General features: G+C 60.0%; 99 protein-coding genes (2 of these 99 running past the window's edge). 46 read left to right on the forward strand and 53 right to left on the reverse strand.

The window, feature by feature from the left end:
* Together HU724_RS22450 and HU724_RS22455 are read right to left on the reverse strand one after the other, a co-directional pair.
* Positions 1–137 carry the start of an FxsA family protein gene (locus HU724_RS22450; protein ID WP_016773418.1) on the reverse strand. It extends 340 nt beyond the left edge of the window, so 137 of the gene's 477 nt are visible here — the first part of the coding sequence; the start codon lies at positions 135–137; its stop codon lies beyond the left edge, outside the window.
* Positions 138–208: 71 nt separating this feature from the next.
* Complete coding sequence (locus HU724_RS22455; RefSeq protein ID WP_016773417.1) at positions 209–934, reverse strand: HugZ family pyridoxamine 5'-phosphate oxidase; 726 nt, start codon at positions 932–934, stop codon at positions 209–211.
* Positions 935–1,097: 163 nt separating this feature from the next.
* Here HU724_RS22455 and HU724_RS22460 point away from each other — a divergent pair, with 163 nt between their 5' ends.
* Positions 1,098–1,856: an SDR family oxidoreductase gene (locus HU724_RS22460; RefSeq protein ID WP_016773416.1), complete on the forward strand. Its 759-nt coding sequence runs from the start codon at positions 1,098–1,100 to the stop codon at positions 1,854–1,856.
* A 131-nt stretch (positions 1,857–1,987) separates the two neighbouring features.
* Here the strand turns inward: HU724_RS22460 and apbC are convergent, their stop codons facing one another.
* Positions 1,988–3,082 carry an iron-sulfur cluster carrier protein ApbC gene (apbC, locus tag HU724_RS22465; RefSeq protein WP_186567577.1) on the reverse strand — a complete coding sequence of 365 codons (1,095 nt, stop codon included), beginning with the start codon at positions 3,080–3,082 and terminating at the stop codon, positions 1,988–1,990.
* 320 nt (positions 3,083–3,402) lie between these two features.
* Here apbC and metG point away from each other — a divergent pair, with 320 nt between their 5' ends.
* From metG to HU724_RS22505, 8 genes are all read left to right on the forward strand, one after another.
* The gene (gene metG / locus HU724_RS22470) at positions 3,403–5,454 is read left to right on the forward strand and encodes a methionine--tRNA ligase (RefSeq protein ID WP_186567576.1); all 2,052 of its coding nucleotides are present in this window, start codon (positions 3,403–3,405) and stop codon (positions 5,452–5,454) included.
* A gap of 114 nt (positions 5,455–5,568) precedes the next feature.
* Positions 5,569–6,138 carry an Rnf-Nqr domain containing protein gene (locus HU724_RS22475; protein WP_186567575.1) on the forward strand — a complete coding sequence of 190 codons (570 nt, stop codon included), beginning with the start codon at positions 5,569–5,571 and terminating at the stop codon, positions 6,136–6,138.
* Complete coding sequence (gene rsxB, locus HU724_RS22480; RefSeq protein ID WP_186567574.1) at positions 6,135–7,139, forward strand: electron transport complex subunit RsxB; 1,005 nt, start codon at positions 6,135–6,137, stop codon at positions 7,137–7,139. The genes HU724_RS22475 and rsxB overlap by 4 nt, the downstream gene beginning before the upstream one ends.
* Entirely contained in the window at positions 7,126–8,109 is a 984-nt protein-coding gene (locus HU724_RS22485; protein ID WP_186567573.1) for an RnfABCDGE type electron transport complex subunit D, read from the forward strand. Before rsxB ends, HU724_RS22485 begins: the two co-directional genes overlap by 14 nt.
* Positions 8,106–8,714 (forward strand): RnfABCDGE type electron transport complex subunit G, encoded by a 609-nt coding sequence (locus tag HU724_RS22490; RefSeq protein ID WP_186567572.1) that lies wholly within the window; start codon positions 8,106–8,108, stop codon positions 8,712–8,714. Before HU724_RS22485 ends, HU724_RS22490 begins: the two co-directional genes overlap by 4 nt.
* Positions 8,711–9,283 (forward strand): Rnf-Nqr domain containing protein, encoded by a 573-nt coding sequence (locus HU724_RS22495; protein WP_186567571.1) that lies wholly within the window; start codon positions 8,711–8,713, stop codon positions 9,281–9,283. The genes HU724_RS22490 and HU724_RS22495 overlap by 4 nt, the downstream gene beginning before the upstream one ends.
* The gene (gene nth, locus HU724_RS22500) at positions 9,280–9,918 is read left to right on the forward strand and encodes an endonuclease III (RefSeq protein WP_016773410.1); all 639 of its coding nucleotides are present in this window, start codon (positions 9,280–9,282) and stop codon (positions 9,916–9,918) included. The genes HU724_RS22495 and nth overlap by 4 nt, the downstream gene beginning before the upstream one ends.
* A gap of 107 nt (positions 9,919–10,025) precedes the next feature.
* Complete coding sequence (locus tag HU724_RS22505; protein WP_041479865.1) at positions 10,026–10,205, forward strand: PA3496 family putative envelope integrity protein; 180 nt, start codon at positions 10,026–10,028, stop codon at positions 10,203–10,205.
* 88 nt (positions 10,206–10,293) lie between these two features.
* Here HU724_RS22505 and HU724_RS22510 read toward each other — a convergent pair whose 3' ends face one another.
* Positions 10,294–10,920, reverse strand: a complete 627-nt coding sequence (locus HU724_RS22510; RefSeq protein WP_129997567.1) for a response regulator transcription factor — start codon at positions 10,918–10,920, stop codon at positions 10,294–10,296.
* Positions 10,921–11,351: 431 nt separating this feature from the next.
* Here HU724_RS22510 and HU724_RS22515 point away from each other — a divergent pair, with 431 nt between their 5' ends.
* Positions 11,352–12,065 carry a hypothetical protein gene (locus HU724_RS22515; protein ID WP_186567570.1) on the forward strand — a complete coding sequence of 238 codons (714 nt, stop codon included), beginning with the start codon at positions 11,352–11,354 and terminating at the stop codon, positions 12,063–12,065.
* A gap of 121 nt (positions 12,066–12,186) precedes the next feature.
* Here the strand turns inward: HU724_RS22515 and HU724_RS22520 are convergent, their stop codons facing one another.
* Positions 12,187–13,404, reverse strand: a complete 1,218-nt coding sequence (locus tag HU724_RS22520) for an argininosuccinate synthase (RefSeq protein ID WP_007953201.1) — start codon at positions 13,402–13,404, stop codon at positions 12,187–12,189.
* A 129-nt stretch (positions 13,405–13,533) separates the two neighbouring features.
* Entirely contained in the window at positions 13,534–14,448 is a 915-nt protein-coding gene (locus HU724_RS22525; RefSeq protein ID WP_186567569.1) for a flagellar protein MotY, read from the reverse strand.
* A 160-nt stretch (positions 14,449–14,608) separates the two neighbouring features.
* Between HU724_RS22525 and pyrC the strand changes: the two genes are divergently transcribed.
* The gene (pyrC, locus tag HU724_RS22530) at positions 14,609–15,655 is read left to right on the forward strand and encodes a dihydroorotase (RefSeq protein WP_186567567.1); all 1,047 of its coding nucleotides are present in this window, start codon (positions 14,609–14,611) and stop codon (positions 15,653–15,655) included.
* On the forward strand, positions 15,652–16,326 hold the full coding sequence (gene rnt / locus HU724_RS22535) for a ribonuclease T (protein ID WP_186567565.1): 675 nt from the start codon (positions 15,652–15,654) through the stop codon (positions 16,324–16,326). The genes pyrC and rnt overlap by 4 nt, the downstream gene beginning before the upstream one ends.
* 57 nt (positions 16,327–16,383) lie before the next feature.
* Here rnt and HU724_RS22540 read toward each other — a convergent pair whose 3' ends face one another.
* Together HU724_RS22540 and HU724_RS22545 are read right to left on the reverse strand one after the other, a co-directional pair.
* Complete coding sequence (locus tag HU724_RS22540; protein WP_186567563.1) at positions 16,384–16,797, reverse strand: hypothetical protein; 414 nt, start codon at positions 16,795–16,797, stop codon at positions 16,384–16,386.
* A gap of 1 nt (position 16,798) precedes the next feature.
* Complete coding sequence (locus HU724_RS22545; RefSeq protein WP_186567561.1) at positions 16,799–17,239, reverse strand: Panacea domain-containing protein; 441 nt, start codon at positions 17,237–17,239, stop codon at positions 16,799–16,801.
* A 285-nt stretch (positions 17,240–17,524) separates the two neighbouring features.
* Here HU724_RS22545 and HU724_RS22550 point away from each other — a divergent pair, with 285 nt between their 5' ends.
* A complete protein-coding gene (locus tag HU724_RS22550) occupies positions 17,525–18,949 on the forward strand; it encodes an IS1182 family transposase (RefSeq protein WP_217847177.1) in 1,425 nt (474 codons plus the stop codon).
* A gap of 134 nt (positions 18,950–19,083) precedes the next feature.
* Here HU724_RS22550 and HU724_RS22555 read toward each other — a convergent pair whose 3' ends face one another.
* Complete coding sequence (locus HU724_RS22555) at positions 19,084–19,686, reverse strand: peroxiredoxin (RefSeq protein WP_003227723.1); 603 nt, start codon at positions 19,684–19,686, stop codon at positions 19,084–19,086.
* 312 nt (positions 19,687–19,998) lie between these two features.
* On the opposite strand from HU724_RS22555, the gene HU724_RS22560 reads away from it, so the two are divergent.
* Together HU724_RS22560 and bfr are read left to right on the forward strand one after the other, a co-directional pair.
* Positions 19,999–20,217 (forward strand): bacterioferritin-associated ferredoxin, encoded by a 219-nt coding sequence (locus HU724_RS22560; protein WP_003227725.1) that lies wholly within the window; start codon positions 19,999–20,001, stop codon positions 20,215–20,217.
* A gap of 200 nt (positions 20,218–20,417) precedes the next feature.
* Positions 20,418–20,891 carry a bacterioferritin gene (gene bfr, locus HU724_RS22565; protein WP_016773403.1) on the forward strand — a complete coding sequence of 158 codons (474 nt, stop codon included), beginning with the start codon at positions 20,418–20,420 and terminating at the stop codon, positions 20,889–20,891.
* A 201-nt stretch (positions 20,892–21,092) separates the two neighbouring features.
* Here bfr and grxD read toward each other — a convergent pair whose 3' ends face one another.
* From grxD to plzR, 3 genes are all read right to left on the reverse strand, one after another.
* Positions 21,093–21,434, reverse strand: a complete 342-nt coding sequence (gene grxD, locus HU724_RS22570; protein WP_186569763.1) for a Grx4 family monothiol glutaredoxin — start codon at positions 21,432–21,434, stop codon at positions 21,093–21,095.
* A gap of 97 nt (positions 21,435–21,531) precedes the next feature.
* Complete coding sequence (locus HU724_RS22575) at positions 21,532–23,637, reverse strand: molybdopterin oxidoreductase family protein (RefSeq protein WP_186569764.1); 2,106 nt, start codon at positions 23,635–23,637, stop codon at positions 21,532–21,534.
* Between the two features lie 135 nt (positions 23,638–23,772).
* Entirely contained in the window at positions 23,773–24,063 is a 291-nt protein-coding gene (gene plzR / locus HU724_RS22580; protein WP_016773401.1) for a PlzR type 4 pili assembly inhibitor, read from the reverse strand.
* Positions 24,064–24,467: 404 nt separating this feature from the next.
* Between plzR and argF the strand changes: the two genes are divergently transcribed.
* Together argF and HU724_RS22590 are read left to right on the forward strand one after the other, a co-directional pair.
* A complete protein-coding gene (gene argF / locus HU724_RS22585) occupies positions 24,468–25,388 on the forward strand; it encodes an ornithine carbamoyltransferase (protein WP_024014160.1) in 921 nt (306 codons plus the stop codon).
* Complete coding sequence (locus HU724_RS22590; protein WP_110603265.1) at positions 25,385–26,494, forward strand: ABC transporter ATP-binding protein; 1,110 nt, start codon at positions 25,385–25,387, stop codon at positions 26,492–26,494. The genes argF and HU724_RS22590 overlap by 4 nt, the downstream gene beginning before the upstream one ends.
* Positions 26,495–26,614: 120 nt before the next feature.
* Here the strand turns inward: HU724_RS22590 and HU724_RS22595 are convergent, their stop codons facing one another.
* Positions 26,615–27,397, reverse strand: a complete 783-nt coding sequence (locus HU724_RS22595; protein ID WP_186569765.1) for a PhzF family phenazine biosynthesis protein — start codon at positions 27,395–27,397, stop codon at positions 26,615–26,617.
* Positions 27,398–27,496: 99 nt separating this feature from the next.
* Complete coding sequence (ybaK, locus tag HU724_RS22600) at positions 27,497–27,967, reverse strand: Cys-tRNA(Pro) deacylase (RefSeq protein WP_133338557.1); 471 nt, start codon at positions 27,965–27,967, stop codon at positions 27,497–27,499.
* A 351-nt stretch (positions 27,968–28,318) separates the two neighbouring features.
* Between ybaK and HU724_RS22605 the strand changes: the two genes are divergently transcribed.
* The 11 genes from HU724_RS22605 (at position 28,319) to HU724_RS22655 (ending at position 41,004) form a co-directional block, all read left to right on the forward strand.
* Positions 28,319–29,170: an MIP/aquaporin family protein gene (locus HU724_RS22605; RefSeq protein ID WP_042607374.1), complete on the forward strand. Its 852-nt coding sequence runs from the start codon at positions 28,319–28,321 to the stop codon at positions 29,168–29,170.
* Positions 29,171–29,247: 77 nt separating this feature from the next.
* Complete coding sequence (glpK, locus tag HU724_RS22610) at positions 29,248–30,750, forward strand: glycerol kinase GlpK (RefSeq protein ID WP_024014162.1); 1,503 nt, start codon at positions 29,248–29,250, stop codon at positions 30,748–30,750.
* A 95-nt stretch (positions 30,751–30,845) separates the two neighbouring features.
* On the forward strand, positions 30,846–31,601 hold the full coding sequence (locus HU724_RS22615; protein ID WP_007953179.1) for a DeoR/GlpR family transcriptional regulator: 756 nt from the start codon (positions 30,846–30,848) through the stop codon (positions 31,599–31,601).
* A 292-nt stretch (positions 31,602–31,893) separates the two neighbouring features.
* On the forward strand, positions 31,894–33,429 hold the full coding sequence (gene glpD / locus HU724_RS22620; RefSeq protein WP_186569766.1) for a glycerol-3-phosphate dehydrogenase: 1,536 nt from the start codon (positions 31,894–31,896) through the stop codon (positions 33,427–33,429).
* Positions 33,430–33,950: 521 nt separating this feature from the next.
* Complete coding sequence (locus tag HU724_RS22625; RefSeq protein ID WP_090285892.1) at positions 33,951–34,865, forward strand: glutamate/aspartate ABC transporter substrate-binding protein; 915 nt, start codon at positions 33,951–33,953, stop codon at positions 34,863–34,865.
* 200 nt (positions 34,866–35,065) lie between these two features.
* A complete protein-coding gene (locus HU724_RS22630) occupies positions 35,066–35,812 on the forward strand; it encodes an amino acid ABC transporter permease (protein WP_016773392.1) in 747 nt (248 codons plus the stop codon).
* On the forward strand, positions 35,812–36,483 hold the full coding sequence (locus HU724_RS22635) for an amino acid ABC transporter permease (protein WP_016773391.1): 672 nt from the start codon (positions 35,812–35,814) through the stop codon (positions 36,481–36,483). Before HU724_RS22630 ends, HU724_RS22635 begins: the two co-directional genes overlap by 1 nt.
* Positions 36,480–37,214 carry an amino acid ABC transporter ATP-binding protein gene (locus tag HU724_RS22640; RefSeq protein ID WP_016773390.1) on the forward strand — a complete coding sequence of 245 codons (735 nt, stop codon included), beginning with the start codon at positions 36,480–36,482 and terminating at the stop codon, positions 37,212–37,214. The genes HU724_RS22635 and HU724_RS22640 overlap by 4 nt, the downstream gene beginning before the upstream one ends.
* Before the next feature lie 228 nt (positions 37,215–37,442).
* Positions 37,443–39,344, forward strand: coding sequence for a two-component sensor histidine kinase AauS (gene aauS / locus HU724_RS22645; RefSeq protein WP_056790048.1), 1,902 nt, complete (start codon positions 37,443–37,445; stop codon positions 39,342–39,344).
* Complete coding sequence (aauR, locus tag HU724_RS22650) at positions 39,341–40,666, forward strand: two-component response regulator AauR (protein WP_186569767.1); 1,326 nt, start codon at positions 39,341–39,343, stop codon at positions 40,664–40,666. Before aauS ends, aauR begins: the two co-directional genes overlap by 4 nt.
* Before the next feature lie 8 nt (positions 40,667–40,674).
* Positions 40,675–41,004, forward strand: a complete 330-nt coding sequence (locus HU724_RS22655) for a GlpM family protein (protein ID WP_186569779.1) — start codon at positions 40,675–40,677, stop codon at positions 41,002–41,004.
* Between the two features lie 18 nt (positions 41,005–41,022).
* Here the strand turns inward: HU724_RS22655 and HU724_RS22660 are convergent, their stop codons facing one another.
* From HU724_RS22660 to HU724_RS22670, 3 genes are all read right to left on the reverse strand, one after another.
* Entirely contained in the window at positions 41,023–41,931 is a 909-nt protein-coding gene (locus tag HU724_RS22660; RefSeq protein WP_186569768.1) for a hypothetical protein, read from the reverse strand.
* The gene (locus HU724_RS22665) at positions 41,928–42,623 is read right to left on the reverse strand and encodes a hypothetical protein (protein WP_024014168.1); all 696 of its coding nucleotides are present in this window, start codon (positions 42,621–42,623) and stop codon (positions 41,928–41,930) included. Before HU724_RS22665 ends, HU724_RS22660 begins: the two co-directional genes overlap by 4 nt.
* A gap of 105 nt (positions 42,624–42,728) precedes the next feature.
* Positions 42,729–43,763, reverse strand: a complete 1,035-nt coding sequence (locus tag HU724_RS22670) for an alpha/beta fold hydrolase (protein WP_186569769.1) — start codon at positions 43,761–43,763, stop codon at positions 42,729–42,731.
* A gap of 216 nt (positions 43,764–43,979) precedes the next feature.
* Between HU724_RS22670 and metR the strand changes: the two genes are divergently transcribed.
* Complete coding sequence (metR, locus tag HU724_RS22675; protein WP_016773382.1) at positions 43,980–44,897, forward strand: transcriptional regulator MetR; 918 nt, start codon at positions 43,980–43,982, stop codon at positions 44,895–44,897.
* A 151-nt stretch (positions 44,898–45,048) separates the two neighbouring features.
* Here the strand turns inward: metR and HU724_RS22680 are convergent, their stop codons facing one another.
* From HU724_RS22680 to HU724_RS22700, 5 genes are all read right to left on the reverse strand, one after another.
* Positions 45,049–45,546 carry a GNAT family N-acetyltransferase gene (locus HU724_RS22680; RefSeq protein ID WP_186569770.1) on the reverse strand — a complete coding sequence of 166 codons (498 nt, stop codon included), beginning with the start codon at positions 45,544–45,546 and terminating at the stop codon, positions 45,049–45,051.
* A gap of 1 nt (position 45,547) precedes the next feature.
* Positions 45,548–46,186 carry a LysE family translocator gene (locus tag HU724_RS22685; RefSeq protein WP_186569771.1) on the reverse strand — a complete coding sequence of 213 codons (639 nt, stop codon included), beginning with the start codon at positions 46,184–46,186 and terminating at the stop codon, positions 45,548–45,550.
* Positions 46,187–46,209: 23 nt separating this feature from the next.
* Positions 46,210–46,620 carry an NUDIX hydrolase gene (locus HU724_RS22690; RefSeq protein ID WP_186569772.1) on the reverse strand — a complete coding sequence of 137 codons (411 nt, stop codon included), beginning with the start codon at positions 46,618–46,620 and terminating at the stop codon, positions 46,210–46,212.
* Between the two features lie 68 nt (positions 46,621–46,688).
* A complete protein-coding gene (locus HU724_RS22695; RefSeq protein WP_186569773.1) occupies positions 46,689–48,014 on the reverse strand; it encodes an APC family permease in 1,326 nt (441 codons plus the stop codon).
* A gap of 266 nt (positions 48,015–48,280) precedes the next feature.
* On the reverse strand, positions 48,281–49,102 hold the full coding sequence (locus HU724_RS22700) for a carbon-nitrogen hydrolase family protein (protein WP_186569774.1): 822 nt from the start codon (positions 49,100–49,102) through the stop codon (positions 48,281–48,283).
* Positions 49,103–49,226: 124 nt separating this feature from the next.
* Here HU724_RS22700 and HU724_RS22705 point away from each other — a divergent pair, with 124 nt between their 5' ends.
* Positions 49,227–50,027, forward strand: a complete 801-nt coding sequence (locus HU724_RS22705) for a helix-turn-helix transcriptional regulator (protein ID WP_186569775.1) — start codon at positions 49,227–49,229, stop codon at positions 50,025–50,027.
* 158 nt (positions 50,028–50,185) lie between these two features.
* Complete coding sequence (locus HU724_RS22710) at positions 50,186–51,805, forward strand: FMN-binding glutamate synthase family protein (protein WP_186569776.1); 1,620 nt, start codon at positions 50,186–50,188, stop codon at positions 51,803–51,805.
* A 77-nt stretch (positions 51,806–51,882) separates the two neighbouring features.
* Here HU724_RS22710 and HU724_RS22715 read toward each other — a convergent pair whose 3' ends face one another.
* Positions 51,883–53,304 (reverse strand): amino acid permease, encoded by a 1,422-nt coding sequence (locus HU724_RS22715; RefSeq protein ID WP_186569777.1) that lies wholly within the window; start codon positions 53,302–53,304, stop codon positions 51,883–51,885.
* A gap of 472 nt (positions 53,305–53,776) precedes the next feature.
* On the opposite strand from HU724_RS22715, the gene HU724_RS22720 reads away from it, so the two are divergent.
* From HU724_RS22720 to HU724_RS22730, 3 genes are all read left to right on the forward strand, one after another.
* Positions 53,777–54,235: an REP-associated tyrosine transposase gene (locus HU724_RS22720; protein ID WP_186569778.1), complete on the forward strand. Its 459-nt coding sequence runs from the start codon at positions 53,777–53,779 to the stop codon at positions 54,233–54,235.
* Between the two features lie 893 nt (positions 54,236–55,128).
* Entirely contained in the window at positions 55,129–58,266 is a 3,138-nt protein-coding gene (locus HU724_RS22725) for a biosynthetic peptidoglycan transglycosylase (RefSeq protein WP_186569480.1), read from the forward strand.
* A 191-nt stretch (positions 58,267–58,457) separates the two neighbouring features.
* Positions 58,458–63,530: a dermonecrotic toxin domain-containing protein gene (locus tag HU724_RS22730; protein ID WP_186569481.1), complete on the forward strand. Its 5,073-nt coding sequence runs from the start codon at positions 58,458–58,460 to the stop codon at positions 63,528–63,530.
* Positions 63,531–63,584: 54 nt separating this feature from the next.
* Here HU724_RS22730 and HU724_RS22735 read toward each other — a convergent pair whose 3' ends face one another.
* The 6 genes from HU724_RS22735 to HU724_RS22760 all read right to left on the reverse strand — a co-directional run bounded on the left by HU724_RS22735 (position 63,585) and on the right by HU724_RS22760 (position 70,514).
* The gene (locus tag HU724_RS22735; RefSeq protein ID WP_225927640.1) at positions 63,585–64,832 is read right to left on the reverse strand and encodes a hypothetical protein; all 1,248 of its coding nucleotides are present in this window, start codon (positions 64,830–64,832) and stop codon (positions 63,585–63,587) included.
* 5 nt (positions 64,833–64,837) lie between these two features.
* Entirely contained in the window at positions 64,838–65,341 is a 504-nt protein-coding gene (locus HU724_RS22740; RefSeq protein WP_186569482.1) for a CS1 type fimbrial major subunit, read from the reverse strand.
* A 33-nt stretch (positions 65,342–65,374) separates the two neighbouring features.
* Positions 65,375–66,118, reverse strand: coding sequence for a molecular chaperone (locus tag HU724_RS22745; protein ID WP_186569483.1), 744 nt, complete (start codon positions 66,116–66,118; stop codon positions 65,375–65,377).
* Positions 66,119–66,162: 44 nt separating this feature from the next.
* A complete protein-coding gene (locus tag HU724_RS22750; protein ID WP_186569484.1) occupies positions 66,163–67,383 on the reverse strand; it encodes a hypothetical protein in 1,221 nt (406 codons plus the stop codon).
* Positions 67,384–67,387: 4 nt separating this feature from the next.
* Positions 67,388–69,910: a CS1-pili formation C-terminal domain-containing protein gene (locus tag HU724_RS22755; protein WP_186569485.1), complete on the reverse strand. Its 2,523-nt coding sequence runs from the start codon at positions 69,908–69,910 to the stop codon at positions 67,388–67,390.
* A 112-nt stretch (positions 69,911–70,022) separates the two neighbouring features.
* Positions 70,023–70,514, reverse strand: coding sequence for a CS1 type fimbrial major subunit (locus HU724_RS22760; protein ID WP_186569486.1), 492 nt, complete (start codon positions 70,512–70,514; stop codon positions 70,023–70,025).
* A 494-nt stretch (positions 70,515–71,008) separates the two neighbouring features.
* Between HU724_RS22760 and HU724_RS22765 the strand changes: the two genes are divergently transcribed.
* Both HU724_RS22765 and HU724_RS22770 read left to right on the forward strand, forming a co-directional pair.
* Positions 71,009–71,584 carry a PadR family transcriptional regulator gene (locus tag HU724_RS22765; RefSeq protein ID WP_186569487.1) on the forward strand — a complete coding sequence of 192 codons (576 nt, stop codon included), beginning with the start codon at positions 71,009–71,011 and terminating at the stop codon, positions 71,582–71,584.
* Complete coding sequence (locus HU724_RS22770; RefSeq protein WP_186569488.1) at positions 71,581–72,366, forward strand: siderophore-interacting protein; 786 nt, start codon at positions 71,581–71,583, stop codon at positions 72,364–72,366. The genes HU724_RS22765 and HU724_RS22770 overlap by 4 nt, the downstream gene beginning before the upstream one ends.
* Before the next feature lie 121 nt (positions 72,367–72,487).
* Here HU724_RS22770 and HU724_RS22775 read toward each other — a convergent pair whose 3' ends face one another.
* On the reverse strand, positions 72,488–73,126 hold the full coding sequence (locus HU724_RS22775; protein WP_186569489.1) for a Pr6Pr family membrane protein: 639 nt from the start codon (positions 73,124–73,126) through the stop codon (positions 72,488–72,490).
* A 1-nt stretch (position 73,127) separates the two neighbouring features.
* Positions 73,128–73,358 carry a VF530 family protein gene (locus HU724_RS22780; protein ID WP_016773359.1) on the reverse strand — a complete coding sequence of 77 codons (231 nt, stop codon included), beginning with the start codon at positions 73,356–73,358 and terminating at the stop codon, positions 73,128–73,130.
* A 299-nt stretch (positions 73,359–73,657) separates the two neighbouring features.
* On the opposite strand from HU724_RS22780, the gene HU724_RS22785 reads away from it, so the two are divergent.
* From HU724_RS22785 to cmoB, 6 genes are all read left to right on the forward strand, one after another.
* Complete coding sequence (locus HU724_RS22785; RefSeq protein WP_186569490.1) at positions 73,658–75,019, forward strand: carbohydrate porin; 1,362 nt, start codon at positions 73,658–73,660, stop codon at positions 75,017–75,019.
* 217 nt (positions 75,020–75,236) lie between these two features.
* Positions 75,237–77,648: a glucose/quinate/shikimate family membrane-bound PQQ-dependent dehydrogenase gene (locus HU724_RS22790; RefSeq protein ID WP_186569491.1), complete on the forward strand. Its 2,412-nt coding sequence runs from the start codon at positions 75,237–75,239 to the stop codon at positions 77,646–77,648.
* 671 nt (positions 77,649–78,319) lie between these two features.
* The gene (gene lon / locus HU724_RS22795; RefSeq protein WP_225927641.1) at positions 78,320–80,734 is read left to right on the forward strand and encodes an endopeptidase La; all 2,415 of its coding nucleotides are present in this window, start codon (positions 78,320–78,322) and stop codon (positions 80,732–80,734) included.
* Positions 80,735–81,408: 674 nt separating this feature from the next.
* Positions 81,409–81,801: a protease inhibitor I42 family protein gene (locus tag HU724_RS22800; protein WP_186569492.1), complete on the forward strand. Its 393-nt coding sequence runs from the start codon at positions 81,409–81,411 to the stop codon at positions 81,799–81,801.
* 208 nt (positions 81,802–82,009) lie between these two features.
* Positions 82,010–82,753 carry a carboxy-S-adenosyl-L-methionine synthase CmoA gene (gene cmoA / locus HU724_RS22805; protein ID WP_016773355.1) on the forward strand — a complete coding sequence of 248 codons (744 nt, stop codon included), beginning with the start codon at positions 82,010–82,012 and terminating at the stop codon, positions 82,751–82,753.
* Positions 82,750–83,706 (forward strand): tRNA 5-methoxyuridine(34)/uridine 5-oxyacetic acid(34) synthase CmoB, encoded by a 957-nt coding sequence (gene cmoB, locus HU724_RS22810; RefSeq protein WP_095181720.1) that lies wholly within the window; start codon positions 82,750–82,752, stop codon positions 83,704–83,706. The genes cmoA and cmoB overlap by 4 nt, the downstream gene beginning before the upstream one ends.
* A gap of 166 nt (positions 83,707–83,872) precedes the next feature.
* On the opposite strand, the gene tadA is transcribed toward cmoB, so the two are convergent.
* The 7 genes from tadA to treP all read right to left on the reverse strand — a co-directional run bounded on the left by tadA (position 83,873) and on the right by treP (position 93,275).
* A complete protein-coding gene (tadA, locus tag HU724_RS22815) occupies positions 83,873–84,373 on the reverse strand; it encodes a tRNA adenosine(34) deaminase TadA (protein ID WP_186569493.1) in 501 nt (166 codons plus the stop codon).
* A complete protein-coding gene (locus tag HU724_RS22820; protein WP_186569494.1) occupies positions 84,373–85,749 on the reverse strand; it encodes a multicopper oxidase family protein in 1,377 nt (458 codons plus the stop codon). Before HU724_RS22820 ends, tadA begins: the two co-directional genes overlap by 1 nt.
* A gap of 117 nt (positions 85,750–85,866) precedes the next feature.
* Positions 85,867–86,157, reverse strand: coding sequence for a PTS sugar transporter subunit IIB (locus HU724_RS22825; RefSeq protein ID WP_186569495.1), 291 nt, complete (start codon positions 86,155–86,157; stop codon positions 85,867–85,869).
* A 2-nt stretch (positions 86,158–86,159) separates the two neighbouring features.
* Entirely contained in the window at positions 86,160–88,688 is a 2,529-nt protein-coding gene (ptsP, locus tag HU724_RS22830) for a phosphoenolpyruvate--protein phosphotransferase (RefSeq protein ID WP_186569496.1), read from the reverse strand.
* Positions 88,689–88,738: 50 nt separating this feature from the next.
* Entirely contained in the window at positions 88,739–89,962 is a 1,224-nt protein-coding gene (locus HU724_RS22835) for a maltoporin (RefSeq protein ID WP_186569497.1), read from the reverse strand.
* Between the two features lie 107 nt (positions 89,963–90,069).
* A complete protein-coding gene (treC, locus tag HU724_RS22840; RefSeq protein ID WP_186569498.1) occupies positions 90,070–91,716 on the reverse strand; it encodes an alpha,alpha-phosphotrehalase in 1,647 nt (548 codons plus the stop codon).
* A 116-nt stretch (positions 91,717–91,832) separates the two neighbouring features.
* The gene (treP, locus tag HU724_RS22845) at positions 91,833–93,275 is read right to left on the reverse strand and encodes a PTS system trehalose-specific EIIBC component (protein ID WP_137214094.1); all 1,443 of its coding nucleotides are present in this window, start codon (positions 93,273–93,275) and stop codon (positions 91,833–91,835) included.
* A gap of 234 nt (positions 93,276–93,509) precedes the next feature.
* Between treP and treR the strand changes: the two genes are divergently transcribed.
* The gene (gene treR, locus HU724_RS22850) at positions 93,510–94,214 is read left to right on the forward strand and encodes a trehalose operon repressor (protein WP_016773346.1); all 705 of its coding nucleotides are present in this window, start codon (positions 93,510–93,512) and stop codon (positions 94,212–94,214) included.
* A gap of 403 nt (positions 94,215–94,617) precedes the next feature.
* On the opposite strand, the gene HU724_RS22855 is transcribed toward treR, so the two are convergent.
* The 5 genes from HU724_RS22855 to HU724_RS22880 all read right to left on the reverse strand — a co-directional run bounded on the left by HU724_RS22855 (position 94,618) and on the right by HU724_RS22880 (position 100,090).
* Positions 94,618–95,022 carry a type II toxin-antitoxin system death-on-curing family toxin gene (locus tag HU724_RS22855; RefSeq protein ID WP_122747781.1) on the reverse strand — a complete coding sequence of 135 codons (405 nt, stop codon included), beginning with the start codon at positions 95,020–95,022 and terminating at the stop codon, positions 94,618–94,620.
* 383 nt (positions 95,023–95,405) lie between these two features.
* Positions 95,406–96,983, reverse strand: coding sequence for a glutamine-hydrolyzing GMP synthase (gene guaA, locus HU724_RS22865; RefSeq protein ID WP_123444230.1), 1,578 nt, complete (start codon positions 96,981–96,983; stop codon positions 95,406–95,408).
* Positions 96,984–97,063: 80 nt separating this feature from the next.
* Entirely contained in the window at positions 97,064–98,533 is a 1,470-nt protein-coding gene (gene guaB / locus HU724_RS22870; protein ID WP_016773343.1) for an IMP dehydrogenase, read from the reverse strand.
* A gap of 105 nt (positions 98,534–98,638) precedes the next feature.
* Positions 98,639–99,187, reverse strand: a complete 549-nt coding sequence (locus HU724_RS22875; protein ID WP_186569499.1) for a sugar ABC transporter ATPase — start codon at positions 99,185–99,187, stop codon at positions 98,639–98,641.
* 135 nt (positions 99,188–99,322) lie between these two features.
* Entirely contained in the window at positions 99,323–100,090 is a 768-nt protein-coding gene (locus HU724_RS22880) for a sulfite exporter TauE/SafE family protein (RefSeq protein ID WP_186569500.1), read from the reverse strand.
* Between the two features lie 222 nt (positions 100,091–100,312).
* Here HU724_RS22880 and xseA point away from each other — a divergent pair, with 222 nt between their 5' ends.
* The 3 genes from xseA to leuA all read left to right on the forward strand — a co-directional run bounded on the left by xseA (position 100,313) and on the right by leuA (position 104,659).
* On the forward strand, positions 100,313–101,692 hold the full coding sequence (gene xseA / locus HU724_RS22885) for an exodeoxyribonuclease VII large subunit (RefSeq protein WP_024014206.1): 1,380 nt from the start codon (positions 100,313–100,315) through the stop codon (positions 101,690–101,692).
* A 3-nt stretch (positions 101,693–101,695) separates the two neighbouring features.
* Positions 101,696–102,517 (forward strand): peptidoglycan DD-metalloendopeptidase family protein, encoded by an 822-nt coding sequence (locus HU724_RS22890; RefSeq protein WP_186569501.1) that lies wholly within the window; start codon positions 101,696–101,698, stop codon positions 102,515–102,517.
* Between the two features lie 462 nt (positions 102,518–102,979).
* Positions 102,980–104,659 (forward strand): 2-isopropylmalate synthase, encoded by a 1,680-nt coding sequence (gene leuA, locus HU724_RS22895; RefSeq protein ID WP_016773339.1) that lies wholly within the window; start codon positions 102,980–102,982, stop codon positions 104,657–104,659.
* A gap of 230 nt (positions 104,660–104,889) precedes the next feature.
* Here leuA and HU724_RS22900 read toward each other — a convergent pair whose 3' ends face one another.
* The 10 genes from HU724_RS22900 to rlmN all read right to left on the reverse strand — a co-directional run.
* Complete coding sequence (locus tag HU724_RS22900; RefSeq protein WP_122507799.1) at positions 104,890–105,681, reverse strand: amidohydrolase; 792 nt, start codon at positions 105,679–105,681, stop codon at positions 104,890–104,892.
* Positions 105,669–106,817 (reverse strand): pyridoxal phosphate-dependent aminotransferase, encoded by a 1,149-nt coding sequence (locus HU724_RS22905; protein WP_186569502.1) that lies wholly within the window; start codon positions 106,815–106,817, stop codon positions 105,669–105,671. Before HU724_RS22905 ends, HU724_RS22900 begins: the two co-directional genes overlap by 13 nt.
* 167 nt (positions 106,818–106,984) lie before the next feature.
* On the reverse strand, positions 106,985–108,457 hold the full coding sequence (gene der, locus HU724_RS22910; RefSeq protein WP_024014210.1) for a ribosome biogenesis GTPase Der: 1,473 nt from the start codon (positions 108,455–108,457) through the stop codon (positions 106,985–106,987).
* 135 nt (positions 108,458–108,592) lie between these two features.
* Positions 108,593–109,744 carry an outer membrane protein assembly factor BamB gene (gene bamB / locus HU724_RS22915; protein WP_051600540.1) on the reverse strand — a complete coding sequence of 384 codons (1,152 nt, stop codon included), beginning with the start codon at positions 109,742–109,744 and terminating at the stop codon, positions 108,593–108,595.
* On the reverse strand, positions 109,737–110,378 hold the full coding sequence (locus HU724_RS22920) for a tetratricopeptide repeat protein (RefSeq protein WP_016773334.1): 642 nt from the start codon (positions 110,376–110,378) through the stop codon (positions 109,737–109,739). The genes bamB and HU724_RS22920 overlap by 8 nt, the downstream gene beginning before the upstream one ends.
* A 41-nt stretch (positions 110,379–110,419) precedes the next feature.
* Positions 110,420–111,709, reverse strand: a complete 1,290-nt coding sequence (gene hisS, locus HU724_RS22925) for a histidine--tRNA ligase (RefSeq protein ID WP_024014212.1) — start codon at positions 111,707–111,709, stop codon at positions 110,420–110,422.
* A 22-nt stretch (positions 111,710–111,731) separates the two neighbouring features.
* Positions 111,732–112,841 (reverse strand): flavodoxin-dependent (E)-4-hydroxy-3-methylbut-2-enyl-diphosphate synthase, encoded by a 1,110-nt coding sequence (gene ispG / locus HU724_RS22930; RefSeq protein ID WP_016773332.1) that lies wholly within the window; start codon positions 112,839–112,841, stop codon positions 111,732–111,734.
* 3 nt (positions 112,842–112,844) lie between these two features.
* Positions 112,845–113,864, reverse strand: coding sequence for a RodZ domain-containing protein (locus HU724_RS22935; RefSeq protein ID WP_024014213.1), 1,020 nt, complete (start codon positions 113,862–113,864; stop codon positions 112,845–112,847).
* Entirely contained in the window at positions 113,864–114,622 is a 759-nt protein-coding gene (gene pilW / locus HU724_RS22940; RefSeq protein WP_016773330.1) for a type IV pilus biogenesis/stability protein PilW, read from the reverse strand. Before pilW ends, HU724_RS22935 begins: the two co-directional genes overlap by 1 nt.
* Before the next feature lie 12 nt (positions 114,623–114,634).
* On the reverse strand, positions 114,635–115,343 hold the 3' portion of the coding sequence (gene rlmN, locus HU724_RS22945) for a dual-specificity RNA methyltransferase RlmN (RefSeq protein ID WP_186569503.1). Its footprint extends 440 nt past the window's final position; only the last 709 of its 1,149 coding nucleotides appear in the window; its start codon lies off the right edge, out of view — the gene reads right to left on this strand; its stop codon occupies positions 114,635–114,637.

Consider the following 115,343-nt stretch of genomic DNA (forward strand, 5'->3'; position numbering starts at 1 on the left):
AGCACGAACACACCGAACATCGAGCCGAGAATGATCAGCAGCAGGGCCGGGAAGAACCCGATAGAGCCTGCCACTTTGACGAATACGAACAGCTCCAGCACTGGAAACAGCAGAAAGAGCAACAGAAAAGGGCGCATCAAAGTTTCCTCAACGCAAGAAATGCCTTGCAGTAAGCCTTAGATGACGTCGCCCTTGCGTGAATTCAAGCTTAACTTTGCGCTTTTTTCGGCCAGGACTGGGCGTGAGCCAGAGAAACCAAGGCCTCGCGCACTTGTGTCGGCGTATTACATGGCGCCGCGAAGGGCAACCAGTAGACGGCCTGACCGATGCGCAGGTGCATGCCCTCGCTGTCGATGCCGGCCAGTTGCGCCGGCACACTGTTCGGCAGCCCGGCCAGCTCGACGTAATGGGCGATGGCCTTGGCGTGGTCGCTGTTCATGTGCTCGACCATGCTGATTTCCGCCTTGCCGGCGAACGGGTTGGCCAAGGTCAGATCGTCGATCCAGTGGATCGCACCAAAGCCGCCGATGTAGCGATGGCGCACCGGATCGAGCACCCAGAAATCGAAATCGTGGGCCTGGTGATAATTCTGCGAGTCGGGGAAATAGCGGTAATAACGCTCGGCGGCAGCCTCGATCGCGGCCGGGTCTTCGAGTTTCTGCGCTTGGGCCAGATAGGTCAGCCGCCCGACCGCCTGCACGTCGTCGGCCTCGCGCTCGCCCACCAGCATCGAGCACTTCGGATCTTTCTGCAGGTTATGCGTGTGCTGCGCGATGCGGCTGATCAGGATCAGCGGCCGACCCTGCTCGTCCAGGCAATACGGCACAACCGAGCCAAAGGGAAAACCCGGCATCGACTTGGAGTGGGTCGACAGCACTCCACGGTATTCCTTGAGAAGCAATTCTCGGGCATTCTTCGCCACTTCAGCGCTCAATTTGTGACTCCTTAAATGGGTTCCGTCTAGAAAACGGACAGGCGCGCAGCGAAAAGTAACCGGCGCGCATCGGGCAAATGTTCGTGTGCAACCAGGCCTGACCGGTGCCGATCGAGCGTTGCCGACAACAAAAACAACTCAGACCTGCCAGCGGGACATGCGAATGCAACTCAACGACAAAGTAATCATTATCACCGGCGGTTGCCAGGGTTTGGGCCGTTCCATGGCCGAGTATTTCGCCGGCAAGGGCGCGAAGCTGGCCCTGGTCGATCTGAATCAGGAAAAACTCGACGACGCCGTGGCCGCCTGCAAAGCCAAGGGTGTCGAAGCGCGCAGCTACCTGTGCAATGTGGCCAATGAAGAACAGGTCGAGCACATGGTCGCGCAAGTGGCCGAAGACTTCGGCGCCATCCACGGCCTGATCAACAACGCTGGCATTTTGCGCGATGGTCTGCTGCTGAAGGTCAAGGACGGTGAGATGACCAAGATGAGCCTGGCGCAGTGGCAGGCGGTGATCGACGTCAACCTGACCGGCGTGTTCCTCTGCACCCGAGAAGTCGCAGCGAAAATGGTCGAGCTGAAGAACAGCGGTGCGATCATCAATATTTCGTCGATCTCCCGTGCGGGCAACGTCGGCCAGACCAACTATTCCGCCGCCAAGGCTGGCGTCGCGGCGGCGACCGTGACCTGGGCAAAGGAGCTGGCGCGTTACGGCATTCGCGTCGCGGGCATTGCGCCGGGCTTCATCGAAACCGAAATGACTTTGGGCATGAAGCCGGAAGCGCTGGAAAAGATGACGTCGGGCATTCCGCTCAAGCGCATGGGCAAGCCGGAAGAAATCGCCCATTCGGCGGCGTATATCTTCGAGAACGACTACTACACCGGGCGGATTCTGGAGATGGATGGCGGGTTGCGGATCTGACTGTCACCCTGAAACAAATGTGGGAGCGAGCCTGCTCGCGAATGCGGTGTGTCATTCAACCCATTGGTTGTCTGATCTACCGCTTTCGCGAGCAAGCTCGCTCCCACAGGTTTTTCAGCGCTGCCGATGGATCAATCGTCGCTGATGGTGATGTTCGGCATCGCCGGCGCGGCCGCTTCCTGCAACACGATCCGCGCGCCGACGTGGCGGGCCAGCTCCTGATAGACCATGGCGATCTGGCTGTCCGGCTCGGCGATCACGGTTGGCTTGCCGCCATCGGCCTGTTCGCGGATCAGCATCGACAGCGGCAGCGAGGCCAGCAGTTCGACGCCGTACTGGGTGGCCAGCTTCTCGCCGCCGCCTTCACCGAACAGATGCTCGGCATGCCCGCAGTTCGAGCAGATGTGCACCGCCATGTTTTCCACCACGCCCAGCACCGGAATGTTGACCTTGCGGAACATTTCCACGCCTTTGCGTGCGTCGAGCAGCGCCAGATCCTGCGGCGTAGTGACGATCACCGCACCCGCCACCGGGACTTTCTGCGCCAGGGTCAGCTGGATGTCGCCGGTACCTGGCGGCATGTCGATGACCAGATAATCCAGATCGCCCCACGCGGTTTGCGTGACCAGTTGCAGCAGCGCTCCGGAAACCATCGGCCCGCGCCAGACCATCGGCGTGTTGTCGTCGGTCAGGAAGGCCATCGACATGACTTCCACGCCGTGAGCCTTGAGCGGCACGAACCACTTCTGATCCTTGACCTCAGGACGGGTGCGCTCGGGGATGCCGAACATGATGCCCTGGCTCGGGCCGTAGATATCGGCGTCGAGGATGCCGACTTTGGCGCCTTCACGGGCCAGCGCCAGCGCGAGGTTGGCAGCGGTAGTGGATTTGCCGACGCCACCCTTGCCGGAAGCAACGGCGACGACGTTCTTGACGTTGGCCAGCCCGGGAATCTGCGCCTGGGCCTTGTGCGTGGCGATCACGCTGGTGACCTCGACGCGGGCGATGACCACGCCGTCGAGGTTTTCGATGGCCAGTTGCAGCAATTGCGCCCAGCCGCTCTTGAACAGGCCGGCGGCGTAGCCGATTTCCAGCTGCACATTGACGCGGTCACCGATGATCTCGATGTTTTTCACGCACCCGGCGCTGACCGGATCCTGGTTCAGGTAGGGGTCGGTGTATTGGCTGAGGACGGCTTCCACCGCTGCGCGAGTGACGGCGCTCATGGGCAACTCCGATAACAAGACTGGAAAAGATGGCGGCTATCGTACGCTGGACACCGATTTGAGGCGAACAGATTACTTGCGCTGAAAAGCCACCGTGGTGAGGGGACTTATCCCCGTTCGGCTGCGCAGCCGCCCCAAAACTTCCGCCCCCGGTACGTCAGGAGCTGCGTGTGTAACGATATCCACGACTGCTGCGCAGCCGAACGGGGATAAATCCCCTCACCACACGAGCTCTCAAAGTACCCAGCGGCGCAGGGGTGAAAAATATGCGCCGGCGCTTTATAGTGGCCGACCTCCGTTTCATCAAGTAGCGAAGCCCCATGTCCGAGCCACGCAAGATCCTCGTCACCAGCGCCCTGCCCTACGCCAACGGTTCGATCCACCTTGGCCACATGCTGGAATACATCCAGACCGATATGTGGGTGCGCTTCCAGAAGCATCGCGGCAACCAATGCATCTATGTCTGCGCCGACGACGCCCACGGTTCGGCGATCATGCTGCGCGCGGAAAAGGAAGGCATCACCCCGGAACAACTGATCGCCAACGTGCAGGCTGAACACAGCGCCGACTTTGCCGACTTCCTCGTCGATTTCGACAATTTCCACTCCACTCACGCCGAAGAAAACCGTGAGCTGTCGAGCCAGATCTACCTCAAGCTGCGTGACGCCGGGCACATCGCCCAGCGCTCGATCACCCAGTATTTCGACCCGGAAAAGAAAATGTTCCTGGCCGACCGCTTCATCAAGGGCACCTGCCCGAAATGCGGCACCGAAGACCAGTACGGCGACAACTGCGAAAAATGCGGCGCGACCTACGCACCGACCGACCTGAAGGATCCGAAGTCAGCGATCTCCGGCGCCACTCCGGTGCTCAAGGATTCCCAGCACTTCTTCTTCAAGCTGCCGGACTTCCAGGAAATGCTCCAGGCCTGGACCCGCAGCGGCACCCTGCAAGACGCCGTGGCCAACAAGATCGCCGAATGGCTGGATGCCGGTCTGCAGCAGTGGGACATTTCCCGCGATGCGCCGTATTTCGGTTTCGAGATTCCGGGCGAACCGGGCAAGTATTTCTACGTCTGGCTGGATGCGCCGATCGGCTACATGGCCAGCTTCAAGAACCTCTGCAACCGCACGCCGGAGCTGGACTTCGACGCGTTCTGGGGCAAGGACTCGACTGCCGAGCTGTACCACTTCATCGGCAAGGACATCGTCAATTTCCACGCGCTGTTCTGGCCAGCCATGCTCGAAGGCGCCGGCTACCGCAAGCCGACCGGCATCAACGTGCACGGCTACCTGACCGTCAATGGTCAGAAAATGTCCAAGTCGCGCGGCACGTTCATCAAGGCCCGCACTTATCTCGATCACCTGTCGCCGGAATACCTACGCTATTACTACGCAGCCAAGCTGGGCCGTGGCGTCGATGACCTCGATCTGAACCTCGAAGACTTCGTGCAGAAGGTCAACTCCGACCTGGTCGGCAAAGTGGTCAACATCGCCAGCCGTTGCGCCGGATTTATCCACAAGGGCAACGGCGGCCTGCTGGTCGACAACAATGCCGCGCCGGAGCTGACCGAGGCCTTCCTCGCCGCCGCGCCGAGCATTGCCGACGCCTACGAGGCCCGCGACTTCGCCCGCGCCATGCGTGAAACCATGGCCCTGGCTGACCGCGCCAACGCGTGGATCGCCGACAAGGCGCCGTGGTCGTTGAACAAGCAGGAAGGCAAGCAGGATGAAGTCCAGGCGATCTGCGCCACCGGCATCAACCTGTTCCGCCAGTTGGTGATCTTCCTCAAACCGGTACTGCCGCTGCTGGCCGCTGATGCCGAGGCGTTCCTCAACGTCGCGCCGCTGACCTGGAATGACCACACCACCCTGCTGGCCAATCACCAGCTCAACGAATTCAAACCGTTGATGACCCGTATCGACCCGGTAAAAGTCCAAGCCATGACCGACGCCTCCAAGGAAGACCTGACCGCCAGCCAGACCGATACCGGCGAAACCAAGCCTGCGGGCAACGGCGAACTGGCCAAGGATCCGCTGTCGCCGGAAATCGATTTCGACGCCTTTGCCGCCATCGATTTGCGCGTCGCTTTGATCGTCAAGGCCGAACACGTCGAAGGCGCGGACAAGCTGCTGCGTCTGACCCTCGACATCGGTGACGAGCAACGCAACGTGTTCTCCGGGATCAAGAGCGCGTATCCGGACCCGTCCAAACTCGACGGTCGCCTGACCATGATGATCGCCAACCTCAAACCACGGAAAATGAAGTTCGGTATTTCCGAAGGCATGGTGATGGCAGCCGGTCCCGGCGGTGAAGAGATCTACCTGCTGAGCCCGGACAGCGGCGCCAAACCGGGTCAGCGCATCAAGTAAGACGTTGCCGTAAAACGATCCCACCGACGTGCTCTGCATGCCGGTGGGATTTTTCATATCTGGCCCGATAGTGCCTACCCTTAAGAGACACCCGCCCGTTTCGCTGGCATAACCATGACCGAACTCGTGTTAACGCTGATCAGTGCTGCGCTGCTCAACAACTTGGTGTTGCACTGGCCGCTGGGCGTCGCTCCGCTGCTGGCGGGCAGTCGTCGCCAGGTGCATGCGCTGGGATTGGCGACGTTGTGCCTGATGGTGATTGTTGGCGTTATCGGACAGGCGATCTGGCATTGGTTATTGGTACCGTTGCAGCTTGAAGCGCTGCGCCTGTTCGTGTTTCTGCCGTTGAGTGTGTTGTTGATCGCGCCGCTGCTGAAACTGCTGGCGCGCGGGCTGCAGGATTGGCCGTTCGAGGGATTGTGGCCGCTGCTGCTCGGCAATGCCGGCGTGCTAGGGCTGGCGTTGATCAATGCGCAAAACGACTTGGGCCTGCTGCACGCGACGGCGTTGAGCATCGGTGCCGGGCTGGGTTTCTGGCTGGTGTTGAGTGTGTTCTGCGACCTGCGCGAGCGCACGGCCGCCAACGATATCCCCCTGCCCTTTCGCGGCCTGCCAATCGATCTGATCAGCGCCGGACTGATCGCAGTGATTTTTCTCGGATTCAGTGGATTGATCAAAACATGAGTCTGCTTCAACGCATCGATGCCCTGCTGCCGCAGACCCAATGCGGCAAGTGCGGCCATCCCGGATGCAAGCCGTATGCGCAAGGCATTGTTGACGGCGAGCCGATCAACAAGTGCCCGCCGGGCGGCGAAGAAACCATCGCTGCCCTGGCCGAGCTGTTGAAAATACCGGTCCTGGAACTGGACATCAGCCGTGGCCCGGCACCGCCGCAAGTCGCCTTCATCCGCGAGGCCGAATGCATAGGCTGCACCAAGTGCATTCAGGCCTGCCCGGTCGACGCCATCGTCGGCGCGGCAAAACTCATGCACACGGTGCTGATCGACGAGTGCACCGGTTGTGATCTGTGCGTTGCGCCGTGCCCGGTCGACTGCATCGAAATGCATCCTTTGCCTGCGAACACGATCCCAGTGGTTGGCGGTCTCGCATTTGATCTCGAAGAACAGCGCGCCCGCGCGATCAAACGTGACCATGCGCGCCAGCGTTTCGAGCGCCGCAACCAGCGCCTGCTGCGTGAAGAACAGCAAAAGCAGGCTGAACGTGAAGCGCGAGCCGCGCGTGCGGCACAACCGCAAGTCTCGACCGCCGACCCGGTGCAGGCTGCGCTGGAGCGGGTGCGTGCGCAAAAAGCCGCGAACGCCGATGCGGCGCTGAAGAAGGCCAAGGTCGATGTGGCGATGAGTCGGGCTCAGTTGCATAAATCGCTGAAAGCTTTCGGCCATCCGCCGACGTTCGAACAGCAGTCGCAACTGATCGTCCTGCAGCAACAATTCGAAGCCGCCGAGCAAGCACTGGCGAAGCTGGAAAGCAGCCAACCGGTGATTCCCGCCGTCTCTGCTCCGAGCAACGACGCCGAACTCAAGCGAGCCAAGATCCAGTTGGCCATGCGCCGCGCCGAGTTGAAAAAGGCTCAGGCAGCGGAGGCTGCGCCGGAGCAGATCGCAGCACTGGAGCAAGCCGTGACTGACGCCGAGCGCCAGGTGCAAGACCATGCCACCCCTTGAGGCAGCGGACGATCGCCTGCAACAGGCGATGAATACCGTGCTGCTCGCAGCGCTGCCGGGGCTGCTCGCTTTGTTCTGGTTGTATGGCTGGGGCGTGTTGATCAATTTGCTGTTGGCGGTCATCAGCGCGTTGCTCGTCGAAGCTGCCGTCGCCAACCTGCGTCGACAAGCCGTGCAACCGGCGCTGCGTGATGGCAGCGCGCTGGTCAGTGCGATGTTGCTGGCCGCCGCGCTGCCGGCTTATTGCCCTTGGTGGCTGACTGTCATTGCGACCGCTTCAGGTCTGTTGTTCGGCAAACATCTGTATGGCGGCGTCGGCAAAAACCCGTTCAACCCGGCGATGCTTGGTTTTGCCCTGAGCATGGTGCTGTTTCCGCAAGCGATGACCCACTGGCCCGGTCATGGCCTCGATTTCCTCTCGGCGTTGCAACAGGTTTTCAACCCGGCTCCAGCACCGGACGCCTGGGCGCAGGCCACGGCACTGGACAGTCTGCGCATCAATAAAAGCCTGACCATCGATGAGCTGTTCGCCAGCAACCCGGCCTTCGGCCGCTTCGGCGGGCGCGGTGTGGAATGGGTGAATCTGGCGTTTCTGCTCGGCGGTCTGTGGCTGTTGCAGCGGCGGATCTTCTCCTGGCATGCGCCGGTGGGGATGCTCGCCAGTCTGTTCCTCATCAGCCTGTTGTGCTGGAACGGATCGGGGTCCGATTCCCATGGTTCGCCGCTGTTTCATCTGCTCAGCGGCGCGACCATGCTCGGTGCATTTTTTATCGTGACAGAACCTGTGTCCGGCGCGAAAAGCGCCCTCGCCCGCCTGCTGTTCGGCATTGGCGTCGGCTTGCTCACCTATCTGATTCGTACTTGGGGTGGTTACCCGGACGGCGTCGCGTTTGCGGTGTTGCTGATGAATCTGCTGGTGCCGACGCTGGAGCGCTTCGCCGCCAGCCGCCATCTGCCGGTGAGCACATGAACCGCTCAGCAAGTGTCGCGACCCTGGTGCTGCTGGCACTCGTTGGCGTGAGTGCGACATACGTGTTGCAGCGCAGCAGTGCACCGCAGATTGCCAGCGAGCAGCGCTTGCTCGACAGCCGCCAATTGCTCGATGTCATGCCTGCCGCGCTCTACGACAATCAGCCGCTGGAGCAACCGCTGACGAAGCTCACCGAGCCTGTTTTGCGCCATAGCACGCTGTCAGGCGGCTATCGAGCGACCCGCTCCGGACAGACAGTTGCGGTGCTGTTGCGCAGTCGCAGCGAAGGTTACGCAGGCACTCTGGAACTGCTGATAGCCATCGATGCAAACGGCAGAGTTCTAGGCGTGAAAACCCTTGAGCAGCGCGAAACGCCGGGATTGGGTGGTCACATCGGTGAATGGCCGAATGCCTGGCTTCAGACCTTCCTCGGTAAATCCCGAACTGAGCCGACAGACGCCGGTTGGGCGCTGAAAAAGGATCAGGGGGAGTTCGATCAAATCGCTGGCGCGACCATTACCTCCCGTGCCGCCATCAACGCGATTCATGACGCACTGCGTTATTTCGATGAGCATCAGGCGCTGCTGTTAGGGGCTGGCTCATGAAACGCACGGTAAGTTTATTGATGCTGGTGCCGCTATTGGGCGCCACACAAACACTCAGCGCTGCACTGGGGATAACCTTGATGCTCGGCGCGGTGCTCGGCGTTTTTGCCGTTTGCATGTCGCCGCTGCGCGAACGCCTGACGGGCACCCGTGCGTTGCTCGCCAGCCTGACGCTTGCTGCGACGTTGACTAGTTGCGCGGATATTGTGGCGCAACGCTGGTTTTTGCCATGGCAGCAAACATCTGGGCTCTACATAGGGCTGATCGCCTTGCACTGCGTCGTGCTTGAATACCACGGTGCCTTCCGCGAGCCCGTCGCTGTCAGCTTCAAACGCTGCGCCTTGTTCGGCGCGCTCATGCTGGTGGTCGGCGGGCTGCGCGAGATCATCGGTTATGGCAGCCTTGGCCGAGGTCTTTCGGAGCATTGGCAAGGTCTGGTTTTGTTCCCCGAGGGGCTGCATCTGTTTACGCTGGTCCCCGGCGCTTTCGTTTTACTGGGCCTGCTTCTCGCCGTACGTCAGGCGTGGACACGCCGCAACTCTGTCATCAAGGAAACGCATCGCCCATGAATGCTGCAAAACGTCTTGAGATATTTCGCCGACTGCACGAAGACAATCCCGAGCCGAAAACCGAACTGGCCTATTCTTCGCCGTTCGAGCTGCTGATTGCGGTGATTCTTTCGGCGCAGTCCACCGATGTCGGCGTCAACAAGGCGACCGCCAAACTCTTTCCCGTCGCCAATACACCTGCCGCTATTCATGCACTGGGTGTCGAGGGGCTGTCCGAGTACATCAAGACCATTGGCCTGTACAACAGCAAAGCGAAGAACGTCATTGAAACCTGCCGTTTGCTGGTTGAGCGCCATGGCGGTGAAGTCCCGCAAACCCGGGAAGAACTGGAAGCCCTGCCGGGCGTCGGGCGCAAGACCGCCAACGTGGTGCTCAACACCGCTTTCCGTCAATTGACCATGGCGGTCGACACGCACATTTTCCGGGTCAGCAACCGCACCGGCATCGCACCGGGGAAAAATGTCGTGGAAGTTGAAATGAAGCTGATGAAGTTTGTACCGAAAGAATTCCTGCTCGACTCACATCACTGGCTGATTTTGCATGGCCGCTATGTTTGCCTGGCGCGCAAACCGCGCTGCGGTAGCTGCCGCATCGAAGATTTGTGCGAATACAAACACAAAACTTCTGACGATTGAGCGGTCATCGGTTTTTCGTATCCATCGATTGAAAAAATCTTTTTTACCCGCCGCAGTAATGTCGATATAAGGAGCGCCAAAGGCAGTCTTAGCCGGGAGTTGACTTCATGAGTACCGACACAGAGCAACTGGATGTAGAAGAAGATCTTATTGCCACCGACGCCGATGAGGTCGAACCGGTGGTTGAAGTGGCCAAGACCAATCTTAGCAAGCGTCGCACAATCGACAACCTGCTTGAGGAGCGCCGACTGCAGAGGCAATTGGCCGATTACGATTATGACCTGTAACTATTGAAGGCCTCCCGAAACGGAGGCTTTTCATTTTCTGCGGCAACTGAACCTGATCGGCCCATGACGTTGTCAGTTGCCGGACCCTTCAGACAAGACCATTGCGCTGCGCCAGCTCGATCAGGTCAACTAGTGAACGCGCATTAAGCTTGAGCAACAAGCGCGTTTTGTAAGTGCTCACAGTCTTGTTGCTCAAAAACATGCCATCGGCGATTTCCTTGTTGGTCTTGCCGCGCGCCAACTGCTGCAACACCATCATTTCCCGCCCGGACAGGCGATCGACCATGTCCGCTTCACTTGCATTGCCCAGACTGGTGCGCACAGTATGCAGCGCCTGATTGGGAAAATAGCTGTAGCCGGATAGAACTGCCTTGATCGCACTCAGCAACTCGGTCAGATCCTGCTGTTTGCATACATATCCCGCAGCGCCTGACTGCATGCAGCGCATGGAAAAATGTCCGGGAGCCTGGGAGGTCAGCACCAGAACTTTCACCGGCATGGCGGTGGAAGTCAGGCGCGCAATAACTTCCAGCCCATCGAGTTTGGGTATTCCAATATCCAGAATGACAAGATCCGGCATTTGTTCGCGAGCAATTTGCAGTGCATCAACGCCGTTATCCGTTTCTGCAATGACTTCGTAGCCATGCCGTTCCATCAGCATACGCACCGCAAGTCGAATGACGGGATGGTCATCCACGATCAGCACTTTATTCATGGGCAAGTCCAGTTTTCGCTGTTCGAATTTTTAGAACACGCACGATATCCCAGTGACTTGCTTCAAAGCACAGCAACTTTTACACCCAGTTGCATCGAGAGACATTCCCTACAGGCATTGAGGATAATTCCCACAAATCGACCCGAGCTACACCACCACAACCGCACTTTTTTCTTTCAAGTCCGTACCAAACTCCCTTTTGATGCACGACTGTCCTACGCGGCGCCGACCTCTCATGCAGCAGATTTGACACTCGTCTTCCTGCTCTTGCCGAGTGCGTAGCAGACACATCAGGTAACGACCTGCCAACTCGCCAATCGCCGCGCCAACACCTGCTCCATAAAACTTGAAACAACAGTCTGAAACTTTAACCAATGCTTTTACTATAAATAGTAATACTCAACCTTCACCAAATCACATAGAACTCGAGCATGCTCAAGATAAAGAACAAGATAACCAACCCGATGACGGTTATCGCCATATTTGCCATCCTTTCGGAAACTTCCGCTGCGGTCTCGCTACCGTTTCTCGACAACAAGGATCGGGAAATTTATGTGTGGTTCCTGATCAGCTTTCCGTTTTACCTGTTATTTCTTTTTTTCCTCACCCTTAACTTTAACCACCGCTCACTCTATTCGCCTTCGGACTTCGGCAAAGACAAGAATTTTTTGAAGACGACAGAAAATCAGGAACGTGACGGCGAGCGAAAAGTACCGTTGCGAAAAACCGATGGATCGCGCGCTTTCGAAATAACGAGCTGCATCGTGTCAAGCAACCCTGCGGGAGGTGGAATCCAGCGCGCATGCAGAACTCACAATTCGCCCGACCCGCCACTTGCTATGGCCAGTCAGGCCAACCCGGTCGTCCAGGCGATCAAGCTGTCACCGCTGATAAGCGAACTGAACATCATCGATGCCAGAGACGTTGATGCACCCAGAGAATTCGATGCGATTCTCGAAACTCTGCGGGGGACCGATAAAAAAACCGCGCGAGTGTTGGTCTTTCTATCCAATCACGTCTCGGACTCGCCGGCTCACACGGCATTGCAGCAGATCAGACAAGCAAAGAAAGGCTCAGGTGCGACGCTGTGTATCGTTTACAACCTGTGCTCACAAACAGTCACGTTGCTGGGAAGAACAAGCTGACAGATGAGTCATGCGCTGCACGCGGGAAGACGAGAGACCAGCCTGATGATCAGACAAAATTCCAAAAAAAAGGCGGCCCCGAACAGGCCGCCTTTTTTTATTGCGCGTCGGTCCGAATAAATCAGAACAACTTGCGGCCCTTGTTGGCAGCAATACGCATGCGCAGCGCGTTGAGCTTGATGAAGCCCGCCGCATCGGCTTGGTTGTAAGCGCCGCCATCTTCTTCGAAGGTGGCGATGTTGGCGTCGAACAGCGAATCGTCGGACTTGCGACCGGTGACGATGACGTTGCCCTTGTACAGCTTCAGGCGCACTACGCCGTTCACGTTGACCTGCGAAGCGTCGATCATCTGTTGCAGCATCAGACGCTCAGGGCTCCACCAGTAACCGGTGTAGATCAGGCTGGCATACTTGGGCATCAGCTCGTCTTTGAGGTGAGCAACTTCGCGATCCAGAGTGATCGACTCGATGGCGCGGTGAGCGCGCAGCATGATGGTGCCGCCCGGGGTTTCGTAGCAGCCACGGGACTTCATGCCGACATAACGGTTTTCGACGATGTCGAGACGACCGATGCCGTGCTCGCCGCCGATCTTGTTCAGCGTCGCCAGTACGGTGGCCGGGGTCATTTCGACGCCGTCCAGCGCGACGATGTCGCCGTTGCGGTAGGTCAGTTCCAGGTACTGCGGGGTGTCGGGAGCCTTCTCCGGGGAGACGGTCCAGCGCCACATGTCTTCTTCGTGCTCGGTCCAGGTGTCTTCCAGCACGCCGCCTTCATAAGAGATGTGCAGCAGGTTGGCGTCCATCGAGTACGGGGATTTTTTCTTGCCATGGCGTTCGATCGGGATCGCGTGCTTCTCGGCGTAGTCCATCAGCTTCTCGCGGGACAGCAGGTCCCACTCGCGCCAAGGGGCGATCACTTTCACGCCTGGCTTGAGCGCGTAGGCGCCCAGTTCGAAGCGCACCTGGTCGTTGCCCTTGCCGGTGGCGCCGTGGGAAATGGCGTCAGCGCCGGTTTCGTTGGCGATTTCGATCAGGCGCTTGGCGATCAGCGGACGGGCGATGGAAGTACCCAGCAGGTACTCGCCTTCGTAAACGGTGTTGGCGCGGAACATCGGGAACACGAAATCACGCACGAATTCTTCGCGCAGGTCGTCGATGTAGATTTCTTTGACGCCCATGGCCTGAGCCTTGGCGCGGGCCGGCTCGACCTCTTCGCCTTGACCGAGATCAGCGGTGAAGGTCACCACTTCACAGTTATAAGTATCCTGCAGCCACTTGAGGATCACCGAAGTGTCCAGGCCGCCGGAATACGCCAGAACGACCTTGTTTACGTCCGCCATGCCATCACTCCACGGGGTTCTACGGAAAGCGGGGGAGTCTACCGCTCAAACGCGATAATTTACAGAGGCGCGACAGCTTAAGACGACAAAGCGACAGAATCTGTCGAGAGCGCGACGATGACCGGCGGGTCAGGAAGTCGCTGCGGCCGTGGCCGGCGTACTCGCTTGCGGCGCCGGAGCCGGGGCGGTAGTCGGTGCGGCGCGCGACAATTTCACGTTGACCCGACGGTTCTTCGCACGATTGGCCTTGCTGGTGTTGGGCACGATCGGATACTGCTCGCCGTGGAAACGCACGGTGATCTGCGATTCCTGAATGCCGTTGGCCTTGAAGAAATCCACCACCGCCAGCGCGCGGCGGCGCGACAGTTCGCGGTTGGTCAGACGATTGCCGCTGTTGTCGGAGTGACCGTCGAGGTCAATGTGGTTCACCGTCGGGTCGGCCTTCATGTATTCGAGCATCACTTGCAGCTTGGCCTTGGCAGCCGGGTCCAGCTCAACGCCTTCGCCGGGGAAGCCGATCTGCGACTGCTTGATCTGGTCGAAATTCTGCGGCAGCAATTTCGCCACACAGCCTTGATAGTCGTTGAACGCCTTGCTGAATTTCACCGGCAACAAACGCACTTCGGAGACGCGGCCATCGCCAGACGCACGACGTACCACCGGGCTGCGACCGTCGAGCAGACCGCTGATCAATCCCCCGGCCTGGGATTGCGAGCTGTTGAACAACACATTGCCGCTGCCCAGACGCACAGAGCCCAGATTGATGTCGCCACGCCCTGGCTGCCACGGTGCAGCGGCAGCGAGCAAGGTCGCCGAACCGCCGCCAAGCATGGCGTTGTAGGCATTCAGGCGAAAGATCGCCTGTTCACCGGCCTTGCGCACGAACTCGCCCGAGCCGAAATCGGTGATCGGCTGCGTCAGGCGGCATTCGAACTGGTCGCCGGCGACCGTCCACTCAATGTTCTCCAGACGGGTCTGGTAAGTCAGCGCCATCGCGGGAAGGCTGGCAAACACACTGAGCAGGGCTAAATAACACTGGCGCACGGGAGGCTCCATTGGCTTGTGAAACACAAACACCGATTCACACAATGTTTACGGCATACCTTCGGGATATCGGACGCGTGTGGCAAAACTTGATAGCGGGTGCCTGCAAGAGTCTTTTCCGGTAGCATTCGCCTCAGTTTGACCCGCCTGGAATCCCCTCATGTCCGACCGCCTGACCCTGCTGCGTCCCGACGACTGGCACATTCATCTTCGCGATGGTGCCGTGTTGACCAATACCGTTGCCGATGTGGCCCGCACCTTCGGGCGCGCGATCATCATGCCGAACCTGGTACCGCCGGTGCGCAACGCCGCTGAAGCCGACGGCTATCGTCAGCGCATTCTCGCTGCCCGCCCGGCCGGCAGTCAGTTCGAGCCGTTGATGGTGCTGTACCTCACCGACCGCACCCAACCGGAAGAAATTCGTCAGGCCAAGGCCAGCGGTTTCGTCTACGCCGCCAAGCTGTACCCGGCCGGCGCGACCACCAACTCCGATTCCGGCGTGACCAGCATCGACAAGATCTTCCCGGCGCTGGAAGCCATGGCCGAAGTCGGCATGCCGCTGTTGATCCACGGTGAAGTCACCCGTGGCGACGTCGATGTATTCGACCGCGAAAAGATTTTCATCGACGAGCACATGCGCCGCGTGGTCGAGCGTTTCCCGACGCTGAAAGTGGTGTTCGAACACATCACCACCGGCGACGCCGTGCAATTCGTCAACGAGGCTTCGGCCAACGTCGGCGCGACCATCACCGCGCATCACCTGCTTTACAACCGCAACCACATGCTGGTTGGCGGGATTCGGCCGCACTTCTACTGCTTGCCGATTCTCAAGCGCAACACCCATCAGGAAGCCTTGCTCGACGCGGCCACCAGTGGCAGCGCCAAATTCTTCCTCGGCACCGACTCGGCGCCCCACGCCCAGCACGCCAAGGAAGCCGCCTGCGGTTGCGCCGGTTGCTACACCGCCTACGCCGCCATCGAGATGTATGCCGAAGCGTTCGAACAGCGTAACGCGCTGGACAGGCTCGAAGCCTTTGCCAGCCTCAACGGCCCGCGCTTCTACGGCCTGCCGGCAAATACCGATCGCATCACCCTGGTCCGTGAAGAATGGACCGCCCCGACCAGTCTGCCATTTGGCGAGCTGACCGTTATCCCGCTGCGCGCCGGTGAAAAACTGCGCTGGCGCCTGCTGGAGGAACACGCGTGAGTGAAGACAATTTCGACGATGAACTGGACGGTCAAGGTGGCGGCGGTTCCCGTCATCCGATGGCAGCGCGTTTTCGCGGCTACCTGCCGGTTGTCGTCGACGTAGAAACCGGTGGCTTCAACGCAGCCACCGATGCCTTGCTGGAGATTGCCGCGACCACCATCGCCATGGATGAAAAGGGTTTCGTCTACCCGGATCACACCTACTTCTTCCGCGTCGAGCCATTCGAAGGTGCGAACGTTGAAGCGGCAGCGCTGGAGTTCACCGGGATCAAGCTCGATCATCCGCTGCGCATGGCCGTCAGCGAAGAAACCGCGCTGACCGACATCTTCCGTGGCATCCGCAAGGCGCTGAAAGCCAACGGCTGCAAGCGGGCAATTCTGGTCGGGCACAACAGCAGTTTCGACCTGGGCTTCCTCAACGCAGCAGTTGCGCGCCTGGACATGAAGCGCAACCCCTTCCACCCGTTCTCCAGTTTCGACACCGCGACCCTGGCGGGTCTGGCGTATGGTCAGACCGTGCTGGCGAAAGCCTGTCAGGCGGCCGGCATCGATTTCGACGGTCGTGAAGCGCACTCGGCGCGTTACGACACCGAAAAGACCGCTGAGCTGTTCTGCGGCATCGTCAATCGCTGGAAGCAGATGGGCGGCTGGGAAGACTTCGACGACTGATCCTCGACGAACAATCCCGCGCATGAAAAAACCGGCCACGTGGGCCGGTTTTTTGGTTTAGTGCTTATAGAGCTTAAATTCTCGATCAATCCACACGACGTGAAAAACTCGATGGTTCTTGTAACCCACCATTGCTACGCGTTCGAAAGCCCGAAACACCAGCAATCTGACATCACCTGTTAAAAAGTCAGGTATCCCTACTTTAAGGCTGTTTCTCTCAATCGTTTCACATCCATACCGGTGCCTATGCTCTCTGCGCAGTTCTCTCCACGGCATCTTTCCCCAGATCCTGAGACGCTCAAGCATTTTGGACCGTTCGACAGCCTCACAATCCTGGATGCACCAGCCATTCTGCAAATACTCAAATGAAAAAACCGGAGGTCGCGCTTCCGATGAATCCATTTCGATAGCGGACGTCCTTGCCGTTAGTGTAACCGCCGCATCGCGTTCCCTGCGTTTGAACTTGGCCATTTCAGTTCACCAAATGCTCCCGGAAATACTCCTGCATTTCGCAGGCAGGAATTTCTCGGCTGAACTCCCCTTCCTTGTAGTTTCTACGCCAAGGAGCTTCTTCATGCGTCAACTGACGTAGTTTCCATGCCGAGAATTGGCCATAAACGTCGAACACTTCGTTGAGCAGACTTTGTTGTTTAGCACTGAAAACATCGGGGTTGAAATCACTTGGAGGAGGAATGGCACTTGATCCAAATTGGCTGAATCTTCGATATAGATCCGGAACCACCGGCCCGTGCATCCACGCCTCCAGCGTTTCAGGGAAGAGAGCCTCGCCATGGACGGCCAGACTGAACCCTTGAGCGTAGTAAACCAATTTTTGAATTTTGAGATTGGAGATCTCGCCTTCATGCCCTTCCAGGCAGAGGAAATAATCCGCAACGTCCAAGCTACTCGGCATTTGAATCCCCTTCTGCGTCATGCAATCCCTTGCACCGTCCTTACTTTAAATCAGGCGCGATTGAGGCCAGGGCAGTGGCCCATGTAACCCGATGTCGCTGTGGACAACCCTATCCAACCACTGTTCAGTCAACCAGTATTTTTTCCTGGCATTTGAAACAAATGATGCCGAGAGGCTTTCTCTGTATAAAAAAACCGGCCACATGCAGACTGTGTGAAAACCTAGCAATCTGCGCAGCGCTCAAAGAAAATGCTCCGTATCGAAAGATACGGAGCATTTTTCGTTATGGCCTACATCCAGGGACAGTCCCGCAGCCAGACCAGCCTGTTTCCGGTCTCGCTGGAAGAGTTGATCCCCGAGGATCACCTCGTTCGCGTTATCGATCTTTACGTCGCCAAGCTGGATCTGGCTCGACTGGGCTTTGATAAAGCACTTCCCAAAAGCACCGGCCGTCCCTCTTACGATCCAGCGGATCAGCTCAAACTCTACCTCTACGGCTATTTCCAGCGGATTCGCTCATCACGACGGCTCGAAGCCGAGTGCCAGCGCAACGTCGAAGTGATGTGGCTGATCAATCGACTCAAGCCTGATTTCAAGACCATCGCCGATTTCCGTAAAGACAACAAAGCCGCTTTCATCGCGACGTGCCGGGCCTTCGTGCAGTTTTGCCGCTCAGCGGGGCTGATAACCGGCGAGTTGGTGGCCATTGATGGCAGCAAATTTCAGGCGGTCGCCTCTTCACGGCGTCATATGAATTTGAAGCGGCTCCAACATCAAGAGCAGAAGCTGGAGAAGCGCATCGCCCACTATTTGGCAGAGCTGGACGAGGCAGATAAAACCGAAGCCGGCGAGAAGATTGACCGCAATGCAATCAAGGCGACTTTGGCGCAACTTAAAGTCAGGCATTCCAATAACTTGACGTGCCAGGCGCTGATGAAATCCATGGAGCTTGAGCAATTCAATACCCACGAAAGCGATGCGCGAATGCTGCGAACGCACAAAGGGCCTCGGGTCGGGTACAACGTGCAGACAGCCGTGGACGCTGAAAACTGCATGATCGTGCATCATGAAGTGACTCAGGACAGCGATGATCGCAAGCAACTTGAACCGATGGCCAAGGCCGCCAAGGAACAACTTTCACAAGATGAACTGACGGTCACCGCGGATGCGGGCTACTCCAATGGCAAGCAGTTCCAGGCATGTGAGGATGAGAACATCACGGCTTATGTGCCTGTGGCGCGATCACTCAACTCCTGCGGCAAGGAGCAGATATTTTTCGATCGAACAGCATTTGCCTACGATGCGTCGCAAGATCGATATCAATGCCCTGCCGGAAAATGGCTGATCTTTAAGCAGATCAGCAACAAAGGCCGGATCTACCAAGCGAAGGTCAGCGACTGCGCAAGCTGCCCGATTAAAGCGAAGTGCACCGACGCCAAACGCCGATACATCTCGCGCCATCTGCACGAACAGGCTTTCGAGCGAATGGAGCAGCGAATGCAGGCACATCCCGAAATGATGGTCAGTCGACGATCCATCGTCGAACATCCCTTCGGCAACCTTAAACAGTGGTTATTTGGTAACGCTCGCTTCTTGCTGCGACAGCTTGAAGGCGCGAGAGCTGAAATGGCCTTGGCGGTGAACGCCTACACCCTGAAAAGAGCAATTAACGTGTTGGGCGTGCGCCAGATGATGGCGCTGATGGGCTGAAACGCCTTTTTTCGTTTGCTGTGAGCACAAAAGCAAACGCCCCGAACAAGTCGGGGCGTTTGCTGGAACCACCATCAGTGCGTTTTCACACAGTCTGACATGGGCCGGTTTTTTTTGTACCTCGACGTTGCGCCTTACAGGGCCGCAGCGTTCTCGGTCAGGTAAGCCGCAACGCCTTCCGGCGAAGCGTTCATGCCTTTGTCGCCTTTTTTCCAGTTGGCCGGGCAGACTTCGCCGTGCTCTTCGTGGAATTGCAGCGCGTCGACCAGACGGATCAGCTCTTCCATGTTACGGCCCAGCGGCAGGTCGTTGATGATCTGCGAGCGAACCACGCCTTTGTCGTCGATCAGGAACGCGCCACGGAACGCCACGCCGCCTTCGGATTCAACGTCGTATGCCTTGGCGATGTCGTGCTTCATGTCGGCAGCCATGGTGTATTTCACCTGGCCGATGCCGCCATTGTTCACTGGAGTGTTGCGCCAGGCGTTGTGGGTGAAGTGCGAGTCGATCGACACAGCGATCACTTCAACGTTGCGTGCCTTGAAGTCAGCCATGCGGTTGTCCAGAGCGATCAGCTCGGACGGGCAGACGAAGGTGAAGTCCAGCGGGTAGAAGAACACCAGGCCGTATTTGCCTTTGATGGCCGAGGACAGGGTGAAGCTGTCAACGATCTCGCCATTGCCGAGTACGGCCGGGACGGTGAAGTCTGGGGCTTGTTTGCCTACGAGTACGCTCATTGATATCTCCTGGTGTAGAAACTTGAAGTTCAGGGTCCGGGCCAGCCTGTCACCCTCAGGCGACAGCCCTGTGACACGAACCCTCTTCGCAAGGGACGACCATCATACACTGCGTGTTTGGCCTGTCCGTAACGGATTTTCCCTGTTCGGTTATCCACTGCGTATTCATGGGGCCAGACGCGCATTTGGAAAATACCGTTCGTCAGTCGCTGGGAAATTGGCTGCGAAGCGTTCCGAAAGCACTTTGACAATCATTCTCGTTAACATTAAGATCCATCGCAATTGAGTCACAACCAGCGACGGTTCTTACTTATGTATGTTTGCCTCTGCACTGGCGTCACCGACGGACAGATCCGCGAAGCGATCTATGAAGGTTGCTGCAGCTATAAAGAAGTTCGCCAGGCCACCGGCGTCGCCAGCCAGTGTGGCAAATGCGCCTGCCTTGCCAAGGAAGTGGTGCGCGAAACCCTGACCAAGCTGCAAACCGCCCAGGCCGCGATCCCTTACCCGGTAGAATTTACTGCTGCGTAAATGCCCCATTTCAAAGAACCGGACTAGATGTCCGGTTTTTTTATGCCTGAAAATCAATTGCTTAGCGTCCAGACGCGGAACACAAACATTCTTATTCCGATTAATTTTCATTTATTATTCAATAACTTAGGTTTGACACTTATAACTGCCAAGCTCAAACTCCGCCTTATATACGGTTAATACAGGGCAGGACTCCGATCATGAAAGGCGACATTACAGTCATCCAGCATCTCAACAAGATCCTCGCCAATGAGCTGGTCGCGATCAATCAGTACTTCCTGCATGCGCGCATGTATGAAGATTGGGGTCTGAACAAGCTCGGCAAGCACGAATACCACGAATCCATCGACGAGATGAAACACGCGGACAAGCTGATCAAGCGCATCCTGTTCCTTGAAGGCCTGCCGAATGTGCAGGATCTGGGCAAGCTGCACATCGGCGAGCACACCCGCGAGATGCTCGAATGCGACCTGCGCATCGAAAAGACCGGCCATGCCGACCTGAAAGCCGCCATTGCCCATTGCGAAACCGTTGGTGACTTCGGCAGCCGTGAACTGCTCGAAGACATTCTCGAGTCGGAAGAAGAACACATCGACTGGCTGGAAACCCAGCTCGGCCTGATCGACAAGATCGGCCTGGAAAACTATCTGCAATCGCAGATGGGCGAAGAGTAGGAGCTGTCGAGTGAAACGAGGCTGCGATCTTTATCGATTTCAGCCTTGATACTCAGTCAACTCGTATAACCAACAAAAAGCCCCGCCCTCTTTCGAGGTGCGGGGCTTTTTGCTGGCCGAAGATCAAAAGATCGCAGCCTCGTTTCACTCGACAGCTCCTACGGGAGACGCGTCGTCGAGCGAAACTCCATGAACGTAGAATCAGGCTTCGGACTTGTTCGCCGCTGCCGCTTCGACAGCCGCCTTGATGGTGCTTTGCAGCGAACCGTCTGCAGCCATCTCGGTCATGATGTCGCTGCCGCCGATCAGCTCACCGCCGACCCACAGTTGCGGGAAAGTCGGCCAGTTGGCGTACTTTGGCAGGTTGGCGCGGATTTCCGGGTTCTGCAGGATGTCCACGTACGCGAACTTTTCACCACAGGCCATCACGGCTTGCGCAGCTTTTGCGGAGAAGCCGCACTGCGGCGCATTCGGCGAGCCTTTCATGTAAAGCAGAATGGTGTTGTTGGCAATCTGCTCTTTAATCGTTTCGATGATATCCATGGAGCACCTCGGCTGAACTTTCCGACTCAGAGGTCGGCACGGTGGCGCATTGTAACGGAATCCCGAGCGCCATGCTCGGTCTCCCCGACAGACCCGCTCAGGCCGCCGCCACCGTCACCGGCACACCGTTCAACGCCGCGTTGCCCGACAGTTCGTCGAGCTGGCACTCGTCGGTCAGGTCGTTGGCGCTCGATCCCGGCTGGCCACTGGCGATTGCCATCTGCACGCCCGGGCGCGCATGGCCCCAACCGTGGGGCAGGCTGACCACGCCTTTCATCATGTCGAGACTGGCGAGCACTTCCACCTCGATCTGCCCGACCCGCGAACTCACCCGAACCCGCTGCCCATCGGCCAGACCACGGCTGGCCAGATCATCCGGGTGCATCAGCAACTGATGCCGCGGCTTGCCCTTCACCAGCCGATGAAAATTGTGCATCCACGAATTATTGCTGCGTACATGGCGGCGACCGATCATCAACAATTCATCGGCTGCCGGCGCCTGCAACGCGGCAAAGCGTGCGAGGTCGGCGAGGATCTCCGGGGGTGCAGCCTGAATACGTTGATCCGGCGTTTTCAGACGTGACGCCAGATTCGGCTTCAGCGCCCCCAGGTCAATGCCGTGCGGATGATCGAACAGCGTCGCCAACGACAACTTGTGCTCGGACGCATCGCCGTAGCGGCCCATGCGCAGGCCCATGTCGATCATCTTCGCCGGCGGCATCGTCGGTTTCAGCTCCTTGGCGGTTTTCTCGGCGAAGGCCTTGGCCAGCCCGACGAAGATCTCCCAGTCGTGCAGCGCACCCTCGGGCTTGGCGAGGATGGCGCGATTGAAGCGGGTCACGTTACGCACCGCGAACAGGTTGAACGTGGTGTCGTAGTGATCGTTTTCCAGTGCCGAGGTCGACGGCAGGATCAGATCGGCATAACGCGTGGTTTCGTTGATGTACAGGTCGATGCTGAGCATGAAGTCGAGGCCGTCCAGCGCCTGCTCCAGTTGCCGGCCGTTGGGTGTCGACAACACCGGGTTGCCGGCAACGGTGATCAGCGCGCGGATCTGCCCCTCGCCCTCCGTGAGCATCTCTTCGGCCAATGCCGATACCGGCAACTCGCCGCCGTATTCAGGACGCCCGGAAACGCGGCTCTGCCATTTGTTGAAATGCCCGCCCGAGGTCGACGCCACCAGATCCACCGCCGGCTCGGTGCAAAGAGCACCGCCAACGCGGTCGAGATTGCCGGTGACCAGATTGATCAACTGCACCACCCAATGACAGAGGGTGCCGAAGGCCTGGGTCGAGACGCCCATGCGCCCGTAGCAGACCGCACTCGGTGCGGCAGCGAAGTCGCGCGCCAGTTGGCGAATCTGTTCGGCAGGCACTGCGCAGAGCGGGCTCATCGCTTCGGCACTAAACGCAGCCACGGCGCTGCGCACCTCGTCGAGGCCATCGACCGGCAAATGGCTGTCGCGGGTCAGGCCTTCGCTGAACAGCGTATTGAGCATGCCGAACAACAGCGCCGCATCGCCGCCCGGGCGGACGAAAACGTGTTGATCGGCCATCGCTGCGGTTTCGCTGCGGCGCGGATCGACTACCACCACTTTGCCGCCGCGCGCCTGAATCGCCCTCAGGCGCTTCTCGACGTCCGGCACGGTCATGATGCTGCCGTTGGACGCCAGCGGATTGCCGCCGAGGATCAGCATGAAGTCGGTGTGATCGATATCGGGAATCGGTAACAGCAAACCGTGGCCGTACATCAGGTAGCTGCTGAGGTGGTGCGGCAGTTGATCGACCGACGTTGCCGAGTAGCGATTGCGGGTTTTCAGCAACCCCAGGAAGTAATTGCTGTGAGTCATCAGGCCGTAGTTGTGCACGCTCGGATTGCCCTGATACACCGCAACGGCGTTCTGCCCGTGACGTTCCTGAATCGCCGCGAGTTTCTCGGCCACCAGCGCAAACGCCTCGTCCCACTCGATCGGCAGCCATTCGCTGCCGACGCGGCGCATCGGCTGACGCAGGCGATCGGGATCGTTTTGAATGTCTTGCAGAGCCACGGCTTTCGGGCAGATATGGCCGCGGCTGAAGGTGTCGAGGGCATCACCCTTGATCGAGGTGATCGCGACGTTGCCATCGGTTTCCGTGGTTTCGATGGTCAGCCCGCAAATGGCTTCGCACAGGTGGCATGCACGGTGGTGAAGAGTCTTGGTCATGGCCAGTCTCTGTCTTGTTCGGGAGCAGGCAATCACGCCCGCGGGAACAAAACTATGGCCCGTGCGCAGAGACGGCGCCAGCGACGTTCGTCTTGTGAATCGACGGTTATCAGGACAGCCGATAAATCGCCGCGATCAGTTCGGCGGCAACTGCGGCGGTGCCGCCAGCTGGATTTCCTGGATGGTTTCGATCTGCTCATGGGCGACGTGCACGCCGGTGAGCTCGCCGATCAATCGCCAGTGCTCATCGAGCCCGGCGCTGATGGTGGCCATGCGATCGATCATGTGCCGACCGGCGGATTTGACCACTTCGTCGTCACTGCGCAGCAACTCGAAAGACATCGAGGTGACGGACGCGGTGAGATGGGTCAGGGAGCGAGCCGTGTGGCCCAGCAGCTCCATTAACAGTTGTTCTTTCGATTCCATGCGGAGGCTTCCTGCGTCGCTCGAAACTTATTTATAACCCAGCACTTTGCTTTAGCAAATGTTTCAGTCTGAACATCCGACCAAGCGAATCGGTGGCGCCGCGTTCGTAAACCGACCAGGACCGCTGCGTTGCCGTCGCGGCGCATTGCCAAGCCCGGCGGCGCCAGTGTACAAAGAGGCTCACCGCTGTACTGAATCCGGCTTCAACATGCGTGATCGAAATGCTCGGTCCGCGCTCCGAATCCCGCTGAAAAGTAGCCTATTGGCATAACGCGACATTTAGTGTCAATATCGCGCCTTCCCCTATTTCGTCGCCCCGTGCGGCTTACGCCGCAGGTCTCGCCCGTTGTTCCGTAAAACAAGGCTTTGAGCATCTGCGGTCTGTAGCAAAAAGGTAGTCAATGATGAGCGCAAGGCACTTTCTCTCCCTGATGGATTGCACGCCCGAAGAGCTGGTCAGCGTGATCCGTCGAGGCGTTGAGCTCAAGGACCTGCGTAACCGCGGCGTACTGTTCGAGCCTCTGAAAAACCGCGTGCTGGGGATGATCTTCGAAAAATCCTCGACCCGTACCCGGATCTCCTTCGAGGCCGGCATGATCCAGCTCGGCGGCCAGGCGATTTTCCTGTCCCCGCGCGACACCCAACTGGGCCGTGGCGAGCCGATCAGCGACTGCGCCATCGTCATGTCGAGCATGCTCGATGCGGTGATGATCCGTACCTTCGCCCACAGCACCCTCACCGAATTCGCCGCCAACTCGCGGGTGCCGGTGATCAACGGTCTGTCCGATGATCTGCACCCTTGCCAGTTGCTCGCCGACATGCAGACCTTCCTCGAACACCGTGGCTCGATCCAGGGCAAGACCGTGGCCTGGATCGGTGACGGCAACAACATGTGCAACAGCTATATAGAAGCGGCGATCCAGTTCGACTTCCAGCTGCGCGTTGCCTGCCCGGAAGGCTACGAGCCGAACCCGGAGTTCGTCGCCCAGGCTGGTGATCGCGTGACCATCGTCCGCGATCCGCAAGACGCCGTGCGTGGCGCGCATCTGGTCAGCACCGACGTCTGGACTTCGATGGGTCAGGAAGAGGAAACTGCCAAGCGCCTCAAGCTGTTCGCGCCGTTCCAGGTCAACCGTGCCCTGCTCGACCTCGCTGCCGAGGACGTGCTGTTCATGCACTGCCTGCCGGCGCACCGTGGCGAAGAAATCAGTCTCGACCTGCTCGATGACCCGCGCTCCGTCGCCTGGGATCAGGCAGAAAACCGTCTCCACGCACAGAAGGCCCTGCTTGAGTTCCTCGTCGAACCGGCATATCACCACGCATGAGCCATGAATTACTGCTGAACCTGCGCAACCTCGCTTGCGGCTACCAAGATCAACGCGTGGTGCAGAACCTCAATCTGCACCTCAACGCCGGCGACATCGGCTGCCTGCTCGGCTCGTCCGGCTGCGGCAAGACCACCACCCTGCGCGCCATCGCCGGTTTCGAACCGGTGCACGAAGGCGAAATCACCCTCGGTGGCGAAACCCTCTCCAGCGCCGGTTTCACCCTGGCGCCAGAGAAACGCCGGATCGGCATGGTGTTTCAGGACTACGCGCTGTTCCCGCACCTGAGCGTGGCCGACAACATCGCTTTCGGCATCCGCAAGCACCCGAACAAGGCGCGCGTGGTCGAAGAACTGCTGGAACTGGTCAATCTGAAAAACCTCGGCAAGCGCTTTCCGCACGAGCTGTCCGGCGGCCAGCAACAGCGGGTCGCCCTCGCCCGCGCCCTGGCGCCGGAACCGCAGCTGTTGCTGCTCGACGAGCCGTTTTCCAACCTCGATGGCGAGTTGCGCCGCAAGCTCAGCCATGAGGTACGCGACATCCTCAAGGCCCGTGGCACCAGTGCGATTCTGGTCACCCACGATCAGGAAGAAGCCTTCGCCGTCAGCGATCACGTTGGCGTGTTCAAGGAAGGTCGGCTGGAACAGTGGGACACGCCCTACAACCTCTACCACGAACCGGCGACGCCTTATGTCGCCAGTTTCATCGGTCAGGGTTATTTCATTCGCGGCCAACTCGTCAGTCCGGAGTCGGTGCAGACCGAGCTGGGTGAGCTGCGCGGCAACCGTGCTTACACCTGGCCGATTGGCGGTGCGGTGGATGTGCTGTTGCGTCCGGATGACATTGTTTACGCGCCGGATAGCTCACTGAAGGCGCAGATTGTCGGCAAGACATTCCTCGGCGCGGCGACCTTGTATCGCCTGCAACTGCCGACCGGTGCGCAGCTGGAATCGATCTTTCCGAGCCATGCCGATCACCTGGTTGGCGCCCAGGTCGGGATTCGCGTAGCGGCGGATCATCTGGTGCTGTTCCAGGCTTCGGGGAGCACTGCGGCACAGATTCCGGCGGTGGAAAACGGCGTCCGTCGATTCAGCACCAGCCTCTGATCCGCACTGGATAAAAATTGTGGGAGCGAGCCTGCTCGCGAATGCGGTGTTTCAGTCGCCGAAGATGTTGACTGAAAGAGCGCTTTCGCGAGCAGGCTCGCTCCCACAGTTGGTATTGCCTCAGCCTAAAAACAGGGTACCGCTGGCCACCAGCGTCGCATTGCCGCCAATCTTCACCCGCTCACCTTCCAGCCGACAGAACAACTCCCCGCCCCGCGCCGAGCGCTGGCACGCGGTCAGGTTCGATTTGCCCAGACGTTTGGCCCAGTACGGAATCAGGCTGCAATGGGTCGAGCCGGTCACCGGGTCTTCATTGATACCGATGGCCGGGGCGAAATAGCGCGAGACGAAGTCATGCTGGTTGCCACGCGCGGTAACAATTGCGCCCAGCCATGGCAGTTTCGCCAGCGCTGCCATGTCCGGTTGGCAGTCGAGCACGGCCTGTTCCGAGTCCAGCACCACGAACAGCTCGTTGGAGCCGAGCACATCAACCGCCTCGACACCGAGGGCTCGCTCGACATCCAGCGTCACGCCGATTTCCGATGGCACGATGGTCGGGAAATCCAGCCACAAGCGGTCGCCTTCACGGCTGACGCTCAGCAGGCCGGACTTGCAAGTGAAGTCGATGCGCTCGGCACTTTCCTTATAGATTTCGAACAGTACAAACGCGCTGGCCAGGGTCGCATGCCCGCACAGCGGCACTTCGGTGGTCGGGGTGAACCAGCGGATATGCCAGGCCTGGCCTTCGCGCACCAGAAACGCAGTCTCCGCCAGGTTGTGTTCGGCGGCGATCTTCTGCATCAAGTCATCGGCCAGCCAGCTGTCGAGCCGATAGACCATCGCCGGGTTGCCACTGAACGGCCGATCACTGAACGCGTCGACCTGATGAAACGCAAGCTGCATGATTGTCTCCCTGAATTGGTCGACCGAGCATGCAACGGCGGGCCGGATCAGTGCCAGTGACAGAAGCGCTATTTTTTCTTCATACAGCCGGCGCGCATTTTAAGCCCGGCCGATATCGGCAAACTTCGCCTGGGTGTGCTCGGCCAGCACCGCAGGCGCCAGTTCCACTTCCAGTCCTCGCCGCCCGGCACTCACATAGATAGTCGCAAACTCCTGAGCGGAATTGTCGATGAAGGTGCGCAGGCGTTTCTTCTGCCCGAGCGGGCTGATGCCGCCCAACAGGTAGCCGGTGGAGCGTTGCGCGGCAGCGGGATCAGCCATTTCGGCTTTCTTCACTCCGGCGGCGTGTGCCAGTCCCTTGAGATCGAGCGTTCCGACGACCGGCACCACAGCCACCAGCAGTTCGCCTTTTTCACTGGCGGCCAGCAGGGTTTTGAACACTTGCGCCGGTTCAAGCCCAAGCTTCTCGGCTGCCTCCAGCCCGTAGGACGCGGCCTTCGGATCATGTTCGTAACTGTGCACGCGATGTTCGGCACGAACTTTTTTCAACAAGTCCAACGCTGGGGTCATGGCAGCTCCGGGTTCGGCAGTCTTTGATAAAACCTGCGGCGGATTCTAGGTCATCGTTGGGCAAAAGGCTCTATTCCAAGCCGCGAATCCCGTGGCTTCGCGCTGCATTCAAGCTGATCGCCGCGCTGATCATTCACACGGCGAATAGTTTTATTGTGACCGACGGTTCACTTTCGACCTTTGACAGGTTTGTTTCTTGTCTATATTTTTTCGAATCTGAATAATGTAAGAATCATGCTCCGCGCAGTACCCAGCAGTAACCCGGGAACCGAATGGGGATTCCGACCCGGTGAAGATCGCGCCCTGCTCCGTTGGCAAGGCGCTACACAAGAAAAAGAACCGAGGTTTTCAATGACAGCTGCTTTACCGCAACCATCGCTTTCCGGCCAATGCATGGCCGAGTTCCTGGGCACCGCCCTTCTGATCTTCTTCGGCACCGGTTGTGTCGCCGCGCTCAAAGTCGCGGGCGCCAGCTTCGGCCTGTGGGAAATCAGCATCATCTGGGGCGTCGGCGTGAGCATGGCGATCTACCTCACCGCCGGGGTTTCCGGCGCGCACCTGAACCCGGCCGTGAGCATCGCTCTGGCAATCTTCGCTGACTTCGAAAAGCGCAAATTGCCGTTCTACATCCTTGCGCAGATCGCCGGCGCCTTCTGCGGCGCGTTGCTGGTCTACACGCTCTACAGCAATCTGTTCTTCGATTACGAACAAACCCACCAGATGGTTCGCGGCTCGGCTGCCAGCCTGGAATTGGCCTCCGTGTTCTCCACCTACCCGAACCCGGTGCTGTCGACGGCCCAGGCATTTCTGGTCGAGATGATCATCACCGCGATCCTGATGGGCGTGATCATGGCCCTGACCGATGACAACAACGGCCTGCCACGCGGCCCGATGGCGCCGCTGCTGATCGGTCTGCTGATTGCCGTGATCGGCAGTGCGATGGGTCCGCTGACCGGTTTCGCGATGAACCCGGCGCGTGACTTCGGTCCGAAACTGATGACTTTCTTTACCGGTTGGGGTGAAATTTCCTTCACCGGTGGTCGTGATATTCCGTACTTCCTGATTCCGATTTTTGCACCGATTGTCGGTGCCTGCCTCGGCGCTGCCGGGTATCGCGGGCTGATTGCCCGTCACCTGACCGGCGCCACACCTGCTACAAAGGATGCAGAACCGGCCATTGACGGCAAACCAAGAACTTCTTGAAACAGTCGGCGCCGGCTCCTGCCCATCCGAGCCGGCGCCACGGCCCACTCTCGTTTTTTTCGTCCAAGGCAATCGACATGACCGACATTCAGAACAAGAACTACATCATTGCCCTTGATCAGGGTACGACCAGTTCGCGCGCGATCATCTTCGACCGCGACGCGAACGTGGTCTGCACCGCGCAGCGCGAATTCGTTCAGCACTATCCGCAGGCCGGTTGGGTCGAGCACGACCCGATGGAAATTTTCGCCACCCAGAGCGCGGTGATGGTTGAAGCGCTGGCCCAGGCCGGCCTGCATCATGACCAGGTCGCCGCGATCGGTATCACCAACCAGCGTGAAACCACTGTGGTCTGGGACAAGACCACTGGCCGTCCGGTCTATAACGCAATCGTCTGGCAGTGCCGCCGCAGCACCGAGATCTGCCAGCAGCTCAAGCGCGATGGTCACGAAGACTACATCCGCGACACCACCGGCCTGGTCACCGACCCGTACTTCTCCGGCACCAAACTGAAGTGGATCCTCGACAACGTCGAAGGCAGCCGCGAGCGTGCGCGCAACGGCGAACTGCTGTTCGGCACCGTCGATAGCTGGCTGATCTGGAAATTCACCGGCGGCAAGGTGCACGTCACCGACTACACCAACGCCTCGCGCACCATGCTCTTCAACATTCACTCGCTGGAGTGGGATTCGAAGATGCTGGAGATCCTCGACATCCCCCGCGAGATGCTCCCGGAAGTCAAAGCCTCCTCGGAAATCTACGGTCGCACCAAGAGCGGCATCGCCATCGGCGGTATCGCCGGCGACCAGCAGGCAGCACTGTTCGGCCAGATGTGTGTCGAGCCGGGCCAAGCGAAAAACACTTACGGTACCGGTTGCTTCCTGCTGATGAACACCGGCGACAAAGCGGTGAAATCCCAGCACGGCATGCTCACCACCATCGCTTGCGGCCCGCGCGGCGAAGTGGCTTATGCTCTGGAAGGCGCCGTGTTCAACGGCGGTTCGACCGTGCAATGGCTGCGCGATGAACTGAAAATCGTCAACGACGCCCACGACACCGAATACTTTGCCAACAAGGTCAAGGACAGCAACGGCGTGTATCTGGTGCCGGCGTTTACCGGTCTCGGCGCACCGTACTGGGACCCGTATGCCCGTGGCGCACTGTTCGGCCTCACGCGCGGCGTACGCGTCGATCACATTATCCGCGCCGCGCTGGAGTCGATCGCCTATCAGACCCGCGACGTACTCGACGCCATGCAACAGGACTCCGGCGAACGCCTCAAGGCCCTGCGCGTGGACGGCGGCGCGGTGGCGAACAACTTCCTCATGCAATTCCAGGCCGATATCCTCGGCACCCAGGTCGAACGCCCGCAAATGCGCGAAACCACCGCCCTTGGCGCGGCTTATCTGGCCGGCCTGGCCTGCGGCTTCTGGGGCAGCCTGGAAGAACTGCGCGGCAAGGCAGTGATCGAGCGCGAGTTCGAACCGAGCCTGGACGAAACCGAGAAAGAGAAACTCTACAAAGGCTGGAAAAAAGCCGTCAGCCGCACCCGTGACTGGGCGCGTGAGGACGCCGAATAAGCCAACCTGCAGTTCCAGAAGGGTATCTAACTGGTAGGGAGCAGATTCCTGCGGCATCATGGGCAAATTTTGCACGGCAGCCCAAAGGAAGCCCCATGAATCTGCCTCCCCGTCAGCAGCAAATCCTCGAGCTGGTCCGCGAACGCGGCTATGTGAGCATCGAGGAAATGGCCACGCTGTTCGTTGTCACCCCGCAAACCATCCGCCGCGACATCAATCAGCTCGCGGAAGCCAACCTGCTGCGTCGCTACCACGGTGGCGCCGCGTACGATTCCAGTGTCGAAAACACCGCGTATGCGATGCGCGCCGATCAGATGCGCGACGAAAAGCAACGCATCGGTGAAGCCATCGCCGCACAGATCCCCGATCACGCCTCGCTGTTCATCAACATTGGTACAACCACCGAATCGATCGCCCGCGCCCTGCTCAATCACAGTCACCTGAAGATCATCACCAACAACCTGCACGTCGCCTCGATGCTTAGCGCCAAGGATGATTTCGATGTGCTGCTGACCGGCGGCAACGTGCGGCGGGACGGCGGTGTGGTCGGTCAGGCGAGCGTGGACTTCATCAATCAGTTCAAGGTCGATTTCGCCTTGGTCGGCATCAGCGGGATCGATGAGGACGGCAGCCTGCTCGATTTCGACTATCAGGAAGTGCGGGTGAGCCAAGCGATCATTGCCAATGCGCGGCAGGTGATTCTGGCGGCGGACTCGAGCAAGTTCGGGCGTAACGCGATGATTCGACTGGGGCCGATCAGCCTGATCGATTGCCTGGTCACCGATCAGCAGCCGGTACCGGCGCTGGCGCAGTTGTTGAGTCAGCACAAGATTCGTCTGGAAGTCGTCTGATTCCTCTCCCTCGCTGACCGAACCGACGCTTTCGCGAGCAGGCTCGCTCCCACTCTTGGAATGCATTGCAAAATGTGGGAGCGAGCCTGCTCGCGAAAACAATCGATCAAACAACACATCTTCTGCGCCCTTGCGCGCGTTCATGTTCGAAAATTTTCTTTTAATCGCCCTTCGATGAGTTTTTTCAATCGAACGCGACTGGCTGTGCGCGTCTTTATGGGCTACCATTTTCGCAAATGAACATTAATGTTCGATTTCCAAGACATAAAACCAAAAGAACCGAGGCCAGCCGATGTCCACCTCTACCTTGCGTACGCCCCCTCTCTCCGAGATCTATGACGTTGCCGTAATTGGCGGCGGGATCAATGGCGTGGGGATCGCAGCGGATGCCGCCGGTCGCGGTCTTTCGGTGTTCCTTTGCGAAAAAGACGACTTGGCCAGCCACACCTCGTCGGCCAGCAGCAAGCTGATCCACGGTGGCCTGCGCTATCTGGAGCATTACGAATTCCGTCTGGTGCGCGAAGCGCTGGCCGAGCGCGAAGTGCTGCTGGCGAAAGCGCCGCACATCGTCAAACCGATGCGTTTCGTCCTGCCGCACCGCCCGCACCTGCGTCCAGCGTGGATGATTCGTGCCGGCCTGTTCCTTTATGACAACCTCGGCAAGCGCGAGAAGCTGCCAGGTTCGAAAAGCCTGAAGTTCGGCGCCGACAGCGCGCTGAAAAGCGAAATCAAGAAAGGCTTCGAATACTCCGACTGCTGGGTCGATGACGCCCGCCTCGTGGTCTTGAACGCCATGGCCGCCCGGGAAAAAGGTGCGCATGTGCACACCCAGACCCGTTGCGTCAGCGCACGTCGCACCAAAGGCCTGTGGCATCTGCATCTGGAGCGTGCCGACGGCAGCCTGTTTTCGATTACCGCCAAAGCCCTGGTCAACGCCGCCGGTCCGTGGGTGGCGAAGTTCATTCGTGACGACCTGAAAATGGAATCGCCTTACGGCATTCGTCTGATTCAGGGCAGCCACATCATCGTGCCGAAACTGTACGAAGGCGAACATGCGCACATTCTGCAAAACGAAGATCAGCGCATCGTTTTCACCATTCCATACCTGAACCACTTCACCCTGATCGGCACCACCGACCGCGAGTACACCGGCGACCCGGCGAAAGTGGCGATCACCGAAGGCGAAACCGATTACGTGCTGAAAGTGGTCAACGCTCACTTCAAGAAGCAGCTGAGCCGCGAAGACATTGTGCACAGCTACTCGGGCGTTCGCCCGCTGTGCAACGACGAATCCGACAACCCGTCGGCAGTGACCCGCGATTACACCCTGGCGCTGTCTGGCAACGCCGAAGAAGCGCCGCTGCTGTCGGTGTTCGGCGGCAAGCTGACTACCTATCGCAAACTCGCCGAGTCGGCGATGGCGCAGTTGATGCCGTTTTTCACCCAGATGCGCCCGAGCTGGACCGCAACCGCCACCCTGCCCGGCGGCGAAGACATGACCACGCCAGAGGCGCTGAGCGCGCGAATTCGCGACAAATTCGATTTCGTCCCGACTGAAATCGCCCGACGCTGGGCCGTCACCTACGGCAGCCGCACCTGGCGCATGCTCGAAGGCGTAGAAAGCCTGGCCGACATGGGCGAACACATCGGCGGCGGGCTCTACACCCGCGAAGTCGATTACCTGTGCAGCGAAGAATGGGCCACCACGGCGCACGACATCCTGTGGCGCCGTACCAAGCTAGGCTTGTTCACCACAGCGGAGGAGCAGCAGAAGCTCGCGACGTATCTGGGCAAGGTTGAGCAGAATCGGAAGATCGAAGCGGCTTGATCTCACCGTTCAAATGAAAGCCCCTGAATCGAGAGATTCAGGGGCTTTTTGTTATGTGGACTTTGTTGAACCTGATTGGGGCAGTTAGATCTTTTCCCCCTCACCCCAGCCCTCTCCCCCAAGGGGTAGAGGGGGAAAGGGAGCCGATCTCCGTGGGTTCCAAAGTCCGAGGTCGACTCGGTATCTCACGTCGCCGTAACTCGACCATCCACCGCAGTCAGTCCCCTCTCCCTCCGGGAGAGGGTTAGGGTGAGGGGCTTTTGATCGTTCGGTTTTCCGAACGCGACTCTTCAGTCGGTTCGGTTAACCGGATCTCACCCTCAAAAAATTACCGCCACAAAACTTTAATAACGTTATAAAACAATTGGTTAACCGACTGTGACTGGTCTGGCACGAGTCATGCTCTACACTCTCTCGACGAATGCCTGCTGTGCCGACACTTCAGGAGCCGTCAGGCATTCGAAGCACAAAAAGGGCCGACAAACTGGCTCCATAAAAAAAACAATGTCGAGGAAAATTTGATGCGCATCGTTCCCCATATCCTGGGCGCAGCCATTGCTGCCGCTCTGATCAGCACGCCAGTTTTCGCCGCCGAGCTCACCGGCACCCTGAAGAAGATCAAAGAGTCCGGTGTCATCACCCTGGGCCACCGTGACGCCTCCATTCCGTTCTCCTACATCGCTGATGCGTCCGGCAAGCCGGTTGGCTACTCGCACGACATCCAGCTGGCAATCGTCGAAGCGATCAAGAAAGACCTCGACCTGCCGAACCTGCAAGTCAAATACAACCTCGTTACCTCGCAGACCCGTATCCCGCTGGTGCAGAACGGCACCGTGGACGTCGAGTGCGGTTCGACCACCAACAACGTCGAGCGTCAGCAGCAGGTCGACTTCTCCGTCGGCATCTTCGAAATCGGTACCCGTCTGCTGTCCAAGAAAGACTCCAAGTACAAGGATTTCGACGATCTGAAAGGCAAGAACGTCGTGACCACCGCCGGTACTACTTCCGAGCGCATCCTCAAGGCGATGAACGCCGACAAGCAGATGGGCATGAACGTCATCTCCGCCAAAGACCACGGCGAGTCCTTCCAGATGCTGGAATCGGGCCGTGCCGTTGCCTTCATGATGGATGACGCACTGCTGGCCGGCGAAGCCGCCAAGGCCAAGAAAGCCGCCGATTGGGAAGTGACCGGCACGCCACAGTCGTACGAAATCTACGGCTGCATGATGCGCAAAGGCGACGAGCCGTTCAAAAAGGCTGTGGATGACGCGATCAAGGCCACCTACGCTTCGGGCGAAATCAACAAGATCTACGAGAAGTGGTTCATGCAGCCGATTCCGCCAAAAGGCCTGAACCTGAACTTCCCGATGAGCGACGAGCTCAAGACCCTGATCGCCAATCCGACCGACAAAGCGGCTGACGACAAGAAGTCCTGATTTTCTGACTAACCTTATCCCCTGAGGAGGCGCCTGCCTTTTCAGGGGATGGTCATTCCCTGCTGGCATTTTTCTGGAAACACTCGAACCGGTGGCTGTCGAGCCGATCGCGTGTGCCCGGTCTTTGAAAAAAGACTGGGGAGGGAACGGAGTTCCCCAGGCGGGCACTTGTACATCGATCGAATCGAGGGGAGACCCTAATGAATTACAACTGGGACTGGGGCGTGTTCTTCAAGTCCACCGGCGTGGGCAGCGAGACCTATCTCGACTGGTTCATCTCCGGTCTGGGCTGGACCATCGCCATCGCCATCGTGGCGTGGATCATCGCCCTGCTGCTCGGCTCGCTGCTGGGCATCATGCGCACCGTGCCGAACCGCATCGTATCGGGCATCGCGACCTGCTACGTCGAGCTGTTCCGTAACGTGCCGCTGCTGGTGCAGCTGTTCATCTGGTACTTCCTGGTGCCCGATCTGCTGCCGCCGGATCTGCAGGAGTGGTACAAGCAGGACCTCAACCCGACTACTTCGGCCTATCTGAGCGTTGTCGTCTGCCTCGGTCTGTTCACCGCCGCCCGTGTCTGCGAGCAAGTGCGCACCGGTATCCAGGCGCTGCCTCGTGGCCAGGAATCCGCCGCCCGCGCGATGGGTTTCAAACTGCCGCAGATCTACTGGAACGTGCTGCTGCCCCAGGCCTACCGGATCATCATTCCGCCGCTCACCTCGGAATTTTTGAACGTGTTCAAGAACTCCTCCGTGGCGTCCCTGATCGGTTTGATGGAATTGCTGGCGCAGACCAAACAGACCGCCGAGTTCTCGGCCAACCTGTTCGAAGCGTTCACCCTGGCAACCCTGATCTATTTCACCCTCAACATGAGCCTGATGCTGCTGATGCGCCTGGTCGAGAAGAAAGTCGCGGTGCCCGGCCTGATCTCCGTGGGGGGTAAATAATGGAATTCGATTTCAGTGGCATCGTCCCGGCCATTCCCGGTTTGTGGAACGGCATGGTGATGACCCTCAAGCTGATGGCCATGGGCGTGATCGGCGGGATGATTCTCGGCACGATCCTCGCGCTGTGCCGTCTGTCGCACAACAAGCTGCTGTCGAGCATCGCTGGCGCCTACGTCAACTATTTCCGCTCGATCCCGCTGCTGCTGGTGATCACCTGGTTCTACCTGGCAGTGCCGTTCGTGCTGCGCTGGATCACCGGCGAAGACACGCCGATCGGTGCGTTCACTTCGTGCGTCGTGGCATTCATGATGTTCGAAGCGGCGTACTTCTGCGAAATCGTCCGGGCTGGTGTGCAGTCGATTTCCAAGGGCCAGATGGGTGCCGCGCAAGCGCTGGGCATGAACTACGGGCAGATGATGCGCCTGATCATCCTGCCGCAGGCGTTCCGCAAGATGACCCCGCTGCTGCTGCAGCAGAGCATCATCCTGTTCCAGGACACCTCGCTGGTCTACACCGTGGGCCTGGTGGACTTCCTCAATGCCTCGCGCGCCAGCGGCGACATCATCGGCCGCTCCAATGAGTTCCTGATTTTCGCCGGTCTCGTGTACTTCATCATCAGCTTCGCCGCCTCGCGGTTGGTCAAGCGTCTGCAAAAAAGGTTCGCCGTATGATCTCTATCAAAAACATCAACAAGTGGTATGGGGACTTCCAGGTGCTGACTGATTGCAGCACCGAGGTCAAAAAAGGCGAAGTGATTGTGGTCTGCGGCCCGTCGGGTTCCGGCAAGTCGACGCTGATCAAGTGCGTCAACGCCCTGGAGCCGTTCCAGAAAGGCGACGTGGTGGTTGACGGTACGTCGATCGCTGACCCGAAAACCAACCTGCCGAAACTGCGTTCGCGGGTGGGCATGGTGTTCCAGCATTTCGAGCTGTTCCCGCACCTGACCATCACCGAAAACCTGACCATCGCGCAGATCAAGGTGCTTGGCCGCAGCAAGGAAGAGGCGACCAAAAAAGGCCTGCAACTGCTCGAGCGCGTAGGTTTGTCGGCGCACGCCCACAAGCATCCGGGGCAACTGTCCGGCGGTCAGCAACAGCGTGTGGCGATTGCCCGTGCGCTGGCGATGGACCCGATCGTCATGCTGTTCGACGAACCGACCTCGGCGCTCGACCCGGAAATGGTCAATGAAGTGCTCGACGTCATGGTGCAGCTGGCCCACGAAGGCATGACCATGATGTGCGTGACCCACGAAATGGGCTTCGCCCGTAAAGTGGCGGACCGGGTGATCTTCATGGACCAGGGCAAGATCATCGAAGACTGCCCGAAAGAGGAATTCTTCGGCGACATCAGCGCCCGCTCCGAACGCGCGCAGCACTTCCTCGAGAAAATTCTGCAGCACTAAAAGCAACACACCCGCACCCTGTCTGTGGGGTGCGGGCAGCCTGACAATGAGATCCCCTGTGGCGAGGGGATTTATCCCCGTCCGGCTGCGCAGCAGTCGTAAAACCTGTGCATGCGGTCTTTCAGTTAAACCGCAGTGATGGTTTTGGGGCCGCTTCGCGGCCCAACGGGGATAAATCCCCTCGCCACAGGCACAAACAAGTGTTGTGGTTGACCCAAGGCATCTGTGATGAAATGCGACCCCACTCTTTATCGCGCTGCAGAGCCATCACTTGCCGTGAAGCCCCGTCTGATCCGTCATCTGTTCCTGCCGCCACTGATCATCGCCCTGATGGTCGGGCTGGGTTTTATCGGCTTCTGGACCAGTGAACACTTCGGCATCCGCAGCCTCGGCGAGAACGGCCAGCGTCAGCTGGAACTGCACGCCCGCGCGGTCGAAAGCGAGATCAGCAAATACACCTACCTGCCCAGTCTGCTGGAACTCGAAACGAGTGTGCCGCAGTTGCTGGCCGACCCGACCCCGGAGCACCGGCAGACGGTCAACGATTACCTCGAAGGCCTGAACCGCCGCAGCCGCAGCCGGGCCATCTACGTCATGGACACCACCGGCCGGGTCATGGCCACCAGCAACTGGCGCGATGTCGACAGTTATCTGGGTGAAGACTTGTCCTTCCGCGCCTATTTCAAAGACGCCGTGCGCGGCCAGCCCGGGCGCTTCTATGGCATCGGCAGCACCAATGGTGAACCCGGTTACTACCTCGCCCACGGCCTCGAAGAGCACGGCAAGATCATCGGTGTCGCGGTGGTCAAGGTGCGTCTGGAAGCCATGGAAGAGCGCTGGCAACGGGCGCGTCTGGAAGCGTTCGTCAGCGATGAGAACGGCATCATCATTCTCTCCAGCGATCCGGCCAGGCGGCTGAAATCGGTAATTCCGCTGAGCGACGAGGTCAAGGAAAAACTTGCCCGCAGCCTGCAGTACTACTGGTTCCCGCTCAACGAACTGCAACCGCTGGCCCGCGAGACACTGGCCGAAGGCGTGGAGAAACTGACTTTCCCGGCCAACAGTGAATTGCAGCCCGACGAAGACGACATCAGTTATCTGGCGCAAACCCGACTGCTGAGTGACACGCCGTGGAATTTCACTCTGCTGACACCGTTGCAGGACCTGCGCCGCGAAGCGATCAACCAAGGCATTCTGGTGGCGGTGGCGTTCGCCCTGTTTGCCTTCCTGCTGATTGCCTGGAACGAGCGGCGCAAAGTCCTCGCCACCCGCCTCGCCGCCCGCGAAGCGTTGCAGGAAGCCAACAGCCAACTCGAACGTCGGATTACCGAACGCACCGCCGATCTGCGCGCCAGCAACGAACGCCTGAAGAGTCAGATCCGCGAGCGCCGCCAGGCCGAAGAGACGTTGCGCCGCGCTCAGGATGAACTGGTGCAGGCCGGCAAACTCGCCGCCATCGGCCAGATGTCGACCAGCATTGCCCATGAACTGAACCAGCCGCTGGCGGCGATGCGCACGCTGTCGGGCAATACCGTGCGCTTTCTCGAGCGCGGCCAGCTCGACGTCGCCAGCACCAACCTCAAGACCATCAACGACCTGATCGACCGCATGGGCCGGATCACCGCCAGCCTGCGTTCGTTTGCCCGGCGCGGCGACAACAAGGGTCAGGCCAGTCTCGGCAAAGCCGTCGACGCCGCCTTGCAAGTGCTCGGCGCGCGTGTGGAAAACACCGCGCTGCAGATTCACCGACAGTTTGCCGATGTGCAGCTGTTGATCGATCAGACCCGCCTCGAACAGATCCTCGTCAACCTGATCGGCAATGCCCTCGACGCCATGCACGCGCAACCGCAGCCGCAGCTGTGGCTGGAGGGTGAAGAATTCAACGGCAAGTATCGCTTGCGGGTGCGTGACAACGGCCACGGCATCGACGCCGAAGCGCGCAAGCATCTGTTCGAACCGTTCTTCACCACCAAACCCGGCGAGCAAGGCCTGGGACTGGGCCTGACCCTGTCCGCCAGCCTCGCCGCCGCTACCGGCGGGCACCTGGGTGTCGAACACCCGGCCGGCGGTGGCACCACTTTCGTCCTCAGTTTACCGTTGGTAAGCCCTCTTTCTGCCGAGCCAATATGAACCCTGAACTCAGTGTGCTGATTGTCGAAGACGACCCCCATGTGCTGCTCGGCTGCCAACAGGCGCTGACCCTCGAAGACATTCCGTGCATCGGCGTCGGCAGTGCCGAAGAGGCGCTGGCGCAGGTCGGCGACAACTTTGCCGGCATCGTCATCAGCGACATCCGCCTGCCGGGCATCGATGGCCTGGAATTGCTCACCCGCCTCAAGCAGCGTGATCGCAGCCTGCCGGTGGTGCTGATCACCGGCCACGGCGACATTTCCATGGCTGTCGGCGCGATGCAAAAAGGCGCTTACGACTTCATGGAAAAACCGTTCTCGCCGGAACGCTTGGTCGATGTCGCGCGGCGGGCGCTGGAGCAACGCAGCCTCGCCCGTGAAGTGTCATCGCTACGTCGGCAACTGGCCGAACGCGATTCGCTGGAAGGGCGGATTATTGGCCGCTCACCGGCGATGCAGAACCTGCGCGAACTGATCGCCAACGTTGCCGACACCTCAGCCAACGTCTTGATCGAAGGCGAGACCGGCACCGGCAAGGAACTGGTCGCCCGCTGCCTGCACGATTTCAGTCGGCGCCACAGCAAACAGTTCGTCGCGCTGAACTGCGGCGGCCTGCCGGAAAACCTTTTTGAAAGCGAGATCTTCGGCCACGAAGCCAACGCCTTCACCGGCGCCGGCAAACGCCGCATCGGCAAGATCGAGCACGCCGACGGCGGCACGCTGTTTCTCGACGAAGTGGAAAGCATGCCGCTGCCGCTGCAGATCAAGCTGCTGCGGGTATTGCAGGAACGCACCCTCGAACGGCTCGGTTCGAACCAGAGCGTGGCAGTGGATTGCCGGGTGATCGCAGCGACCAAATCCGACCTTGATGAGTCAAGCAAGGCCGGCGAGTTTCGCAGCGACTTGTACTACCGCCTCAACGTCGTGACCCTGGAATTGCCACCGCTGCGCGAACGCCGCGAAGACATCCTGCAACTGTTCGAACACTTCACCCAGCAATCGGCGCTGCGCTTCGACCGCACGCTGCCGGAGCTGGACAACCAGACCCTGTCGAACCTGATGAGCCACGACTGGCCGGGCAACGTGCGCGAACTGCGCAACGTCGCCGAACGCTTCGCCCTCGGCCTGCCGGCCTTCAAGAAGTCCGGCGCCAGCGCCAGCCAGGGTCTGGCGTTTGCCGAAGCGGTGGAAGCGTTCGAGCGCAATCTGCTGGTCGACGCCTTGCAACGCAGCGGCGGCAACCTGACCCAGGCCAGCCAGGAACTGGGCATGGCCAAGACCACGCTGTTCGACAAAGTCAAAAAGTACGGGCTGAGCCACTGATGGATCTGATTCTCAAAGCCGCGATCGGCGCCGCAGTGGTGCTGATCCTCGCGGCACTGTCCAAGACCAGAAATTACTACATCGCCGGGCTGGTACCGCTGTTCCCGACCTTTGCCCTGATTGCGCACTACATCGTCGGCAAGGGCCGTTCGGTCGACGACCTGAAGACCACGATCGTGTTCGGCATGTGGTCGATCATTCCCTACTTCGTGTACCTGGCGACGTTGTATGTGATGGTCGACCGCATGCGCTTGGAAGCGTCACTGGCGGTGGCGGCGGTAGCCTGGTTGATAGCGGCGACGGCGCTGGTCAGCGTGTGGGTCAGGCTGCATGCCTGAACCCACGCGCATCTGCCTCTAGCGACCGTAGACTCGGGCCAGTTGCGCGGACGACAAGGCATCCTCGAACGGCACCGGCACTGACTTCACCGCACCGTAGAGATTGCGGTAGCGCCAGTAGTTGCCGTTCTGCGCCAGTTGATAACCGCGCTCGACCACGCGCTGGCCGTCGAGCACGTAACGCAGGGTTTCCTGCGCGGCGGGCGGTGGCGTCGGTTGCATCAAATCGGCGCTCAACACGCGCATGGATTCATCAATGCATTCATCCAGCGCGGCGGTGACCTTGGCCAGGTCAAGGGCGCCGTCATCGATGCATTGCTTGCCGCAACGACGAATCGGCTGACTGGCCACTTCGATGCGCATGCGGTACAGCGCCGAGCCGGCGATATCCTGCAATTGCACCTGATTGACCAGCACGAAACTGCCGCGATCGGGCGTCAGCATCAGCTTCGGTTCGATCAGCAAGCGTGCCGTCACCGCACCTGTGCCCTGCTTGAATCCGGACACTTGCGACGCCGCCTGAAAACGCTGTTGCAAGCGCTCCTGCAACGGCACGCCGGCGAGCAGGTCGGCCAGCGGCCGCGATTCGTTCAGCGCGGCTTTTTCGGCATCGCGCTGTAACGTACCGGAACCCATTTGCGTGTTGATCAGGCTGGCCACCAGAATCCCCGCCAACCCGGCGCCAGCGCCGGAGCTTGACACCAGTGTGTAGCTGGAATTGGCCGCGTTCACTGCCGCCTTGCTGTCGATCACCGTGCTGGCGCCGACGAATTCCGCCGGCAGTTGCACGTCGACCTTCAGCCCGTGTGCCTGCACATAGCTCATGGCGGCCTGATCCTTGAAACCGGCCTCGGGTGCCGGTTTCTGCGCACAGCCAGGCAACACCAGCAGCGAGATCGCCGCGAAGGTCAGCGCCAGACGTTTCATTGCGCGAACGGGGCGATCATTTGCTGCCGGCTGTTATCCATCGCCTGATAAAACGCGTTGGACAGGTTGGTGTAGGACGGCTCGTCCCACTCGCCTTGCGCGGCTTGCACAGCGGCGAATGGCTGGTACCACAAGAGTTTGTTGTCCGACAGATCGATCACCATGCCCTGGCCGCCGACCTGGGCCATCGGCACGCTGGTGGGCACGATGCTGTAGTAGCTGCGGGTGGCACCGGTGGCATAAATCGACACCAGCAACAGACGGTCAATGCCGTGGGCAGCCTTCATCGGCGACAGGTCCTTGGTCATGTAGCCCTCGCGGAAATCGACTTCCTTGAAGGTCTTCAGATCGACCTTTTCATCAATGCGCTTGGCCTTGTAGCCCTTGGCTTGCAGCTTGGCGACGATGGCGTCGGGCAGGGTTTCCAGGTCGCGCACCTGCCAGGTTTCGACGTTGGCGCTGAGCTTGCTGTTGACGCCGGCATTGATGGCGTAATCAAGGATGCCCTGATTGCCGGTCAGCGCCAGCACTGGCGACGGTACGACGGTAATGGCCACACCAATGGTCGGCTCTTTGGCATCCCAGAACTGTTTGTCCAGGGCCACGGGCGGTTGCACATGGGCGCAGCCGGTGAGAGTCAGTACGGCGAGCAGAGCCAGCGCGGCCCATTGACGTGTAGCGCGAAAAATCATGGATCAAGTCCCTATGTCTGAAAACGTTCCTGCGCCTTATCGGCAACAACGCGGCAAACAATAGTGGCACATTGATATTTTTTTGGCGACAGGATGCTGGCACTGTTACAGCAGATTGTTCGGCGCCGCCGGATCGACCTGCGCCCAATGCGAAGTATCCTCGCGATGCGCCTGCAGATACGGCAACACCGCCGCCAGCAACGGTTCCTTGAACGCCTCCTGAAAGCGATGCGCCAGTCCCGGAATCAGTTTCAACTGACTGCCCTGAATGTGCGCCGCCAGATGTACGCCGTGCATCACCGGCAGCAGCGGATCTGCCGTGCCATGCACCACCAGGGTCGGCACGCGCAGTTGATTGAGCAGTGCCACCCGGCTCGGCTCGGCAAGTATCGCCATGATTTGCCGTTTGACGCCTTCGGGGTTGAATGCACGGTCGTAGGACGCCGCCGCCTGTTGCAGCAAGGCCTGACGATCATCCGTCACCGCCGGGCTACCGAGTGCCGCGAGCAGATCGGCCTGTTGCTCCAGCGCCACTTCACGGTTCGGCGCACCCCGCCGCGAGAGCAACTGCACCAGCGCCGCACTCGGTGCCGGCAGGCCTTCAGCGCCGGAAGTGGTCATGATCAGCGTCAGGCTTTCCACCCGCTGCGGCGCGATCGCCGCCATGTGCTGGGCGATCATTCCGCCCATGCTCGCGCCGAGCACGTGGAATTGCTCGACCTTCAGCGCGGTCATCAAACCCAGCGCATCGTCGGCCATGTCAGTCAGGCTGTAAGGGGCCGAGACCGGCAGACCGAGTTTGTAACGCAGCACTTCGAAGGTCAGATTGGCCTCGGTCGGCGCCTGCCGCCAGGTCGACAGGCCGACGTCGCGGTTGTCATAGCGGATCACCCGGAAACCCTGCTGGCACAAAGCGACAACCACTTCATCCGGCCAGTGAATCAACTGCCCACCCAGGCCCATGACCAGCAACAGCGCCGGGTCTGATGCACGGCCGATACTTTGATAGGCAAGACTGACCTGCGCCAGCTCGGCGTGCTCGGTCGGCACGTTGACATCGCAGCGTCCGGCTGCAAACGAGCCGGCCCCGAACAAAAGCGCGGCCAACGCGGCCGCGACTGAAAAAACTCTCTTGAACATGAAAAACACCAAAACGCAGCCCCCCAGTAGAGCGCGAGTCTGATGAAGTTCGTGCGAGCGCGCTGCCACAGTTGCATGACAGTTTGATGAAGAGTGCCGAGCGGTCGGCTGTCGATTGCATCGCCGGATCCTGGCCGGCAGATCGACAAAGCGTGCTGCATGAGACAAACTCACCTTCCACGCATTCGTCACAAGTTTTCTTCATGGAGCCCGCCGGTGCTTGAAATCCGACATCTGAAAACCCTGCATGCCCTGCGCGAGGCCGACAGCCTGGTGGATGCCGCCGACCGTTTGCATCTGACGCAGTCAGCACTGTCGCACCAATTCAAAGAGCTGGAAGAGCGCATGGGCATGCAGTTGTTCGTGCGCAAGACCAAACCGGTGCGCTTCACCAGCGCCGGTCTGCGCCTGCTGCAACTGGCCGACGCCACTCTGCCGCTGTTGCGTGCTGCGGAACGGGACATTGGTCGGCTGGCCGGTGGCACCGCCGGGCGTCTGCACATGGCGATCGAATGCCACAGCTGCTTCCAGTGGCTGATGCCGACCATCGACCAGTTCCGCGATGCCTGGCCGGAAGTCGAGCTGGACCTGGCTTCGGGTTTCGCTTTCGCCCCGCTGCCGGCACTGGCGCGCGGCGATCTGGATCTGGTGGTGACCTCCGATCCGCTGGAGATTGCCGGCATCACTTACGTGCCGCTGTTCACCTACGAAGCCATGCTCGCGGTGGCCAACCAGCATGCGCTGGCGAGCAAGCCGTACATCGTTCCTGAAGATTTGCTGACGGAAACGCTGATCACCTACCCGGTCGAGCGTGATCGCCTGGACATCTTCACCCGCTTCCTCGAACCGGCCGACATCGAACCTGCGCAGGTGCGCACTTCGGAACTGACGGTGATGATGATGCAACTGGTCGCCAGCGGCCGTGGCGTCTGCGGCATGCCGCACTGGGCGCTGCATGAATACAGCTCGCGCGGTTATGTGAAGGGCAAACGGTTGGGTGAAAAGGGCTTGTTTGCGACACTGTACGCGGCGATTCGCACCGACATGCTCGACGCGCCGTACATGCGCGATTTCCTCCTGACCGCCAAGGACACCTCGTTTTCGACCCTCGATGGGGTCAGCGCCGTACGCTGATCTGCTGTGCAGGAGATGATCGTTCCCACGCTCTGCGTGGGAATGCCTCAACGGACGCTCTGCGTTCGGCTTTGGATGGGACGCAGAGCGTCCCGGTCTGCATTCCCACGCAGAGCGTGGGAACGATCAGTAGGCGGAAATTATCGCTGGGTCAGAGCTCGCGCCACATGTGGATCTTGTCGAAGTAGTCTTCGCCCACCCGCACGGCGAGGTGTTCGAGGCCGTACTGAATGAAGCCACAACGCTGATACAACTGAAAAGCCGCGTCATTGCCGGCAGTCACGGTGAGCTGCAGCAGTTTCAGCGCCGGATGCTTTTGCGCTTGGGCCAATGCCGCCTGCACCAGATCAAAGCCCAGCCCCTTGCGACGAAAATCCGCCGAGACATACATGCCGAACAGCGTTGCCTTGTGGCGCGCCTTCTCGCGCGGCTCGAAAGCCAGGCCGACAATCCCGGCCAACGTCCCGGCATCGAATGCCCCCAGCACCACATCGAGCTTGCTGGTCAGGCGCCCTTCCCACCAACTCAACGGCATCACTGCGCGTTCGCGCACGCTGGAAGTGAAGGCCTGCGGATGCCGGTCATAGGCTTCAAGCATCAGTTCGCGGTAGGCCAGGGCGTGGCTGGCGTCCAGCCGTTCGATCCACATGTCAGGCGGTCCGGCGTTGTTCGAGCATCAGCCGTACGGCGAGGCCGCCGAGCACCAGGCCCATGAAATAACGCTGCATCGCCAACCACGTCGGATTGCGCACAAACCACGAGGCAATGCCTGCGGCGAACAGTGCGATCAACAGATTGACGCTGAAGCTGACGCTGATCTGCGTCAGGCCGAGGATGATGCTTTGGGTGAACACCGAGCCGTGTTCAGGGCTGATGAATTGCGGAAACACCGACAGATAGAACACGGCGATTTTCGGGTTCAGCGCACTGGTGAGAAAGCCCATGGTGATCAGCTTGCGCGACGAGTCCGGCGGCAATTGCTGCGCTTCGAACGGCGAACGTGCGCCGGGTTTCAGCGCTTGCCAGGCCAGCCACAGCAGGTACAACGCGCCGGCCCATTTCAACACTTCATAAGCCATCGGCACGGCGAGAAACACCGCCGTCAAACCCGCCGCCGCGGCGAACATATGCACGAAGAACCCGCCGACCACGCCAAGCAACGAAGTCACTCCGGCGCGGCGGCCCTGACAGATCGACCGCGAGATCAGATAGATCATGTTCGGCCCCGGCGTCAGCACCATCAGCAATGCGGCGGCGGAGAAGATCATCAGGTCTTGCAACGGGATCATGGCAACGTCCTTTGCGGGAATGATCAGGCGAGTGCAATCAGTGAACGGCGATAAAACGGCAGGATGTGCTCGCGTGTCAATGGCGCCAGCTCGAGCGCCGGATCAGTGGCCGGATCGACCCAGATGACTTCCTCGATCTCCGCCGCCGGGCAGACATCAGTGTCGATGGTCAGTTGAAATATTTCCGCATGCACGATGAAGCCTGGCTCGTTGGCGGCGGGGGCGGAAAAACTGTTGAGGAAAATCGCCTGCGCCGGGTCGATCTGCAGCCCGAGTTCTTCTTCCAGCTCACGGGCCAATGCGTGCACTGGCAACTCGTGGGCTTCGATCTTGCCACCCGGTTGCATGAACGCCGTGGTGTCGCGCTTGCGCACCAGCAGGGTCTGGCCTTGCGGGTTGAGCAGCAGCGCAGCGGCGATATGAATGGTCGACATAAAGGAATCCCTTGGTGCAAAAGCGCCAAGGATCCCATGCCCGTCAGAGGGAAGCCAAGCCACGAAGCTCAGGTCGCTTCCTGAAAATCCAGTTCCGGCGGCTGACGGCGGAAACCACCGGTCAGCACGGCGAGATACACCACACCAATCGCCAGCCAGCTCAGCCCCAGCCACACCGCCAGATGATCAAGGCTGACCATCAGCCACAGGTCGGCCACCAGACCGATCAGCGGGCAGAGCAGAAACAGCAGCAACTCGCGCGGGCCTTTTTTCTCGCCGCCGATCCAGTAATGGAAGATCACCGACAGGTTGACCAGGCTGAACGCCAGGAACGCGCCGAAGTTGATGAACGAGGTCGAGGTGGTAACGTCGAGTCTCAGCGCCAGCAACGCCACCGCCGCGCACAACAGAATGCTGTTGACCGGGGTGCCGAAACGCGCGTGTAAGGTGCCGAAAAACGACTTCGGCAAGACGCCGTCGCGGCCCATGGCGAACAACAGTCGCGAACCACTTGCCTGGGCCGACAGCCCCGAGGCGAACTGGCCGACGATCAGGCCGATCAGGAAGATCGACACGAACAGGTCGCCACCGATGTTGCGCGCAATTTCATAGGCTGCCGAGTCGACGCTGTCGAACTGGAACGATGGATGAGCGATCTGCACGAAGTACGAAACGCCGACGAAAATCAGGCCGCCAATCAGGGTGATCAGCATGATCGCCCGGGGAATGGTGCGGCGTGGATCGCGGGTCTCTTCGGTCAGGGTGCTCACAGCGTCAAAGCCAAGGAATGAATAGCAGGCAATCGCCGCGCCGCTCATGATCAGCGGCATCTGCATGTCGCCGTTGAAGAACGGTTTGATCGACCACAGCGGCGTGCTCGCATCGCCGCCGATGTAGTGCACGCACAGCGCAACGAAGGCAATCAATACGAGGAACTGCACCAGCATCAGCAAGGCGTTGATGCCGTTAGCCAGTTTCAGCCCGACGATGTTGATCGCACTGGTGATGCCGATGAACGCCAGCACCCAGATCCATTGCGGGATCGACGGAAATGCCGAAGCCAGATAAGCGGCGCCGATCAGCCAGATCGCCATCGGTAGAAACAGATAATCGAGCAACACCGCCCAGCCGGCAATGAAACCGAGTTTCGGACTGATCGCCTTGCGCACATAGCTGTAAGCCGAACCGGCGACCGGGAAAGCGGCGGCCATGCGTCCGTAACTCATGGCGGTGAAGAACATCGCCACCAGCGCGGCCAGGTAGGCGGCCGGCACCATGCCGGAGGTGGACTGGGCGAGAATGCCGAAAGTGCCGAGGACAATGATCGGCGTCATGTAGGCGATGCCGAACAGCACCACCGACCCTAGCGAAAGGGTGCGTTGCAAACGAGCCATGGGCGACTTACTCCGAATGTTATTGGATTTATGGCAGAGCCGGGTTCGGCGAAAATTTCGGGTGTGGCTGATTATTTTTGTTCGACTGAAGATCGTTACCCCCTCACCCCAGCCCTCTCCCCCAAAGGGGGCGAGGGGGAAAGGGAGCCGATCTATGTGGACTTCAATATCTGAGTTCGACTCGGTATCTCAGGTCGATGTATCTCGAAACTACACCTCGGTCAGTCCCCTCTCCCTCCGGGAGAGGGCTAGGGTGAGGGCAGCGGTTATGGGTGTGGAATCAATAGCTCGCGAACACCGCAAGCCTGCTCCACCACCTCCCCCGGCAACTTCAAACGCTGATCATCCAGATAGCGATAATCCTTGCGCGCAATCTCCAGTTGCGTGAAATCCAGCTCGACCCTGAACCGCCCTTCTTCGCGTCCGGCCTCGAACAGCAGCGCACCCAGCGGATCGACCAGCGCGCTGCCACCGGCAAACACCAGACCGTCATCCCCTGCATCAACGCGATTGACCATCAGCGCAAACGCCTGGTTTTCCTGGGCGCGGGCCATGATCGCGGTGCGGTGGGTCGGGCCGTACGGGTCCATGTTGCCGTTGGTGACGATGAGCAATTCCGCACCCAGTTGCGCCAGGGCGCGGGCGGTTTCCGGGAACTCGATGTCGTAGCAGATCAACAGGCCCACGCGCACGCCGTTCCACACGCAGGTGGCGTAGCGATCGCCGGCTTCGAACACGCCGCGATCCGATGCCCACAGATGGGTCTTGCGGTATTTCAGGGCGATGCCTTCGGGGGTGATCAGCAGCGTGGTGTTGTAGAAGCGGCCGTTGTCGTTCTCGGCCATGCCGACCACCACGGCGATGTTGCGCTCACGCACCGCAGCGAGCACGGCGCTGACGGTCGGGCCGTCGAGCGGTTCGGCGATCTGCGCCACGGTTTCGGCGTTGGGGAAGCCCATCAGGTGGGTTTCCGGGAACACGATCATCTGCGTGTCGGCCGCGCAGGCAGCAATCGCCGCCAGTGCGCGTTGCAGGTTGTAAGCCGTGTCGTTGTCACGGCCCGCCAGTTGGGCGAGTTCGACTTTCATGGTTATCCCTTGTTATGTGGCCCGGCCCGGAAAGATTGCCCGGTGCCTGTCTGTGGGCCAGTATGCGCAGCAAGCAACCGGCCAGGGAATTACGCGGCCGGGGTAACCCGATAGGGGTAGATCGATGACACTTTCGTTGAATGACATCACTTGGCACCGCGCCGTCGGGCAATTGATCGACGCGCTCGACAAGCCGAATTTCTGGGCGCAACTGGTGCGTCTGCTTGAACAGTACGTGGCGTTCGATAGCTGGGTGGTGCTGCTGTTCAGCGCCGATCAGCATCCGCAAGTCTTCGCCGAATGCCCCGGCGAGGACGGCAGCCCGGACCCGTTGTTCCAGGATTATCTGCGCGGACTGTATCTGCTCGATCCGTTCTACATCGCCTGCCGCGAGCAGTCGCGCACCGGCCTGTATCGCCTCTCGGAAGTCGCGCCGGAGCATTTCGAGCTGACCGAGTATTACCAGCGATACTTTCGTCTGAATGTGGTGGCCGACGAAATCCAGTTCAATTGCCAGTTCGAAGGCGAGCGCACGCTGTGCCTGTCGCTGGGCAGTGAAAAACGTTTCACTGGTGAACAGATCGCTTTGCTGTCTTTGATTCAACCATGGGTGCTGGGCCTGTTGCGCCAACGTCTGCCGTACGAAATCAACGAAACCGTGGCCCTCGCCGTCGCACCTGCGCAGGCAGACTGGCGGGTGCAACTGGAAGCGTCGGTGCAACAGCTCAAAGGCGCACAACTGACCGCGCGGGAACTGGACGTCGGGCGTTTGATGCTCAGCGGTTGTTCCAGTAAGGAAATCGCCCGCAAGCTGGAAATCTCCGTGGAAACCGTGAAAGTCCATAAGAAACACATGTACAGCAAGCTGGGGATCAAATCCCAGTCCGAGCTGTTTTCGATTTTTCTGCAGGCGCAGAACGCCTGAAACAATGTGACTAACGCTTTTTGTGGGAGCGAGCCTGCTCGCGAAGAGGCCCTCATGGCCGACATCAAGGTTGGCCGGTCCGCCGTCTTCGCGAGCAGGCTCGCTCCCACAGAAATGGGTGCCGTTGCACAAAATTGAGTCCGAACCAAGGAACCCGTATGAGCCTGTCGCTGCTGAGCCGCTACGCCTTCTTTGCCGTCTGCGTGATTTTCACCCTCGCCAGCCTGCCCTTTCTCGAACATGACTGGCTGTGGCCGATCACCGCCGTCACCGCAGTGCTGAGCCTGCTCGGCGTGTTCGACCTGTTGCAGACGCGCCATGCAGTGCGCCGCAATTATCCGATTCTGGGCAACATCCGTTATCTGGTCGAAGGTATCCGCCCGGAGATTCGCCAGTACCTGCTCGAATCCGACAGCGACGCCCTGCCCTTCTCCCGCGCCCAGCGTTCGCTGGTGTACTCGCGAGCGAAAAACGAAACCGCTGACAAACCGTTCGGCACGCTGATCGACGTCTACCAGTCCGGCTTCGAATTCATCGGCCACTCGATGCGCCCTGCGCCGTTGAGCGACCCGAATGGTTTCCGCGTCACTGTCGGCGGGCCGCAGTGCACGCAGCCATATTCAGCGTCGATCTTCAATATCTCGGCGATGAGCTTCGGCTCGCTCAGCGCCAACGCCATTCGCGCGCTGAACCAGGGCGCGAAACTCGGCAATTTCGCCCACGACACCGGTGAAGGCAGCATCAGCCCGTATCACCGCGAACACGGCGGCGACCTGACCTGGGAGCTGGGCAGCGGCTACTTCGGCTGCCGCACCAGCGACGGCCGTTTCGACCCGGAGCGCTTCGCCGTACAGGCACAGAATCCGCAAGTGCGCATGATTGAAATCAAGATGAGCCAGGGCGCCAAACCCGGTCATGGCGGGATCTTGCCCAAGCATAAGGTCACCAAAGAGATTGCGGAAACACGAGGCATCCTGATGGGCGAGGACTGCGTTTCGCCGTCGCGCCACAGTGCGTTTTCCACGCCGATCGAGATGATGCAGTTCATCCAGCAACTGCGCGAACTGTCCGGTGGCAAACCGGTAGGCTTCAAGTTCTGCCTCGGCCATCCGTGGGAATTCATGGGCATTGCCAAGGCCATGCTGGAAACCGGCATCCTTCCCGACTTTATCGTCGTCGATGGCAAGGAAGGCGGCACTGGCGCAGCGCCTGTCGAGTTCACCGACCACATCGGTGTACCGATGCGCGAGGGCCTGCTGTTCGTCCATAACACGCTGGTCGGCCTCAACCTGCGCGACAAGATCAAACTCGGCGCCAGCGGCAAGATCGTCAGCGCCTTCGACATCGCCAGCGTGCTGGCCATCGGCGCCGACTGGGCCAACTCGGCGCGCGGCTTCATGTTCGCCATCGGCTGCATCCAGTCACAGTCGTGCCACACCAACAAATGCCCGACCGGCGTCGCCACCCAGGACGCCCTGCGCCAACGCGCTCTAGTGGTCCCAGACAAAGCCCAGCGCGTCTACAACTTCCATCGCAGCACGCTCAAAGCGCTGGCGGAAATGCTCGCTGCCGCCGGCCTCGAACATCCGTCGCAACTGTCGGCCAAGCATCTGGTGCGACGCATGTCGGCAACCGAGATCAAACTGTTCTCGCAGTTGCATGTGTTTCTGAAACCGGGGGAATTGCTTACCGGCGAAGTGAATGGCGAGTTCTATTCGCGGATGTGGCAGATGGCGCGGGCGGATAGTTTTGAGCCGCTGGAAGTGATAGCGGCGTAAGACTGGCGATCAGCTCGCGTGAACCAAAAAAGCCCCGATCTTGCGACCGGGGCTTTGTTTTTTTCAGCGGCTTGAACTTATGAAATCGAACGCACCGCGTCTTGCGAAACTTGGTTAGGCTGCAACTTGAACACGTAAAACAACACCGTCAGCAACACCAGGAATGCCGGCCCGACATACAGCGCCACGCGGGTATCCGGGAAGTACGCCATCAGGCCGACCACCAGTACCAGAAACGCCAGGGCGAAATACGAACTGACCGGGTACAGCCACATCTTGTACTTGAGGCCGGCACGTTCGCTGGCGCTCAGGCCTTTGCGGAATTTCAGCTGGGCGAGAAGGATCATCACCCAGGTCCAGATCGCACCGAAGGTGGCAATCGAGGTGACCCAGACGAAGACCTTTTCCGGCACCAGATAGTTGAGCACTACGCCCAGCAGCAACACCGCGATCGACAGCAACAGCGCCCGACGCGGCACGCCGTTGTTCGAGGTCTTGGCGAAACCGGCCGGGGCCTGGCCGTTCTGCGCCAGGCTGTAGAGCATGCGCCCGGTGCTGAAGATGCCGCCGTTGCACGACGACAGCGCCGCAGTAATCACCACGAAGTTGATGATACCGGCGGCGGTCTTGATGCCCAGCCGCTCGAAGGTCATCACAAACGGGCTGCCCTGGGTGCCGATTTCGTTCCACGGGTAGATCGACAGAATCACGAACAGCGCGCCGACGTAGAACAGCAGAATCCGCCAGAACACCGAGCCGATTGCGTCAGGAATGGTCTTCTGTGGATTCTTCGCTTCACCGGCGGTGAGGCCGATCATCTCGACACCGAGGTAGGCGAACATGACCATCTGCAGCGACATCAGCACACCGGTCACGCCGTTGGGCATGAAACCGCCGTGGGCCCACAGGTTGGAAATGCCCAGCGCCACGCCGTCATTGCCGAAACCGAAGGCGATGATGCCGACGCCGCCGATGACCATGGCGATGATGGTGACGATCTTGATCAGGGCGAACCAGAATTCGAACTCGCCGAAGGCTTTTACCGCGATCAGGTTGACCGAGCCCATGCTGATCAACGCCGCCAGGGCCCAGATCCAGCGCGGCACATCGGGAAACCAGATGCCCATGTACACGGCCACGGCAGTGATTTCTGCGACGCAGGTCACCAGCCACAGAAACCAGTAATTCCAACCGGTGAGAAAGCCTGCCAGCGGACCGAGATAGTCCTGCGCGTAGCGGCTGAACGAACCGGCCACCGGGTTATGCACGGCCATTTCGCCGAGTGCGCGCATGATCACCAGGATCGCCAGACCACCAAGGATGTAGGAAAGCATGATCGCCGGGCCGGCCATCTGGATGGCTTTGGCCGAACCGAGAAACAGACCGACGCCGATACAGGCACCGAGTGCCATCAGGCGGATATGCCGTTCGCCGAGTTCACGTTTGAGCGGACCGCCCGAAGCGGTGTCGCCGTGCGGCAGAGGATTGCCAACTGGCATAGGGGTACAACCTCGTCTTGTTATTGGATATGACCACCGGGTTTCGAAGCGTCGGCCGATAGGCCTTGGCTGGGCAGGAAACCGCGTCGGCTTCGTGGGCAGACGCGTCTTGCAGGGCGGGCCTGAAAGATCAGCGGGGCGTGCAGTATAAAAAGCTCAGGGCAGGATTTTTCACTCTAAAAGTCACAACATTCAGCGACAACTCTCGGCAATAGTGGGTTCCGCGGAGAGGCATTACCTGCATTACGTAGGAAAAGTCGCCACTGAAAAAGCCGCGAAGTATTGCACAGCGATGGTGCAGCGTCATGTTTCAGCCCTAGGGCATTTGATCCACTGTGTGATGTCTCGCCTCGCTTGATCACGGATAAATCGCCCTACGGATTCAGAAATTTCGCTCAACAGTTGCAGCGCCGACCGGGGCGGCCAACCACTAACCTTTGAAAAAGCCAGGAGCACAAGCAAGGAAGCTCGCATGCCAGTCCGTCCCAACTCCCACCGTCTGCGCCAAGGTCGTTTCTCGGAAAACGGTCGTGCCTATTTCATCACCTCGGTCATCCACGAACGCCAGCCCGTATTTTTAGATTGGCAGACCGGCCGATTACTGGTTGCCGAACTGCGCCGGGCTCATGAACAAGGAGTCGCGCAATCCATCGCCTGGGTTGTCATGCCTGACCACTTTCATTGGCTGATGCAATTGCAGCGCGGCTCACTTGGTGAAGTCATTGGCGGTGTAAAGGCTCGCTGTGCGCATGCGGTTAACAGAAAAACCGGACGTCACGGACCGCTGTGGCAAACCGGCTACCATGACCGAGCGATCCGTGACGGCGAGGATCTGGAGCCCATCGCCCGCTATATCATCAATAATCCCTTGCGAGCCGGGCTGGTTGATAACCTCGGTGATTACCCGCTTTGGGATGCCTGGTGGCTCTGAGCGCAATAGTTCTATGGAATAGGTGGATTTCTTCCTCACACAGACAACATCCCGGGATGTGCACAGCCTACTTGTGGCGAGGGGATTTATCCCCGCTCGACTGCGCAGCAGTCGCCATTTGCTCACACGCGGTGTGCCTGTAGAAACTGTGGTGGCAGGTTTTGGGGCTGCTTCGCAGCCCAGCGGGGATGAATCCCCTCGCCACAGGGAGTCCCTGCTCGGCTGCGAAGCAGTCGCCACTTGCTTACATGCGGTGTGCCTGTAGAAACTGTGGTGGCAGGTTTTGGGGCTGCTTTGCAGCCCAACGGGGATAAATCCCCTCGCCACAGGGAGTCCCTGCATGACTGATAAATCTGTTAGCCACCTGAATCCTTTCCTCAACACAGACAACATCCCTGAATGCGAACAGCATTTTTGTGGTGAGGGGATTTATCCCCGCTCGGCTGCGCAGCAGTCGCAACTTGCTGACACGCGGTGTGCCTGCATAAACCGTGGAGGCAGGTTTTGGGGCTGCTTTGCAGCCCAACGGGGATAAATCCCCTCGCCACAGGGAGTTCCTGCATGACTGATAAATCTGTTAGCCACCTGAATCCTTTCCTCAACACAGACAACATCCCGGGATGTGAACAGCATCCTTGTGGCGAGGGGATTTATCCCCGCTCGGCTGCGCAGCAGGCGCAATTTCCTCACATGCGGTGTGCCTGCATAAACGTGCTGGCAGGTTTTGGGGCCGCTTCGCGGCCCAGCGGGGATAAATCCCCTCGCCACAGTGTTTGTTCCAGTTTTATTCAGATAAAGCGCCGGCTCCGCTCTGCACATTTTTTTCACCGGCTTCAACCACCGTCTAAGCTTCAGACAAGTCCGATCAATCTGCGTGAATGGATCAGTCGACTATGGGCGCTTTGTGGCAAACCGATTCGAGTAAAACCGTGGTTCAGACTGAAAGTGTGAATGAAGCGCCTGTCCCTGAAAAACCCCGTCGCAACCGGCACGGGTGGAAGGCTTTCTGGTTGCTGTTTTTGATCATTGCGGTGGTGGTGGGACTCGCTGCGTCCAAGGAAATGCGCACCTCGCGCTTTCAAGCGCGGGAGCTGAGCCAGTACGCCGCTTCGCTGACCTACAAACTTGAACCCGGCCCCAGCGAAGCGATTCGTTATCCGGGCAACGGGCCGTTCGATCTGCGCCTGGGTTACAGCTCGCTGGATGAATTCCTGCCGCGCCTGCTCAAGCGCAACTATGTGATCACCGAGCAGACACGCTTTTCCCCTGCCCTGCTCGGTTACACCGACAAAGGCCTGTTCGTGCCGTATTCGGAAAAGATCCAGGCCGGGCTGTCGATCACCGATTGCCGAGGCGCGCCGCTGTATCGATACAACTATCCGCAGCAACTGTATGCCGACTTCGCGGCGATTCCGCCGGTGGTGGTCAGCAGCCTGCTGTTCATCGAAAACCGCTTTCTGCTCGACCCGAAACAACCGCAGGCCAACCCGGCGGTGGACTGGCCGCGTTTCGGCATGGCGGCGTGGTCGCAAGTGGCGAAACTGCTGCGCCTGCCCGGGCAATCGGCCGGCGGCAGTACCCTGGCAACGCAACTGGAAAAGTATCGCCACTCGCCCGATGGCCTGACCGTGTCGGGCGCGGAGAAGATCCGCCAGATGATTTCCGCCAGCGTGCGCGCCTATCAGGACGGCCCGCAGACCCTCGGTTCGCGGCAGAACATCGTGCGCGACTATCTCAACAGCGTGCCGCTCTCGGCAGTACCCGGCCACGGTGAAGTGCACGGCATGGCCGAAGGTTTGCGAGTCTGGTACGGCAGTGATTTCAACAAGGCCAACGAGCAACTGAACAGCCCGAAGACCGATCCGCAGACCATGGCCGCCAAAGGCCTGGCCTTGCGTGAAATGCTTTCGCTGATGATCGCCCAGCGCCGTCCTTCGCATTACCTGACCAAGGGCCGCGAGGAATTGGCCAGCCTCACCGACAGCCACCTGCGCCTGCTCAAGCAGAACGGTGTGATCGACAGCGCTCTGGCCGACGCCGCGCTGGCAAGCACCGTGTCGTACCGTGACTGGCAGACCCAGCCAACCATGCAGCCGATCGAAACCAACAAAGGCATCAGCGTTGCCCGCAGCCGCCTGGCGAGCATGCTCAACCGGCCGCTTTACGACCTCGATCGTCTCGACCTCTCAGCCACCAGCACCCTGCAGGGCGACCTGCAAACGCAGGCCACGGCTTATCTGAAAAAACTCGCCGATCCGGCCTACGCCGCCGAAATCGGCCTGCTCGGCGAACGCCTGCTGACGCCGACCAGCACCACGCAAGTACGCTACAGCTTCACCCTCTTCGAACTGACCCCGGACGGCTCGCGAGTACGCGTGCAGACCGACAGCACCGACCAGCCGTTCGACATCAACGAGGGCAGCAAGCTCGAACTCGGCTCCACGGCGAAAATGCGTGTGCTGACCACGTACCTGCAAATCGTCGCCGAACTGCACGACAAGTACGGCGCGATGAGCGCAGCAGAACTGAAGAAAGTCGAAGTGCCGGATCAGGATCGCCTCAGCCGCTGGGTCATCGACTACCTGATCCAGAACAAGGACCACGATCTGTCGAAGCTGCTCGGCGCCGCGCTCGATCGCAAATACTCGGCCAGCCCGGGCGAGGCGTTTTTCACCGGCGGCGGCCTGCACAGATTCAACAACTTCCGCAAAGAGGACAACGGTCGCCTGCCGACCCTGCGCGATTCGCTGCGCGAGTCGATCAACCTGCCGTTCATTCGGCTGATGCGCGACATCGTCCGTTACACCACCTACTCAGGCCCGAACGGCGAATTGCTCAAGGATGACCGCGACCCGCGGCGCCAGGAATACCTGGCCAGTTTTGCTGACCGTGAAGGCACCTCGTTCCTGCTCAAGTTCTGGAAGAAGTACAAGAACAAGGACACTCAGGCGCGCTTGGAAACTTTCCTCGACAGCATCCGCCCGACGCCGATTCGCATGGCGGCGGTGCACCGTTATCTGTTGCCGGATGCCAGCCAGGAAGACTTCAACAGCTTTGTTCGCGCACACCTCAAAGGCGCCAGGCTCAAGGAGAAACTCACCGACGATCGTCTGATCCGCCTCTACGATGCCTACGGCCCCGGCAGTTACGATTTGCCGGACCAGGGCTTCATCGCCAAGGTCCATCCGCTGGACCTGTGGATGATGGGCTACCTGCTGCATCACCCGGAAGCGACCTTCAGCGAGATCGTCAAGGCCAGCCATTTCGAGCGCCAGGAAGTCTACAGTTGGCTGTTCAAGAGCCGACACAAAGGCGCGCGCGACAGCCGCATTCGCACCATGCTCGAGATCGAAGCGTTCCTCGACATTCATCAGCGCTGGCAAAAAGTCGGCTACCCGTTCGATCATCTGGTGCCGTCACTGGCCACCGCCATCGGCAGCTCGGGCGACCGCCCCGCCGCGCTCGCCGAGCTGATCGGCACCATCCTCAATGACGGCGTACGCATGCCAACGCTGCGCATCGACAGCCTGCATTTCGCCGCCGATACGCCGTACGAAACCAGACTGGTCAACGACCCGCACGTGGGTAAACGCGTGATGCCGGTGGAAGTGGCCAGAGCCATGCGCGAGGCGTTGTCGCAAGTGGTCGATGCCGGTACCGCCAAACGGCTGTCCGGCAGTTTCAAACTGCCCGATGGCACGCCGCTGGCCATGGGTGGCAAGACCGGCACCGGGGATAACCGCATCGCGGCGATCGGGTCCGGCGGACGGATCATAAGTTCGAAGTCGATCAACCGCACGGCGACCTTCGTGTTCTACATCGGCGACCACCACTTCGGCACGCTCACCGCGTTCGTACCGGGGCGCTCGGCAGAGAACTTCAAGTTCACCTCGGCCCTGCCTACGCAGGTGCTCAAGGGCATGGCGCCGATTCTCACGCCGTACCTGCAACCGGGCAGCGACTCGCAATGCCGGCCGAAGCAAACCGCGAGCGTGGCTCAGGTCCGCTCCGGCATGACCGCCAACAGGTAAGCGGTGCTGAAGAGCGCCGCTTCGGTGTGAAATGACTGGCGCGCGGCGGGTGGTATTCCTGCATTTTTCCGATTCGAATATTCGTCGGGTTCAGCGCCGAAAGAGGCGTTTGCCTTTCGATCTTTGCGCTTTTGTTTTGTCTTTGTGTCAGTAGGCTGATCGCTCCCATAACAATCAAGGATGATTGGCCAATGTCGCTCACTCCCGCGCTCGCCGAAACGGAAAAAGGCCGGCACTACGAGTTCATCAAATCCGCCGTCAGCGCGCCCTTCAAAAACGCGTCCCTTGAACGGGCCAAAGCGTTGGCGAACGCGCCAATGAAAATCGAGCCATGGTTTTCCGCCTTGGGTGCCGGCACCCAGGCGAATCTCTCCGCCGCCAATCTCAAGGCCTGGAAGTCGCAGAACCTTGTCGACCATCTCATGGCGCAGATCGACCTGTATGCCTTCGCCGAGCCGTTGCTAAAGACCAGAATCAAACAGCGGCATGGCCTCGACCTTGACGTGCAGCTCACTTGGGTACGCCTCTACCGCGAGGGCGAAAGCGCTCGCACCGTGTCTTTGCTGGATGCTGCACTGCATAACTTTGCCAGTGACGAAGACGCTGATCCGGACTCGTCGTACATTACCAAACCCAACGAAAACGGCCATTTCGATACGCTGCCGATTTATCGGCAAATGTCCATCGGTCAGTTTCAGCAGTTGTGCCGTGATCTGGATATCGGCGCGCAGTACAAGACGCATCTCGAAAGCTTGCTGCTGCCCGCCGATACGTTTTCCCAAGGGGCGCTGCAAGCCAAAGTGATCGCCAGCCAGCAAGACGCTTTGGCCGTCGCGGCGCAGGTGGCCTTGCTCAAGGGCGACCTCGGACTTGATGCGCACACGATGCTGTTCGACCTGATCGGCAACCAGACCAGGCCGCAGCTCGCCGGCTGGCCGGTGCGTTTTCGCGATCTTTCCCTGCTGGGCACGCGCCTTACCGGCGTATCGCTGATGTTGTATGGCGCCGGTGAGGATAGCGGCAAGCGTCGGGCAATAGCGTACATCCCGCATGATCCCGACCACCCGCTCAAGGATTACGACTCGCTCGTCGATTTCAAGGAAGAGCTGATACGCCAATTGCGTGACAACCGCTTCAGCGAGGCGACCCGACAGACCTATCGCCAGTTCTTCAGCCAGTTCGTCGACCAACAGCAACGCGGACATTTTTTCGCTGAACTGGAGCAACGTCTGTTCACGGTGCGTTTTTTCCCACGCGAAGACCCCACCGATCAGAGCCCGCCATGGCGCAAAGTGGCGGTGGAGAAACCGCGGCTGCAGTTTCGCCATTTACCGTTTCGGGAAAATTACTGGCGCTACGGCTATCAGCAAAAGCTCAACAAGATCCTTAACGATGCGCGGGAAATTGCCGTGTCCACCGCCGACGCGGACAGCAAGGCGCGCAGTAAGTGGTGGGATAACTTCCTGAAAATCCTTGAGACAATCGCCGAAACCGTCTTGCTGATCGCCACCCCCTTCGTACCGGGGCTGGGCGAGGTGATGATGGTCTACACCGCACTGCAACTGACCACTGAGGTGATAGAAGGGGTCGTCGATCTGGCCGAAGGCCTTGGCCAGGAAGCCGCCGAGCATGTCATCAGCGTGGTGACCAACGTCATCCAGTTGGCCGCGTTCAGCGCCGGCGCGCAGATCGGCGAGGTGCTCAAGGTCAAGCTGTCAGCGCTGGTCGACGACATGCTGCCGGTGAAGTTGCCCGATGGCAAAGCGAGCCTGTGGCATCGCGACCTGGCGCCTTATGCACATGACGACCTGACTTTGTCGGCAGAGTCGAAGCCCGACCGACACGGCCTGCATCAGCACGAACGCGGCAGCATCCTGCCGCTGGACGACAAGCTCTATGTGGTGAAAAAAGCTTCAGCCGATCCGGCCAGTAAAGCCCACCGGATCAAACACCCGAAACGCACCAACGCCTATCAGCCAAAGGCCGAGCACAACGGCCATGGTGCCTGGCTGCATGAAGCGGAGAACCCGCAGGACTGGCCGGATGCCAAGCTGATGCAGCGCCTTGGCCACAGCGTCGAACGCTTTTCGCCCACGCAACGCGAGAACATCCGCCGCAGCAGCGGCACCACCCATGATGAACTGCGGCGCATGCATTCCGACAACAGCCCGCCACCGCCGCTGCTGGCCGATACGGTCAAGCGCTTCGATGCCCATGAAGAGGTGCTCGATGCCACGCTGAAAATCCGCAAAGGCGAACCGATCGCGGGCGAATCGGTGTGGCTGGAGCCGATGCTGACCGGCCTGCCCGGCTGGCCCTCCGCGCGCGCGCTGGAAGTATTCGCTCGCCAGGACCTGACAGGGTATTCGCGCAAATACGGCAACCCGCTGGCCGCGCCTGCCGACACTCTGCGCATCAGCCTCGCCGATCTCACCGCCGGCCGATTGCCGGAGCGGGTCGCCGGTTTTCTGCGTGACGAGGAATTCAACAACCTGCTCGGCCCCATGGTTACCCCAGAGCAACGTGTGGCTGCCTTGCGCAACCTGCTCGCCGATGCGGTCAATCAGCGCCGCAACGAAGTCGTTCAGCATGTTTATCAGGCCGGCGAGCGCGGCGGCAACGGCGAGCTGCGGGTGATCAGGCAAACGTTTCCCGACTTGCCACTGCCGCTGGCGGAAAAAGTCGTGGCCCAGGCGCGCCCGGCAGAATTGCAGCGAATCCACGATGAGCAACGGTTACCCCTGCGCCTGAAAACCGAAGCCCGTGAACTGGATTTCGAAGCCTCGGCGACGCGCGCTTACGAAGGCTTCTTTCGCGACGACCTGTTGACCGCGCAGACCGAACGGCTGGCGCTCAACACCCTGAAAATCCACAGCGACAGCTTTGCCGACCTGCGTATCGAGGTACTGGACGGCAGCGCCGAGGGACCGCTGCGCTGCAGCGTCGGCCCGGAAGATGCGACCACGGTGCGGCGCCTGATCCGCAACGAAATGGGCCGCTACGAGGTGCGCGACGCTAACGGCCGCAGCCTGCACGACGGCGCTGATTTCCACGACTCGGTCCTGCGCGCCTTACCGGACGAAGTCCTGTCGGGTCTCGGTTATGCTCGCGGCCAGGGCAGCGCCTTGAAGCTGTGGCTTATGGACAACTGCGCAATGCCTGCCGAACGCCGCAGCGCGCTGGCCGAACCGCCGATTCGCGCGGTGGTGCCCCGTGAAACCGAACTGCTGGTGCGTGGCTGGCCATGGGAGGCTAAAACCCCCGAGCAAAGGCTCAGGCAGTTGTACCCGAAACTGAACGACCGGGAAATCGCGACCTTCATCAAGGCACTTGAGAAGAAGGGCGAGACCGACGCCGCCATTACCAGACTGGAGCGTGAGCGCAAAACACTCGACGCGACCCTTGAGAACTGGCGCTACAGCTATCCGTCCGACATTGACGCTTCGGGTGAACAGACCGGAATCTCTGCCGCATACGTACGCGAAGGTGGCCTCCACATCGAGCAACGGTTAAAGGAATGCTTCGCGCGCAGGAGCGAGATATTCGATGAACACAGCAACCATCCTGAGCAAGGCTATACGCTTGACCTGTCGTCCGAGATGCTGCAGCCGGATCTTGAACCCTGGTGGCGCGACCTGCGCCAGCGCCCCGGAATGAACCGGTTCCTTGAACAGATCACCGCACTGAAGCTCGATAACACACAACTCTCAGCCAGCCCCGACGGCCTGTTGGGCAGCTTCCCCAATCTGCGCCAGTTGAGCGCCCGTCGATGCGAACTGCAGGAAATACCCACGAACGTGGGCCGGATGAATCGGCTCGAAGTGCTGGATCTGGCCGACAACAACATTCAACTGTCCTTCGCATCCGCCAGGCAGCTTGACGACCTCGCTCGCCTGCGGATCTTGAACCTCAACGGCAATCCGCTACGCGTGCCGCCGGACGTGGGAAACATGGATCAGTTGCTTGAATTGAACCTGGCCAATACCCGTATCCGCGACTGGCCGCAGGGGCTGCTGGAAGCCAACGGACAAACCGTCCAACGCCCGCGCGGTTTCATGCTCGACATGCGGGGCAATCCGATCGATAGCCTGCCGCAGGTCGAACTCGCATCCGACCAGGCGCGACTGGTCAGCCGAGCCCGTTTCGACAAAACCAGGCTGACCAACGAACAAAGGGTGCAACTGGGACGTTATCGAGAATCCACAGGCCTGAGCTTCGATCAGCGCTACTCGCAAGCAGCGCAGGATGAAATCAGCCATTGGCAGCTGTTTCCCCAAGACTCGGCCGGCTTCAGTCAATCGGCGTCACACAGCAAATACCGCGAAGAATCCTGGCACGATTTGATGAACGAGCCCGATTCGGCAGGTTTTTTCAGCGTAATCCGCAAGCAGCGCGAGACGGCGGATTACCGTACGGAGCAAGGAAGGCGAAACCTGACCGCACGGGTCTGGGAAATGGTCGACGCCGCCGCGCTTGACGACCGCCTGCGTGAACAGCTCTTCAGGCAAGCCGCTTCGCCGAAGGATGGCGGCGATCTCGGCGCCCGATTGTTCAATTCGCTAGGGCTCAAAGTACTGGTTACCAAAGCCTGCAACGAGTCGACATCGCCCAGCGTGCTGGAAAACCGACTGGTTCGCCTGGCGCGCAGTGCGGCGCGGCTCGACCGGGTGAGCGATGAGGCGACCATGGAGGTCAGTCGCCAGCAACAGCAGCATCTGATCGATCCGCACCTGCCGGCTCCGGACGAAACACAGGTCCATCGGGCTTTCGAAACAGGTCTTGGCGAGCGTCTCGATTTGCCCTGGCAATCGCCGGGCATGCCGGATCAGCCCGGCGCCGGCGTAACGCAGGCAAAACTCGACGCTGCCTATCAGAGGATCATCCAGCGTGAACAAGGTAATGGTCTGATCAACGGCATGATAGATCTGGATTCGGACAGGTTCTGGGAAAACTATCTCATCGACACCTGCCCCGAGCGTTTTCAGGATAATCATCGCCTGTTCGAGGAAAAATACACGCAGCTGAATGCGTTGCGTAGCGCCCAGGCGGAATGGGCCGGCAACGAAATCCGTACGCCACGAAACGATTTACAGCGACGAATAGAGCGCCTCGCCGATCTGTTGGGTATAGCGCATGAAGACGTACTGAGCGGCGAAGCGATGACCGACGCGCAATACACAAAATGGCGGAAAAAAATCACCCGTGACCGCAACGAGCTGAGCCGAACCCTGACTCGTGAAGCGCTGGGCAGGGCCGGCCTCTGACAGCGCTTGTTCAGCCCGGCCAGCGCCCTGATCGCTGGTCGGGCGGCACGCTCATCAATCGACTTCCGAATCCCAGATCACCGTGATGTTGCCGGTATAGGGCCGGCCCTTGGCATTGAGGATCAACCAATTGGTCGCCGAAGGGCCGACTTCGAAATGCAACGTGCCCGGCTTGCGGTCGACATAGATGCCCGGCTGAAACGCAGCACTGGCCTCGTGCTTCGAATGGAAACGCTTGACCGGTTGGCCGACGCTGTCGTTCAACCCATTGGGCAGGCTGACACTGACATCGACCTGGCCAGCGTATCCCGATTCACGATCAACGATCCCGCAGCCGGAGCTCAGGTCCAGTTCACACTCGATTCTCATGCTGAATCGGGAGGATGCGGAAATCAGGAAGGTCTGGTCGCGATACAGCCGCACAGGCTTGCGGCCGCTTTCCAGCCAACGCTGCCAGCCGCCATCGGGTTCCAGCACAACATGGTTGCCACCGGGAGGAATATCGACTTTCAGGGTGTGCTGCACATCCAGGACAAAATCCAGAGTCAGGTTACCGTCGTTCGGCTCCATCATCGAACCCAGTTGAAAATCGCCGGTCGGCCCGATGGAATAGGACATGGAGCCGGTGTACAGACCACTCGACATGTCCAACGGGTTGGGGGTGCGCAGCTCATAGGCGAAATCGAGTTTTTCGAAGTACATCGACGGAATCGGGAATGCGGCGGTTTTGGTGCAGGACGCTTCGACCGGTGTATGCCAGAAAAACCGGTAGGCATTGGCGGTGTAGCTGGACAAAAAGCTGCTGCCGCAAGGCGCCGGCGCATAGAGCCAACCGGTCTGGGACGTCCAGAGTACGTCGTGGCCCGAAGGGTGAGCCACTCCTGTGAGTCTCGCCACGGCTTCGCTCAGGACATATCGGGAACCGATGCCGCTGATGCGCACCTCGACGATTTCCGTTTCCTGAGTGTCCTGGTTGATGACTGTCAGCCGTCGCCAGTCGGCGGGGGCTTTTACCGAGACATCGTCACCGGCGACGAGCGCGCGATTGGAATCGTGGCTTACCGGCAACTCGATACTGAACATGTCGGCGGCTGCGCATTTCGCCGGAAAGTACACGCAGTAGCCGCTGTTGGGCGTCTGGTTGACGAACAGGTTCTTGCCGGTTTGCGCAGGATCGGGCTGAAACAGCGCGCGGATTTCCTGGTTGACCGCGTGCGCTTCGACCATGCACAAGGTCAGCAGGAAGCCGAGCCCGCAGGTGAGTTTTTTCAGCTTCTGACGGGACAGCAAGTTTACGTTCATGACGGTCATTCCGCGCTCGGTGTGCTGGCGCTGAACATCAGCAGCACGTTGCCGTAGTAATCCCCGGACCGATAGCCACCCTGTGGCTCGATCGGCTCGATCTTCAGCGCCACGCGCTTACCGGTGGCAGCCTCTTCCTTCGAGAGCACCTGACGCGGGATCACATAGGAACTCAACTCGACATCGTTGAAGGTGACACGTAACGGGATGATTTCCCCCGGTCGACCATTTTCCAGATACGGGTCGAGCAGCAGACGCGCATCGATGGCGCTGCTGTCATGACGGACGTCGAAATTCTTCACCAGGCTGCCCAGCGTGGCCTTGGGATAATCCCAAAACAGTTGCTGCGGCCGGTGAATCCAGTCCGGCTCTGCCGGTATTACATAAAACGGGCGGCTGGGAATGGTCAGCGACACTTCGAACGTGTGCTCCTCCCTCGCGCCCCAGACCTCGGTGCCGCTCAGGCCGGCAGCGGCCAGCAGCACAAGGGCAGTGCATTGCTTGATCATTTTGGTTACCCGATGCGTCAGTGGAAAACCGTGTCAGCGGCTGGCGATCTTCATGGTTTTCTTGTCATTGCCCTCGATCAGGAAGAAGCGGTACTCGCGACCCTTTTCTTTGTCGAAGGCGAATGACTTGCCGGCCAGCACATGATGTTTGGTGGTCGCGCCGCAGTCGCTTTCCTTGCTCAGCGAACAGCTCTTGAACTCGTCGACGATGATCACCGTGTTGCCGTTGTTGCTCAGTTCATAGCGGCTGTCGGTTTCATTGATCGCTGTGTTGAAACGCGCGTCCCTGGGCCGGACGAAGAAGATCGTGCCGAACCCGGTCATCACGTTGACGCCGGCCGAGAGGGATTTCTTGTAGTCGTCGCGTTCTTCGCCGCTGACCACGAAGTCGTCTTCTTTCTCCGGCACTACCGGTACGAAGCGCACGCGAAAGTAACGCTCGCGGTCACGTTCGCCCATGTACAGCAACCGCGTGCCTTGCATGCCCTGCGCCGGCACGATCAATCGCGCCGGGCTGGCCATCAGGCCGTTGCGCGAGGCGCCGTCGGCGGCGTTGAGCACCGGGATTTCTTCAGGTTTGCCATCGGCACCGTAGATAATTTCCAGCACATTGATCTTGACGAACGCGGTGGCGTCGCCGCTGTTGAATACACGCTTGAGATAGGTGCTTTTGTCGGCGTCGAGGTAGTCGTACACGGTGCCGACATTGATCTGCGGCCCGGCCTGGGCCGTCAGACAAAACACGCTGAGCAGGCTCAGCAGAAAACTGCGGTTCATCGGTTTCAACTCCACGAGTTTGGAAAATGTTCTGACTGAAGCGCTCATACGTCCGAATCCCAGATGACGGTGACGTTACCGCGCAGCCTGTCGGTGACGCCGGGTCTGAGCAGGAAATCGATGGCGAACGGGGTCATTTCGAAATGCAATGTGCCGGGCTTGCGGTCGACATACAGGCCTGGCTGGAACGGTCCGGCCCAGACGTTGAACCGCAAGGGGTGGCGGGTGACATTGGCGCCAGGCCCGCCGGGGCCAGAGATGCCCGCAGGCAAGCTCATGAACACTTCAAAATCCGAGCTGTTACCTTCCTGACTGCCCATCTTGCAGGCGGTACCACCCGTTGAATTGCACAGCATCAGCACCTTGAAGCGCGACGAGGCCGAGATATAGAACAACTGATCGCGGAAAATTCGCGTCGGCTTGCGTCCACTGTCAAGCCACGGCGCCCAGCCACCGACGGGTTCCAGGGTGACGTTGTTGCCGCCCGGTGGAATGTCGACCTTGAGGGTGTGCTGGACGTCGAGGACGAAGTCGAGGGTGAGGTTGCCGTCATTGGGCAGCAGCGTCTGGCCAAAATCGAAATCTCCGCTCGGCCCGACCCGATAGGCCATTGAGCCCGTATACAGCCCGGAAGACATGCCCAATGGATTCGGCGTGCGCAGTTCGTAGGCAACATCGAGCGTGTCGAAGTAGATATCTGGAATGAAGTAGGCTGCAACCTTGACACAGGCAGCCTCTACTGGGGTTTTCCAGAAGAACCGGTAAGTCTCGGGTGAGTAAAATCCGACGCCACTGTATTGGCAAGGCGCAGAGGCATAAACCCAACTCTTGTTGGTCCAGAGTTTTTGGTGCCCCTCGAGGATGTCGCTGACGCCTACAAGTTTGGCAGCCGATTCGCTCAAGTAAAACTTGGAGCCGATGCCACTGATGCGTACCTCAACCACCTCCGTTTCCTGCGTATCAACATTGGTCACGGTCAGCCGTCGCCAATTGGCAGGCACTTTCAGTGGAATGCCTTCGCCTGCTCCAAGAAAACGACTCGCTGTGAAACGAAACGGAAGCTGGATACTGAACATGGAGTTTTCTGCGCATTCGCCGGGATATTCCGCGCAGTAGCCTGAGTTCGGTGTCTGATTGATGAAGACGTTTTTGTTCGGCTGGGAAGAGTCCGGGCGAAACAACGCGCGAATCTCCTGATTCACCGCCTGCGCCGCCGGCATGCTCAGTGCGAGTGCCAATCCGCAACTTGCTGTAAGTCGTTTCATGGCCTCAACCCGCCTTCTGTTCGCTGTTAGTAACATCGGCCAACGTGTCCGGCGTGCAGCGCAGATCACCGATCATCAGCACGTTGTTTTCGCTGCGATGGTCGGCCTCGTTGAGGCGGAACTGGCACAACAACTGATTACCCTGACGCACCTCCAGCGTTGGCGAGCCGGCGTTCATTTCCATCGAGAAGAAGCCGTCGACTTCGGTCACGCCACGGCTGGCATGGTTGATCACGTGGTGACCCTTGAGCGGCTGGCCTTTTCCGTCCACCAGGCGGCCGAGCACGGTGAGCGTCTTCATCACGCGGATCTTGCGGTACTCGACGCCGCCCTTGTTCAAGTGATAACGGGTGCGCGCTGGCTCGATGGTGGCAGCGGGCACGGCGTTGCCTTCGAAGTCGAAACTCACCGAGCTGTTCTGATACGCAGTGATCGGAATGAAATTGCGCCCCGGCTTCAAGGCCGTGCCGCCGCCGCTGTAATCGTCGGCGCGCAGGACAATGTCTTCGATGTCCGACTCGACATCGACAATCATTCCGGCACCGCGCACTTCGCTCTGGCTGGTCACGAGCATTTGCTCACCACCGACCACCAGGGTGCTGTCGAGGTTGAGGCCGCCAGTGAAATTGCCGTTGTAGGACGAACGCTGAACGAAGCCATCGCCGCTGATCGAATCGGTGCGGAAGTTGGCCAGACTGGAAACGCCCAAACCATAGGTGTCGGTCAGCGCCGTCACCGAAACGCTTTGCAGCACGTGGTCTTTCAACTCCTTGCGCCAGCCGAGCGAGGCGTTGTTGTCGCGTTTGCCATCGCGGGCCGTGCGCGACCCGATGCTGCCGGTGAGCTGCTGGCCGGGTGCGCCGAGGGCCAGGTTGACGCTCAGGTCGACCCCGCGATTTCGCGCATCGCCACTGCTGAAACTGCCGGGGCGATCGAAAACCGACAGACGCCAGCTCGCGTCGCTGCCCAGCAGCACGGTGCGCTGGGTCCATCCCAGATCCACACCCATGCCTTCGACGTTGCCTTCGCTGTGGGAAACCCGTGCATTGACCGAACTCTTGCTGCTCAGCCGATGGTTGAGCGCAAGCGACGAATTGCTGGTCTGGCCGACAAAGACGTTGCGCGGCCGCACACGTGTGCCGTCGGGCAAGGTGTCGTAGGTGTTGGTGGTGTCGAGCCAGCTGCGGTTGTGGCTGATCACCAGACTGCCCGCGCCGTAGTTGTACAGGCTTTGCAAGTCGAGACCGGTGCCGTAATCCTCGGTCTTGTAGACGTTGGCGTACAGGCTGAGGTGGTTGGCCAGCGTCCAGTCGATGGACGTGCCGTACTGCAGTTTTTCGCGGATCTGCCGCGCCGAAGCGCCGACAATCACCCGTGGGTGCAGCAGGTAATTGACCGCCGCGCCAGCGGTGGGACTGCCGCTCGATTGCGTGTCCCAGTTGCTCAGCAGCTTGCTTTCTTCGCCGGCAAACAGGTTGTAGCGCCAGTGTTCATCGAGGTTGCGCCAGTTGTTGGGCTTGTACACCAACTCCTGCGTGGTGGAGGTGATCTGGCCGTCTTCGATCAGACGCACTTCCACTTCATAGATGCCGCCAGGCAGCGGTCGCGTGTCGAGGGTCTGCAGACCGGCCGGCACCGATTGGGTATTGATCAACAGGCCGTCGCGCCAGATCTCCACCGAACCTTGCCGGTTGGCGGTGACATAGATCGGGTAGACGCTGGGCATCGGGCTGTTGATCGCCAGGCTGTCGGAGCTGCCGTACATGACGCCAACCGCCGTGTCGGGGCTGGTGCCAAATGTGCGCGGCTGACGCGTCAGGCCTTCGGAATTGGGGGTGAAATAGCCCAGGCGAAAGAAACTGCCTTGCAGTTCGCGTTGGGTGTGCAGCTCATGCACCGCGTGATAGAGCTTGTCATCGGGACCGCCAAGCCGGGCCATTTGCAGATTAAGCGTCTGGCTCCAGTTACCCAGGCTTGAACTGGCCTCCAGGCCAAAGCGTCCACCGAGGTCTTGATCCTGGCCACCATTGAGGTTGAGCTGGTTGCGCACCATCAGGCCGCTGCTGCCACCGCTGGGTTGTTGGTAATAACGCTTGGCCTCAACGTCGCGCTCGGCGTTTTCGGTAGCGATAGAAACCAGCGAGTTTTCCAGGTTGTAGTGCACTGCCAAAAACTGATCCGGACAAGAACCGCTGCATGCGCCAAGCGGTACGCCGGATTTGAAATAACTCGCCCATTTTTCCCGCTCGGCCGGGCCGAAGCGGTTTTCGCTGGTGTCGGTGAATTCGAGAAGCGTGATGCGATCATCGCGGGACAACACCACCATGGCCTCACCCAGCGGCTGCTGGTCGACTTCGACCCGCACCGCCAGCGGCACATCAAAGAAATGCTCCTCGAAATCCGCCGGCAAGCCCTTGGCCTGCGCAAGCAAACTGCGTGGCGTCGTACCGGCGGTGTTGGATGCGACGGCTGCGCTGGCACAAAACAACAGCGCAAGCGCAGCCGCGATGGGGGTCATCGGGAACATGAACTCGTACTCTGATTGACTGACAATGAAAGTCCGGCGGGGCACACATCGCTGCCTGCCCCGTCGGTTGACGCACGCGTGAAAAGCGAGCGTTTTGAACCTGATCAGTCGATCAGTTGCCGCCAACCGGTGGTACGGCGTCGAAGATCATCGCCACGGAACCGGTGTAGTCACCCGGCTGGAAGTTGCTGCCCTTGGCGGAGATTTTCAGTGGTGCGCGGTAGTTGACGTCAGACTCGGACTCACCCACGACCATTTGCGGGGTCAGGGTCAGTTCCTTGTTGTTGAGCATCACTTGCAGGTCGATCGAAGTATTACCGGCGACCAGTTTCGGCAGGCTTTCGAGGCTGGCGTGTACCGAACCGTTGTTGTTACGCACGTCGAAGAAGCCGTTGACATCAGCCATTTTGCCGGTGGTTGGCTGGTAGCTCATGTCCTGGTCCTTGTTGACCAGATCCGGATCGGTTGGCACGACATAGAAGCCGTTGGTCGGCACGTGAGCGACGAGGCTGATGGAGTGCGAAGCTTCGCCCGCAGCGAAGGCACCGGTGGAGGTCATTGCCAGGAGAGCCAGAGGAGCAGCGATTGCGAATTTCTTGAACATCGTTCAGTACCTGTTTGCTTATATAAGGGGGTGTCATCAAAAGTTCATAATCCGCTTGTTCAACACTTGGCAGATCAACTTGAACTTTCAACGGTGAGCATCATCGGCTGTTGCCTCTGGAATGTAAGCAGGCAACTTCCGACAAACGCGTAGTTCAACAGCCTCACACCCCGCAAGAAAAAAGAACAAAAAACAGATACTTGCAACATTCGCTGTAAGTTACAGACTACATACAGTTATCTGGCAAAAACCATACAGCAACTTAGCCGCTTTAACGCGGCAACTTGCGAAAAATTAGAATATATACTCAAGCACAACTAGAGCGATAACTTTAACTTCAAGGTCACCACTTTAACTTCGTGGGCAAATCATATTTTTCAGCCGTTTCTGGCTTGGACCACTCGTCCGTTCGAGCATGGTCGAGGAAAAAAACGTCTTGCACGACGCTTAAGATATATCTTAAGTTGTATCTAAACACGACGAGAGAGAAGCTAATGAGAGACCATCATTCCCCCCACCGCGAACACGGTGATGGCCGCGACGGCTTCGAGAAACGCCCCGGTCGCGAGCGCGGCGGCCGTGGCCCGCGAGTCTTTGCCCCCGGCGACTTGAAATTGCTGTTGCTGGCGCTGATCGCCGAACAGCCGTGCCACGGCTACGACCTGATCCGCCAGATCGAAGGCATGTTCGACGGCGCCTACAGCCCCAGCCCCGGGGTGATCTACCCGACCCTGACGTTTCTGGAAGAGAGCGACCTGATCGCCGGTGATGCCGAGGCCGGCAAAAAGCGTTACAGCGTCACCGACGCCGGTCGTTTGTCTTTAAGTGAACAAGCGGTGGCGCTCGACGGCGTCCGCATGCGCATCGACGTCAGCAAGCGCTCGCTGCGCGGCCATGATCGTCCGGCGGAAATCCACGAAGCGGTGCACAACCTGCGGCATGCCTTGCAGATGCACCACGGACGCTGGAGTGCCGAAGAAATCCTGCGTGTGCGCGACCTGCTCAACGACACCGCCAGAGCCATCGTCGACGGCCCTGCCGTTCAACCTGCCACGGAGAAAGCCGAATGACTGCAGTCGATACCCAAACCATTCACCGCGTGATGCACGAAATCAAACGGCGCAAGCTGCAAGTGCTGCGCGTCACCGAGCTGACTCCACGCATGCGCCGCATCACCCTCGGCGGGCCGGAACTGGCCGGGTTCATCAGCCTGGGCAGCGACGATCACGTCAAACTGCTGTTCCCGCAGAACGCCGAACAAGCGGCGGCGCTGGAGACGATGCAACTGGGCGCCGGCAAGGACAACGGGCCGATGCCCGAGATGCGCGACTACACACCGCGTCGTTACGACCTGGAAAAAATGGAGCTGGACATCGATTTCGTCCTGCACGGCGACGGCCCTGCCTCAACCTGGGCCGAGCAGGCACAGCCCGGGCAATTTCTGCATATCGGTGGGCCGCGCGGTTCGATGATCGTGCCGGATATCTTCGACAGCTACCTGCTGATCGGCGACGAAACCGCCCTCCCCGCCATCGCCCGCCGCCTCGAAGGTCTGGCCGCAATTCGCAAAGCACTGGTGGTGATCGAAGTGGAAAACGGTGCCGAGCAGCAAGTGCTGGAAAGCGCGGCGCAGTTCAATGTGATCTGGGTGCTGCGTGAAGGTGGCAAGGACAACTTGCTGACGACGGTCAAACAACTGCAGGTGCCCAAGGGCAATCTTTACGCCTGGGTGGCGACCGAGACCAAGGTCTCGCGGCAGATCCGCCGGGTGCTGATCGATGAGCATGGGCTCGATGAACAGTTCATCAAGGCTGTCGGCTACTGGCGCGCGGAAGGCTCTGAGGAAGACTGATCTTTTCCTGCCCCACATCACCCTGGTGAGAGCGAGCCTGCTCGCGAAGGCGTCAGCACAGTCGAGGGATTTGCTGGCTGACGCACCGCATTCGCGAGCAGGCTCGCTCCCACACTGGATCTTAACTTCGTGCGGACAATCTGCGGTCGAGGCCGATCATCAGCAGGCCCACCAACACAAATCCCACCAATATCCCCCCGGCATTCGCCAGCACCTGTGGATAACCCAACACCGCCACATCAATGAACGGGTACGCATAGGCGCCGAGCAGATGCCCGCGCAGCAAGGCGTAGATGAAATACACCAGCGGATAGATCAGCCACAGCGGCAGGTGCCTCAGGCGCAACGTGCCTTTGGGGACGCAGCACCACCAATAGCCGAGAAACAGCAATGGCATGACGTCGTGGAGCAATTCGTCGGCAACAAACTGCCAGCCTTCGGGGTGCCACAAGTGCCGCAGCAGGATGCTGTAGGCCAGACCGACCACTGCGATGCTCACTGCGATGCCACTGCTGACCCACGGTTGCAGAAACCAGCGTCGCGCGGCGGATTCGCGCTCGGTGATCGCGCAGGTCAGCACCGTCGCCACCAGGGTGTTGGTCAATATGGTGAAGTAGCTGAAGAAACTCACCAGTCCGCCCAGCAGGCTAGCGCCGATGCTCAATCGCGCGAAGAGAATCAGGTACAGCTGAATTGCCAGCCCTGCCCAGCCCAACACGGCCAGGCCGGTGATCAGGCGTCGGCGCCTCGCGCTGTCCATCTCAGAGCGGTCGCTTGGTGCGCATCAGCTTCACGTACAGGCGCTCGACCTTTTCCCGCGCCCACGGGGTTTTCCGCAGGAAGGTCAGGCTCGACTTGATGCTCGGATCGCTCTTGAAACAACGGATGTCGATACGCTCGGCCAGCCCCGACCACTCGTAGTGAGTCACCAGTGCATTGAGGATCTGTTCGAGGGTCACGCCGTGCAGCGGATCGGGGGATTGTTCGTTCATGCCGGGCCTTTGGGCGAAGTGATATGCAGAAGCCGCGCACCTTAGCCGAGGGGCTGAGCGGGTGGAAGGCCTTCCTGCAAATGTAGGCCAACCCGGGAAGATCGCAGGCTGTGGCCCGACTCACAATGCGCCCGTTTGCCGCACTGTTACCGAATCCGAAACGCTGCATGTCTGCAAAAGCGCTTTCTCAATTTGTTACAGATCATTATCCTGCCGCCCTTCCGCTGAAACGCTTCACTGCCCGCGACAATCTGAAGCGCTCGGCCTGCACTCGAAAAACATCAAAAAAAGACTTCTTCATGCCTGACTTTTCCTTCTCCCGAGACAGCGCTATCTCTGCCCTGCGCACCCTTGGCGGCTGCACCGCCCTTGGCTTGGCGACCTGTGCCCACGCGGCGCCGGCCTTCGACAGTGAATCACCGTACATGCTCGGTGACTGGAACGGCACGCGCACAGAACTTGCGGAAAAAGGCTACGACTTCAAACTCGATTACACCGGCGAAATGGGCAGCAACCTGCACGGCGGTTACGACCACGACCGCACTGCCCGCTACAGCGACCAGTTCGGCCTCGGCACCCATCTGGATCTGCAGAAGATCCTCGGTTGGAACGACGCCGAATTTCAACTGACCATCACCAAACGCAGCGGCAACAACATCAGCAACGACCGCATCAACGATCCACGCGTTGGCGGCTTCACTTCCGCCCAGGAAGTCTGGGGCCGTGGCCAGACCACGCGCCTGACGCAGATGTGGTACCAGCAGAAATTCTTCGATCAGAAACTCGACATCAAGGTTGGCCGCTTCGGCGAAGGCGAAGACTTCAACAGCTTCCCTTGCGACTTCCAGAACCTCGCGTTCTGCGGCTCGCAGGTAGGCAACTGGGTCGGCGGCATCTGGTACAACTGGCCGGTCAGCCAATGGGCGCTGCGGGTCAAATATCACCTGACGCCCGAGCTGTACGCGCAGGTCGGCGCTTATGAGCAGAACCCGTCGAACCTCGATCGCGGCAACGGTTTCAAACTCAGCGGCAGCGGCACCCAGGGCGCAATCCTGCCGGTCGAACTGGTGTGGACGCCGAAGCTCAACGGCCTGCCGGGCGAATACCGCGCCGGTTATTACTACAGCAATGCCAAGGCCTCTGACGTCTATAAAGACCAGAACGGCCAACCGGCAGCGCTGAGCGGCGAAGCCTATCGCAGCGCGTCGAGCAAGCACGGCGTGTGGCTGGGCGTGCAGCAGCAGGTCACCAGTATCGCCAGCGACCACTCGCGCGGCTTGAGCCTGTTCGCCAACGCGACGATGCATGACAAGAAAACCAATGCCATCGACAACTACGTGCAGGCCGGCCTGACCTACAAAGGTCCGTTCGATGCTCGCGCCAAGGACGACATCGGTGTTGCCCTCGCTCGTGTGCACGTCAACCCGGCCTATCGCAAGAACGCCGAAATGACTAACCGCGCCAACGCCGTCTACGACTACGACAATCCGGCGTTCCTGCCACCGCAGGACACCGAATACAGCGCCGAGCTGTATTACGGCGTGCACGTGACCAACTGGCTGACCGTACGCCCCAACCTGCAATACATCCGCCACCCCGGTGGCGTGAACGACGTCGACGACGCCCTGATCGGCGGGATCAAGATCCAGTCGTCGTTCTAAAGATCACAGTTAGCCCCTGTGGGAGCGAGCCTGCTCGCGAAGGCGGCCTGTCAGTCGCTGCAGTGTTGCCTGATATACCGCTTTCGCGAGCAGGCTCGCTCCCACAGGAATGCATTTCGTTAGCCGAACAAGTTTTTATCTGAACCATGCCTGCGCCAAATCGTCATCTAAAGTGACTACAGCGCGGGACTACATAAACGTCACGGAGAATCACACTATGAGCACCGAAAGTGCTTCGAGCCGGGGTCGGCTACTACCCGCCCTGCTCGGCATCCTGCTTCTACTGATGGGCCTGGCCATGCTGGCCGGGGGAATCAAGCTGAGCACGCTTGGCGGCTCGCTGTACTACCTGCTGGCCGGCATCGGTATCGCCTTGACCGGCATCCTGCTGCTGATGCGCCGCCGCGCGGCGCTGGGCCTGTACGCCATCGTGCTGTTTGCCAGCACCGTCTGGGCGCTGTGGGAAGTCGGTCTGGACTGGTGGCAACTGGTGCCGCGTCTGGCGCTGTGGTTTGTCCTCGGCTTCGTGATGCTGCTGCCATGGTTCCGTCGTCCGCTGCTGCTCAACGGCCCGGCGAAAATCGGCACTGGCGGCCTGACCGTCGCGGTGATCCTGGCCGGCGTTACCGCTCTGGCCAGCCTCTTCACCCACCCGGGCGAAACCTTCGGTGAACTGGGCCGCGACAGCGCGGACATGACCAGCACCGCACCGGCCATGCCGGATGGCGACTGGCAAGCCTACGGTCGCACCGAGTTCGGTGACCGCTACTCGCCGCTCAAGCAGATCACCCCGGAAAACGTCGGCAAGTTGCAGGAAGCCTGGCGCATCCAGACCGGCGACCTGCCAACTGCGGATGACCCGGTCGAGCTGACCAACGAAAACACCCCGCTCAAAGCCAACGGCATGGTCTACGCCTGCACCGCGCACAGCAAAGTGCTGGCACTGGACCCGGACACCGGCAAGGAAATCTGGCGCTTCGATCCACAGATCAAGAGCCCGGTCGGCTTCAAGGGCTTCGCCCACATGACCTGCCGTGGCGTGTCGTATTACGACGAAGCCGCCTACGCGAAGTCTGAAAACGCTGGCTCGGCCGTCATCTCCGAAGCAGGCCAGGCCGTTGCCCAGGCCTGCCCGCGTCGTCTGTACCTGCCAACCGCTGATGCTCGCCTGATTGCGTTGAACGCCGACACCGGCAAGATCTGCGAAGGCTTCGGCACTAACGGCGTGGTCGACCTGACCCAAGGCATCGGCCCGTTCACCGCCGGCGGCTACTACTCCACCTCTCCAGCGGCGATTACCCGTGATCTGGTGATCATGGGCGGTCACGTCACCGACAACGAATCGACCAATGAGCCATCGGGCGTGATCCGCGCCTTCGACGTGCGCGACGGTCACCTGGTGTGGAACTGGGACAGCGACAAGCCGGACGCCACCGAGCCTCTGGCCCCGGGCGAAACCTACAGCCGCAACTCGGCGAACATGTGGTCGCTGGCCAGCGTCGATGAAAAACTCGGCATGGTCTACCTGCCACTGGGCAACCAGACCCCGGACCAATGGGGCGGCAACCGCACCCCGGGCGCCGAGAAATTCAGCGCCGGCCTCGTTGCCCTGGACCTGGCTACCGGTAAAGTGCGCTGGAACTACCAGTTCACCCACCATGACCTGTGGGACATGGACGTGGGCAGCCAGCCAACCCTGCTCGACATGAAAACTGCCGACGGCGTGAAACCTGCGCTGATCGCTCCGACCAAACAGGGCAGCCTGTACGTCCTCGACCGTCGTGACGGCACGCCGATCATTCCGATCAAGGAAATCCCGGTACCGCAAGGCGCCGTGAAAGGCGACCACACCGCACCGACCCAGGCCCGTTCGGACCTCAACCTGCTGGCCCCGGAACTCACCGAAAAAGCCATGTGGGGCGCGAGCCCGTTCGACCAGATGCTGTGCCGCATCCAGTTCAAGGAACTGCGTTACGAAGGCCAGTACACCCCGCCATCGGAACAGGGCAGCCTGATCTATCCGGGTAACGTCGGTGTGTTCAACTGGGGCGGCGTCTCGGTCGACCCGGTTCGCCAACTGCTGTTCACCAGCCCGAACTACATGGCCTTCGTCTCGAAAATGGTGCCACGCGAGCAAGTCGAAGCCGGCAGCAAACGCGAGAGCGAAACCTCGGGCGTGCAGCCAAACACCGGCGCGCCATACGCGGTGATCATGCACCCGTTCATGTCGCCACTCGGCGTACCGTGCCAGGCCCCGGCCTGGGGCTACGTCGCCGGTATCGACCTGACCACCGGCAAAGTCGTGTGGAAACGCAAGAACGGCACCAGCCGCGACAGCTCGCCAATCCCGATCGGCTTCACCCTCGGCGTACCGAGCATGGGCGGTTCGATGGTTACTGCCGGCGGCGTCGGCTTCCTCAGCGGCACCCTCGACCAGTACCTGCGCGCCTATGACGTGAATACCGGTAAAGAGCTGTGGAAATCGCGCCTGCCAGCCGGCGGCCAAGCGACTCCGATGACCTACACCGGCAAGGACGGCAAGCAATACGTGCTGCTCGTTGTCGGCGGTCACGGCTCGCTGGGCACCAAGATGGGTGACTACATCATTGCCTACAAACTGCCGGAATAAGCGTTAGCTGGCGGTAAAGAAAAGGCGATGTTCCGTGAGGGACATCGCCTTTTTTTGTGCACGCAATTTGGCAAGCACCGCGAATACCTGTGGGAGCGAGCCTGCTCGCGAAGGCGTCGGCACATTCGCCAGTGATGGCGCCTGACACACCGCATTCGGGAGCAGGCTCGCTCCCACAGAAAAGCAAAGCAGCACAGCTGCCCGCGGCGAAGCCGCCCCACTCAACAATGAGCGCAAGCTCGAGTAACGCTTTTGATCTTGCTTTTGATCCACGGGCGACGTCGGAAGGCTGAGTGGAGGGATTGATCCGGGCGTGGGAGCGCAGCGACCGTCTGGCGCAGCCAGACACAGCGGAAGGAGGTGCAGCGAAGCAAACCGGAGCCGCTGCGCCCGGATCAGTCCCGGAGCGAAGGGACCCGAGCCTGCGAGGGCCGAACGCAGGAGCTAGCCTTTTCGGTTACCTTTTTGGCGTCTGAAAAAGGTGACTCGCCGTAAGGGCGAAACCGCCAGCCGCCGCCCCCGAAGAAACGGATATTCACCCAGACCACCCAGAGCATGGCCGGCCCTGAGGCCGCCAAGCCTCAGACACACATGCAGAAACACACCCGCCCCATTGAAACCACCCCGCCCCTGCCCCATCTAAGACCCATACCCCATTGCGCAGGTGCCCCATGACCGACCAGCAAGATCGCCCGGACAACCACGACGATTACGAAACCGACCACATCGAACACACCTCCTCCGGCACCGGCCTGGCGCTGCCCGGGCAAAACCTGCCGGACAAGGTCTACATCATCCCGATCCACAACCGCCCGTTCTTCCCGGCCCAGGTCCTGCCGGTCATCGTCAATGAAGAGCCGTGGGCCGAAACCCTCGAACTGGTCAGCAAATCCGAACACCACTCCCTGGCCCTGTTCTTCATGGACACCCCCCAGGAAGACCCACGCCACTTCGATACCGGCGCCCTTCCCGAATACGGCACGCTGGTCAAGGTTCACCACGCCAGCCGCGAAAACGGCAAACTGCAATTCGTCGCCCAGGGCCTGAGCCGTGTGCGTATCAAGACCTGGCTCAAGCATCACCGCCCACCGTATCTGGTCGAAGTCGAATACCCCCACCAGCCCACCGAGCCGACCGACGAGGTCAAGGCCTACGGCATGGCGCTGATCAATGCGATCAAGGAGCTGCTGCCGCTCAACCCGCTGTACAGCGAAGAACTGAAGAATTACCTCAACCGCTTCAGCCCCAACGACCCGTCGCCGCTGACTGACTTCGCTGCCGCGCTGACTTCAGCTACCGGCCCGGAGCTGCAAGAAGTGCTCGACTGCGTGCCGATGCTCAAACGCATGGAAAAAGTCCTGCCGATGCTGCGCAAGGAAGTCGAAGTCGCGCGTCTGCAAAAAGAGATCTCGGCGGAAGTTAACCGCAAGATCGGCGAGCATCAGCGCGAGTTTTTCCTCAAGGAACAGCTCAAGGTCATCCAGCAGGAACTTGGCCTGACCAAGGACGACCGCAGCGCCGACCTCGAACAGTTCCAGCAGCGCCTCGAAGGCAAAACCCTGCCGGCGCAGGTGCAAAAACGCCTCGAAGAAGAAACCCACAAACTGTCGATCCTCGAAACCGGCTCGCCGGAATACGCGGTCACGCGCAATTATCTGGACTGGGCCACTTCGGTGCCGTGGGGCGTGTACGGCGAGGACAAACTCGACCTCAAGCACGCGCGCAAAATCCTCGACAAGCACCATGCGGGTCTGGACGACATCAAGGATCGCATCCTCGAATTCCTCGCCGTCGGTGCGTACAAAGGCGAGATCAGCGGCTCGATCGTGCTGCTGGTCGGCCCGCCGGGCGTGGGTAAGACCAGCGTCGGTAAATCCATCGCCGAATCCCTCGGCCGGCCGTTCTACCGCTTCAGCGTCGGCGGCATGCGTGATGAAGCCGAGATCAAGGGCCACCGCCGCACCTACATCGGCGCACAGCCGGGCAAACTGGTGCAGGCGTTGAAAGACGTCGAAGTGATGAACCCGGTGATCATGCTCGACGAGATCGACAAAATGGGCCAGAGCTACCAGGGCGACCCGGCCTCGGCGCTGCTGGAAACCCTCGATCCTGAGCAGAACGTCGAATTTCTCGACCACTACCTCGACCTGCGCATGGATCTGTCGAAGGTGCTGTTCGTCTGCACCGCCAACACCCTCGATTCGATCCCCGGCCCGTTGCTCGACCGTATGGAAGTGATTCGCCTGTCGGGCTACATCACCGAAGAAAAAGTCGCCATCGCCAAGCGTCACTTGTGGCCAAAACTGCTGGAAAAGGCCGGTGTGTCAAAAGGCAGCCTGAGCATCAGCGACACCGCGCTCAAAGCCCTGATCGACGGCTATGCCCGTGAAGCCGGCGTGCGTCAGCTGGAAAAGCAGATGGGCAAACTGGTGCGCAAAGCGGTGATGAAACTGATCGACGATCCGAAAGCGGTAATCAAACTCGGGCCGAAAGATCTCGAAGCATCACTGGGCAACCCAGTGTTCCGCAACGAACAAGTGCTGTCCGGCACCGGCGTGATTACCGGCCTGGCCTGGACCAGCATGGGCGGCGCGACCTTGCCAATCGAAGCCACGCGCATTCATACCTTGAATCGTGGGTTCAAACTCACCGGGCAACTCGGCGATGTGATGAAGGAATCGGCGGAGATCGCCTACAGCTACGTCAGCTCGCACCTCAAACAGTTTGGCGGTGATGCGAAGTTCTTCGACGAAGCCTTCGTTCACTTGCACGTACCGGAAGGCGCGACGCCGAAGGACGGCCCAAGTGCCGGCGTAACCATGGCCAGTGCGCTGTTGTCTCTGGCACGTAATCAGCCGCCGAAAAAAGGCGTGGCGATGACCGGTGAATTGACGCTGACAGGGCATGTGCTGCCGATCGGCGGCGTGCGCGAGAAGGTGATCGCGGCGCGGCGGCAGAAGATTTTCGAGCTGATACTGCCGGAGCCGAACCGCGGTAATTTCGAGGAATTGCCGGACTACCTGAAGGAAGGGATTACCGTGCACTTTGCCAAGCGGTTTGCGGATGTGGCGAAGGTACTGTTCTGACCGATAGCCCCTCACCCCAGCCCTCTCCCCGAGGAGAGGGAGCCGACCGTGGGATATTGTTGAGCTACGCCGACCTGAAATTGAATCGTTGAATCCGCAATCGACCGGATATTTCAGATCGATGTATGACACAAGACACCTCACCCTAGCCCTCTCCCTCTGGGAGAGGGAGCCGACCGTGGGATATTGTTGAGCTACGCCGACCTGAAATTGAATCGTTGAATCCATAATCGACCGGATATTTCAAGTCGATGTATGACACAAGACACCTCGGTCGGTCCCCTCTCCCTCTGGGAGAGGGAGCCGACCGTGGGATATTGTTGAGCTACGCCGACCTGAAATTCAATCGTTGAATCCGTAATCGACCGGATATTTCAGGTCGATGTATGACACAAGACACCTCGGCCGGTCCCCTCTCCCTCTGGGAGAGGGAGCCGACCGTGGGATATTGTTGAGCTACGCCGACCTAAAATTGAATCGTTGAATCCATAATCGACCGGATATTTCAGGTCGATGTATGACACAAGACACCTCGGTCGGTCCCCTCTCCCTCTGGGAGAGGGCTAGGGTGAGGGCTTGGCGCCAGTGCGGTCAACGCGGCGCCCGTCTGTCACACTTTCTCCCATCTTCGGTTATGCTCGCCGTTCGTCGTCACTGCCGGAGCCACTGATTCCATGTCCCCCACTCGCCTGTTTCTCCCCCTCACCCTTTCCTTGCTGGCCGCTTGCGCCACGCAACCGAAACACAACGTGACAGTGGAAAAACAAAGCGAATGCCCCGTACGGCTCACTACCGGGCAAAACCTGATCATCAGCCTGCCAAGCAACCCGACCACCGGCTACCGCTGGGCGATTCAGGATTCTGCTGGCGGCGTGCTGCGCGCCCTCAGCCCCGAGGTCTACAGCAACCCGGAAGATGCCGGCGTTGTTGGTGCAGCGGGGGTTTCGACCTGGCGCTTCCAGGCCTTTGCGGCCGGCACCGGGCGTTTGCGCCTGACCTCGCAACAACCGTGGGCACCGGAAGTGTTGCCAGTAGAAACCTTTGACTGCGCCATCTCGGTGAACTGACGGCGGGAAACCGCGCTGGCCTCTTTGCGAGCAGCCTCGCTCCCACACAACACCGCATTCCCTTGTGGGAGCGAGCCTGCTCGCGAAAGCAATTTTCCTGACGCTGATGTTTTTGCGCCCGGACGGTGCCTTATCAGACAATTCAAGCATCCGCGCCCCACTTTGGCTAAAATGCCGGCCTTTTCCACCGACACCGCCGGACGCCGCCGTGAGCAAAGAACCCGATCGCCTATTCGCCCAGCCTTTGGCCCAGGTGCCTGACTTCGCCTTCAACGAAGACGTGGTGCGGGTGTTCCCGGACATGATCAAGCGCTCGGTGCCGGGTTACCCGACCATCGTCGAAAACCTCGGCGTGCTCGCCGCGCAATTCGCCCAGCCCAACAGCGTGCTCTACGACCTCGGCTCGTCGCTCGGCGCAGTAACCCAAGCCCTGCGCCGCCACGTGCGCACCGACGGCTGCCGGGTTATTGCTGTGGATAACTCGGCGGCGATGGTCGAGCGTTGCCGCGAGTACCTCAATGGTCAGGATTCGATGTTTCAGGAATTGCTGCCGGTCGAGGTGATCGAGGGCGACATCCTCGCGCTGGAGTTTCAACCGGCCTCGGTGGTCGCGCTGAACTTCACCCTGCAATTCATCGCCCCGGACCAGCGCACCGCGTTGCTCTCGCGCATTCGCCAATCGTTATTGCCCGGCGGCGCGCTGATTCTCTCCGAGAAGCTGCGCTTCAACGATGCCGAAGAGCATGCGCTGCTCACCGATCTGCACGTGGCGTTCAAACGCGCCAACGGCTATAGCGAACTGGAAATCGCCCAGAAGCGCAGCGCCATCGAAAACGTCATGAAGCCCGACAGCCTCGAAGAACACCGCGAACGCCTGCTGGCCGCCGGGTTCTCGAAAGTCGTGCCGTGGTTCCAGTGTCTTAACTTTGCCTCGTTGATTGCCTTGCCATGATTGATCTGTCCCCCCTCGCCCGCCGTCTGGCCGGAACTCCGCTGGCCGAATGGGCCAACACGCTGCAAGCGCAACTCGACAAGAAAATGGACAAAGGCCATGGCGATCTGGAACGCTGGCAAAGTGCGCTGGACGCCTTGCCGAAGATCCAGCCAAGCGAAGTCGACCTGCTCAACGGCCTGAAACTCGACACCGATTGCGACGACGACACCCGCGCACAGATGCGCACCGCGCTGATGGGCCTCTCGCCGTGGCGCAAAGGGCCGTTCGACCTGTTCGGTGTGCATGTCGACACCGAATGGCGTTCGGACTGGAAGTGGTCGCGGGTCTCCCCGCACCTCGACCTGAAGGGCAAACGCATCCTCGATGTCGGCTGCGGCAACGGCTACTACATGTGGCGCATGCTCGGCGCCGGTGCCGACAGCGTGATCGGTGTCGACCCGAACTGGCTGTTCTTCTGCCAATTCCAGGCAGTGCAGCGTTACTTGTCCGAGCCGAATGCCTGGCACCTGCCGTTCCCGTTTGAAGACCTGCCGCCGAATCTGGAAGGCTTTGACACGGTGTTTTCCATGGGCGTGTTCTATCACCGTCGCTCGCCGATCGAGCATTTGCTGGCGCTGAAGGATTGCCTGGTCAAGGGCGGCGAACTGGTGCTGGAAACGCTGGTGGTCGAAGGCGACAAGCATCAGGTACTGGTGCCGGAAGATCGCTACGCGCAGATGCGCAACGTGTGGTTTTTGCCGTCGGTGCCGGCGCTGGAATTGTGGCTGCGCAGAGCCGGATTCAGCGATATCCGTTGCGTGGATGTCAGCACAACCACGGTGGAGGAACAGCGCGGGACGGAGTGGATGAAGTATCAATCGCTGAGCGATTTTCTGGATCCCGAGGATCACAGCAAAACCATTGAAGGGCTGCCGGCGCCGATGCGGGCGGTTATCGTCGCCAGGAAGTAAGCGTATTTTCCCATGACCGCGGTGGGCCTACCCCTCACCCCAGGCCTCTCCCCAGGGAGAGGGAGCTGATTGTTGAGCTTTTCAAAACTTGCATCCGACTCGGTATTTCAGGTCGGCGGATTTGGTTCATCCAACTCGGTCGGTCCCCTCTCCCTCTGGGAGAGGGTTAGGGTGAGGGGCTTTTGGTGCGTCTGGCGCGGAAAAACTCGGTCAGCACCGCACCACATTCTTCAGCCAGCACCCCGCCCTCATACAACACCCGGTGATTCAAAAATCCCTGGCTGAAAAACTGTCCCTGACTCTGCACAATCCCGGCCTTGGGCTCCAGCGCGCCATACACCACCCGCGCCACCCGCGAATGCACGATCAGCCCGGCGCACATGCTGCACGGTTCCAGCGTCACATACAGCGTGCTGCCCGGCAGGCGATAGTTATCCACTGCCTGCGCGGCGGCGCGGATCGCGACCATTTCGGCGTGGGCACTCGGGTCGCTGGTGCTGATCGGGCAATTGAAGCCGCGACCGATGATCACGCCATCGTGCACCAGCACCGCGCCCACCGGCACCTCACCGAGGGCGGCGCCCTGTGCGGCGAGGGTCAGGGCTTCGCGCATGAAGTCGCGGTCGCGGCTGCGGTCGATGATCGCCGCCGGGCGGATCTGGCGCATCACTTCACCTCGATAGCGGCCATCAGGCCGGTTTCCATGTGGTCGATGACATGGCAGTGGAACATCCACACCCCCGGGTTATCCGCCACCAGCGCCACTTGCGCACGCTCGTTCTTGCCCAGCAGATAGGTGTCGGTGAAATACGGAATGACTTTGTGCCGGTTCGACGCGATCACCTTGAAGCTCATGCCGTGCAGGTGAATCGGGTGCTGGTACTGGGTCATGTTCTTCAATTCGAAAATATAGCTATGGCCCAGTTTCAGGCTGGCAATCGGCCGGTCAGCACAGGTCTTGTCGGTGATGTCCCAAGCCTTGCCGTTGATCTGCCACAGGCTCGGCGGTTTGCCGTTTTCGGTGTTCACCGAGACCGAGCCGACCCATTCGAAATAGAAGTTGAGTTTCTCCGCATTGGCCAGATCCGGCTCGGCCACCGGGTTGGCCGGCATGGCTTTCGGCCAGTCCGTCGGCGCGTCGGTGTTGGCGACTGAACGTAGCGTGCCCAGACGCACCGGGCCGTTACGCAGCGACAACTCTTCACCCGCCGCCGGGGCCTTGATCGCCAGGCAAATGCGCATGCCAGGGCCGAGCCAGTATTCCTTGCCCAATGGTCGTGGCTCGACAGGGTTGCCATCCAGCGCGTAGATTTTCGCTTCGACCCCAGGAATATTGATGCGATAGGTCAGGGTGTTGTCGAGGTTGAGCAAACGCACCCGGGTGATCTGCCCGGCCGGCAGATCAATCACCGGCAACGGCACACCATTGATTGTCGACAGGCGCCCGGCGGTACCGCCACGGGCCGCTTCGCGGGGGATGCTGAACTCGACGAACTGGCCTTGCTCGTCGATGTGCCAGTTCTTCAGGCTCAGGGTTTTCTCGTACTTGAAGCCGGTCGGCTCGCGTTCTTCGATGATCAGCGGCCCGACCAGCCCGCGCCCCAGTTCCTCGCTGCTGCTGACATGCGGGTGATACCAGTAGCTCCCGGCGTCCGGCACGCGGAATTTGTAGTCGAAGTATTCGCCCGGCAATACCGGCAGTTGCGACACATAAGGCACGCCGTCCATTTCCAGCGGCAGGCGGATGCCGTGCCAGTGGATGGTGGTCGCCACCGGCAGGTGATTGATGAAACGCACCCGCAGCCATTCCCCCTGGCGTACACGCAACTCGGTGCCCGGCGCCGACGGGCCGAACGCCCAGGCCTCGGTCTTGTGCCCCGGCACCAGCTCGACGTCGAGCGGCGCGGCGATCAGTTCATAGTCGTGGCCGGCCTCGGCGTCGGCCATCTTGCCCAGCCAGTAACGCGACGCGCCTCCCGCGCCCACGCCAACGACAACAAGACCGGCCAGGCCACCGAGGATTTGGCGACGGGTAAAGGACATGAACTCAACTACCTCACGTATCAGCGACAGACCCCGAGGGATCCGCAAAAAGGCGAATACGATACACCCGCAGTTGAGAAACAGTAAGGGCGACTGCGGCCGCACGTTTTGTCGGCCTTATGCGCGCAGCCCGGTAATCAAATGCAGCACGCCGCCCTCAAGCGGCATGACGCCCGACACGCCGGCGACACTCAGGGCCTGACGGTCGACACGGGCCTCGTCGTGCAACGTCACGCGCACCCGGGTCAGCGCCAGCGGTTGCTGCGACTTGAGGTTATCCACACCGCCCAGCGCCGCTACGATCTCGGCGTTCAAGCCGGCAACCGCATCGGCGGTAATGTTTGCCTCGTCCGGTACCAGATCCGGCGTCAGTGCTTTCCAGAATGCCTGCTGCAATTTGTCGAACATGTTCAATTCTCCATAACCGGCGAGGCATCGACTTTCGCCCCATGAAACCGCTGCAAGGCGTCGCGCACGTCGGCGGCGCTTTCCAGATTCGAAACCTGTTCGGCGATGATTCGACAGTCGGCCAGATTCACCTCGCGCACCGCCGACTTGATCGCCGGAATCAACGGCACGCTCACCGACAATTCATCCACACCCAGCCCCAGCAGCAACGGCACCGCAAGGCGTTCAGACGCCATGGCGCCGCAGACGCCGACCCATTTGCCGTGGGCATGGGCCGCCTTCACCGTCATCGCGATCAGGCGCAGCACCGAAGGGTGAAAGCTGTCCGCCTGGCTGGCCAGACGCGGATGATCGCGATCCATGGCCAGCGTGTATTGGGTGAGGTCGTTGGTACCGATGGAGAAAAAATCCACGTGCGGCGCCAGCACATCGGCCATCAGCGCAGCGGCAGGCACTTCGATCATGATTCCCAGCTTCGGCATGTGCGCCAGGCCCAAAACCCGGGCTTCCTGCTCGAGAATCTGCCGCGCCAGACGCAGTTCGGCCAAATTCGTGACCATCGGCAACATGATGTGCAAACGCGTCAGCTCACAGCAGGCGAGGATTGCGCGGAACTGCTCGCGCAACAGTTGCGGTCGTTCAAGACACAGGCGAATGCCGCGCAAGCCGAGGAAAGGATTGGTTTCGCTGTCCATCGGCACATAAGCCAGCGGTTTGTCGCCACCGACATCGAGGGTGCGCACCACCAGATTGTGTACCGGCCCGATGGTGCGGGCGATGGCGCAGTAGGTGGCCACTTGTTCATCGTGGCTCGGCGATTGCTGACGGCCCAGGTAAAGAAATTCCGAACGCAGCAGCCCCACGCCATTCGCGCCCAGCTCCATGGCCTGGGCGGTTTCGCCCTGCGAGGCAACGTTGGCGGTGACTTCGATGTGCTGACCGTCACGGGTGCAGGCCGCCTCGCTGGCCTGCGCCAGTTCCTGCTGATGACGCTGGCGCTGGCGCTCATGCCGCGTGCGCAATTGATCGATGGACTCGGCGTCCGGGTGCAACTGCAATTCGCCTTTGTCGGCATCGAGCAGCACCCGCGTGCCGTTGCCGAGCCCGAGCATTTGCAATGGCATACCGCAGATCGCCGGCAAACCGCAGGCTCGCGCGAGGATCGCGACATGGCTGGTGGCGCCACCGCCAACGGTGGCAAACCCAAGCACTTTGCGCGTATCGAGTCCGGCGGTCTGTGAAGGGGTCAGTTGATCGGCGATCAGAATGGTGTCGTCCGGCAACTCCAGCGTCTGCTCGTGAACACCGAGGATCAGCTTCAGCACGCGCTGGCCGACATCATCCAGATCCGCCGCGCGCTCAGCCAGCAAGGCATTGCCCAGCGAGCGAAACATCGCCGCCGTTGCATCGGTGCTGGTCTTCCAGGCAAACGCCGCGCTGTTGCCCGCGTCGATCAGCGCCCGGGCCTGATCCAGCAGACTCGGGTCGGCCAGCAGTTCCTGATGCGCCTTGAAGATCTCCGCTTGCGCCTGGCCGCCGGCGGTGTCGCGCAGATGTTGCAGGGCCATGTCGGCTTCGATCAGGGCTTGGCTCAACGCCTCAAGCTCGATTGGCGGCTCGGCGCCAAACTCGTTGACCAGAAGCGACGCTTCGACGATCTGCATGACTTGTCCCAACGCCGAACCGGGCGAGGCGCAGACACCGCGCAGGATGTTCGGCATTGCTGCTGCGTCGGCTTCGACCGGTGCAGGCGCTGTCACCGCTTCGCCGCAGCCTTCGTTCAGCAAGCGTGTCAGCGCTGCGACCGCTGCTTCGGCATCTTCACCTTCGGCGCTGACCTGCACGCTGTCGCCATGGGCCGTCTGCAACGCCATGATTGCCACCAGGGATTTGCCGTTGGCTTGCGCTTGCAGCTTGTGCAGATGGATGGTCGCTGAAAATGCTTTGGCCGCTTGGGCGAATACTGCCGCCGGCCGAGCGTGCAGACCATTGGAATTGGGCAGGTTGATCGGCTGCGAGAACACCGCATCGCCCGGCACCGGCGCTGGATGTTCGCCAACGGCTGCGCCGACCACGACGTCCAGCACTGGCTGGCCTACCTCGACCAACCCGATTGAGCCAACGAGTGAAGCGAACGGCTCGCCGCTGACCACCAGCATCAAGGTCAACAAACTGCGCGCGTGCAGGGCAATGTAGTCAGCATCGAAGTCGATCAGCGCCTGCCCTGCTTCGACCCGCTGCCCCGCTTCAACGCGGCGGGTGAATCCTTCGCCGGCGAGATTCACCGTGTCCAGGCCGATGTGCATCAACACCTGCACACCCGCGTCACTGGTGATGGTGAGCGCGTGCCCGCTGGCCTGCACGTCGCTGACCACACCGGCCAACGGTGCGCAGAGCGTTGACGAAGTCGGATCGATGCACAAACCGTCGCCGATGATCCGCCCGGCAAACACCGGGTCGGGCACCTGGTCCAGCGCCATCAGCACGCCGGATAAAGGAGCCAGCAGCTGCAATTGTTGGGGTGTGGCCATGACATCACCTGAGCTTGTATTCATTGAATGAGCGGTCGCAGCCGCTTTGCTTATTTCCACCAGTATTCAACCTGCAAGCCGACATTGGCGCCGTGCCGCGCGTTGCCGAAGGCGCCCGTGTCGGAGAGTGCCGAGCCTTTGGCCAACAGGTTGGCGGCACGCTTGGCTGCCTGGTTCCAGCTGGCATAGGTGTAATACAGACGCACCTCGGGCCGCGCCCAGAATTCCGGGCCTTTGGGTGACCAGGTCGGCGCGAAGGTGAACTTGCTCAGCTTGCGCGTGCCGTCCGCCGCCTCGACCTGATCGTGACCCAGTTCGGTCACCAGTTTGAACTGCTCGCTCAGCGCATAGGCCGGGCGCACGCCGAGTGACAGCCAGTTCTGGTCGGCGCCGCCCTGACGAATGTCTTTCTGATACACCGCCTGGAATTGTCCGCCAAAACGTGGCGTCAGTTGCCAGTCGAAGAACTCGACGATGCGATAGCTCTTGTTGCGGTCATCAAGCCTGACGTTACCGGTATAGCCCAATCCGGTGCCCGGCCCTTCGCCGTATTGCAGCGCCAGTTTGTTCTTGCCACCGAAAAAGTCCTGCTGCACATGCTGAGTGGTGATCGCCCAGCCACGGTGGGCATCGCGGCTGTCGGGCTTGTCGATGTAACTCAGGCCGAACTCCAGTTCACCGCCCGGGTTACTGTTGAAACCGCCGACATTGAAGTCATGGCGGTTGATGTAATCCTTTTGGTAAAGGTTGTCCTTGCGTGAAAAGGCGTAGCTGTATTTCAAGCCATCGAGCAACACATCTTCAATGCCTGCACCGGTGGCGCTCTGGTTCCAGTAATAGAAATCGGAAATATGGATGTCGTTACGTTTGTAGTAACGCCGCCCTGCCCACAGCGAGCCGCCGTTGAGCGCAGGCATCGCCGACCATTGCGCATACGCCTGCGGCAAACGAATCGAGCCGTTGTCTTCCTTGAACGTCAGGCTGCGGTCGTAGCGGTTATACAGCGAGGCCATGCCGTCGACGCTCAGCACCGAGCCGTCGTCGAGGGTGTACAGATCCTGGCGCAGCTCGAGCTCACCGTACTGCTCGCACTCGTTACCGAGGCGATATTTGGTCTGCGCGCCGGGTAACTGGAAACACGACTGGCTGCTGCTGTTGACCGATGTACCGACCCCGCTGCGCAGATAGCCGCCGAACTCCAGCGCATGTGATGACGTCGGCATTGCCAGACAAATCCCCACGACTGCCAGACTGTAATTTATGGTTGCTCTCATATATGCCACCCGTTGTTTTTATTGTGTGGTTGCAGGAATTCAGCGCGCACAAATCCCCCGCGCAGCGTTCTGCGTGTTTTTTCAGAAGTTGTTATTCAGTTAAAAAATCAGGGGTCGGTCAGGTGCAGCACGAAGGATTCGTAAGGTCGCAACTGCAGCAAACTCGAGCGTTGCGGGCAGTCCGGGTAATTGCTGATCAACAGGCGCTGCTCCTGGGCTTCGTCGATCAGTGCCGGTAGCTCGACCTCACAGGCGGAGCCATAGAAATTGTTCACCACTAACAAGCGTTCCCCCGTCCCCTCGCGCAGGTACGCCCAGACCTGTGGATGCTCCGGCAACAACTGGCGATAGATGCCATCGGAGATCAACGCTTCAGTGCGGCGTAAAGCGATCAGGCGCCGATAGTGATGCAGCACCGATTCCGGGTCGTGCAGTTGATGCGCGACATTGATCTGCGCGGCATTGGCCGGCACACCGATCCATGGTTCGCTGCGAGTGAAGCCGGCGTTATGCCCGGCGTGCCAGTGCATCGGCGTGCGCCCGTTGTCGCGGGACTTCTGCATGATCGCCGCCATGTTGTCGAGGTCGCTGGTGCCGGCTTCACGCTTGAGGCGAAAGATATTCAGGGTCTCGACGTCACGGTATTGCTCGATGCTCTCGAACCCCGGATTGGTCATGCCCAATTCTTCGCCCTGATAAACGAAGGGCGTGCCCTGCAGAAAGTGCAGCGCAGTGCCGAGCATCTTCGCCGACAGCTCGCGGTATTCGCCGTCATTGCCGAACCGCGAGACCACGCGTGGCTGATCGTGGTTACACCAGAACAGCGCATTCCAGCCGCCACCCGCCTGCATGCCGGTCTGCCAGTCGGAGAGAATCTGCTTGAGCTGAAGGAAGTCGAAGTCGGCACGGACCCACTTCTGCAGATTCGGGTAATCGACCTTCAGATGATGAAAGTTGAAGGTCATCGACAATTCTTTCGACTGCGGATTGGAGTAGCGGATGCAGTGTTCGAGGCGGGTCGAGGACATCTCGCCGACGTTGATCAGCTCATGCCCTTCGAAGACCTCACGGTGCATTTGCTGCAAGTGCGCATGCACGTTAGGCCCATCGGTGTAGAAGCGCCGACCGTCGCTGTCGTCCTCGGGGAAGTTCGCCGGTTTCGAGATCAGGTTGATCACGTCCAGACGAAAGCCACCGACGCCTTTGTCGCGCCAGAAACGCATCATCCTGAACACTTCGTCGCGGACCTTGGGGTTGTCCCAATTGAGGTCGGCCTGAGTGTGGTCGAACAGGTGCAGGTAATACTGGCCGGTCTGCGCTTCGTACTCCCAGGCCGAACCGCCGAATTTGGATTCCCAGTTGTTCGGCTGGTCGCGCCAGATATAGAAATCGCGGTAAGGATTGTCGAGGCTGCTGCGCGCCTGCTGGAACCAGACGTGCTCGATCGAGGTGTGGTTGACCACGATGTCGAGCATCAGCTTGATCCCGCGTTTGCCCGCTTCGGCGATCAGCAGTTCACAGTCGGCCATGCTGCCGTAACTCGGATCGACCGCGTAATAGTCGCTGATGTCGTAGCCGTTATCGCGCTGCGGCGAGCGCAGGAACGGCGTGATCCACAGGTAATCGACTCCCAGCCATTGCAGATAATCGAGCTTGGCGACGATGCCGAGCAGATCGCCAGTGGCGTTGCCCGCATGGCTGTGGAAGCTCTTCGGGTAGATCTGGTAGATCACCGAACGTTGCCAGTCTTGCATGGCGGATTTCCTCTTGAATTTTGGAGCCGTGCAGGAGCTGCCGACGGCGGCGATCTTTTGATTTTGAACGGCAAGATCAAAAGATCGCAGCCTCCGGCAGCTCCTACAGTTGAGTTTCAGGCAACCCGGTAACCCGGACGGACGATCTTCATGCTCAGCACGCAGGTCAGGGCAAACGGCACGAGCATGGCGATCAGCATCCCAATGACGAACATCGGGATGAACTGCGGAATGATCGAGATGAAACCGGGCAAGCCACCGACGCCGATGGCCGAGGCCTGGATCTTGTTCAGTGAGAGGAACATGCAACCCAGCGCCGAACCGGCCAGCGCGGCGTAGAACGGAAACTTGTAGCGCAGGTTGACGCCGAACATCGCCGGCTCGGTGATGCCGAAATACGCAGAAATCGCCGAGGTCGAGGCCATGCTCTTGTCCCGCGCATTGCGCGTCATCCAGAACACCGCCAGGGCCGCACTGCCCTGCGCCAGATTGGACATGACAATCATCGGCCAGATGAAGGTGCCGCCCTGGCTCGAAATCAATTGCAGGTCCACGGCGAGGAACATGTGGTGCATGCCGGTGATCACCAGCGGCGCATACAACAGGCCGAAAATCAGACCGCCCACCAGCGGCGCCAGATCGAACAGCATCACCAGCCCTTCGGTGATGTAGATGCCGATATGCCGGGTCACCGGGCCGATGATCGCCAACGCCAGCACGCCAGTGACAACGATGGTGGTGATCGGCACCACCAGCAACTGCACCGCGTTGGGCACGCGTGCGCGCAGCCATTTTTCGATCACGCTCATTACGTACGCCGCCAGCAGGATCGGCAGGATCTGCCCTTGGTAACCGACCTTTTCCACCTGGAACAGGCCGAGGATGTCGAAGTACGGCAGTTGCTGCCCATCCAGCCCGGCCACGGCCTTGCCGTAATTCCAGGCGTTGAGCAGGTCCGGGTGCACCAGCATCAGACCGAGGACGATGCCGAGTATTTCGCTGCCGCCGAAACGCTTGGCTGCCGACCAGCCCACCAGCGCCGGAAGGAACACGAACGAGGTGTTGGCCATCAGATTGATCAGGCTCCATAACCCGTCGAGGTTCGGATAGGCATCAAGCAGGGTCTGGCCGTCGATGAACATGCCCTTGGCGCCGAGCAGGTTGTTGATGCCCATCAACAGGCCGGCAATGATCAGCGCCGGCAGGATCGGCATGAACACATCGGAAAACACCCGCACCAGCCGCTGCATGGCGTTTATCTTCTCGGCGCTTTTCTGTTTAACGTCGGCGATGGTCGATGCCGCAAGGCCAGTCTGCTGGCGCAGTTCGGCATAAACCTTTTCAACATCACCCGGGCCGATGACCACTTGATACAACCCGCCGGTGAAGAACGAACCCTTGACCAGATCGACGCCATTGAGCGCGGCCACATTCACCAGCGCGGGGTTCTTCAGCGCCAGGCGCAAACGCGTGACGCAATGCGCCGCCTGCTCGATGTTGTCACGGCCACCGAGGCTTTCCAGCAGCTCCTTGGCGATGTTCGGATAGTCATGGCTCATGCTTGTTCTTCCGTCGTGGATTGTTGTTATTGGCAGCACGCCGAACGAAAAATACTCGTCTGTACGAGTTAATGCAACAACTCGTCTGTACGAGCTTGCATCCGTGGATGAACGTCAGAAAAACGCGGATTCTTCCTACTCTGACCTAAGATGTTTTCCTTCGTCCGCATGGACAAACCCCTACCCTGCCCTTAAGGTTCGGGGTTTTGAGCACCGTCGGCACAGAGTCCAGCCATGAGCAAATACAACCAGATCTACAGCGATTTGCTTGCCAGTATCACCACCCAGCGCCTGGAGCGCGGCGCCCGGCTGCCTTCCGAAACCGAACTGATGGATACCTATCAGGCCAGCCGTGGCACGGTGCGCAAGGCCATCGACCAGTTGCAGGAGCGCGGTTTCGCTCAGAAGATTCACGGCAAAGGCGCGTTCGTGCTGTCGACCAACCCGATCGAATTCCAGCTCGGCGGCATCGTCAGTTTTCAGGAGACCCACCCGCGACTGGGCAACGACGTCAGCACCGAAGTGGTCGAGATGTGTCAGGTGCCGCTTGAAGGTGCATTGCTTGAACATATCAATGCCGAACCCGGCAGCCCGATCACCCGGATCAAGCGGGTACGGCGCATCGACGGCAAACGCGTCATCCTCGACATCAACCACTTCGTCAGCGACGTGATTCCCGACCTGTCAGCAGACATTGCCGAACATTCGATCTACGCTCACATCGAACAGACCCTGCAACTGCAGATCGCCTACGCCCAGCGCACCATTGAAGCCGTACCGTCCAGCAAGGACGACCAACAACACCTGGACCTTGACGGCCAGAGCCATGTCATCGTGGTCAGCAACCAGACCTTCCTGCAGGACGGCCGCCAGTTCGAGTACACCGAATCGCGGCATACGCTGGACAAGTTCTATTTTTCGGATGTGGCGCGGCGGTAATTTCCGCTGGCAAGCGAGCCCGTCCAAAATATGTGGTTCGCATACACGCTGGTGCGTCGCAACAGCGCCAGTACAATTGTTCAAAAGGGTGAATCTTGGACCGAACGGCCAATGCTATATCTGGGCTCAAGCGATGCCGCGCATCATGGCCTCATGTTTCGTGACATCGCTGCACTGACCCAGCGCCTGATAAAATTGGCCTGCCGCTGCAAAGCCGCCTGCCGACTGACCTGTTTCCAAGGCTGCGAAATGAAAAAACCCTCGGCATCACACCAAGGGTTTTAGTTAATCGAACTTACCGCGGGATTACTTCCACTTAATTAACAATAGAGACGAAAAATCTTAAGCACCATTGCCCAACCAGAACCAAGGCAAATCAAGTGAGCGAGCACAACAGGCGAAACTAGTACGATCCCTGGTTTTGAGAAGCCTTGAAGCAGGAGTAAAGAATGTCAGCGAAGTCATGTTCGTTGATCTCACCGGTAACCAAATCCCTGACGGCATCCGCCAGCAGATCGTTGTCCAAGGTGATTTCATAATCATTGAGCGAGAGATATTCCAAGCCGACTGCCAGCCCGGTGCGCTTGTTGGCATCAGGCAACGCGTGGCCTTGCGCGATGCTGGCAGTGTATTTGGCAGCAATTTCAAATACATCGTCGAGCCCGTTATAGGCTATCGCATTGTCGATTCTGGCGAGCGCGCCTTGCAAGATGGGAATATTCACACGCCCCTTCATGCCGGGCTCAGTAGTCAAGATCTGTGTGTTTATTTCAATGACTCGCTCAAATGGAAAGTGGATCAGCTCCATTACATGTCAGCCAGCTTCTTGAAGGTCTTCTGGTGAGTTCTGAGAACCAGTTTCGTTTCTGAGTAAACGATCTGCTTACCCTGATCGCCTCCCAAGTCCAGCTTCTTGGTGGCTTTGATTTTGGGCCTATCTACTATGCATACGCCATAGGTGCTCAGCTTGTGGTTCATCGATTTTTACCCCAAACGACTTGATCAGTTTCTGCTCGTAAAGTAGCACAGTCGAAAGACAGGTACATCGAGGTATCTCCGACGTCGTGCACCGATTGCTAACGGCACCGTCGCCAGGCCAGCGCCTGTGTGTCGATCCATCCAACTGCCAATACAAAAAGCCCGCAACTCAGCGGGCTTTTTGTCAGTCAGTACAGGCCCTCAGGCGCAGAATCACTCCCACTCAATCGTCGCCGGCGGCTTGCTCGACACGTCGTAAGTAACGCGCGAGATGCCTTCGATTTCGTTGATGATGCGGCCGGAAACGGTTTCCAGCAGTTCGTAAGGCAGGTGCGCCCAACGTGCAGTCATGAAGTCGATGGTTTCCACGGCACGCAGGGCCACGACCCAGGCGTAACGGCGGCCGTCACCGACCACGCCGACCGATTTGACTGGCTGGAACACTACGAACGCCTGGCTGACCTTGTGGTACCAGTCGGCCTTGCGCAGTTCTTCGATGAAGATGTGGTCGGCGCGACGCAGCAGGTCGGCGTATTCCTTTTTCACTTCACCGAGGATGCGCACGCCCAGGCCCGGGCCCGGGAACGGGTGACGGTAGACCATGTCGTACGGCAGGCCGAGTTCCAGGCCCAGACGACGGACTTCGTCCTTGAACAGTTCGCGCAGGGGCTCGACCAGTTTCAGGTTCATTTCTTCCGGCAGGCCGCCCACGTTGTGGTGCGACTTGATCACGTGGGCCTTGCCGCTTTTCGCGCCAGCCGACTCGATCACGTCCGGGTAGATGGTGCCCTGAGCGAGGTACTTGATGTTGTCCAGCTTGCAGGATTCGGCATCGAACACGTCGATGAAAGTGCGGCCGATGATCTTGCGCTTCTTCTCCGGGTCGGCTTCGCCGGCCAGGTTGTTGAGGAACTGCTCCTCAGCGTTGGCGCGGATTACCTTGACGCCCATGTTCTCGGCGAACATGGCCATCACTTGCTCGCCTTCGTGCAGACGCAGCAGGCCGTTGTCGACGAAGACGCAGGTCAGCTGATCGCCGATGGCCTTGTGCAGCAGCGCGGCAACCACCGAGGAGTCAACGCCGCCGGACAGGCCCAGCAGCACGTTGTCGGTGCCAACCTGGGCGCGGATGTTGGCGATGGCGTCTTCAGCGATCTTCGACGGCGTCCACAGGGCTTCACAGCCGCAGATGTCGAGCACGAAGCGCGACAGGATGCGACCGCCCTGCTTGGTGTGGGTCACTTCCGGGTGGAACTGCACGCCGTAGTAAGCGCGGTCGTCGTTGAACATACCGGCGATCGGGCAGCTTGGGGTGCTGGCGAGGATGTGGAAGTCTTCCGGCATCCTGGTGACTTTGTCACCGTGGCTCATCCACACGTCGAGGCCGAACAGGCCGTCGGCGTCGATGTGGTCTTCGATGCCGTCGAGCAGGCGGCTCTTGCCGACCACGTCAACGCGGGCGTAACCGAACTCACGCAGTTCGGAACCTTCCACCTTGCCGCCCAGTTGCTCGGCCATGGTCTGCATGCCGTAGCAGATGCCGAATACCGGAACGCCGAGGTCGAACACTGCCTGCGGGCAGCGCGGGCTGTTGGCTTCGTGCACGGACTCGGGGCCGCCGGCGAGGATGACGCCTTTAGGGGCGAATTCGCGGATCGCATCTTCGTCCATGTCGAACGGGTGCAGTTCGCAGTACACGCCGATCTCGCGCACGCGGCGGGCAATCAGCTGGGTGTATTGCGAACCGAAGTCGAGGATCAGGATGCGGTGAGCGTGAATGTCGAGGGCCATGACTCATTCTCATGTAGTGAATCAGAAACAACTCGGGGCTGAATGAACAGCCCCGGTGATTTAACGTTTTGCTGGAAGCCTCAACCTACGCGGTAGTTTGGCGCTTCCTTGGTGATCTGCACGTCGTGAACGTGGGACTCGGCCATGCCGGCACCGGTGATCCGCACGAACTCGGGCTTGGTGCGCATTTCTTCGATGTTGGCGCTGCCGGTGTAACCCATCGAGGAACGCAGGCCGCCCATCAACTGGTGAATGATCGCGCTCAGGGTGCCTTTGTACGGCACACGGCCTTCGATGCCTTCCGGAACCAGTTTCTCGGCGCCTGCCGAGGAGTCCTGGAAGTAACGGTCGGACGAGCCTTGAGCCTGGGACATGGCGCCCAGCGAACCCATGCCGCGATAAGCCTTGTACGAACGACCCTGGAACAGTTCGATCTCGCCCGGGGCCTCTTCGGTACCGGCGAACATCGAGCCCATCATCACGCAGGACGCACCGGCCACGATGGCCTTGGACAGGTCACCGGAGAAACGGATACCACCGTCGGCGATCAACGGCACGCCGGTGCCTTCAAGGGCGGCGGCGACGTTGGCGATGGCACTGATTTGCGGCACGCCGACACCGGCGACGATACGGGTGGTGCAGATCGAGCCAGGGCCGATACCGACCTTGACTGCGTCGGCGCCCGCTTCGGCCAGAGCCTTGGCGGCAGCGCCGGTGGCGATGTTGCCGCCGATCACCTGCACTTCAGGGAAGTTCTCTTTGACCCAGCGTACGCGGTCGATCACGCCTTTGGAGTGACCGTGTGCGGTGTCGACCACCACCACGTCCACGCCGGCGTTGACCAGTGCTGTCACGCGATCACCGGTGTCTTTACCGGTGCCGACCGCAGCGCCGACGCGCAGACGACCTTGGTCGTCCTTGCTGGCCAGCGGGTAGGCTTTGGCTTTTTCGATGTCGTTGACGGTCATCATGCCTTTGAGGGCGAATTTGTCGTCGACGATCAGCACGCGCTCGATGCGGTGCTTGTGCAGCAGTTCACGCACGTCGTTCTTGTCGGCACCTTCCTTGACCGTGACCAGACGCTCTTTAGGCGTCATCACTTCGCGGACAGTGGCTTCCAGACGGTTTTCGAAACGTACGTCGCGGGAGGTGACGATGCCGACCAGGTCGCCATCGTGCAGGACCGGAACGCCGGAAATGTTGTGCAGACGGGTCAGTTCGAACAGATCACGCACCGTGGCATCGGCCTCGATGGTGATGGGATCCTTGACCACACCGGCTTCGAACTTCTTGACCTTGCGCACTTCGGCAGCTTGCTGCTCGATGGTCATGTTCTTGTGGATAATGCCGATGCCACCTTCCTGAGCCATGGCGATTGCCAGACGGGCTTCAGTAACGGTGTCCATGGCGGCAGAAACCAGAGGAATATTCAGTTCGATGCCACGGGTAAGACGGGTCTTGAGACTGACTTCGTTGGGAAGCACCTCGGAATAACCGGGCACTAGGAGAATGTCGTCGAATGTCAGAGCTTCTTGGCTGATACGCAGCATCGCGGGGGCTCCCGAGCGGGAAAATGGAAGCGCGCCATTATAGTCAGACACCCCCTGCTGTTCAATGTAAAACTCAGCCTAATTGATAGATGGAAAAGCCCGGCCCTACAGCTCCACCTTGACCCAAGAGACAGGTTGATCGAGCCAATCGGCGAACTCGTCGATAAAGCTCTGCTTGAACCCCGCCTCCAGCCAATTATTGAAAATGAAGCCGAGGTTGGAAAACGCGCATTCCTGCAAAAACAGGAAGCCGTTGATGTCGTCCTCGTGCCCGCATTCCGGGCAGGTGAAATTGTCGGTGCGCCCTGGAAACCAGTCTTCAAGACTTTCGAACAGCGCCTCGCCCACTTCGCGGCGGCACTCGGCGCAACCAGCCTCCTCGAGAAAGCCCTTGGCCGGTGTGTAGATGCAGCGTTTGGTGACGATCTCCAGGCCATTGATCGGCTCGCCGAACGGCAGCGCTTCGGGGTACAGCACCACGGCGCGAGCACCGTCGGCGATGGCGTGGGCCATGCGGTTGCCGGCCCGGCCGCAGGTGGTCAATTGTTCTTCGATGATGTTCTTGCGCACCAGCCAGCGCACGATCGCCCGCGCCCGGGGCTCGTGCACCGGCAGGGTGGAGATTTTCGGGACGATGATGCTTTGCGAGTTCATGGGAAATCCTGCGGTGTGACTTCTGACGCCTTCGCGAGCAAGCTCGCTCCCACAGAGATTGCATGCCAATGCGGGAGCGAGCTTGCTCGCGAAGAGGCCCTGAAGGCCGGCAGCTTAATCGCTGAAGAAATCCGGTCAAGTGCTGAAATAGCGCACGATCAACGCGATGCCGCTGGCCAGCACCAGCCAAGTCACCAGGCGCACAAACGCCTCGCGCGACAATCTCATGGTCAAGCGCCGGCCGATCCACAAGCCCAGCGCCATGGCCGGCAACAGACACAGCGCCAGCATCAACAAGGGTAGCTCGGCATACACACCGGTGATGACAAACAGACTCAAGCGCACCACGGTGCTGCAACTGATCAACGCACTTTGCGTGGCCCGCGCCGCGTCCTTGGGCAGGCGGCTGTTCAGATAGATCGCGTAAAGAAAGCCGCCGCTGCCAAACAACGCGCCGAACAACCCGCCCACTGTGCCCATCGGCACCGCCCACGCTGCCGACAACTGTGCCGGCCGCGCTTTCACCCACAGGCTGTAAACCGCATAGGCGCTGATAAACAGCCCCATCAACAGCAGCAACAGATCGGATTTAAGGTTCAGCAGGAAGATCACCCCCAACGTGCAGCCGATCGCCATGCACGGCAGCAGCCTGAGCAATTCCGGCTTGGCGACGTCGCGCCGCGAGGGCAGCAGATTGCCGAACGCGGCGACGAAATCCAGCAACACCAGCAGCGGCACGATTTTCGACAGTGGCATGAACAGGATCAGCATCGGCCCCGCGACCAGCGCCGTGCCGAAACCGGCGATGCCGAATACGATGTAGGCCAAGGCGACGGCCACCCCGATGACCGCCCAACCGCCCGCGCCCCACGACCACGCCCCCAACAGCTCCATCATGCTCATCGTCCGCATCCTTTATAAGACCGCGCTGACTGTAGCCAGTAGCGGGCAGCACGACCAGATATCAAATTGATCCCATGTGGGAGCGAGCCTGCTCGCGAAAGCGCTGTTTCATCTACAGTAGTTGTTGGCTGAGCCAACGCCTTCGCGAGCAGGCTCGCTCCCACATGGGGATTTATGTCGTGTCATGGTGATTGGCGGGCAAATGCCTTTAAACTGCGCCCCATGATTAAAGATCCCTTTGCAAGACTTGGCCTGGACCGTGAAGTCCTGACCGTCAGCCAGCTCAACGGCCGCGCGCGGGTGTTGCTTGAAGACGTGTTCAGCAACATCTGGGTCGAAGGCGAAATCTCCAACCTCGCACGTCCGGCGTCCGGCCACGTCTACTTCACCCTCAAGGACAGCGGCGCGCAGGTGCGTTGCGCGTTGTTCCGGCAGAACGCCGCCCGCGTGCGCCAAGCGTTGAAGGACGGTCTGGCGGTCAAGGTGCGCGGCAAGGTTTCGCTGTTCGAAGGCCGTGGCGACTATCAGCTGATCCTCGACACCGTGGAGCCGGCCGGTGACGGCGCGCTGCGTCTGGCCTTCGATGCACTGAAGGAAAAGCTCAGCGCTGAAGGCCTGTTCAGTGCCGAACGCAAAGTGCCGCTGCCCGCGCATCCGCAGCGCATCGGCATCATCAGTTCGCCAACCGGCGCGGTGATTCGCGACATCATCAGCGTATTCCGCCGCCGTGCGCCGCAGGTGCAACTGACCCTGATTCCGACTGCCGTACAGGGCCGCGAGGCCACCGCGCAAATCGTCCGCGCGCTGAAAATGGCCGATGCCCGTGGCTTCGACGCGCTGATCCTCGCCCGTGGCGGCGGCTCGCTGGAGGACCTCTGGTGCTTCAACGAGGAAGCGGTGGCGCGTGCGGTCGATGCCTGTGTCACTCCGATCGTCAGCGCCGTGGGCCATGAAACCGATGTATCGATCAGCGACTTCGTTGCCGACGTCCGCGCACCAACACCCTCGGCCGCCGCCGAACTGCTCGCCCCGGATTCCAGCCATCTGATCCGTCAGGTCGAGAGCCTGCACCGGCGTCTGGTGATGCGCATGCGTGATCGTTTGATGCGTGATCGCCTGCGTCTGGAAGGCATGGCGCGACGGTTGCGCCATCCCGGCGAGCGTCTGCGCCAGCAGGCGCAACGTCTGGACGATCTGGACATGCGCATGCGCCGCGCTTTCGAGCGCAGCCTCAATACCCGCCGCGAACGCCTGATCCGTCTGGAAACCCGTCTCGCCGGGCAACATCCGGGGCGCCAACTGGCGATGCTTCGCCAGCGCCTCGACAGTCTTGCCGAACGCCTGCCCCGGGCCATGCGCGATGCTCTGAAACAGCGTCGGCAGCAATTGCACAGTCAGATGCAGACCCTGCACGTGGTCAGCCCATTGGCGACTCTCGGCCGCGGTTACAGCATCTTGCTCGACGAGCGTGGCCACGCGATCCGCAATGCTGCGCAGACCCACACTGGTCAGCGTCTGAAAGCCAAGCTCGGCGAAGGCGAACTGCAAGTGCGCGTCGAGGACAATCACCTGACGCCCGTCACCCTCTCTTTACTGGACTGATCCATGCCGCGTTTTCTTGCTCCGCTGCTGTTGCTCTGCCTGACCTTCAACGCCCACGCCGACAGTTACATCACCCGGCTGCTGAACAAACCGGTGCCGGGCGGCGTCGCCGTGGTGAATCTGGGCACTGCCGCGCAGGCGCCGAAAGCCACTTATCAGGGCAAACCGGTGCTGGTAGTCAAAGAGCAGAACAACTGGCTAGCAATCGTTGGCGTGCCGCTGACGGTCAAGCCCGGCGCGCAGCAGATCAGCAGTGGCGGGCGCAATCTGCCGTTTACCGTAGGCAGCAAGAAATACCCGGAACAGCACATCACCCTGAAGAACAAACAGCAGGTCAATCCGAACGCCGACAACCTCAAGCGCATTGAAGGCGAACTGGCGGAACAGATCGCGGCTTACCGCAGTTTCAGCCCGACCACGCCGAGCAATCTGCTGCTGGACAAACCGGTCAACGGGCCGCTGTCGAGCAAGTTTGGCGTGCGTCGCTTCTTCAATGGCGAAGAACGTAATCCTCATGCCGGTCTCGATTTCGCAGTGCCCGCGGGCACGCCGATCAAGACCCCGGCGGCGGGCAAGGTGATTCTGATCGGCAATTACTTCTTCAACGGCAACACGGTGTTTGTTGACCACGGCCAGGGCTTTATCAGCATGTTCTGCCACATGTCGAAGATCGACGTGAAGAACGGCCAGCAACTGGCGCGCGGCGCGGTGGTCGGCAAGGTCGGCGCGACTGGCCGGGCGACCGGACCGCATATGCACTGGAACGTCAGCCTGAACGATGCGCGGGTGGATCCGGCGATTTTCATTGGTGCTTTCCAACCTTAAAGAAATTCAACAGGGCTAATGGCCTCTTCGCGAGCAAGCTCGCTCCCACAGGGATTTGTTTATGAATGCAATCCAATGTGGGAGCGAGCTTGCTCGCGAAGGCGGCCTATCCAACCTACAAATACCGCTGCACCCGACCGCTCTCAATTGCGCCTCAATCTACCCTCACGCAAACATCAACAACATGTACTGACTTAAGCACAATAAAATCGCGCAAAATCCCGCTTTCCGGGTATTCCTCTCAATTTTTTCCGACTGCTTGCCATCCTTTCCCCTCGCGGTTAGGGTTGAAGCCATGAAAACCTCTCACACCCTCATTCAGCTTCGCCAGCACCGCAGCCTGTGCCTCGTCAGCGCACGACTGCCAGGCTGAATCGCTGCGCCTCGTCCCACGCTTTTCCAAGAACATTCGTTCAACCGGCAGGCCGCCTCTTTTCGGCCCAGACAACAAGGAATTTCCCGATGAGCATGCTCAAAGACCCGTCTTCGAAATACCGCGCGTTTCCCGTCATCAACCTGCCTGATCGCACCTGGCCGTCGAAGACCATCGACGCCGCGCCGATCTGGTGCAGCTCCGACCTGCGTGACGGCAACCAGTCGCTGATCGAGCCAATGGACGCGGCGAAGAAGCTGCGCTTCTGGAAAACCCTGGTGCAGGTCGGCGTGAAGGAGATCGAAGCGTCGTTCCCGGCCGCGTCGCAAACCGACTTCGACTTCGTGCGTACCCTGATCGAAGAAGGCCACATCCCCGACGACACCACCATTCAGGTGCTGACCCAGGGTCGTGAAGACCTGATCGAGCGCACTTTCGAATCCCTGCGCGGGGCGAAGAAAGCCATCGTTCACCTGTACAACGCCACTTCGCCTTCTTTCCGTCGCATCGTCTTCAACCAGGACAAGGACGGCATCAAGGCCATCGCCGTCAACGCTGCCAAGCTGTTCGTCAAATACGCAGCCATGCAGCCGGAAACCGAGTGGACCTTCGAATACTCGCCGGAAACCTTCAGCGCTACCGAGCTGGAATTCGCCAAGGAAGTCTGCGACGCCGTGATCGAGGTGTGGAACCCGACGCCTGAGCACAAGATGATCCTCAACCTGCCGGCCACGGTTGAATGCGCGACGCCGAACGTTTACGCCGACCAGATCGAGTGGTTCGGTCGCAACATCAACCGTCGTGACAGCGTGATCATCAGCCTGCACACCCACAACGACCGTGGCACCGGCGTCGCGGCCACCGAGCTGGGCCTGATGGCCGGCGCCGATCGCGTCGAAGGCTGCCTGTTCGGCAACGGCGAACGCACCGGTAACGTCGACCTCGTCACCGTCGCGCTGAACATGTACACCCAGGGCGTCGACCCTGAGCTGGACTTCTCCGACATCGACGGCGTGCGCAAAGTTGTCGAAGAGTGCAACCAGATCCAGGTGCACCCGCGTCATCCGTACGTTGGCGACCTGGTACATACCGCGTTCTCCGGTTCGCACCAGGACGCAATCCGCAAGGGCTTCGCCCAGCAGAAACCGGACACCCTGTGGGAAGTCCCGTACCTGCCGATCGACCCGGCCGACATCGGTCGCAGCTACGAGGCGGTGATCCGCGTCAACAGCCAGTCGGGCAAGGGCGGCATCGCTTACTTGCTGGAACAGGAATACGGCATCAGCCTGCCACGTCGCATGCAGATCGAGTTCAGCCAGGTCGTACAGCGTGAAACCGATCGCCTGGGCCTGGAGATGACCGCCAAGCAGATTCACTCGCTGTTGATCAGCGAATACTTGCAGGCCAATACGCCGTATGCGCTGGTCAGCCATCGTTTGCAGGAAGAGAACGGCAACAGCGCCGTCGAAGTGGAAGTGGCGAGCAAAGGTCAGGGCGAAACCAACCTGCACTGGCGCGGCAAGGGCAACGGCGCGCTGGAAGCACTGGTCGCCGGCCTGCCGATTCCGGTGGAAATCATGGACTACAACGAACACGCGATCGGCGCGGGCACCAATGCCAAAGCAGCGGCCTACATCGAACTGCGGGTGAACGGTGAACGTGCGGTGCACGGCGTGGGTATCGATGAAAACATCACCACTGCGAGCTTCAAGGCGCTGTTCAGCGCGCTGAATCGCTCGTTGAGCCAGCCAGAGGCGAAAGCGGCGTAATCGACCGCTGAAATGCGAAAGGCCCCGGAGTGTGAACTCCGGGGCCTTTTTCTTTGCGATCGTTCCCACGCTCCGCGTGGGAATGCAGCCCGTGACGCTCCGCGTCACTGGACGCAGAGCGTCCCTTGAGGCATTCCCACGCGGAGCGTGGGAACGATCAGACATGTGGAATGCATTTCCCTGTGGGAGCGAGCCTGCTCGCGAAGGCGTCCTGACAGGCGCTGGGAGTATCAGGTGAACTCAAACGTGTCGGCATCCAGATTCGCCGGAAAGCGCTCGCGATACGCCGCCAACGGCGCCGCTTCCACAATTACCTTGAACACGCCATCCGCCTCCCCCGCCGCCAGCAACGTCTCGCCCTGGAAATCCAGCACCTGACTGTCGCCGGTATAGGCGAAGCCTTTGCCGTCGCTGCCCACCCGGTTTACCGCTGCCACGTAACAGAGATTTTCAATCGCTCGTGCCGGCAGCAGGCGGTTCCAGTGCAGACGCCGTGCGCCCGGCCAATTGGCGGTGTACAGCAGCAGATCGGTGTCCTGCGCGTCCCTGCTCCACACCGGGAAGCGCAGGTCGTAGCAGATCAGCGGACGAATCCGCCAACCCTTGAGCTCGAACTGCACCTGCCGCTCGCCGGGCGTGTAATGGTTGTGCTCGCCGGCCATGCGGAACAGGTGCCGCTTGTCGTAATGCAGCACTTCGCCGTCTGGCCGCGCCCAGAGCAAGCGGTTGCGATGGCTGCCGTCGGCCGCCTGAATGATCACGCTGCCAGTGATGACCGCATCGAACTTCGCCGCCTGCGCCCGCAGCCATTTGCTGGTCGGGCCGTTTTCGGCTTCGGCGAGGGTTTCCGATTCCATCGAGAATCCGGTGGTGAACATCTCCGGCAGGATGATCAGATCGGCGCCACGGGCCTGTTCCAGCAGCAGCTCGAAATGCTCGAGGTTGGCCTGGCGGTCGTGCCACGCCAGGCTGGTCTGGATCAGCGCCAGGGTCAGGTCTGGCAATGCACTCAGATCACGCATAGTTTCGCCGCCGCTTCACGCAGCGTCTCCTCGCGTTTGGCAAAGCACAGGCGTATCAGGCGCTGGCCTTGCGGTGGATTCTGGTAGAACACCGACACCGGAATGCTCGCGACACCGTGCTCGCGGGTCATCCACATGGCCATGTCGACATCATTGAGATCCGGACGGATCTGCAAATAATCGACCAATTGGAAATAGGTGCCGGTGACCCGGGTAAAACTGAAGCGCGACGGCGCGAGCAGATCGCAGAACAGATCGCGCTTGGTCTGATAGAAACCCGGCAGCTCATCAACGTGCTCCGGGTGCTCGGCCATGTAATCGGCCAGCGCGTACTGCAGCGGCGTGACGCCACAGAAACTGACGTACTGATGGACCTTGCGCAGCTCGGCCGTCAGCGCTGGCGGGGCGACGACGTAGCCGGTTTTCCAGCCGGTGACGTGGTACGTCTTGCCGAACGAGCTGACCACGAACGCGCGCTGATACAGCTCTTCATGGGCCAGCACGCTGACATGCGGCACGCCGTCGAAGACCAGGTGTTCGTAGACTTCGTCGCTGATCAGATAGATGTCGCGATCACGGATCAACGCCGCCAGTTGATCGAGCTCGGCGCGGCTGATCAATGCGCCGCTGGGGTTATGCGGGGTGTTGATGACGATCATTTTCGTCCGCGGGCTCAGGGCCGCGGCGAGCTGGTCGAAGTCGATGGCGAAATCGACCGGATTCAGTTGTACATGCACGCAACGACCACCCGCCAGCTCCGTTGCCGGTGCATAGCTGTCGTAGCACGGATCGAAGACGATGACTTCGTCGCCGCTGTGGATAACGGCCTGAATCGCGCAGAAGATCGCCTGAGTCGCGCCGGGCGTTACCGTCACTTCGTGATCGGCATCGACAGTCACGCCGTAGCTGCGGGTGATCTTGGCCGCGATCTGCTGACGCAACGCCGGCAATCCGGTCATTGGTGAATACTGGTTATGGCCACTGGCGATATGCCGCCCGACCGCATCACGCAACGACTGCGGGCCGTCGAAATCCGGGAAACCCTGGGACAGGTTGATCGCGCCGGTCTGCGCCGCGAGCTGAGACATCTGCGTGAAAATAGTGATGCCGACATTCGGCAGCTTGCTGGTGATCATCGGGGGTTCTCTGCTCAACACCCGGCTCTGACGACGGCGCGGGAGAGCCCGAGGATAGCCCATCCGGCGCCCATAAAAAAAGGGCGCCAAACGGCGCCCTTCTCTCATTGAACAAACCCAATCCCCTCACCACGAAAGCCCCACACAAAATTGTGCAGGGCCTCGGATCACTTCTTGTCGCGGCGCTTCTTGCTGGCTTTCTTGTTGTGCGACATCAAGCGACGCTTCTTGTTGACCTGGCGGTCGGTCAGCGTGTTCTTGTTGCCTTCGTACGGGTTCTCGCCGCCCTTGAACTCGATGCGGATCGGCGTACCAACCAGCTTCAGCACACGACGGTAAGTGTTCTCCAGATAGCGCACATACGACTTCGGCACTTTCTCGATCTGGTTACCGTGGATCACGATGATCGGCGGGTTCGCACCACCCAAGTGAGCGTAACGCAGCTTGATCCGGCGGTTGTTGACCATCGGTGGCGCGTGCTCGCCCACCGCATCTTCGAGAATCTGGGTGAGGCGGTTGGTAGGCCAGCGGGTAACCGCGGACTTGAACGAGTTCTGCACCGAAGCGTAGAGGTTGCCCACGCCCGTGCCGTGCAGGGCCGAGATGAAGTGAATGTCGGCGTAGTCGACGAAGAACAGCCGGCGTTGCAGCTCGACTTTGACGAAGTCGCGTTCGCTCGGCGTCATGCCGTCCCACTTGTTGATCGCGATGACCAGCGCACGACCGGATTCGATCGCGAAGCCCAGCAGGTTCAGGTCGTGATCGACCACACCCTCGCGGGCGTCCATCACGAAGATCACCACGTTGGCGTCTTTGATCGCCTGCAGGGTTTTGACCACGGAGAATTTTTCGACTTCTTCGTGGATCTTGCCGCGCTTGCGCACACCGGCGGTGTCGATCAGCGTGTACTTCTCTTCATTGCGCTCGAACGGAATGTAGATGCTGTCGCGGGTGGTGCCCGGCTGGTCATACACGATGACCCGGTCTTCACCGAGCATGCGGTTGACCAGGGTCGACTTGCCGACGTTCGGACGACCGATGATGGCAATCTTGATCCCGTCTTTTTCGCTCGGACCAGGAATACGCTTGGCTTCCTCGCCTTCGGCAACGACTTCTTCCTCTTCGCCTTCAGCCGGCTCGTCATCATCGCGCGGGAATTCGCTCAGAGCGGCTTCCAGCAATTGCGTGATGCCACGGCCGTGGGCGCCGGCGATCGGGATCGCGTGGCCCATGCCCAGCGGGGCGAATTCGGCGCGGGCCATTTCCGGGTCGATGTTGTCGACCTTGTTGGCGACCACGTGGGAACGCTTGTTACGTTTGCGCAAATGCTCGGCGATCATCTGGTCGGCAGCGGTAAAACCGGCCTTGGCATCTACCAGAAACAGCACCACATCGGCTTCTTCGATGGCCAGCAGCGACTGCTCGGCCATTTTTTCGTCCATACCATGTTCGTCACCGGAGATACCGCCGGTGTCGATCAGAATGTAGGAACGCCCTTGCCACTTGGCCTCACCGTACTGGCGATCACGGGTCAGACCGGACAGGTCGCCGACGATGGCGTCACGCGTCCTGGTCAGGCGGTTGAACAAGGTGGACTTGCCGACGTTCGGTCGGCCCACCAGGGCGATTACGGGAACCATGCGGCTCTCCACTTCGTTATTTCAGAAAATACAAAAGCCGCTGCGAGGCAGCGGCTGGTGCTCGGGGCAACACCCGGGGGCGCTGCAAACCCTGCTGATGCAGGGCCGCTTGGGGATGAACCCCAAGCATAGTTGTTACTTGATGGTCAGGGCTTCCAGTTTGCCGCTGTTGCCATACACATAAATCGTGTCGCCCACCACCAGCGGACGGGCACGCAGGCCGTCGCTGTCGATGCGCTCACGGCCGACGAAACGACCGTCGACCTGACTCAGCAGATGCAGATAACCTTCCAGGTCACCCACAGCTACGTAGCTGGAGAACACTTCCGGTGCCGACAGTTGACGGCGAGCCAGCGAGTCGTTGCTCCACAGTGCGGTGGTGGAACGCTCGTCGACGCCTTCAACGGTGCCCGAGGACAGGCTCACGTAGACGCTGCCGAAACCCTGAGCGATACCGGCGTAGCTCGACGCATCGCGCTGCCACAGTTGACGACCGCTTTCCAGGTCCAGTGCCGCAACGCGACCCTGATAGCTGGCCACGTACAGAGTGCCGCCGGACAGCAGCAGACCGCCGTCGATGTCGACCACGCGCTCCAGTTCCGAACGACCCTGTGGAATGGCGATGCGTTGTTCCCACACCGGCACGCCGTTGGAGATGTCCAGCGCGACCACTTTACCGGTCGACAGGCCAGCTACCGCCAGGCGGTTGGTGACCAGCGGAGCACTGGTGCCACGCAGGGTCAGGACCGCCGGGGTGCTGTCATACACCCAGCGCTGGTTGCCGGTGGCAGCGTCCAGACCGATCAGACGATCGTCCTGGGTCTGCACAACGACCACGTCGCCATTGTTGGCCGGCGGCGCGAGGACTTCACTGTTGACGCGGGCACGCCACTTCTCTTCACCGTTGCTGGTGTCCAGAGCGACGACTTCGCCACGCAGGGTACCGATCAGTACCAGACCGTAACCCACGCCAACGGCGCCGGAGACAGGCAGTTCCAGATCCTGGTCCCACTTCACGTCGCCATTGCTGCGATCCATGGCCATTACGACACCGGTAACATCGGCGGCGTAGATGGTGTCACCGTCGATCGCCGGCACCAGCATGTTGTAGGTTTCGCCCTGACCGTCACCGATCGAGCGGCTCCACTGCTTCTGCAGAACCACTTCTTCTTTGAAGTCGGTCAGTTCGGCCGGTGGCAATTCTTTCTTGCTGTTGCTGCTGCAACCCGCGGCCAGAAGGGCCAGAGCCAGCAATGCTGCATGCTTCCAACGGATCACGTCACGCATCCCCTTTGGCCAGGTCGTCGAGCTTGATTTGAAGGCCACCGACCGCCGCTTCATCCGACAGTGCCGCCTTGGCTTTTTGATACGCCTTGTTCGCGTCATCGGTACGGCCCAAGCGCACCAGCAGGTCGCCCTTGAGTTCTTCGCGAGTGGCCAGGAACGCTTTGTCGGCATCGCCGTCGAGCAGTTTCAGGGCGTCTTCGGCCTTGTCCTGCGCGCCCAGCACCTGCGCCAGACGCTGACGGGCGATTTCGCCCAGCGCCGGGTTGGCCGGCTTGTCGACGATGGCTTTGAGTTCGGTTGCCGCGTCGTCCAGCTTGCCGCTGTCGACCGCCACTTTGGCGACGAACAGGCTGCCGTATTGCGCGTAGGCCGAACCGCCGTATTCGCTGTTGAGCTTGCCGGCCAGATCCGCAACGCGGGCGGCATCAGGCTTGCCGTCAGGCGTCAGCGTGGTTTCCAGCAATTGCTGATAGAGCACCGAGGCGCCTTGCGACTGGTTGCTCTGGTATTTGTGATATGCCTGCCAGCCGAACACGATGACCAGCGCCAACAGGCCGCCGGTGACCAGAGGTTTGCCGTTGCGTGTCCACCAGTCCTTCAAATCCGCCAACTGTTCGTCTTCGGTACTCGACACCCCAATACTCCTTAATCGCTAAATCGGCTGTTAAGACAGCTTCAACCCTGCACGACGCAGGTGGCCAGGTGAGCGGCGAGCGCATCCCAGGCAATGCTTTGTTGTTCGCCCTGGCCACGCAGGGGTTTGAAACCTACCACTTGCTGGGCCATTTCGTCGTCACCGAGGATCAATGCGTACAGTGCACCGCTCTTGTCGGCCTTCTTGAACTGGCTTTTGAAACTGCCGGCGCCGGCATTGACTTGCAGGCGCAGGTTTGGAAGTTCATCGCGAACCCGTTCGGCCAGGGCCAGACCGGCCAGCTCGGCTTCTTCACCGAAGGCGCAGAGGTAGACGTCGACCTGACGGGAAATTTCCTGCGGGATCTGCTCAAGGGTTTCGAGCATCAACACCAGACGCTCGATGCCCATGGCGAAACCGACACCCGGGGTTGGCTTGCCGCCCATCTGCTCGACCAGACCGTCGTAACGGCCGCCCGCGCACACGGTGCCCTGGGCGCCGAGCTTGTCGGTGACCCATTCGAAAACGGTTTTGCTGTAGTAATCGAGGCCGCGCACCAGTTTCGGGTTGAGCACGTAAGGAATGCCGACGGCATCCAGACGCGCCTTCAGGCCCTCGAAGTGAGCGCGGGACTCGTCGTCGAGGTAATCGGCCATTTTCGGCGCATCGACCAGAACGGCCTGAGTGTCGGCATTTTTCGTGTCGAGCACGCGCAGCGGGTTGGTTTTCAGACGACGCTGGCTGTCTTCATCGAGCTTGTCGTGGTGCGCCGAGAGGTACTCGACCAGCGCTTCACGATAGCGACCACGGGATTCGCTGGTGCCGAGGCTGTTGAGTTCGAGCTTGACCGCATCGCGAATGCCCAGCTCGCCCCACAGGCGCCAGGTCATGATGATCAGTTCGGCGTCGATGTCCGGACCGTCGAGGTTGAACACCTCCAGACCGATCTGGTGAAACTGACGATAACGGCCTTTCTGCGGACGCTCGTGGCGGAACATCGGGCCGATGTACCAGAGTTTCTGCACCTGACCGCCGCCAGTGATGCCGTGTTCGAGCACTGCGCGCACGCAGGCCGCAGTGCCTTCCGGACGCAGGGTCAGCGAGTCGCCGTTGCGGTCTTCGAAGGTGTACATCTCTTTTTCGACGATATCGGTGACTTCGCCGATCGAGCGCTTGAACAGCTCGGTGAACTCGACGATCGGCATGCGGATCTGCTTGTAACCGTAGTTATCCAGCAGACGCGCCACAGTGCCTTCGAAATAACGCCACAGCGGGGTCTGTTCGGGCAGGATGTCGTTCATGCCACGAATGGCTTGCAGAGACTTGCTCACAAAATTTCCTTAATTCGTTCGATCAGCCGCGCGCGATAACGGCAGCGTCAGCTTCGACCTTTTCGGCCGCTTTCTGGCGGATCAGCTTTTCCAGCTCGTCCACCAGATTGTCATTCGTCAGCTTCTGCGACGGCTTGCCGTCGATGTAAATCAGGTTGGGCGTGCCGCCGGTCAAGCCGATATGGGCTTCCTTGGCTTCGCCAGGGCCGTTGACCACGCAACCGATGACCGCGACATCCAGCGGCACCAGCAGGTCTTCAAGGCGCCCTTCCAGCTCGTTCATGGTTTTCACCACATCGAAGTTCTGCCGCGAGCAGCTCGGGCAGGCGATGAAGTTGATGCCACGGGAACGCAGATGCAAAGACTTGAGAATGTCGTAACCGACCTTCACTTCCTCGACCGGGTCGGCCGCCAGCGAGATGCGGATAGTATCGCCAATCCCTTCGGCGAGCAGCATACCTAGGCCCACGGCGGATTTCACCGTGCCCGAACGCAAACCACCAGCTTCGGTGATGCCCAAGTGCAGCGGCTGAACGATTTCTTTCGCCAGCAAGCGGTAGGCTTCGACGGCCATGAACACGTCAGAGGCTTTCACGCTGACCTTGAAGTCCTGGAAATTCAGGCGTTCGAGGTGTTCAACGTGGCGCAGCGCGGATTCGACCAGCGCCGCCGGGGTCGGCTCGCCGTATTTCTTTTGCAGGTCTTTTTCCAGCGAACCGGCGTTGACGCCGATGCGGATCGGAATGCCGCGATCACGGGCAGCATCGACCACGGCACGCACGCGGTCTTCGCGACCGATGTTGCCCGGGTTGATGCGCAGGCAGTCCACACCCAGTTCGGCCACGCGCAAGGCGATTTTGTAGTCGAAGTGGATGTCAGCCACCAACGGCACTTTGACCAGTTGCTTGATCTTGCCGAACGCCTCGGCGGCGTCCATGTCCGGCACCGAGACGCGAACGATGTCGACGCCGGCGGCTTCCAGACGATTGATCTGCGCCACGGTCGCAGCGACATCATTGGTATCGCTGTTGGTCATGCTCTGCACAGCGATCGGCGCGTCGCCGCCCACCGGTACGTTGCCGACCCAGATCTTGCGCGATTCGCGACGTTTGATTGGAGATTCGCCGTGCATGACTTATTGACCCAACTTCAGGCGAGCAGTCTCGCCACTGGTGAACGGAGCGATGTCGACCGGTTGGCCGTTGTAGCTGACCTGTGCTGCGCGGGCAACGCCCAGACGCACATTGAGCGGCGGTTTGCCGGAAACGCTCACGCTGTCGCCTTTATGCTTCAGACCACTGAAAATCACTTTGCCACGGCCATCGGTCACCTGTGCCCAGCAATCGCCGGTGAACTGCAATTGCACCTGGCCTTCGCCGGCAACCGGAGCAGCTGCTTCAGCGCTTGGCGCTTGAGCAACCGGAGCGGTCGGGGCAGGTGTCGCTGGGACATTCGGCGCTGGAGTGGCCGGAGCCGCCACCACTGGCGCAGGCGTCTGTGCCGGTGCGCTTGGCGCAACTGCCGGGGCAGCCGGCTCGGCTGCTGGCGCAGCAGATTCGGCGCCGGTGGATTCAGCACTGGTTTCCGACTGCGGCAAGGCCAGCGATGTCGAATTGTCAGCCTGATTTTCGGCGACAGCCTGGTCTTCCGGCTCGTCGATCGGGTGGATCTGCGTGGTGCCATCAGCGCCTTCGACTTCGACGTGCTCCGGCGCGAGGCTGGTCAGATCGCGGGTGCGCTGCGAGGTTTGATCCTGCCACCAGACGAATCCGCCGCCGATGACCGCGATCAGCAGCAACAGGCTGACGATACGCAAAATGGTGTGGGAAACCCGCACCGGCTCTTCGATACGACCGAGGGCGTGAACGTTGCTGCCCTGGGAGTCGGTGCCAGTGGACTGGTCGAATTGCTGAACCAGAACGGTCTGGTCCATGCCGAGCAATTTGGCATAGGCGCGAATGTAACCGCGAGCGAAGGTATGCCCCGGCAGCTTGTCGAAAGCGCCGGCTTCAAGATTGCTCAGGGATGTCACGGTGAGGTTGAGCTTGAGGGCCACTTCGGCCAGCGACCAGCCATTGCTTTCGCGGGCCTGGCGCAGGGTCTCACCGGGATTTACGCGATTCGCTGCTACAACTTCGGGATGCGCCGCTTTCATCATTGCTCCGACAGGTATTGCTGATATTCCGGCGTACCGGGATAGAGTCGTTTTAATTGCAGACCGTAACTGGCTGCCTTGTCGCGATCTTCAAACACTTTTGCCAGCCGAACGCCGAGCAATAGACTACGTGCATTTTGTTCGGTGAGCTGGCTGAAACGGTCGTAATAGTCACGCGCGGGCACATAATGCCTGTCTTCGAAGGACAACTCAGCCATTTCCAGCAATGCGCGTGGTTGTTGGCGATTCAGGCGCAGGGCTTTTTCCAGCTGTTGCTGGGCCAGATCACGCTGGCCAAGCTTGGCGGCGGTCATGCCGAGATTTTCGAAGACCCGCGAGCGCTCAGGATACAGGGTATCGGCGGCCGCTTGTTCAAAACGCTCGTAGGCTTCCTTGTAGCGCTGTTCTTCGTAGAGGAAACTGCCGTAGTTGTTGAGGATGCGCGCATCGGCGGGACGTGAGGACAGGGCCTTGCGAAAGTGCTCGTCGGCCAGTGCCGGCTCCATTTCCGCCTGGAACACCAGACCGAGGGCCGCATTGGCGTCGGGGTCGGAACCGTCCAGCTCCAGCGCTTTCTTCAATGGCACCTTGGCGCGCTCGGTCATGCCTTGCTGCAGATAGCCCAGCCCCAGCTGCACGTAGGCAGCCCGCGCTTCATCGCGGCCCTTGCTGGTCTTCATCGGGTTGTAGTCACCCGACAGGACACAACCAGCACACAGGCTGGCCAACAGCAACAGCAGCGCAAAGCGCAGGGACATAGAGATCCTCTCTTAGTTAGTGTTCGCGGCGTTCTGTGCCAGATCGCTGTCGGCGCTCAACTCGCGCACGGCGATGTAACGTTCGCTGCGACGGGTGCGATCCAGCACCTGCCCTACCAATTGACCACATGCGGCATCGATGTCTTCACCACGGGTGGTGCGCACGGTGACGTTGAAACCGGCCTGATGCAACTGATCCTGGAAGCGGCGGATGGCATTGTTGCTCGGCCGCTCGTACCCGGAGTGCGGGAACGGGTTGAACGGGATCAGGTTGATCTTGCACGGGATATCTTTAAGCAACTCGATCATTTCCACCGCGTGCTCAAGCTTGTCGTTGACGTCCTTGAGCAAGGTGTACTCGATGGTCAGCACACGTTTCTCGCCAAGGGCGGACATGTAGCGCTGGCACGACTCGAGCAGCATCTTAAGCGGATATTTCTTGTTGATCGGCACCAATTGGTTACGCAATGCGTCATTCGATGCGTGCAGGGACAACGCCAGGGACACGTCGATGTGCTTGGCCAGCTCATCGATCATCGGCACCACGCCCGAGGTGGACAGGGTCACACGGCGCTTGGAGATCCCGTAGCCGAGGTCATCCATCATCAGATGCATGGCGGCGACGACGTTGTCGAAGTTCAGCAACGGCTCGCCCATGCCCATCATCACCACGTTGGTGATGGCGCGGTCGACGGTGGCCGGGACGCTGCCGAAAGATTTG

This window comes from Pseudomonas iranensis (assembly GCF_014268585.2).
Taxonomy (GTDB): Bacteria; Pseudomonadota; Gammaproteobacteria; order Pseudomonadales; family Pseudomonadaceae; genus Aquipseudomonas; species Aquipseudomonas iranensis.

What these genes read in the sequence shown, in the direction of transcription:
- HU724_RS22460 (WP_016773416.1), top strand. Translation starts at nt 1,098, where the DNA reads ATGCAACTCAACGACAAAGTAATCATTATCACCGGCGGTTGCCAGGGT.
- apbC (WP_186567577.1), bottom strand. Translation starts at nt 3,082, where the DNA reads ATGAGCGCCGTCACTCGCGCAGCGGTGGAAGCCGTCCTCAGCCAATAC.
- metG (WP_186567576.1), top strand. Translation starts at nt 3,403, where the DNA reads ATGTCCGAGCCACGCAAGATCCTCGTCACCAGCGCCCTGCCCTACGCC.
- HU724_RS22475 (WP_186567575.1), top strand. Translation starts at nt 5,569, where the DNA reads ATGACCGAACTCGTGTTAACGCTGATCAGTGCTGCGCTGCTCAACAAC.
- rsxB (WP_186567574.1), top strand. Translation starts at nt 6,135, where the DNA reads ATGAGTCTGCTTCAACGCATCGATGCCCTGCTGCCGCAGACCCAATGC.
- HU724_RS22485 (WP_186567573.1), top strand. Translation starts at nt 7,126, where the DNA reads ATGCCACCCCTTGAGGCAGCGGACGATCGCCTGCAACAGGCGATGAAT.
- HU724_RS22490 (WP_186567572.1), top strand. Translation starts at nt 8,106, where the DNA reads ATGAACCGCTCAGCAAGTGTCGCGACCCTGGTGCTGCTGGCACTCGTT.
- HU724_RS22495 (WP_186567571.1), top strand. Translation starts at nt 8,711, where the DNA reads ATGAAACGCACGGTAAGTTTATTGATGCTGGTGCCGCTATTGGGCGCC.
- nth (WP_016773410.1), top strand. Translation starts at nt 9,280, where the DNA reads ATGAATGCTGCAAAACGTCTTGAGATATTTCGCCGACTGCACGAAGAC.
- HU724_RS22505 (WP_041479865.1), top strand. Translation starts at nt 10,026, where the DNA reads ATGAGTACCGACACAGAGCAACTGGATGTAGAAGAAGATCTTATTGCC.
- HU724_RS22510 (WP_129997567.1), bottom strand. Translation starts at nt 10,920, where the DNA reads ATGAATAAAGTGCTGATCGTGGATGACCATCCCGTCATTCGACTTGCG.
- HU724_RS22515 (WP_186567570.1), top strand. Translation starts at nt 11,352, where the DNA reads ATGCTCAAGATAAAGAACAAGATAACCAACCCGATGACGGTTATCGCC.
- HU724_RS22520 (WP_007953201.1), bottom strand. Translation starts at nt 13,404, where the DNA reads ATGGCGGACGTAAACAAGGTCGTTCTGGCGTATTCCGGCGGCCTGGAC.
- pyrC (WP_186567567.1), top strand. Translation starts at nt 14,609, where the DNA reads ATGTCCGACCGCCTGACCCTGCTGCGTCCCGACGACTGGCACATTCAT.
- HU724_RS22540 (WP_186567563.1), bottom strand. Translation starts at nt 16,797, where the DNA reads ATGGCCAAGTTCAAACGCAGGGAACGCGATGCGGCGGTTACACTAACG.
- HU724_RS22545 (WP_186567561.1), bottom strand. Translation starts at nt 17,239, where the DNA reads ATGCCGAGTAGCTTGGACGTTGCGGATTATTTCCTCTGCCTGGAAGGG.
- HU724_RS22550 (WP_217847177.1), top strand. Translation starts at nt 17,525, where the DNA reads ATGGCCTACATCCAGGGACAGTCCCGCAGCCAGACCAGCCTGTTTCCG.
- HU724_RS22555 (WP_003227723.1), bottom strand. Translation starts at nt 19,686, where the DNA reads ATGAGCGTACTCGTAGGCAAACAAGCCCCAGACTTCACCGTCCCGGCC.
- HU724_RS22560 (WP_003227725.1), top strand. Translation starts at nt 19,999, where the DNA reads ATGTATGTTTGCCTCTGCACTGGCGTCACCGACGGACAGATCCGCGAA.
- bfr (WP_016773403.1), top strand. Translation starts at nt 20,418, where the DNA reads ATGAAAGGCGACATTACAGTCATCCAGCATCTCAACAAGATCCTCGCC.
- grxD (WP_186569763.1), bottom strand. Translation starts at nt 21,434, where the DNA reads ATGGATATCATCGAAACGATTAAAGAGCAGATTGCCAACAACACCATT.
- HU724_RS22575 (WP_186569764.1), bottom strand. Translation starts at nt 23,637, where the DNA reads ATGACCAAGACTCTTCACCACCGTGCATGCCACCTGTGCGAAGCCATT.
- plzR (WP_016773401.1), bottom strand. Translation starts at nt 24,063, where the DNA reads ATGGAATCGAAAGAACAACTGTTAATGGAGCTGCTGGGCCACACGGCT.
- argF (WP_024014160.1), top strand. Translation starts at nt 24,468, where the DNA reads ATGAGCGCAAGGCACTTTCTCTCCCTGATGGATTGCACGCCCGAAGAG.
- HU724_RS22590 (WP_110603265.1), top strand. Translation starts at nt 25,385, where the DNA reads ATGAGCCATGAATTACTGCTGAACCTGCGCAACCTCGCTTGCGGCTAC.
- HU724_RS22595 (WP_186569765.1), bottom strand. Translation starts at nt 27,397, where the DNA reads ATGCAGCTTGCGTTTCATCAGGTCGACGCGTTCAGTGATCGGCCGTTC.
- ybaK (WP_133338557.1), bottom strand. Translation starts at nt 27,967, where the DNA reads ATGACCCCAGCGTTGGACTTGTTGAAAAAAGTTCGTGCCGAACATCGC.
- HU724_RS22605 (WP_042607374.1), top strand. Translation starts at nt 28,319, where the DNA reads ATGACAGCTGCTTTACCGCAACCATCGCTTTCCGGCCAATGCATGGCC.
- glpK (WP_024014162.1), top strand. Translation starts at nt 29,248, where the DNA reads ATGACCGACATTCAGAACAAGAACTACATCATTGCCCTTGATCAGGGT.
- HU724_RS22615 (WP_007953179.1), top strand. Translation starts at nt 30,846, where the DNA reads ATGAATCTGCCTCCCCGTCAGCAGCAAATCCTCGAGCTGGTCCGCGAA.
- glpD (WP_186569766.1), top strand. Translation starts at nt 31,894, where the DNA reads ATGTCCACCTCTACCTTGCGTACGCCCCCTCTCTCCGAGATCTATGAC.
- HU724_RS22625 (WP_090285892.1), top strand. Translation starts at nt 33,951, where the DNA reads ATGCGCATCGTTCCCCATATCCTGGGCGCAGCCATTGCTGCCGCTCTG.
- HU724_RS22630 (WP_016773392.1), top strand. Translation starts at nt 35,066, where the DNA reads ATGAATTACAACTGGGACTGGGGCGTGTTCTTCAAGTCCACCGGCGTG.
- HU724_RS22635 (WP_016773391.1), top strand. Translation starts at nt 35,812, where the DNA reads ATGGAATTCGATTTCAGTGGCATCGTCCCGGCCATTCCCGGTTTGTGG.
- HU724_RS22640 (WP_016773390.1), top strand. Translation starts at nt 36,480, where the DNA reads ATGATCTCTATCAAAAACATCAACAAGTGGTATGGGGACTTCCAGGTG.
- aauS (WP_056790048.1), top strand. Translation starts at nt 37,443, where the DNA reads ATGAAATGCGACCCCACTCTTTATCGCGCTGCAGAGCCATCACTTGCC.
- aauR (WP_186569767.1), top strand. Translation starts at nt 39,341, where the DNA reads ATGAACCCTGAACTCAGTGTGCTGATTGTCGAAGACGACCCCCATGTG.
- HU724_RS22660 (WP_186569768.1), bottom strand. Translation starts at nt 41,931, where the DNA reads ATGAAACGTCTGGCGCTGACCTTCGCGGCGATCTCGCTGCTGGTGTTG.
- HU724_RS22665 (WP_024014168.1), bottom strand. Translation starts at nt 42,623, where the DNA reads ATGATTTTTCGCGCTACACGTCAATGGGCCGCGCTGGCTCTGCTCGCC.
- HU724_RS22670 (WP_186569769.1), bottom strand. Translation starts at nt 43,763, where the DNA reads ATGTTCAAGAGAGTTTTTTCAGTCGCGGCCGCGTTGGCCGCGCTTTTG.
- HU724_RS22680 (WP_186569770.1), bottom strand. Translation starts at nt 45,546, where the DNA reads ATGTGGATCGAACGGCTGGACGCCAGCCACGCCCTGGCCTACCGCGAA.
- HU724_RS22685 (WP_186569771.1), bottom strand. Translation starts at nt 46,186, where the DNA reads ATGATCCCGTTGCAAGACCTGATGATCTTCTCCGCCGCCGCATTGCTG.
- HU724_RS22690 (WP_186569772.1), bottom strand. Translation starts at nt 46,620, where the DNA reads ATGTCGACCATTCATATCGCCGCTGCGCTGCTGCTCAACCCGCAAGGC.
- HU724_RS22695 (WP_186569773.1), bottom strand. Translation starts at nt 48,014, where the DNA reads ATGGCTCGTTTGCAACGCACCCTTTCGCTAGGGTCGGTGGTGCTGTTC.
- HU724_RS22700 (WP_186569774.1), bottom strand. Translation starts at nt 49,102, where the DNA reads ATGAAAGTCGAACTCGCCCAACTGGCGGGCCGTGACAACGACACGGCT.
- HU724_RS22705 (WP_186569775.1), top strand. Translation starts at nt 49,227, where the DNA reads ATGACACTTTCGTTGAATGACATCACTTGGCACCGCGCCGTCGGGCAA.
- HU724_RS22710 (WP_186569776.1), top strand. Translation starts at nt 50,186, where the DNA reads ATGAGCCTGTCGCTGCTGAGCCGCTACGCCTTCTTTGCCGTCTGCGTG.
- HU724_RS22715 (WP_186569777.1), bottom strand. Translation starts at nt 53,304, where the DNA reads ATGCCAGTTGGCAATCCTCTGCCGCACGGCGACACCGCTTCGGGCGGT.
- HU724_RS22720 (WP_186569778.1), top strand. Translation starts at nt 53,777, where the DNA reads ATGCCAGTCCGTCCCAACTCCCACCGTCTGCGCCAAGGTCGTTTCTCG.
- HU724_RS22725 (WP_186569480.1), top strand. Translation starts at nt 55,129, where the DNA reads ATGGGCGCTTTGTGGCAAACCGATTCGAGTAAAACCGTGGTTCAGACT.
- HU724_RS22730 (WP_186569481.1), top strand. Translation starts at nt 58,458, where the DNA reads ATGTCGCTCACTCCCGCGCTCGCCGAAACGGAAAAAGGCCGGCACTAC.
- HU724_RS22735 (WP_225927640.1), bottom strand. Translation starts at nt 64,832, where the DNA reads ATGAACGTAAACTTGCTGTCCCGTCAGAAGCTGAAAAAACTCACCTGC.
- HU724_RS22740 (WP_186569482.1), bottom strand. Translation starts at nt 65,341, where the DNA reads ATGATCAAGCAATGCACTGCCCTTGTGCTGCTGGCCGCTGCCGGCCTG.
- HU724_RS22745 (WP_186569483.1), bottom strand. Translation starts at nt 66,118, where the DNA reads ATGAACCGCAGTTTTCTGCTGAGCCTGCTCAGCGTGTTTTGTCTGACG.
- HU724_RS22750 (WP_186569484.1), bottom strand. Translation starts at nt 67,383, where the DNA reads ATGAAACGACTTACAGCAAGTTGCGGATTGGCACTCGCACTGAGCATG.
- HU724_RS22755 (WP_186569485.1), bottom strand. Translation starts at nt 69,910, where the DNA reads ATGTTCCCGATGACCCCCATCGCGGCTGCGCTTGCGCTGTTGTTTTGT.
- HU724_RS22760 (WP_186569486.1), bottom strand. Translation starts at nt 70,514, where the DNA reads ATGTTCAAGAAATTCGCAATCGCTGCTCCTCTGGCTCTCCTGGCAATG.
- HU724_RS22765 (WP_186569487.1), top strand. Translation starts at nt 71,009, where the DNA reads ATGAGAGACCATCATTCCCCCCACCGCGAACACGGTGATGGCCGCGAC.
- HU724_RS22770 (WP_186569488.1), top strand. Translation starts at nt 71,581, where the DNA reads ATGACTGCAGTCGATACCCAAACCATTCACCGCGTGATGCACGAAATC.
- HU724_RS22775 (WP_186569489.1), bottom strand. Translation starts at nt 73,126, where the DNA reads ATGGACAGCGCGAGGCGCCGACGCCTGATCACCGGCCTGGCCGTGTTG.
- HU724_RS22780 (WP_016773359.1), bottom strand. Translation starts at nt 73,358, where the DNA reads ATGAACGAACAATCCCCCGATCCGCTGCACGGCGTGACCCTCGAACAG.
- HU724_RS22785 (WP_186569490.1), top strand. Translation starts at nt 73,658, where the DNA reads ATGCCTGACTTTTCCTTCTCCCGAGACAGCGCTATCTCTGCCCTGCGC.
- HU724_RS22790 (WP_186569491.1), top strand. Translation starts at nt 75,237, where the DNA reads ATGAGCACCGAAAGTGCTTCGAGCCGGGGTCGGCTACTACCCGCCCTG.
- lon (WP_225927641.1), top strand. Translation starts at nt 78,320, where the DNA reads ATGACCGACCAGCAAGATCGCCCGGACAACCACGACGATTACGAAACC.
- HU724_RS22800 (WP_186569492.1), top strand. Translation starts at nt 81,409, where the DNA reads ATGTCCCCCACTCGCCTGTTTCTCCCCCTCACCCTTTCCTTGCTGGCC.
- cmoB (WP_095181720.1), top strand. Translation starts at nt 82,750, where the DNA reads ATGATTGATCTGTCCCCCCTCGCCCGCCGTCTGGCCGGAACTCCGCTG.
- tadA (WP_186569493.1), bottom strand. Translation starts at nt 84,373, where the DNA reads ATGCGCCAGATCCGCCCGGCGGCGATCATCGACCGCAGCCGCGACCGC.
- HU724_RS22820 (WP_186569494.1), bottom strand. Translation starts at nt 85,749, where the DNA reads ATGTCCTTTACCCGTCGCCAAATCCTCGGTGGCCTGGCCGGTCTTGTT.
- HU724_RS22825 (WP_186569495.1), bottom strand. Translation starts at nt 86,157, where the DNA reads ATGTTCGACAAATTGCAGCAGGCATTCTGGAAAGCACTGACGCCGGAT.
- ptsP (WP_186569496.1), bottom strand. Translation starts at nt 88,688, where the DNA reads ATGGCCACACCCCAACAATTGCAGCTGCTGGCTCCTTTATCCGGCGTG.
- HU724_RS22835 (WP_186569497.1), bottom strand. Translation starts at nt 89,962, where the DNA reads ATGAGAGCAACCATAAATTACAGTCTGGCAGTCGTGGGGATTTGTCTG.
- treC (WP_186569498.1), bottom strand. Translation starts at nt 91,716, where the DNA reads ATGCAAGACTGGCAACGTTCGGTGATCTACCAGATCTACCCGAAGAGC.
- treP (WP_137214094.1), bottom strand. Translation starts at nt 93,275, where the DNA reads ATGAGCCATGACTATCCGAACATCGCCAAGGAGCTGCTGGAAAGCCTC.
- treR (WP_016773346.1), top strand. Translation starts at nt 93,510, where the DNA reads ATGAGCAAATACAACCAGATCTACAGCGATTTGCTTGCCAGTATCACC.
- HU724_RS22855 (WP_122747781.1), bottom strand. Translation starts at nt 95,022, where the DNA reads ATGGAGCTGATCCACTTTCCATTTGAGCGAGTCATTGAAATAAACACA.
- guaA (WP_123444230.1), bottom strand. Translation starts at nt 96,983, where the DNA reads ATGGCCCTCGACATTCACGCTCACCGCATCCTGATCCTCGACTTCGGT.
- guaB (WP_016773343.1), bottom strand. Translation starts at nt 98,533, where the DNA reads ATGCTGCGTATCAGCCAAGAAGCTCTGACATTCGACGACATTCTCCTA.
- HU724_RS22875 (WP_186569499.1), bottom strand. Translation starts at nt 99,187, where the DNA reads ATGAACTCGCAAAGCATCATCGTCCCGAAAATCTCCACCCTGCCGGTG.
- HU724_RS22880 (WP_186569500.1), bottom strand. Translation starts at nt 100,090, where the DNA reads ATGAGCATGATGGAGCTGTTGGGGGCGTGGTCGTGGGGCGCGGGCGGT.
- xseA (WP_024014206.1), top strand. Translation starts at nt 100,313, where the DNA reads ATGATTAAAGATCCCTTTGCAAGACTTGGCCTGGACCGTGAAGTCCTG.
- HU724_RS22890 (WP_186569501.1), top strand. Translation starts at nt 101,696, where the DNA reads ATGCCGCGTTTTCTTGCTCCGCTGCTGTTGCTCTGCCTGACCTTCAAC.
- leuA (WP_016773339.1), top strand. Translation starts at nt 102,980, where the DNA reads ATGAGCATGCTCAAAGACCCGTCTTCGAAATACCGCGCGTTTCCCGTC.
- HU724_RS22900 (WP_122507799.1), bottom strand. Translation starts at nt 105,681, where the DNA reads ATGCGTGATCTGAGTGCATTGCCAGACCTGACCCTGGCGCTGATCCAG.
- HU724_RS22905 (WP_186569502.1), bottom strand. Translation starts at nt 106,817, where the DNA reads ATGATCACCAGCAAGCTGCCGAATGTCGGCATCACTATTTTCACGCAG.
- der (WP_024014210.1), bottom strand. Translation starts at nt 108,457, where the DNA reads ATGGTTCCCGTAATCGCCCTGGTGGGCCGACCGAACGTCGGCAAGTCC.
- bamB (WP_051600540.1), bottom strand. Translation starts at nt 109,744, where the DNA reads ATGCGTGACGTGATCCGTTGGAAGCATGCAGCATTGCTGGCTCTGGCC.
- ispG (WP_016773332.1), bottom strand. Translation starts at nt 112,841, where the DNA reads ATGCACGGCGAATCTCCAATCAAACGTCGCGAATCGCGCAAGATCTGG.
- HU724_RS22935 (WP_024014213.1), bottom strand. Translation starts at nt 113,864, where the DNA reads ATGAAAGCGGCGCATCCCGAAGTTGTAGCAGCGAATCGCGTAAATCCC.
- pilW (WP_016773330.1), bottom strand. Translation starts at nt 114,622, where the DNA reads ATGTCCCTGCGCTTTGCGCTGCTGTTGCTGTTGGCCAGCCTGTGTGCT.